Source organism: Atlantibacter sp. MEI4A-1023, from assembly GCF_056155425.1.
Genome location: NZ_CM149568.1, coordinates 4,132,391 through 4,247,733, shown reverse-complemented (window position 1 = coordinate 4,247,733; position 115,343 = coordinate 4,132,391). Strand labels below are relative to the sequence as shown.

Here is a 115,343-nt window from a genome sequence, read left to right as displayed (position 1 = left end):
GATAAACAGACAACCCGGATAGCGGTTCTGGCTGACGCACTCGGTCAGCGCCTGATAGCGGTACAGCAGCTTCTGCTCAATGCTGAGCTCGTCATTATGAAGCAGTTGCCTGCGCCAGGCTTCAACCTGCTCATTCAGGTGACGCAACGCGTCATAAAACAGCGCCTCCCGGTCGGGCCAGAAGCGCACCATCTCCTCAGCGGGATAATTCGCTCTGGCGGCCACCATCTCCAGCGTGGTGTTGGCAAGCCCCTTTTCTTCTAACACATGCAGGGCATGCTCAAGTACTTGTTCGCGTTGCACGGTTCACTCCTCCGTTCGTCCCAACGGTTATTTCCACCCCAAGTGTTGTTTACCGGGCCAGATTGTGCAAATGCGCGGTAAAATCAGCGGCGTTCATAAAGCCGGTGACGCGCTGCTGCGGTTGTTCCTGACCGTTAGTATCAAAGAACAAAATGGTCGGTAAACCCAGCACCTGGAGATGTTTTAACAAGGCCACATCCTGAGGACTGTTGCGGGTAACGTCCGCCTGTAGCAGCACGGTGTTTTCCAGCGCGCGATGCACATCAGGATGGCTGAAGGTGTATTTTTCAAACTCTTTGCACGCTACGCACCAGTCGGCGTACAGATCCAGCATTACCGGTTTCCCTTTCGCCTGCGCCAGTGCGCTGTTCAGGGAATCAATATCGGTAATACGTGTAAAATTGAGATGGGCCTGAGCCGTCTGTACTGGCGTATCGAACGCCCAGTCCTGCAACGGACGGGCGGCAACCAGCGCAGCGCCAAGCAGAACGATTTGCACCACGCGCATCCAGCCTTTTTGGCTGTTAAGCGAGGTGATAAACGCCCAGCCGAAGAACGCGATGCCCAGCAGGCTCCACAGGCGTAATCCCCAGGCCTCGCCAATCACGCGTTCCAGCAGGAACACGGGCAGCGCCAGGATCACAAAACCAAACGCGATTTTAACCTGCTGCATCCACGGGCCGCTTTTCGGCAACAGCCGGTTGCCGAACACGGTCACCAGAATCAGCGGCAGCCCCATGCCCAGCGCGTAGAGATATAACGTCCCGCCCCCCAGCCAGAGATTGCCGCTCTGGGCGATATACAGCAGGATGGCGCTCAGCGGTGCCGTCGTGCACGGCGAGCAAATCAGCCCGGCAATCGCGCCCATACTGAACACGCCCGCCAGCGAGCCGCCCTGTTGACGGTTGCTGATAAGCGTCAGGCGCGTTTGCAGCGAAGAGGGCAGTTGCAGCGTGTACAGGCCAAACATCGACAGCGCCAGGGCGATAAACGCCACCGACAGACCAATCAAAATATAGGGATGCTGAAGCGCGGCCTGGAACTGCAACCCGGCGGCCGCCACTATCAGGCCCAGTGCCGTATAGGTGAGCGCCATCCCCTGAACATAGACAAATGACAGCCACAGCGCGCGCGCCGTCGACAGGCGCTGTTTGCCCCCTAAAACGATGCCGGAGATCAGCGGGTACATCGGCAGAACGCAAGGTGTAAACGCGATGCCGATGCCAATCAACAACGCCCACAGTGCAGAGAAGGGGAGTTGCGACGGTTTCTCTTGTGGCGTGGTAACCGGCGCGGGGGCAAATTCACCTGGCGCGACCGCATTAAGCGGCACCACTTTGGTTTCCGGCGGATAACAGAAGCCCGCTTCGGCGCAGCCCTGGTAAGTCACGCGCAGGGTCGCGCCCTGTGCCGCCTCGGTAATCGGCAGCGTAACGGATAACTGTTGTTTATAAATTTCAGATTTGCCGTAAAACTCATCTTCATGCCACTCGCCGGCGGGAAGATCCAACGCGCCGACCGTGGCCTGGGCAGGCGTCACGCTGATTTGCTGGCGGTAAAGATAGTAGCCGGATTTAATTTGCCAGTTCAGCCCCAGGCTGTTGCCCTGTTGCTGGAAGTCAAAAGCGAAGGCGCTGTCCACCGGGACAAACTGGCTTTTCTGGGAATCGAATAATCCGGCGTAAACCTGGGTGCTGCAAAACAGCAGAATTAGCGTAAGGATGCGTTGAGCCATGACAGGTAATCACTCTCTCCGTGGAGCACTGGCAAAACCAGTAATTCAGGTGTCTGGTAAGGATGATGGGACTTCAGACACGCCAGCAGCGCGTCCTGACGCTGGGTATCGCTTTTCAGCAGCATTTGCACTTCATACTCCTGCTCGAGCTTCCCTTCCCAGTAATAGAGCGACGAGGCGCCAGGCAGTAGCGTGACGCAGGCGGCGAGTTTTTCGCTCAAAACTTTTGTCGCCAGTTCTTGTGCGGTGGCTTCATCCGGGGCGGTGCAGAGTACTACGACAGCGGTGGGCGTGGTCATAATCATCCTCGTCTCAGTGAAAGCAGGCACTATATCACGGGCAAGGGGCAGGGATAATGAAACGGGCCGCGATGCGGCCCGTATTTACTTTTGATGACAAGGGTTATGATTACAGCACCATACCGCCCACGATAAAGCCGAGGATCACGCACAGCGCGATGGCAACAACGCCCGGGATCAGGAAGGCGTGGTTAAACACGTATTTACCGATACGGGTTGAGCCGGTGTCGTCCATTTCGACTGCCGCCAGCAGCGTCGGGTAAGTCGGCAGCACGAACAGCGCGGAAACCGCAGCGAAAGAGGCAACAGCGGTGAGCGGGCTAACGCCCAGCATCAGCGCAGCCGGCATCAGGGCTTTGGTGGTCGCCGCCTGGGAGTAGAGCAGGGTAGCCGCGAAGAATAGCACCACCGCCAGCAGCCACGGGTAGCTGTTCAGCAGGTCGCCCGCCACAGCCTGGATGTCTTCAATGTGATGTTTAACGAAGGTATCGCCCAGCCACGCCACGCCCAGCACGCAAATACAGGCGCTCATACCGGATTTAAACGTCCCTGCGTTGAGGATGTCGCCGGTGTTGATTTTGCAGGTCAGGCAGATCAGGGTCGCCACGGTAAGCATGAATACTACGATCGCTTCGTTACGCGGCAGCACCGGATTCGCGATCAGGCCCACGGTCGGGCTGATGGCGGTGGCATACAGCATAACGGCCACAATACCGATCAGGAACAGCATCACAGCGCGTTTGGCGTGCGGTTTGATAACAAACGCCTGCGTGCCGCGCAGGCTGACTTCGCCACGGGCTAAACGCTCCTGGTAAACCGGATCGTCTTTCAACTCGGCACCCAGGAAGTTACACAGTACGGCAGTCAACATTACGGCTACCAGCGTCACCGGAATACAAATGCCCAGCAGCGTCAGATAGCTCACGCCCAGCGGCTCAAGGATACCGGCGAAGAACACTACCGCTGCAGAAATCGGCGACGCGGTGATCGCAATTTGCGAAGCGACAACGGCGATAGACAGCGGACGGGAAGGGCGGATGCCCTGTTCTTTCGCCACTTCGGTGATGACCGGCATGGTGGAGAACGCGGTATGGCCGGTCCCTGCCAGGATGGTCATAAACCAGGTGACCAGCGGTGCAAGGAAGGTAATGTATTTTGGATGACGGCGAAGCAGTTTTTCCGCAAGACTCACGAGGTAATCCATCCCGCCGGCAACCTGCATTGCAGCGATAGCGGCGATAACCGCCATGATGATCTCGATAACGTCAAACGGGATTGCCCCGGGTTTAATTTGAAACATCAGGGTCAATACCAGAACGCCCAGACCGCCAGCAAAGCCAATGCCTATGCCGCCGAGCCGGGCACCGAGGTAGATCGCCAAAAGGACTATGACGAGTTCAGCACCAAACATAATGCGCTTCCTTGTATTTTAACGAGTTGATAATAAGTTGTTGTATTTTAGTATCCGCCAGAAACGAAAAAGGCACGTCACAAGTGACGTGCCTTTCGCAGTATTACGAAGAACTATTACTGTTCGCTTTCATCGGTGTAACGTTTTGCCTTATAAGCCGGGTGCATCAGATTATTCACGGAAAAAATATCGTCAAGCTCTGCTTCAGTGAGCAGACCACGTTCAAGGACGACTTCGCGCACGCTCTTACCGGTTTCGGCACAGATTTTCCCGACAATATCGCCGTTGTGGTGGCCGATAAACGGGTTCAGGTAGGTGACGATACCGATTGAGTTATAAACGTAGCTTTCACAGACTTCTTTGTTTGCGGTGATACCGTTAACGCATTTTTCCAGCAGGTTGTAGCAGGCGTTAGTCAGAATGTGAATTGACTCAAACATGGCTTCGCCAATTACCGGCTCCATCACGTTTAGCTGCAACTGACCGGCTTCAGACGCCATCGTTACGCAGGTGTCGTTACCAATCACTTTGAAGCACACTTGGTTAACCACTTCCGGCACAACCGGGTTCACTTTCGCCGGCATGATGGAAGAACCGGCTTGCAGTTCCGGCAGGTTGATTTCATTCAGGCCCGCGCGTGGACCGGAAGACAGCAGACGCAGGTCATTACAGATTTTAGAGAGTTTGACCGCCAGACGTTTCAGGGCGCTGTGTACCATTACGTAGGCGCCGCAGTCGGAAGTGGCTTCAATCAGGTCTTCCGCAGGAACCACCGGTAGGTTAGACACTTCAGCCAGTTTCTGTACCGCCAGATGCTGGTAGCCGTCCGGGGTATTCAGGCGAGTACCGATGGCGGTTGCGCCGAGGTTCACTTCCAGCAGCAGTTCTGAGGTACGCAGCAGGTTTTTAGTTTCTTCGTTCAGCAGCACGTTAAACGCATGGAATTCCTGGCCGAGGGTCATCGGCACCGCGTCCTGCAACTGGGTGCGGCCCATTTTCAGGATGGTTTCGAACTCAACGGCTTTGCGCTGGAATCCATCGCCCAACTGGTTGATCGCGTCTACTAATTTAACGATGGAGGCGTAAACCGCGATGCGGAAGCCGGTCGGGTAGGCGTCGTTAGTGGACTGGCATTTGTTAACGTGGTCGTTTGGATTGAGGTACTGGTACTCGCCTTTCTGATGTCCCATCAGTTCCAGGCCAATGTTCGCCAGCACTTCGTTGGTATTCATGTTTACAGAGGTGCCTGCGCCGCCCTGGTAAACGTCTACCGGGAATTGATCCATGCATTTCCCGTTGTTCAGCACTTCATCACAAGCAGCGATGATGGTGTTCGCAATACTTTTAGGAATGGTTTGCAACTCTTTGTTGGCCATTGCGGCCGCCTTCTTCACCATCACCATTCCGCGAACGAATTCCGGTATGTCGCTGATTTTGCTGTTGCTGATGTAAAAGTTTTCAATCGCTCTCAGAGTATGTACGCCGTAATAGGCCTCCGCTGGAACTTCCCTGGTACCCAACAAGTCTTCTTCGATACGAATGTTGTTTAACATGTGAACCTTCTTTCTCAAGCTGACGAATGTTTTACCAAACTCACAGAATATATGTGGTTATGGAGGATTAACGACCGACAAATATCTCCTTATTCGGTCTGATACCCATGATCATATGCTGTTATCCGCGAAAAGCCGTAATCTGGATCACTTATTATGGGCGTTGTTGCATTACATTTATTAATCTGTGAAATAGGTCACCGGTTAACAATTTCTAAAAAAAATGTCTCGGCAATCCGATTGAAAACTGGCGATGGCGTCGCCATTTCCTGATGATGCGTGAGCAAACTTATTCCTACAGGCGCGTCAGCGCCTGTTTTATTCACAGGAGAACACTGTGCGTTGGTTACCTTTTATTGCTTTTTTTCTCTACGTTTACATTGAGATTTCGATTTTCATCCAGGTTGCCCATGTGTTCGGCATCTTTATGACGCTAGTGCTGGTGATATTCACGTCGGTTATCGGGATGTCGCTGGTGCGCAATCAGGGATTCAAAAATTTCATGCTGATGCAGCAGAAAATGGCGGCGGGCGAGAGCCCGGCGGTAGAAATGATCAAAAGCGTCTCGCTGGTCATCGCCGGTTTCCTGCTGTTGCTTCCCGGCTTCTTTACCGACTTTCTCGGCCTGTTGCTGCTGCTCCCGCCGGTACAAAAGCATCTTACCCTCAAGCTGATGCCGCATTTGCGCTTTAGCAAAATGTCTGGCGGCTTTGGCCCTGGCGGCAACAGCGGTCAGACTTTCGACGGCGAGTACCAGCGTAAAGACGATACTTCGAACCGCCTCGAAGACCGCGATCGCGACGATCGCTAAAAAAGTTAAATTTTTTTCTTCTTCCCCCCTTGAAGGGGGGAAAACCTAACCCCATCTCTCAGGGCACCAGCCGGAAACCCAGTGGGTTTCGGCGTTACCCGAAAACTAATACGGACTTTCTCAAAGGAGAGCTCTCAATGAATATTCGTCCATTGCATGATCGTGTGATCGTCAAGCGCAAAGAAGTTGAAACCAAATCTGCTGGCGGCATCGTTCTGACCGGCTCCGCAGCGGGCAAATCTACCCGTGGCGAAGTACTGGCTGTAGGCAATGGTCGCATCCTGGAAAATGGCGAAGTGAAGCCGCTGGATGTGAAAGTTGGCGACATCGTGATTTTCAACGATGGCTACGGCGTGAAAGCAGAGAAGATCGACAATGAAGAAGTGTTGATCATGTCTGAAAGCGACATTCTGGCAATTGTTGAAGCGTAATTACACGCGTTAACTCACTGAACGAACGAATTTAAGGGAAAGAAACAATGGCAGCTAAAGACGTAAAATTCGGTAACGACGCCCGTGTAAAAATGCTGCGTGGCGTAAACGTACTGGCAGATGCAGTGAAAGTGACCCTGGGCCCGAAAGGCCGTAACGTGGTTCTGGATAAATCTTTCGGTGCACCGACCATCACCAAAGACGGCGTGTCCGTTGCGCGTGAAATCGAGCTGGAAGACAAGTTCGAAAACATGGGTGCGCAGATGGTGAAAGAAGTGGCCTCTAAAGCGAACGACGCTGCGGGCGACGGCACCACCACCGCAACCGTACTGGCGCAGTCCATCATTACTGAAGGCCTGAAAGCGGTGGCTGCGGGCATGAACCCGATGGACCTGAAACGTGGTATCGACAAAGCCGTTCTGTCTGCAGTTGAAGAGCTGAAAGCGCTGTCTGTACCGTGCTCTGACTCTAAAGCTATCGCGCAGGTAGGTACTATCTCCGCTAACTCCGACGAAACCGTGGGCACCCTGATTGCCCAGGCGATGGAAAAAGTGGGTAAAGAAGGCGTTATCACCGTTGAAGAAGGCACCGGCCTGCAGGACGAGCTGGACGTGGTAGAAGGTATGCAGTTCGATCGTGGCTACCTGTCTCCGTACTTCATCAACAAGCCGGAAACCGGTTCTATCGAGCTGGAAAGCCCGTTCATCCTGCTGGCTGACAAGAAAATCTCCAACATCCGCGAAATGCTGCCGGTTCTGGAAGCCGTTGCTAAAGCAGGCAAACCGCTGCTGATCATCGCTGAAGATGTGGAAGGCGAAGCGCTGGCGACCCTGGTGGTGAACACCATGCGCGGTATCGTGAAAGTGGCTGCGGTGAAAGCACCGGGCTTCGGCGACCGTCGTAAAGCGATGCTGCAGGATATCGCTATCCTGACTGGCGGTACCGTTATCTCTGAAGAGATCGGTATGGAACTGGAAAAAGCCACCCTGGAAGACCTGGGCCAGGCTAAACGTATCGTGATCAACAAAGACACCACCACCATCATTGATGGCGTGGGTGAAGAATCTGCAATCCAGGGCCGTGTGACCCAGATTCGTCAGCAGATCGAAGAAGCGACGTCTGACTACGACCGTGAAAAACTGCAAGAGCGCGTAGCCAAACTGGCTGGCGGCGTTGCGGTAATCAAAGTAGGCGCAGCGACTGAAGTTGAAATGAAAGAGAAAAAAGCACGCGTTGAAGATGCCCTGCACGCCACCCGTGCTGCGGTTGAAGAAGGCGTGGTTGCTGGCGGCGGCGTTGCGCTGATCCGCGTAGCGTCCAAACTGGGCGAGCTGCGTGGCGCGAACGAAGACCAGAACGTGGGTATCAAAGTTGCGCTGCGCGCAATGGAAGCACCGCTGCGTCAGATCGTGCTGAACTGCGGCGAAGAGCCGTCAGTTGTGGCTAACACCGTGAAAGCGGGCGACGGTAACTACGGTTACAACGCGGCCACCGAAGAGTACGGCAACATGATCGAAATGGGTATCCTGGATCCAACCAAAGTAACCCGTTCCGCTCTGCAGTACGCAGCCTCTGTTGCTGGCCTGATGATCACTACCGAGTGCATGGTTACCGACCTGCCGAAAAGCGACGCGCCTGACTTAGGTGCTGCTGGTGGTATGGGCGGCATGGGCGGTATGGGCGGTATGATGTAATTTAATCTTCATACTTCACGCTGTGGATGCGGCGTGAAGGCGTCGATTAAATAGCAATTACGCTTAAAATGTGAAACCCCCAGTCAGAAATGGCTGGGGGTTTTTCTTTTGTTCATGTTTTTAGTATAAGGTCTTACGGATAAGAGTTGTCCCAGTCTACCAATAACGAGGAATAACATGCGCATTACAGTCTCAGCGGGAATGGTTGCGGCGGCGCTGCTGCTTGCAGGATGCAGCACGGGTAATCAGTTATCGAGCGGTGGTCAAAACGTTCGTTTTGTAGAAGATAAACCCGGTGCGGAGTGCCAGTTGCTGGGTACTGCCACGGGCGAGCAAAGCAACTGGCTGTCTGGCCAGCATGGCGAAGAGGGCGGCTCTATGCGCGGCGCGGCTAACGAATTACGTAATAATGCGGCTGCGATGGGTGGCAACGTGCTGTATGGGGTATCCAGCCCTGGCCAGAACCTGCTTTCAAGCTTTGTTCCTACCGCCAGTAAAATGGTCGGCCAGGTCTATAAGTGCCCGAACTGATCAAATTAGCCCGGACCTGATGCGATACAAAAGGGAATGCGTTCCCTTTTGTATGCCGGAAACGTTAGTGTTTTGCCGGGTCGCGAAGTGCGGCGACACACAGACGATGCAGTGAATCCAGGCACTCCTGTTTTGTCAGCTCACTGCCTGACGATGTTATTTCACTACAAAATATCTTGCAGGGACGATCGGCGATCTTTCTTAACCGGCGGCTAAACTTCATCGCGCGTTGAGCAATGCCCTGTACTTCCTGCGAGCCAGACATCACATTGGTTTTAATTACCGCGCCGCAGTAACCGTCATGTTCGGTATTCTGCTGATATTTATAAATCACCAGTAAATATCGATTGAAGAGTGACAATTTCCAGGACTGTGGATTATAGCTGTCATATTCCATCTCGCCGTCTTTTAATAAATCCATATCATACAACGCAATAAAATCGAGCATTGAAGAGACGGTTAATAAAATATTTTTAAAGCCTGCGTTACTAATTGCGAAGATAATTGCACGGATAATCACATCGACCTGATTATCATTAATAACCAGAGAGACTTTTTCAGCCGTCCGGGAAACGATTTCCAGTTCAACGCCGAATGCGTTAACCTCCGCGCTGATTGCCGCAACGCGCGAGGCCTCGTTCGCCGCTTTCAATTCTTCTTGATGTAGAGCGGGCGCATAGCGCAGCATCTCAGGTTGACTGCTTTCCTGCGGTTGCTTAAAAGACTCGGCCCGGCTCTCAAGTACATGCAGTAAATCTTTTAATTGCGGGAGTGAAAATAAAAAAAGGTTTTCCGTCTCGTCGGTACGGCGTATTTTTAACGCCAGAGAAACAAACTGTTTATTGTGGCAAATAACGCCTGAATTAATTCCTTTAATCATGGCTGGCATAGTGACTCTCAAAATAATTACCCCGGGCTATGGCTACAGCACCGGGAGAAATTTGATTAATAGTTTTGAGAAGCTAGCATATCCCTGTGCGTGGAAATAATCCGTTTCCAGATTTATTTCCGCGCCGGGTATTAACGCTGTCGTAACTGTAAATCCAGCGGTGTTTTGCTGGGCTCACCGCCAATTTCACGCGCCAGTTTCGGCACCATATAACCCGAAACCAGCGTCAGCAGTTCGCGCATGATGTTGCGGGCGTCGTCATCGCTGACCAGAAAATGCGCCGCGCCCTGTACATGATCCAGCACATGAAGGTAATAGGGCATCACGCCTGCATCAAACAGCGCGTTACTGAGCGCCGCCAGCGTATGCGCATCGTCATTCACCCCACGCAACAGCACACTCTGGTTGAGCAACGTCACGCCTGCCCGACGCAGTTGCGCCATCGCCGCGCGAAACGCCTCATCAATCTCATTGGCATGATTGATGTGGTTCACCAGGAGTATTTGCAGGTGAGATTGGTCAAAGCGCGCCGTTAGCGCGTCGGTGATGCGTGCCGGGATCACAATCGGCAGGCGGCTATGAATACGCAGCCGTTTGATATGGGCAATGCTTTCAAGCTGGGTGATAAGCCAGTCAAGTTCATGATCTTTTGCCATCAGCGGATCGCCGCCGGAAAAAATAATTTCATCCAGCTCAGGATGCGCGGCGATGTAATCCAGCGCGGCCTGCCAGTTGCGTTTGTTCCCCTGGTTTTCGGCATAGGGGAAATGGCGGCGGAAACAGTAGCGGCAGTTAACCGCGCAGCCGCCTTTCACCAGCAGCAGCGCGCGATTGTGGTACTTGTGCAGCAGGCCTGGCACCACGCTGTGTTGTTCTTCAAGGGGATCGGTGGAAAACCCTGGCGCCATGATGAACTCTTCGCGCGAGGTTAAAACCTGCCGCAACAAGGGGTCGTTGGGGTTGCCTTTTTCCATGCGCGCCACGAAAGCACGCGGCACGCGCAGAGCAAAAAGCCGTCTTGCTTCACGCCCCGCGAGGAGATCTTTTTCGTCTTCCAGATTTAAAACATGCAGAAGCTCGTCAGGATCGGTTATAACATCGGCGAGTTGCGCTAACCAATCTTCTCTGGAAGGGGGGTTTAGGGTTACAATGTCTGCCATTTTTTTGGCTAAGCTACCAGTTAACATATTCAGAGGGCCTTATGGCGACTTATTCTAGCAACGATTTTCGTGCCGGTCTTAAAATCATGATGGACGGCGAACCCTACGCCGTAGAATCCAGCGAATTCGTTAAACCGGGTAAAGGTCAGGCTTTTGCGCGCGTTAAGCTGCGCCGTCTGCTGACCGGCTCCCGCGTAGAAAAAACCTTTAAATCTACTGACTCTGCTGAAGGCGCAGACGTAGTCGATATGAACCTGACTTACCTGTACAACGACGGTGAGTTCTATCATTTCATGAATAACGAAACCTTCGAGCAGTTAGCGGCGGATGAGAAGGCGATTGGCGACAACGCCAAGTGGCTGCTGGATCAGGCTGAGTGCATTGTCACGCTGTGGAACGGCCGTCCGATTGCTGTGCAGCCGCCGAACTTCGTTGAACTGGAAATCGTTGATACCGATCCAGGCCTGAAAGGCGATACCGCAGGTACCGGCGGCAAGCCTGCAACGCTGAGCACCGGCGCGGTGGTTAAAGTGCCGTTGTTTGTGCAGATTGGTGAAGTGATCAAAGTGGATACCCGCTCAGGCGAATACGTATCCCGCGTGAAGTAAATTTTACGTCTGGTTCGCGGCGTGGTTTTCTCCACGCCGCCGTTTGCAGGAAGCTATCGAACGTGAACCGTATTTTTAAACCTCTGCTTGTGACCTTTCTTCTCTCGCTATTGTTGAGCGGCTGTAATACGGCGCGTGGATTCGGCGAAGACATTCAGCATCTTGGCGGCGCTATTGAGCGCGCGGCGAAGTAATCTCTAATTCTCCTAAAAATCTTTACTTAACCTTTACTTCCCAGGTTTTTGGCTATGCTTAAGTAGCTATACACAAAAACATTGGCTATTAAAGGATAAGGTTATGATCAAGAAAACAATTGCTGCGTTCTTTTCATTAGTGGTCCTTTCATCACTGCTGACTGCCTGTAACACCACCCGCGGCGTTGGTGAAGATATTCAGGATGGCGGTAGCGCCATTTCTGGCGCAGCAACCAAAGCACAGCAGTAAGACGGCAAGACGGCGCGGCGCATCTGCTGCCGTGCCGTTATATTTCTGCCAGTTCTGTCCCACGGCGAAATAGCGTAAAGCGATTATCCGCGCCCAGCTTCATTCGAATATTGCGTTTGTAGGTGTAGACCGTCTTCACGGTGATTTGCATGCATTCGGCAATACTCTCGTTACTGTCCCCTTTTTTCCACAGTTGCAGGATCTGCTCTTCGCGTAGTGTTAGCAGCGAGGCGATGTGCCGGGTATCAACTTTGGCATGCGTGCGGGTCAGGGCATTTTGCAGCGCTTCATCCAGCGCTTCCAGCGAACAGGACTTATCGGCGCTGAACCAGATATCCTGGGTGGCGCAATAGTTCTCTAACTGCGTCGATCGCGCGGAAGGCAGCAAAATAAAACGGGTTTTGGCAGAGCTGGCGGCAAAAATGGATGAGAGCTGATCGATATGGTGCAAGTCGTGTAAGAAACCGTAGAAATCGGCAATAACGATATCGGGTTTCCATTTCATGTACTCCCTGGCCCGCAACAGATCGTCTGTGTGAACAACGTCTGTGGATAACGCAGATTCGCTAATGAGTTGGGCCAAACCTGTACGGCTGTAGTAACAACGGTCTATCACTAAAATTTTAGGCATACATGATTTCTGAATACTCTGCGGCTATGTACTAGCCTCCTGGACGCGTCAGCTAATAATAAAGAATAATCCTAAAAATTAACCCGCGAGTTACGCTGAGATACTCCGCTAATTCTGGCGTTAAATGAGGGAGATAACGTAACGTAAAGTAAAGAAGTTGATTTTGGCGGCGCGGATGAGGATGATATGCCACTCTTATCGATACCTGACGGGACGACCCGTTAGCGTTTGTTCAACAGGGGACGGCCCCGCACTATGGAGACCGTTATGTCCTGGATTATTCTACTGATTGCTGGCCTGCTGGAAGTGGTGTGGGCGGTTGGCCTGAAGTACACCCACGGTTTTAGCCGCTTAACTCCAAGTATCATTACCGTCACTGCGATGATCGTCAGTATTGTGCTGCTGTCATGGGCGATGAAAACCCTGCCGACCGGCACGGCTTATGCGATATGGACCGGCATTGGCGCCGTCGGGGCCGCCATTACCGGAATGGTACTCTTAGGTGAATCCACCAGCCCGGCGCGTATCCTTAGCCTGGCGCTGATTGTGGCGGGGATTATCGGCCTTAAACTCAGTACCCATTAAGGTTTCTGCCTGACCCAAATCAGCTTTTCAACTTTGAAGCCCTGCCGGGTCGCGGCGCTTAACATCTGCTGTTTCACCTCGTCGCTGATGGTTGGCGTACGGGACAGTATCCACAGATAGTCGCGATCCGGCCCGCAAACCAGCGCATGTTGATAATCCTTATCCAGCGCAATCACATTATACCCGCCATAGAACGGCCCAAAGAACGACACTTTCAGCGCCGCGCGATTCGGCGAACCGGTGAAATACGCTTTACCAATACTCTGCTGCCACATGCCGCGATCGGGGTTAAACCCGCGGTTAATAACCTGAATTCCGCCGTCATCCATAGTGCTGTACGTGGCGGTGACCTGATCTAAACCGCGTTCAAAGCTGTGGTCGAAGCGGGCGATTTCATACCATCTGCCCAGATAGCGTTTGGCATCAAAGTTTTCCACTACGGTAACGCCTTTCGGCGGAGTCGGGGAGCTACAGGCAACAACCAGAAACGCGACGGCGACAGTGGTGATAATAGGTAGAATGCGCATAGAGATTTCCTTAGACGTTTTTTTCTAAGTGTAGATTGCGTCCCGGAAAACGCGCCCGTGCGGCGCGTTAAGATTTTTGCTCTGCGGCAATCATCGCCGCGACATTCATAATCGCGGCGGGTGGCTGCTGATGGCGGATCTGGTTGGCCATAAAGCGCATATACGGATCCATGTGGCTGAACATCGCCTTGTAACCCGCGCAAAGATGGTTATGCCAGCGTTCACCCACCTGGCGGATGCGGTGTTTCGGACAGCCGCCGTGGCAGGCGAAGCGCCATTCACATTGCTGGCACAGCGATGACACCTGCGCTTTCATCATCCCGAACTTACGCTGCTGCTTGCCGCCCGCCAGCGCGGCCAGATTATCGGTGCGCAGGTTGCCCAGCCGGTGCTCCGGGTACACATAGTGGTCACAGCTGTAGATATCGCCGTTCTGCTCCACCACCAGCCCGAAGCCGCAGGTGGATTGCATCACGCACAGCGACGGTTTTTCCCCAAGCCAGGCGGCCAGCGCGCTATCAAACAATTGAACGTAAACCCGCCCTACGTCGCGACGCACCCAGTAATCAAAGACAGTATTGATAAACGCGCCCCACTGCTCGCCGCTGACTGACCACTCGGTCACCGCGCCGGTTTGCTGTGGATACAGCAGCTCGCCGTATTTTTCGTGAACCGGGCGCTGTTCCACCGCCGGGATAAACTGCACGTGTCTGGCACCCAACTCCTCGGTAATAAACCGATAAATTTCCAGCGGCGCTTCGGCGGTGGCGTTGTTAACCACCGTCAGCACGTTCACCTCGACGCGGTGCTTTTGCATCACCGCCATGGCCTGCACGACCTTGTCGAACACCGACTTTCCGCCGCGCGTTTTGCGATAGCGATCGTGAAGCCAGGCGGGACCGTCAACCGATAACCCGACCAGAAACTGGTTACGCGCCAAAAATTCTGCCCACTGCTCGTCAATCAGCACGCCGTTGGTCTGCATACTGTTACGGATGATTTTGCCGCCCGCGTACTGTTTCTGGTACGCCAGCGCTTGTTGATAAAACGCCAGCCCGGCCAGCGTTGGTTCTCCGCCTTGCCAGGTAAATTCTATTTCCTGCGCCGGGTTGGCTTCGATGTACTGCTTCACGTAGCGGCGCAGGGTATCGTCATCCATATGGCGGGCGGCCTTCTTCGGCTTCAGCGTGCCCTGTTCTTTCTCCAGGTAGAAACAGTAATCGCAGGCGATATTGCACTGGTAGCTGACGGGTTTCGCCATAAGGTGGAATGCTTTATTCATAATCGTCCCGTCCTGAAGAAGAAATGCCAACGCGCGAAAGTGATCTTAATCACCCTTTAGACATTGGGGATTGACAGTGAGCCATGCCTGTAGAAATAATAATTTCACAAACACAAGTTATCAATGAAATTTAATATTCAAATTAATTACACCAACACCAGGGATACACCATGAGCAAACTTTTTGCTGGTGCACAAAATCTGGGCAAGTCGTTTATGTTGCCCATCGCCGTACTTCCCGCAGCGGGTCTCCTGCTGGGGATCGGCGGCGTTTTTTCTAATCCGATTACCATTGAAACCTACTCTCTACTCGACAATGCTGTGCTGCAAGCCATTTTCACACTGATGAAAATGTGCGGCAGCGTGGTGTTTGATAACCTGGCGTTGCTGTTCGCCGTGGGAATCGCGGTCGGGCTGGCGCGCAGCGATAAAGGCACCGCCGGATTAGCCGCCGTGCTGTGCTTTATCGTGATGAACAAAGCCATCAACGCCATGCTGTTTTTAAACGGCACTCTGGCGACGGAAAACTTCGCCGCCGTGGGCCAGGCGAGCGTGCTGGGCATCGTCACGCTGCAAACCGGCGTAATGGGCGGCATTATCAGCGGCCTGCTGACTGCCTGGCTGCATGGGCGATTCAGTAAAACTGAGCTACCGAACCTGCTGGCGTTTTTTAGTGGCTCGCGTTTTGTCCCCATCGTCACCTCGTTTTTCGCAATCCTGCTTGGCGTGCTGCTGTTCTGGATCTGGCCGCCAGTGCAGGCGGGCATCACCCACTTGGGCGGGCTGGTGGAGAAAACCGGTTATATCGGCACGCTGTTCTACGGCATGATCCTGAAATGCCTGATCCCGCTTGGGCTGCATCACCTGTTTTACCTGCCGTTCTGGATGACCAGCGTAGGCGGCGAAATGATGGTCAACGGCCATTTGGTTCAGGGCACCCAGAAAATTTTCTTTGCCCAGCTGGCCGATCCCAGCGTGACGCAATATTACATCGGCGTGTCGCGTTTTATGGCCGGGCGTTTCGCTGACTTTATGTTTGGCCTGCCGGGCGCGGCGCTGGCGATTTACCACTGCTCAAAGCGCGAAAACCGCACCAAAGTCGCCAGTCTGATGCTGTCAGCGGCGCTGACCTCATTTGTTACCGGCATTACCGAACCGCTGGAATTCGCCTTTATGTTCTGCGCGCCGCTGCTGTATGTGGTGCACATCGTGCTGACCGGCGTGGCGTTTATGCTTACCCACGTGCTGGCAATTACCGTTGGGCAGACCTTCTCCGGCGGCCTGATCGACTTCTTACTGTTCGGCGTTCTCCAGGGCAATGCCAAAACCAACTGGCTGTTAATGCTGCCGCTTGGCGCGCTAATGTTCTGCCTCTACTACTTCTCCTTCCGTTTCCTGATCCAGTGGCGTCAGTTGAAAACCCCAGGCCGCGAAGACGAACCCGTTGCTGACGCCGCGCCAGAGCCTGGCGATAAAGCCGCACGCCCGTCAATGATTGTCTCAGCGCTGGGCGGCCGGGAAAACATTCTTGATGTCGACTGCTGCGCTACCCGGTTGCGGGTCACGGTCAAAGAGCCGGGGCGGGTCAAACTGGATGACTTTAAGGCTTCCGGTAGCCGGGGCGCATTCCTGCGTGGCGAGGGCGTGCAGGTGGTATTTGGACCGCATGTCACCCTGATTAAAAACGAAGTGGAAGAGTATTTAGGCCTGTAACGGCGTCGCTTGCGCGGCGAGAGGATTGTATGAAAGCTGTAATGTTGATGTTTGACACCCTGACCCGTCATCACCTGGCCCCGTATGGCGGCACGGCGATCACCCCAAACTTTACCCGGCTCGCCCGCGAGTCGGTGCAGTTCGACAACTTCTTTGTGGGAAGCATGCCCTGTATGCCGGCACGCCGGGAACTGCACACCGGGCGGTATAACTTCCTGCACCGCAGTTGGGGGCCGCTCGAACCCTTTGATTTTTCGATGCCCCAGGCGCTACACAAACAGGGCATCCATAGCCATATGGTCACTGACCATAAGCATTACTGGCGCGACGGCGGGGCGACGTATCACACCCGGTATTCCACCTTCGAGTTTATTCGCGGCCAGGAGGGCGACTGCTGGATTGGTCAGGTCGAAAAACCCACCATCGCCTGGCAGGGCCAGGAAGATCAAGAAACCTTTAAGCGGCGCAGCGGGCGCATGACCCAGGATCTGATCAACCGCTCTGCGATGCCGGGAATTGAAGAACACTATACCCACCGCACCATCAACGCCGGGTTAGACTTTATCGAGACCAACAAAGGCCAGGATAACTGGTTCCTGCAAATTGAGTGTTTCGATCCTCATGAGCCGTTTTTTGTGCCAGAGAAATATCTGACGCAGTACGGCTGCAAGCCCGGCGAGTTCGATGGCTGGGTGCCGTACTACTGCGGCAGCCCCGGCGGCGAGAACGACGAAAAGGTGCGTAAGTTTTACCAGGCGCTGATCACCATGTGCGATGACTATCTCGGCCAGGTGATGGATAAGCTCAAGGCGAGCGGGCTGTGGGAGGACACGCTGTTTATCGTCTGCACCGACCACGGCTTCCTGCTGGGCGAGCACCAGTGGTGGGGCAAAAATATCATGCCGGTGTACAACGAAATCGCCAATACGCCGTTCTTTATTCGCGACCCGCGCTGTAAAGTGCAGGGCGAGCGGCGCAGCGCGCTGGCGCAAACCATCGACATTCCGGCCACGCTGCTGGATTACTTCGGTGTTGAAAAGCCCGCGTCGATGACCGGCCAGTCGCTGCTGCCGGCGGTGCGTAACGATGAAAAAATTCGTGACTACGCGCTGTTCGGCTATTTCGGCGGGCATATCAATATCACCGACGGCCAGTACGTCTATATGCGTGCGCCGCGCGAAGAGAGTAAGCAGCATCTGTTCGAATACACCCTGATGCCGACGCGCATCGACAGCCCGTTTAAAATCAGCGAACTCACCGAAATCACCCTCCACCCCGGCTTTGACTTCACCCAGGGTGCGCAGGTGATGAAAATCCCGGCAAGCTTTTCGTATCTCAATCCGTGGCGCTTCGGCGATAAGCTGTTCAATCTGCAAACCGATCCGCATCAGCAGCACAATATCAATAACGTGAGCTACGCGCTGCATTTCGCCAGGGCGATGATACCGGTATTGCAACAGCACGATGCGCCGGAGGAGTTGTATACCCGCTTCCAGTTGAACCAGCCGACGCTGGAACAGGAGCAGGCGTTCCAGACGTTGTGGCAAAGCGACGCGTGGCTGGCGCAGCGCGGCTATCGCTGCGAACACCGTGGCGTTGCCGAAGCGCTGCAATTTCTGGCTCGGGCACTGGCGGAACAGGGCAACCCTGACGGCGATCTCTTTACCTGCTTCATACCGGAAACGCTGCTGACCGAATCCTCGGTATTTACGGCTATCGATACGCTCTTTGATGCTGAAAAGCAGGCGGCCCTAAATTACCAGGTCCGTTTACTGCTGCGGATTGACTGAGGACGTATGGCGCAAACCTGGACACTGGAAAACCCGCGCTGGCGGATGGCGGTAAGCTCTCAGGGCGCGGAAATGCGCCTGCTGACCGAGAAAACCGCCGCCAGGGAATGGCTCTGGACGCCGGATGACAAGACGTGGAAAAGTACCGCGCCGCTGTTATTTCCGGTGATTGGGCGGTTGATTCATGAGGGTCTGTGGGATGACATGAAATTTTACCCGCTGCCCGCGCATGGTTTTCTGCGTCATCAGGCGTTTTCCTTGCTACAGCATTCACCGACCACGTTGCGCCTTATCAGCCGGGCGACCGAGCAAACATTGAACGTCTGGCCGTTCTTGTTTTCGGTGCAGGTGGATTATCAACTGCTGGAAACGGGCGTGCGGATGACCTGGCGGGTGACCAATCAGGACGGCAAGCCGCTGTGTTTTGCGCTGGGCTACCATCCTGGCTTCGCCCTGCCAGTAGCGAATGAACCCGGCTGGCGCGTAACCTTTGACGATGCAGACGTCACCGGCCCGTTCTATACCCACAACCGGACATTAAGCCTGGCGCAGAACGCTGGCGTGGTGCGCGAATTTGCGCTCATGCCGGAGACGTTTTGTAACGGGGCCGTTTATTTCGCCGAATGCCAGGGAAGCCGGGTCAGCGTGGTGTCGCCTGAAGGCCGGACGGTGCTGCAATGCCGGTTAACTAACCAACCCTGGATTGCGCTATGGGGCGTACCGGGCGCAGATTTATTGTGTATCGAACCGCTGTCCGGCACCACTGACGCGCCGGACGCCTCCGGGCAACAGCGTGATAAGCGCGGAATGCAGTGGCTGGCGGCAGGGGCGGTTTACCAACAGCAACTGGATATTGTTTTCCCGGCAGACGGGGCGCAGTGAGATGGCTAAAATACCTGGCAGTGAATCTTCCAGAGAGCCGTCTATGAGCATCAATAAAGAGAACGTCAGAGTTTATATCGCCAATATTCTGGCGAATCTGGCGGATAAAGATCGTTTGATCGCGGAATTCATCCTGAACAACGCCGGGCGTTTTGTGCAGTTGCCGGTCAAAAAACTGTCCCAGGAGATTGCGGTCAGCGAGGCCACCATCGTGCGGTTTTGCAAAAAAATCGGCTACGGCGGGCTGCTTAACCTGAAAGCGGAGCTACAGCGCGAGCTGCTCGAGGAGAGCGATCTGACGCTGCCCTCATCGCCGGATATTTTTGTCGGCGATTCGCGTAACGATGTGGCGCAAAAAATCGCCATGACTATCGAAACCACGGTGCAGGACACCATCGATCTGGTGGACATGAAAAAGCTCAAAAGCATTGTTGAGCGTTTTATCGCTGCCCGCCGCGTGATGTTTGTTGGTTTCGGCGCGTCCGGCCTGGCGGCAATGGAGGCGCGGGACAAAATGAACCGCATCGGTATTGATTCCGAAGCCTTTACCGACCGTTTCACCATGACCCTGAAGCTGGCAAACCTGAAACCCGATGACCTGGTGGTGGCGTTTTCTCACTCCGGCGAAACCCCGGAAGTGGTCAACGCATTTAAGCTGGCGCAGAAAGCCGGGGCGTTTCGCTTAGCCATTACCCATCGCACCGTTTCGCCGCTCAATGAACTGGCGGACGCTTTTTTACTGACCTGCGGCGAAAGCGCGCGCTATCAGGGGGACTCCATCGGTACCCGCGTGTCGCAGCTGTTTATGATCGAATTCTTATGTACGGAGGTGACCCGGTACAATTTCAGGGATACCGATTCGCCCGGGTTATCGATTAAAGAAATATTGATAAAAGAACGGATTAAGCGTGAATCAACAGGATAAAACGCCTGCCCAGGCGAATGGAAAAGGGCAGTGGTGGTTGTCGGGGAAAACCCCGGATTACCGGTTTACATTGGCCAACGAACGCACTTTTCTGGCCTGGATCCGTACTGCGCTGGCGCTGCTGGCGGGGGCGGTGGGCATTGACCAGTTTTCCCCGCATCTCGGCTCGCCGGATTTACGCTTTGGCCTGGCGATGCTGCTGGTGGCTGGCGGCATTGCGTTAAGCGCCACAGCGTGGCGCAGATGGCGGCGCAATGAGCACGCCATGCGCCTTGAACGCGAACTGCCCTACACGCGTTTTCTGTTCCTGCTCACCGGATTCATGACCCTGGTGGCAATCCTGCTGGCGATCCTGCTCTGGCAGAACGTGCCATGATCGCCCGCGATCCGGGGTTACAGCCGGAACGCACCCGGCTTGCCTGGTCGCGTACCGCTTTCTCGCTGGCGTTGTTTGCGCTGCTCTGCTTTCGTGGCTGGTGCCGCGACGGCAATCTTTTCTATGGCGTTACCACGCTGATTTGCAGCGTAGCGGCGGCGGCTATCCTGTTTAACTGGCATCAACGCGCCGGAAAACAGTTGATTTCGCTGAGTCTGTGCGCCGCCGGAATAGTGCTGTTCTTAAATGCTTTACGTCACGTGATGGCATAAAAAAGGCCTGCGCATCGGCAGGCCTGTTTCACAATGGGTTGTGCTTACAGCGTAATCACGCCAATCAGCGCCACGACGGTCAGGATCGCCGCCAGGCCGTAGAACACCCACTTGCCGTTCGGCACATGAATTTTCAGATCGTGCATGGCGTGGTGGATACGGTGAAGCCCGCACCACAGCGGCAGAACAATCATCAAAAACAAAAATACCCGGCCAATAAAGCTTTGGGAAAATGCCAGTACGCGCTCATAGCCCAGCGCGTCGCCCGGATAGAGACCCAGCGGCAACATAATTCCCACCAGCAGTACGATCACCGGCGCAATAATCGCGCCCCACATACCGCCAGCGCCAAACAAGCCCCAGAAAACCGGCTCGTCGGAACGTTTTGGATTGGGATTAATCACAGGGCCTCCTTACCAGAACAATGCCACAAACAGAATCACCACGGTCACCACGAGGGTGATGCCCCAGAGCCCTTTGATAATCGGCTCTGCTCCCAGTTTTTCACCTTTAACGATGATGTTGGCCGCTTTCGGTGCCAACTCAAACCAGGTTTTGGTATGCAGTACGGCTGCCGCCAGGGTGATCAGGTTAAGGATCACCACAATCGGGTTTTGCAAAAAGCCAACAAAGCCCATCCAGCTTTCCGGGCCGCCTTTCAGCGCGAACAGGCCGTAAATCAGCACGATGCTGAACCATACGGTCGGCACCGCCGTTCCTTCGCGGATCATGTAGAAGCGATAAAAGCCGAGGTTGCGCCACCAGGTCGGACCCATCGTCCGTACATAAGGCTTACGTTTTGTTGTCATCATGCACTCCTTAGCGAGGTTTCAGGGTGGCGATTAGGAAGTCTTTCGAACTCTCCACCTTGCCCTGCTGAATGGCGGCTGCCGGATCGACATGTTTCGGGCACACTTCAGAACAGAAGCCCACAAACGTACAGGTCCAGACGCCATTCTGGCCGTTCAACTGCGCCATACGCTCTTTCTTGCCGTGGTCGCGGTTATCCAGATTATAGCGGTGCGCCAGCGTAATCGCCGCCGGGCCGATAAACTCCGGGTTCAGGCCAAATTGCGGGCAGGCGGCATAGCACAGCCCGCAGTTGATGCAGCCGGAGAACTGATGGTATTTCGCCATCTGCGCCGGGGTCTGGTTGTTCGGGCCCTGGTCCGGGGTGCGCGGATTGCCGATGATGTAAGGCTTAATTGCTTCCAGGCTTTCGATAAAGTGGGTCATATCGACCACTAAATCACGCTCAATCGGGAAGTTCGCCAGCGCCTCGATTTTCATGCCTTTTTCGTAATCGCGCAGGAAGGTTTTACAGGCCAGCTTCGGCACTTTGTTAACCATCATCCCGCAGGAGCCGCAAATCGCCATACGGCAGGACCAGCGATAGCTCAGGTCCGGCGCCAGGTTGTCTTTGATGTAACCTAACGCATCCAGTAGCGAAGTTTGCTCGTCGTAAGGCACCTCATAGAACGTGCTGTGGGGCGCGTTATCCACTTCCGGGTTGTAACGCACCACCTCAACTTTCAGGTTCTTCATCTCAGCCATTCGCCGTCTCCTTCTTCTCGGCTGCTTCCGCTTCCGCACCGTACACACGTTTTGCTGGCGGCAGCGTAGTGATTTTCACGTCGCTGTATTCAAGACGCGTTGTGCCGCTGGCATCGCGGAAGGCGAGGGTGTGTTTCAGGAAGTTGACGTCATCACGCTCGGTGCACCCTTCATCCAGACGCTGATGCGCGCCGCGCGACTCTTTACGCGCCAGAGCGGAATGCGCCATACATTCGGCCACATTCAGGCCGTGGCCCAGTTCGATGGTGTAGAGTAAATCGGTGTTGAACACGCTGGAGGTGTCGGTGACACGCACGCGTTTAAAGCGTTCCTGAAGCTCGGCGAGTTTATCGACGGTTTTCTGCATCAGTTCCGGCGTACGGTAGATACCGCAGCCTTCCTCCATCGACAGACCCATTTCATCGCGGATCTTCGCCCAGTTTTCAGTGCCTTCCTGATTAACCAGCGCTTTCAGGCGTTGCTCGACGTCTGCCGCCTGCGCGTTCAACGCGGCGTCGTTGGCTTCGCTCGCGCCAGCCGCGCGCGCCATCGCCTGCTCGCCCGCCAGGCGGCCAAACACCACCAGTTCCGCCAGCGAGTTGGAGCCGAGGCGGTTCGCGCCATGCAGACCGACGGAAGAACATTCGCCCACGGCGAACAGCCCCTGGATGCGGGTTTCACACTGCTGGTCGGTTTCGATGCCGCCCATGGTGTAGTGCGCGGTCGGACGCACCGGGATCGGCTCTTTAACCGGATCGACGCCCACATAGGCCTTCGCCAGTTCGCAGATAAACGGTAAGCGCTCGAGCAGTTTCTTCTCGCCCAGGTGACGCAGATCCAGATAGACCACATCGCCGCGCGGGGTTGGGATGGTGCGGCCAGCGCGCCATTCGTGCCAGAACGCCTGCGAGACTTTATCGCGCGGGCCGAGTTCCATGTACTTGTTCTTCGGTTCGCCCAGCGGCGTTTCCGGGCCCATGCCGTAATCCTGCAGATAACGGTAGCCGTCTTTGTTGACCAGGATACCGCCTTCACCACGGCAGCCTTCGGTCATCAGAATGCCGGAGCCCGGCAAGCCGGTCGGGTGATACTGAACGAATTCCATATCGCGTAGCGGTACACCGTGGCTCAGCGCCATGCCCATACCGTCACCGGTGACGATCCCGCCGTTGGTGTTGTAGCGGTAAACGCGGCCTGCGCCGCCCGTCGCCATCACCACCGCGTTGGCGCGGATTTGCACCAGGGTGCCTTCCATCATGTTCATTGCTACCAGGCCGCGCGCGTGACCGTCGTCGACCAGAATGTCGAGTACGAAATGCTCGTCGAAGCGTTGGATTTGTGGGAACTGAAGGGAGGTCTGGAACAGGGTATGCAGCATGTGGAAGCCGGTTTTATCAGCGGCGAACCAGGTGCGTTCGATTTTCATCCCGCCAAAACGACGCACGTTCACGGTGCCGTCAGGACGGCGGCTCCACGGGCATCCCCATTGCTCAAGCTGTGTCATCTCTGTGGGACAGTGATGCACAAAATAGTCCACCACATCCTGCTCACACAGCCAGTCGCCACCCGCCACGGTATCGTGGAAGTGGTAATCAAAGCTGTCGTGATCCTGCGCGACCGCTGCGGAACCGCCTTCGGCGGCAACGGTGTGGCTACGCATGGGGTAGACTTTAGAAATCAGTGCGATTTTGGCGTGTGGATTAGCTTGTGCTGCGGCAATGGCCGCTCGCAATCCAGCTCCGCCAGCGCCAATGACGGCGAGATCGGCATAAAAGGTTTGCACGACATTCCTCCAGATTATTGTAATTTCGCAAGCGCTATGACCAAACCAGAACAGATGCAAGGCACGTTTGCGAAAGCGAATTCCCCTGCTCCTTATTGGGTAGAACAGTATAACGGGGTCAATCTTAAGGAAATTTGACGTGTTCGATTTTTTTGGCGGGTGCTCGTGGGCCTTTGTCACAATCATTGATGTCTGGCTCACGAAACCGAAGATTCATGATTCATTAACCGTAAAAATCAAAATTTGCTGCGCAAAAATTGTCTCCTCTGCACGATGCGGGTAGACTTCGTGCCCTTATCTGAAGTCGGAGAATAAATTATGAGCGATACGGCCTCCTGGCAGCCGAGCGCATCCATCCCCAATCTGTTAAAACGCGCAGCGCTGATGGCGGAGATTCGTCGCTTTTTTGCCGATCGCGGCGTGTTGGAGGTGGAAACCCCCTGCATGAGCCAGGCGACGGTTACGGATATTCATCTGGTCCCGTTTGAAACCCGTTTTGTTGGCCCCGGCCATTCGGAAGGCATCAACCTCTATTTGATGACCAGCCCGGAATACCATATGAAGCGCCTGCTGGCGGCGGGTTGCGGCCCGGTCTACCAGCTGTGCCGCAGTTTCCGCAATGAAGAGATGGGGCGTCATCACAACCCGGAATTTACCATGCTGGAGTGGTACCGTCCGCACTACGACATGTACCGTCTGATGAATGAAGTCGACGATTTGCTGCAACAGGTGCTGGAAACCAGCCCGGCGGAAACGATCTCTTATCAGCAGGCATTCCAGCGCTATCTGGAAATCGACCCGCTGTCCGCAGACAAAACCCAACTGCGTGACGTGGCGGCCAGACTGGATCTGAGCAATATCGCCGATACCGAAGAAGACAGGGATACGCTACTGCAATTGCTGTTTGCTATGGGCGTAGAACCGTACATCGGCAAAGACCGTCCGACTTTCGTTTACCACTTCCCGGCCAGCCAGGCATCATTAGCGCAGATCAGCACGGAAGACCACCGTGTAGCAGAGCGTTTCGAGGTGTATTTCAAAGGCATCGAACTGGCGAACGGCTTCCACGAACTGACCGACGCGCGCGAGCAGCAGCAGCGCTTCGAGCAGGACAACCGTAAACGCGCCGCGCGCGGGTTGCCGCAGCAGCCGGTAGACACGAATTTGCTGGATGCGTTAAAAGCGGGCCTCCCGGACTGTTCCGGCGTGGCGTTAGGCGTGGATCGCCTGATTATGCTGGCGCTGGGCGCGGAGCGGCTTTCTGACGTTCTGGCGTTTAGCGTGGATCGTGCGTGATAAACCCCTCACCCGAACAGCGGTGAGGGGCCCTTCGATATTACAAACTTCCTGCCGGGCGCGAACTTTTCCCCGTCGACGTTAACGTCCGTGCGGTACGCCTGCCATCCAGGCTTTCCAGACGCATCTGGAACGGCGGGAACGGCAGGTCGATACCGTGTTCACGGAAGCCGTGCAGGATCAGCTGATGGATCTCATGGCGCAACGGCATCCGGTGGCCCATTTCAGCGGCGTAAATACGCAGCTCAAACAGTTGCAGGCCCTGCTGTAAATCTACCAAAAACACTTCCGGGGCCGGGTTATCGATCACCAGCGAACAGCGTTTCGCGGCGGTATACAGGATTTGCGTCACTTCTTCGCTATCGGCATCCCCCGGCGCAGGCACGGTGAGCACCACGCGCGTTACCGAGTCGGACAGCGACCAGTTGATAAACTGCTCGGTAATAAACGCCTTATTCGGCACGATAATCTCTTTGCGGTCCCAGTCGCTGATGGTCGTGGCGCGGGTGTTAATACGCGTCACGCTGCCGGTCAAATCGCGAATAGTCACGGTATCGCCGATGCGGATCGGTTTCTCGAACAGGATAATCAGGCCGGAAATAAAGTTGGCGAAGATTTCCTGTAAACCAAAACCGAGCCCAACACCGAGCGCCGCGACCAGCCATTGCAGTTTCGACCATTCAATTCCGATCATCGAGAACCCGGTCAGGCCGCCAATTAGCATCAACAGATATTTGGTGATGGTGGTGATGGCGTAACCGGTGCCCGGCGTCAAATCCAGATGCTGCAACAGCGCCAGTTCCAGCAGAGCCGGTAAGTTACGCACCAGCTGGGTGGTAATGATGAACACCAGAATGGCGATCAGCACCGCACCGAGCGTAATCGGTTCAATACTTTCCACGCCCTGCACCGTTGAGGTGACATCCCACAGGGAAATGTTCTCCAGGAAGCCGAACGCAGAATGGATTTCGGACCACAGCACAATCACCGACAGCAGGGCGATCAGCATCAGTATCGAGCGCACCAGCCGTAGCGACTGGGCACTGATGGTATCGAGATCCACTTCCGGTTCTTCGACAATTTCGCTGCTGCCTTCCGTGCTATGGTTATGGGCAGGTTCCTCTTCGCCGCGCGCACGCTGGGCAAGAATTTCCGCACGGCGGTGTTTGGCGCGGTCGAACGCCAGGCGGCGGCGCTGAATAAACATCCAGCGGCGGATCACGTGATATACCACCAGCAGCAGGAACCAGATAGCGACCGAGGTTTCGAGGCGCGCCAGCAGCGCCTGGGCAGTTGCCAGATACCCTACGGCGGAGGCCAGAATGGCCATCAGCGGCGCGCTGAGCATCAGGTTCCACAGCATCTTATTCACCATGTTTTCGCCACTGCCTTCTTTATCCAGCCACAGCGGAATTCCGGCGCGTTTCAGGCTTAGCGTGACGATCGCCAGCGCGCCGCAAATCAGGATAAAGCACAGGCGGCCCAGCGAGCCGGAGAACTCCCGGTCGTTGAGATTATCGAACATGATCAGCGCCATAATCAGCGGCACCACAAAACCGATGGTCATCAGGTAATAGCGCATCGCCCGCGCTACCTGGCGGCGCGGCCAGCCGAAGTGGGCGATAAACAGCCCGTTCGGGCGGGCGAAGGTGGCGCAAATCATCACGACCCACAACAGCGGCACAGTGGCCGTGACGCCATCGCCAATCGCCACGGCGATGGGGTAAGGCCAGGCCTCGCGCAGCCCGTAGCCGAGCGTGGCCCACAGCACAGGCAACGGCGAGGCCACCAGTATCGACCAGAACAGCGTGCGCAGCGTCAGCCTGAAGTGATCCTGGGTGACTTTACCGATACGGGCGCTGGAGCGCTCAAGGAACGCCGTGAAATGCCGCCGTGAACTGAGGCTGAAACCCACCAGGATCAACGCGCCGAACAGCGGTAGCAGCGTCTCTTTGCTGGTGAGCATCATCAGCGTGGCGTTCCCCATCTGGCTGGCGGTGTCGAGCGACACCAGGCGGCGTAAATCCTGCACAATTTCAAGCGGCCAGGCGATGGTCATCGGGCTGACGTCCGCCGTCCAGAACAGGTAGCGGTGAGTCGCTTCGTTAACCTCTTTTAACGCATCTTCCAGTTGGCTGTTGGCGACTTTCAGCTTGGTCAATTCCAGGATCAGCGTATCGCCGCCCTGCAACAGCGAATTAAGCAGCTCGCGCTGGGTACGCAACTGCGCTTCCAGAATGCGGTTTTGCTCTGCCGTGAGCGGCGCGCCGTCGGCCTGGCGAAGCTGACGCAGTTGCGGCTGCTTGTTAAGCAAATCCTCATAGCGCATACGGTGGACGCGTAGCTGCGCCATTTCGGTGTCCAGTTGCTGCGGCTTGGGCATTTCCGGCAGGCGGGCAACCTGCGCGCGCAACGCTTCGCCGAGCATATTCGACACGCCCAGCCACTGAGACTGCTCGCGCAGGGTATTCAGCGCCTGGCGTACCTGGAGCGTCTGGCCCGATGCCTGGCGCTGCTGCGAGGCCACCAGATCCATGCGCTGCGCCTGCTGGTTCAGCGCCTGAGACAGTTCGCGGTTGATTTTGAACTGCTCTTCGATAGACGGTGGCAGGCCCGCGCTGTTTTCTGCGAGCAGCTCGGTGCTTTCCAGGGCGCGTTCCGCCTCTTTCTGGCGCTGGCTGTTTAGCTGATTGCGCAGGGCCTGCAAATAACCATCGAGCTGCTGGCTCTGCTTTTGCGCCAGCTCGCTACGCATCCGCGAAAGTTCCTGGCGGTTGCTGGCGGAAAGCTGCGCCAGTTCCAGTTCATCCACCACCGCCTTAAGACGAGCGGATTCCGCCTGGGCATTAAGCTGCTGGGCCTGAGTTAACGCGTTGCTTGCGCCGTTTTGCGCGCCCGCCCGCCGTTCCACTTCATTCAACTGACGGCGCGCATCGGTTTGCTGTTGTGGGAGCTGGCTGAGCGAGTCGGCGATATCCCGGGTGCGCTCCTGCTCCTGCTGGGCCAGACGGCTTTTTTCCAGCAGTTGGCTACTGACTTGCAGAATTTCCTGGCTCAGGGCGTCGGAGGTGAGGCCTTCCGGGACTTTTTGCGGCTCTTCGCGCAGGTTATTCAACTGCTGGCGCAGGGTCTCGGAAAGCTTAGGATAGTTATCAATGACTTGTTGATACTGCGTTGCACGCTCCAGCGAGGCTTTGCGCTCTTCGAGGGCGTTCAACGCGGCCTGGAGGGCCTCCACGGTTTCCGCCTGGTTAGGCAGGTTTTTCGCCGCTTTGGCTTGCTCCAGCTCCTGGGAGATTTGTTTTGCGTCGGGGGCCGCCGCAGCGTACGCCCCCATGCTGAGGCACCAGGCCATCAGGATCGTGATAATCAGGCGCACGTCAGTCTACCTTTACGTAAAAATTAGCCCTGGTCTTTCGGGGAGCCGTCAACCAGCGGGCTGGCTGCCAGTTCAGCGTTGATTTCTTCATCCGACAGCGGTGCAGGCGTGGTGTCCGGCGTCCCGAAGGTTTCAGTGGAAACCGCCAGCGCTTCGCCAAGGCGGGTGACCGACAGGCTTTGCAGCCCCTCAACCAGATTCACTTTACCCGGCGCGAACAGGTTGATCACCGTCGAGCCCAGCTTGAAGCGGCCCATTTCCTGGCCTTTCAACAGCGCGACGGCGTCTTCACTCTCGCCAGCCGGCCACGTCCAGCGCTTGATCACGCCTTCACGCGGCGGGGTAACCGTGCCGGACCACACTGTTTCGATGCTGCCGACAATGGTTGCGCCCACCAGAATCTGGGCCATCGGGCCAAATTCGGTATCGAACAGGCAAATAACGCGCTCGTTACGGGCAAACAGGTTCGGTACGTTCTGGGCAGTTAAGTGGTTAACCGAGAACAAATCGCCTGGCACATAGATCATCTCACGCAGGATACCGTTGCACGGCATATGCACGCGGTGATAATCGCGCGGCGACAGATAGGTAGTGGCAAACGTCCCGTTGCGGAATTTGTCCGCCATCAGATAGTTGCCCGCCAGCAGTGCTTCCAGGCTGTAGTTGTGGCCTTTGGCCTGCAGGATTTTGTCTTCCTCGATACGGCCCAACTGGCTGATTACGCCATCCGCAGGCATCACCAGCACATTCGGGTCGGTATTCACCGGGCGAATGTCATCGCGCAGTGCGCGAACAAAGAAATCGTTAAAGGTGCGATAGCTGGCGGTATCCGGCTTCTGCGCCTCGTTCATGTTGACCTTGTAGGCTTTAACGAACAGGTCAATCACCAGTTTGGTCAGCCAGCCAGCACGTTTACTTGCGCCCCAGCCCGCCAGGCGAGTGAGCCACAGTTTCGGGAGAATGTATTGAAGCGAAAGCTTAAAGTTGTTTAACAAGATAGCCTCCAGGCTAATGTTATTTTGTCGTTCCTGGCCTGGTCTTCAAAAACCAGGCAACACCCAAAGGGGGGCGATTCTAGCGATGCCAAGATTAAATGTCAGTCATCAGATTCAGAAAAGCTTTTACGCGTTTTTACCTGGCTCATGCTTTCCAGGATGCGGTGATAATTATCGAAACGGCTTTCCGCGATTTTACCCTGCTCGACCGCTTCACGAATGGCGCAGCCAGGGTCAGCGTCATGTTTGCAGTCGCGGTATTTGCAGTGGCCCAGATAGTCGTGAAATTCGACAAAGCCCTGGGTGATTTGTTCCGGTTCGAGATGCCACAAACCAAATTCACGTACCCCAGGAGAGTCAATCACATCGCCGCCGTGCGGGAAGTGATACAGCCGTGCGGCGGTGGTGGTATGTTGCCCCAGGCCTGACACGTCCGAGACGTCGTTGGTGAGAATACTGTCATCGGTCAGCCCCAGCAGGGCGTTCAGCAGGCTCGATTTCCCAACGCCTGATTGCCCGGCAAAGATACTGATCCGGTCGGTGAGGGCGGTTTGCAGTTCGTGTAAGCCGTTTTGCTGATGGCTGGAGACCATCAGGACGCGATAACCGATCCCGCGATAGATATCCATTTGCTCATTAACAAACGCCATCCCTTCATCATCCAGCAGATCGATCTTGTTCAGTACGATCAGCGGCTCGACGTTCAGGGTTTCGCAGGCCACCAGATAGCGGTCGATGATATTGAGCGACAGCTCTGGGAGGATCGCAGAAACAATCACGATCTGATCGATATTGGCGGCGATGGGTTTCACGCCATCGTAAAAATCAGGGCGGGTCAGCACCGAGGTGCGCTCATGTACCGCTTCGACAATGCCTTTCACCGCCATGCCTTCCGCGGCGGTTTTGCCAGGGCGCCAGACAACGCGGTCGCCGGTGACCAGCGAACGGATCGTGCGGCGAATGTTACAGCGGTGCACCGAACCGTCTGCTGCCTCGACATCGGCATGCATACCAAAACGGCTGATCACCATGCCTTCGCCCGGCTCGCCAAACAGGTTGTCGTCGTAATCCACCTTCTCCGTCGTCGTTAACCGACGCTGGTGGTTCGCTTTCACACGGCGCTGTTGCCCTTTGGAGAGTTTATTTTTGCTCAATCGTGCTGGCTCCTGGTCGCCCGGAATGGGCAAAACCTCTATGATACACCCAATTTTATACCCAAAATAATTCGAATTGCAGGAAGGCGGCGACGCAGTGAATCCCCCTGGAGCTTATTTTAGTCAGTGACTGGGGTGAGCGAGGAAGCCAACGCACCTGCAATTTGAAGTATGACGGGTATATATGAATTAACCGATCGTCACCGTGGGTGACGCCAGAAGGGTGGAAAATAGCATGAGTGGAAATGAAAATAATCTGATTTGGATCGATCTGGAGATGACGGGCCTTGATCCAGAGCGCGACCGCATTATCGAAATCGCCACTCTGGTTACCGATGCGAATCTGAATATCATGGCGGAAGGCCCGGTGATCGCGGTACATCAGTCGGATGAACAGCTGGCGCTGATGGATGACTGGAACGTGCGTACCCATACCGGCAGCGGTCTGGTGGATCGCGTGAAGGCCAGTACCCTTGATGATCGCGCAGCGGAACTGGCGACGATCGAATTCCTGAAACAGTGGGTGCCCGCCAATACGTCGCCCATCTGCGGTAACAGCATTGGCCAGGATCGCCGTTTCCTGTTTAAGTACATGCCGGAACTGGAAGCGTATTTCCACTATCGTTATCTGGATGTCAGCACGCTGAAAGAGCTGGCGCGCCGCTGGAAGCCGGAAATTTTAGTTGGCCTGAAAAAAGAAGGGTCGCACCAGGCGCTGGATGATATCCGCGAGTCGGTGGCGGAACTGGCGTACTACCGCGAGCATTTTATTAAGCTGTAATAAAAGGGGATGTTGACGTATGAGATTTTCACGCTGGCATCCCCTTTTTTGACCGGTAAAATGACTTTTTCAACGCTCACAGCGTGCTTTTCAGGCTAAAAGAGGGCGCAAGCGGTAAAAGTCGTCAATTTATGATTTCCGGTTTTCAGGCGACACTTTGTACAGGTTACGAGGAGGCCGCCATGAAAAACTTTTATCTCAAATACTTTATCGCTACATCCGCCGTGTGCCACCGCGGGTTCCGTTTTATGACCCCGCAGCAAAAAAGCGACATGCTGGAATGGCTGGTACAAAGCAAACTTGCACGTTGACCTTCAGGCCGCTTTCGCGGCCTGAATATTTTTTACTTCAGCGCCAGCGTGCCGAATGCGTTTTGCCAGTCCTGCTCGAACTTCGCTACCGCCGCCGTGACCGCAGGCGCAATGATAAACTGCTCCGCCACATCCAGCGGCAGGGTGATGGCTTCACAGCCCGCCAGCAGGCAGTCCAGCGCCTGGCGCGGCGTTTTAAAGCTCGCCGCCAGCACTTTTGAGCCTGGCGCATGCAGCGTCAGCAACTTCTGGAGTTCGCTGACGGTTTTAATACCGTCACCGCCCTGCGCGTCAACACGATTCACATACGGCGCAACATATTCCGCACCCGCCAGCGCACTCAACAAGCCTTGTGCGGCACCGTACACCGCTGTGCCCAGCGTCGGAACGCCTTTGGTTTTCAGGATCTTGATTGCCGCCAGGCCTTCCGGCGTCACCGGCACTTTCACCACCAGATCGGGAATGATCTCGCGCAACGCCAGCGCTTCGTCGACCATTTTTTCCGCCTGGGCGGCCATCACCTGTGCGAACAGACGGCCTTTACCGCCCAGCGCATCCTGCAATTCCGGTAACACCACGCTAACGGGCTTTTTACCGCTGGCGACAATGCTGGGGTTAGTGGTAACGCCCGCTAAAGGGAAAATGCGCGCCAGCCGGGCAACTGCCGCAACGTCGGCGGTATCAAGATAAAGTTCCATCGTGTCGTCCTCAAAATGTGAAATGCAGCAACTTAGCGCAGTATATCTCCACGCCCTGCAAATCAGTTGATCGAAATCAATGTTACTTTCTTTCGAAAGTCATTTAATTTTCATACGCAACATGAATGGTGAATTTTATGATTTTCAATATCCAGCGCTACTCTACCCATGACGGCCCCGGTATTCGTACCGTGGTATTTCTTAAAGGGTGTTCCCTCGGGTGCCGCTGGTGCCAGAACCCGGAAAGCCGCTCGCGCGAACGCGACGTGTTATTTGATCCGCGCCTGTGCCTCGAAGGCTGCGATCTTTGTCAGCAGGCGCTGCCGGGCATCATTCAACGTAGCCTGACCGGGCTGATTATTCACCGTGAAAAGCTTGAATCTGCGCATCTCGACTGTTTGCAGGAGTGCTGTCCTACTCAGGCGCTGACGGTCTGCGGTGAACAGAAAAGCGTTGAGCAGATTATGGCGACGGTGCTGCGCGATAAACCGTTTTACGACCGCAGCGGCGGCGGGCTGACCCTGTCGGGCGGCGAGCCCTTTATGAACCCTGAAATGGCGCTGGCGCTGTTGAAAGCCAGCCACGAGCAGGGCATTCATACTGCGGTAGAAACCTGTTTGCACGTGCCCTGGCATTATGTTGAGCCCTCGCTCCCGTATACCGACCTGTTTCTCGCCGATCTTAAGCACGTCGACGACATTGCGTTTAAAAAATGGACCGACGGCTCCGCCCGGCGGGTGATGAAGAATCTGGAAAACGTGGCGGCGGCCGGGAAACCGATGATTATCCGCGTTCCGCTGATCCCTGGCTTCAACGCCGACGAAGCGTCAATCCAGGCGATCACCGACTTCGCCGCTGAAAAACTCAACGTCAAAGAGATTCATTTTTTGCCCTATCACACCCTGGGCATCAACAAATATCACCTTTTAGACCAACCCTACCTGGCGCCGGATAAACCGCTTGATGCGCCAGAATTGCTTGATTTTGCCCAGTCCTGCGCCCGTGAGAAGGGCCTGACGGCTACCTTGAGAGGATAATGTCATGACCACCCTGAAACTGGATGTGCTGAGCGACCGTATTAAGGCGCACAAAAACGCCCTGGTGCATATTGTTAAGCCACCGGTCTGTACCGAGCGCGCCCGGCATTACACTGCGATTTACCAACAGAATATGGATAAGCCGATTCCGGTTCGCCGCGCGCTCGCGCTGGCCCATCATCTGGCGGAGCGCACCATCTGGATCAAACACGACGAGCTGATTGTCGGCAACCAGGCGAGCGAAGTGCGCGCCGCGCCGATTTTCCCGGAATATACCGTATCGTGGATCGAAAAAGAGATCGACGATCTGGCCGATCGTCCCGGTGCCGGGTTTGCGGTGAGCGAAGAAAACAAACGGGTTCTGCATGAAATTTGCCCGTGGTGGCGCGGTCAAACGGTGCAGGACCGCTGCTACGGTATGTTTACCAGCGAGCAAAAAGCGCTGCTGGATACCGGCATCATCAAAGCTGAAGGCAATATGACCTCCGGCGATGCGCATCTGGCGGTGAATTTCCCGTTATTGCTGGAGTTGGGCATGGACGGGATGCGCGCAAAAGTGGCCGAGCGCCGCTCGCGCATCAACCTGACCGTGCTGGAAGATTTGCATGGCGAACAGTTCCTGAAAGCCATTGATATTACGCTTGAAGCGGTAAGCCACCATATTCTGCGTTTTGCCGCGCTGGCACAGCAAATGGCGCAGCAGGAAACCCGCGAAACCCGTAAAAACGAGCTGCTCGCCATTGCTGAAAACTGCGAAGTCATCGCCCATGAACCACCGAAAACCTTCTGGCAGGCGCTGCAGCTGTGTTACTTCATCCAACTGATTTTGCAGATCGAGTCCAACGGCCATTCAGTGTCGTTTGGTCGGATGGACCAGTATCTCTACCCGTGGTATCGCCGCGACGTGGAGCTGGAACAGTCGTTAACCCGCGAGCAGGCCATCGAAATGCTGCACAGCTGCTGGCTGAAGCTGCTGGAAGTGAACAAAATCCGCTCCGGCTCGCACTCCAAAGCCTCTGCGGGCAGCCCGCTGTACCAGAACGTCACCATCGGCGGCCAGAATCTGGTTAACGGCGTGGCGACAGATGCGGTGAACCCGCTCTCTTACGCCATCCTGGAATCCTGTGGGCGTCTGCGTTCTACCCAACCGAACCTGAGCGTGCGCTATCACGCCGGCATCAGTGACGATTTCCTGGATGCCTGCGTGCAGGTGATTCGCTGCGGCTTCGGTATGCCGGCGTTTAACAACGATGAAATCGTGATCCCGGAATTCATCAAGCTCGGCGTGGAGCCTGAAGACGCTTACCAGTATGCCGCGATTGGCTGTATCGAAACCGCCGTGGGCGGTAAATGGGGCTACCGCTGCACCGGCATGAGCTTTATTAACTTTGCGCGCGTGATGCTGGCGGCGCTGGAAGGGGGCAAAGACGCCACCAGCGGCAAAGTCTTCCTGCCGCAGGAGTTGGCGCTGTCGAAAGGCAATTTCAGCAAATTCGACGAAGTGATGGCGGCATGGGATAGCCAGATCCGCTACTACACCCGTAAATCCATCGAAATTGAGTACGTGGTGGATACCATGCTGGAGGAGAATGTCCACGATATTCTGTGCTCGGCGTTGGTGGATGACTGTATTGAGCGGGCAAAAAGCATCAAGCAGGGCGGTGCAAAATACGACTGGGTATCCGGTTTGCAGGTCGGGATCGCGAACCTGGGCAACAGCCTGGCGGCGGTGAAAAAACTGGTGTTCGAACAGGGCGCTATTGGTCAGCAGCAACTGGCTCAGGCTCTGGCGGAAGACTTCGACGGGCTGACCCACGAGCAATTGCGCCAGCGTCTGATCAACAATGCGCCGAAATACGGCAACGATGACGACAGCGTGGACGAACTGCTGGCGCGGGCTTACCAAACCTATATCGACGAAATTAAGCAGTACCACAACCCGCGCTACGGCAGGGGACCGATTGGCGGTAACTACTACGCGGGCACCTCGTCCATTTCCGCTAACGTACCTTTCGGCGCGGCGACAATGGCAACGCCGGACGGCCGTAAAGCCAAAACGCCGCTGGCGGAAGGGGCCAGCCCGGCTTCCGGGACCGATCACCTGGGGCCAACGGCGGTGATCAGTTCTGTGGGCAAATTGCCTACCGGATCGATTCTCGGCGGGGTATTGCTCAATCAGAAACTGAATCCGGCCACGCTGGAAAACACCAGTGACCGCATCAAGCTGATGATGATGCTGAGAACCTTCTTTGAAGTGCATAAGGGCTGGCATATTCAGTACAACATCGTGTCGCGGGAAACGCTGCTGGAAGCGAAGAAACATCCTGACCAGTATCGTGACCTGGTGGTGCGCGTTGCGGGTTATTCCGCGTTCTTTACCGCGCTGTCGCCGGATGCCCAGGACGATATCATCGCCCGTACCGAACACACCCTCTAACCCACCTCGCGCAGCGGCGTTGCCGCTGCGCTTCCTGACTTTCTGAGCCTATGAACGATCGACAACAGCGTATCCTGCAATATGTGACAGACAATAAACGCGTACCGGTCGTTGAGCTGGCGGATGTGACAGGCGTTTCGGTCGTTACCGTGCGCCACGATCTTAATTATCTGGAGCAGGGCGCGTATTTAAAGCGTCAACATGGTTTTGCAGTGGTAGCGGATAACGACAGCGTGGATTCGCGGATGCTGAGTAATTTCCCGGCCAAAAAAGCGCTGGCGGAGTACGCCGCCTCGCTGATAGCCGATGGGGAAACGGTATTTATCGAAAACGGCAGCACTAACGCTATTCTGGCGCGTGTACTGGCGAAAGAGCGCCAGGTCACGGTCATTACCGCCAGCGTGCATATCGCCAATTTGCTGCGCGAAAGCCGTTGCGAGGTGATTCTGCTGGGCGGCGTGCTGCAAAAGCGCAGCGAAAGCATGGTAGGGCCGTTAGCGCGTCTGACGTTAGCGCATTTGCACTTCGCGAAGGCGTTTATCGGTATTGACGGTTTTCATCCTGATACCGGTTTTACCGGGCGCGATATGCTGCGGGCGGACATCGTGGTCACGGCGCTGCGTAAGTGCGCCAATAACTATGTGCTGACCGACAGCTCCAAGTTCGGTGAGATCCATCCCCATTCGCTGGGCCCGGTATCGCTGGTACATGAGGTGATTACGGATAACCATTTACCGGCGATTTATCGCCAGCAGCTTGATACTGCCGGACTACACTGTACGCTGATTACAGAAGACTAAAAAATTTTTAATAACTGTTTCGTAACAATGCTGTTTTTAATTTCGCCATCTTGTTGATAAAATCAGCATTCGGATAAAAATCACAAAAAAACGCTTTTAAAGTATTGCGACTGTGATGATTTCTCGTATAATGCGCCTCCCGTGACAGAGCAGAAATGCAGTTCACGTCGGGCGGGAATAGCTCAGTTGGTAGAGCACGACCTTGCCAAGGTCGGGGTCGCGAGTTCGAGTCTCGTTTCCCGCTCCAAAATTTGATTCAGCACCACCCAATCGCAGAATTTCGAGTTGCGCCTAAGCAGTTTGAAAGACGAAGATTAAGCGGGAATAGCTCAGTTGGTAGAGCACGACCTTGCCAAGGTCGGGGTCGCGAGTTCGAGTCTCGTTTCCCGCTCCAAAATTTGATTCAGCACCATCCAGTCGCAGGATTTCGAGTTGCAGTTAAGCAGCGCGAAAGACGAAGATTAAGCGGGAATAGCTCAGTTGGTAGAGCACGACCTTGCCAAGGTCGGGGTCGCGAGTTCGAGTCTCGTTTCCCGCTCCAAATTTCTCACCGATTAAAAATTATCCACAGCAAGTCACCTTGTCTGTAAGCCTTTTTCGCGAGTTTGAAACACGGCTTTCAACAGACTTATCCACAGGTTGTTTCTTACCGCTCCGCCGTAGACTACAAGTCACATTTTGACATCTTTTCAGTAAGCCTCTGTTTATTAAATATAATTCTTGGCGGCTGAAATTGTTAATTCGATCACTGACGGATTTTTTACGATTGAATGACAAGGCCTTTTAAATTTTATTCACAGAGAATTTTCTTACGCATCTCGCGTTAAACCTTTCTCTATTACCCGTACTAAGCGCTGTTTTTTCGGCAGCTGAACCTCAATAGCATTGGCGTTTCGCTTGGTTAATTGTTGCGCAATCGCCCAGTCTATGTGCTCATCAAGAAGTGGGTGCTCACCTTTTCTTTTTGTCAGCGCGTCAATATTGGCTTCATCCCACGCAGCATTCCCTAACGCGACGGCAATATTACGTAGAAAACGCACGTGGCCGATGCGGCGGATCGCTGAGCCTTCGGTCATTTTTAAGAAGTGCGCTTCGCTCCAGCCAAACAGCTCAATCAGTTTCGGGCTGTGCAACGCCTGGCGCGGCGAAAAATCCGCTTCAACGGTCAACTGCGAAAAACGGTTCCACGGGCAAATGAGCTGGCAATCATCACAGCCGTAGATGCGGTTTCCAATCAGCGGACGGAAGGCTTCCGGAATCGCCCCTTCAAGCTCAATAGTCAGATAAGAAATACAGCGACGCGCATCGACGGTGTAAGGTTCGACAATCGCGCCGGTTGGGCAGATAGTCATACATGCCACGCAGCGGCCACAACCTTCTTCCACCGGTTGATCCACCGGCAGCGGGATATCAACCAGCAGCTCGCCGAGGAAAAAGAACGAACCGGCGTCGCGATCGAGGATAAGTGAGTGCTTACCTGTCCAGCCCAGGCCCGCCTTTGCGGCCAACGGGCGTTCAAGCACGGGCGCGGAATCGACAAAGGGTCTAAAATTCAGCGACGCGTACTGCTCCTGGATAGTTTCCCCCAGTTTTTTCAGCCGGTTTCGCATCAGCTTGTGATAATCGCGGCCCAGCGCATAGCGGCTGATATAACCCAGCGAGGGATCTTTTAAGGTGCGCGCAAACGCGGCGTTGGTGGGCAGATAGTTCATCCTGACGCTGATCACGCGCAGGGTGCCGGGCAACAGTTCATGCGGGCGGGCGCGCATCATACCGTGACGCGCCATCCACTCCATCTCGCCGTGATACTGTTTGTCCAGCCACGCCTGGAGCGCAGGCTCATGGGGGGTTAAATCGGTGTCGGTAATGCCGACATGCTGAAAGCCGAGATCGGCGCCCCATTGTTTTATATTTTGCGCGAGAAGATTGAGATCAAGGGGTTCAGACATGACGGACCATCGGCTTACCAGTAACCGTAGCAGTATACCACACTCGGTATGGCCCGCTGAGTGGGTGAGAAAAGCGGAGAAAGAGGCGGCGGATAGCCTCGGCATCACCCTCTATGAATTGATGCTGCGCGCCGGAGATGCCGCATTTCGGCTGGCGCGCGCGACGTGGCCTGAGGCGCAGCACTGGCTGGTGTTATGCGGACACGGCAACAACGGCGGCGACGGCTACGTGGTGGCGCGGCTGGCGAAGGCCGAAGGTATCGACGTTACGCTGCTGGCGCTGGAGAGCGACAAGCCGCTCCCTGAAGAAGCAGCCAACGCCCGCGACGCCTGGCTTAACGCCGGTGGGGAAATTCACGCGTCGACGACGCCCTGGCCGCAGGGCGTGTCGCTGATTATTGATGGCCTGCTGGGAACTGGCCTTGCCAGCGCGCCGCGCCCGTCGGTCAGCGTGTTGATCGATCAAGCCAATGCCGATCCCGCGCCAGTTCTGGCGTTAGATATCCCCTCCGGGCTACTGGCTGAAACCGGCGCAACGCCGGGCAGCGTGATTGTGGCGCAACAAACACTCACCTTTATCGCCCTGAAGCCCGGCCTGTTGACCGGAAAAGCCCGGGATGTGGTGGGAGAGCTCCACGTTAATGCGCTCGGGTTGGAAAGCTGGCTGGCGGGCAAGCCTGCGGCAATCCAGCGTTACGATGCGGCAACGCTGGCTCGCTGGCTTAAACCGCGCCGCGCTACCTCCCATAAAGGTGATAACGGGCGCTTACTGGTGATTGGCGGCGACCATGGCACCGCCGGGGCGATTCGTCTGGCGGGCGAAGCGGCGCTGCGTTCCGGGGCCGGGCTGGTGCGCGTGTTGACGCGTCAGGAAAATATCGCCGCACTGCTTACTGCCCGGCCTGAACTGATGGTACAGGCGTTAACCGATGAATCGCTCACTAAAGGCCTTGAATGGGCGGATGTGGTGATTATCGGTCCTGGCCTGGGCCAGGAAAAATGGGGTAAGAGAGCGCTGCAAAAAGTCGAAAATTCACAAAAACCGATGCTGTGGGATGCGGATGCGCTCAACCTTCTGGCATTCAATCCCGATAAACGTCAGAATCGGGTTATCACGCCGCACCCCGGCGAAGCGGCGCGGCTGCTCAATTGTGACGTCGCGCAAATTGAAAGCGATCGCTTACTCACAGCCCACCGCCTGGCGAAACGTTATGGCGGTGTTGTGGTCTTAAAGGGGGCGGGTACGCTGGTCGCCAGCGAAAACGGTGAACTCGCGATTGTCGATGCCGGAAATCCCGGCATGGCGACGGGCGGAATGGGCGATGTGTTGTCCGGTATCATCGGCGCGTTATTAGGTCAAAAACTCGATCTTTATGATGCCGCCTGCGCGGGTTGTGTGGCGCATGCCGCCGCTGCCGATGCCGCCGCCCGCCGTTCCGGGACGCGTGGAATGCTCGCAAGCGATCTGTTTACGACGCTGCACCTGGTTGTTAACCCTGAAATGAATACTGTAAACCATGATTGAACGTGTTATCCCTCTCGCCGATGAACAGGCAACGTTAGATTTCGGCAAGGCTGTCGCGCAGGCCTGTAATGGCGCAACGGTGATTTGGCTGGTGGGTGATTTAGGGGCGGGTAAAACCACCTTTAGTCGTGGTTTTTTGCAGGCGTTGGGCCATAAGGGCAATGTGAAAAGCCCGACCTATACCCTGGTCGAGCCCTACGAGCTTGAAAACCTGACCGTGTACCACTTCGACTTATATCGCCTGGCGGACCCTGAAGAACTGGAGTTTATGGGGATCCGCGATTATTTTGCCGATAACGCTATTTGCCTGGTGGAGTGGCCGCAACAGGGGGCGGGTGTGCTGCCCGATCCGGATGTTGAAATTCATCTTTCTTATCTCGATCGCGGGCGTTCGGCGTTGATTAAGGCGGTTTCCACGGCGGGCAACACGCTGGTGGCAAGTTTGGATCCCAACAGTGACACGGTTTCAGCGTGACGCGTCCAGCCATTTAACAAGGATAACGGGATGACATCTGGCATGAAAAAGTGGTTAACCCTCGCCTGGCTGGTGCTGTGCGCGCCTGCGTGGGCGGCAAGCTTATCCGATATCCAGGTCTCCAACGGCGATGACCAGGCGCGTATTACGTTCAGCTTTTTTGGCGAACCTGATTATGCGTTTTCTCACGATGGTCAGCGTAGCGTGGCGTTGGATATTAAACAGACCGGCGTGATTCAGGGGCTGCCGCTTATTTTCAGCGGCAACAACCTGGTGAAAAGCATTCGTTCAGGTACACCGAAAGACAGCGGCTCGCTGCGTCTGGTGGTCGATCTCACAAAGAACGGCAAAACCCGCGCGGTGAAGCAGCAAAACGGCGCTAACTATACCGTGGTGTTCACCATCAACGCCGATGCGCCGCCGCCTCCACCGCCAGTAGTGGCGAAGCGGGAGAGTGCTCCGCCGCCGCGCACCGGAGAGCCTGCGCGTAATCCGTTTAAATCGGAATCCGATCGCGTGACCTCTGTAGTGAGCAGCAATACCGTGACGCGGCCTGCCAGTACGCGCGCGGTATCGGCCAGCGGCGATCGTGTGGTCGTGGCGATTGATGCCGGGCACGGCGGCCAGGATCCTGGCGCTATCGGCCCTGGCGGCGTGAAAGAGAAAAACGTCACTATCGCTATCGCCCGCAAGCTGCGCACCCTGTTAAATGACGACCCGTTGTTTAAAGGCGTGCTGACGCGCGACGGCGATTACTTTATTTCGGTAATGGGCCGTTCCGACGTAGCGCGCAAACAGAACGCCAACGTGCTGGTGTCTATCCACGCGGACGCCGCCCCAAACCGCGACGCCACAGGCGCATCGGTATGGGTGCTGTCGAATCGCCGCGCGAACAGCGAAATGGCGGGCTGGCTTGAACAGCATGAGAAGCAATCGGAACTGCTGGGCGGGGCGGGCGACGTGCTGGCGAACAGCCAGGCAGACCCGTACTTAAGCCAGGCGGTGCTGGATTTACAGTTTGGCCATTCCCAGCGCGTCGGTTACGACGTGGCGACCAACGTGCTGTCGCAGCTGGCGCGGGTGGGCGATTTACATAAGCGCCGACCGGAACACGCCAGCCTCGGCGTACTGCGCTCGCCGGATATTCCGTCCCTGTTAGTGGAGACGGGTTTTATCAGCAACAGCGGTGAAGAACGCCTGTTGGCGAGTGATGATTACCAACAGCAACTTGCCGATGCGCTTTATAAGGGATTGCGTAACTATTTCCTGTCGCATCCGTTACAATCGGCGCCAGGAGAAGGCGGTACCGGCAAAACGGTTAACGTCGGTTCAACGACCACGGGCCAGTTTGCCGTGACGCAATAAGGAGCATTCATGCCGATTCAGGTTCTGCCGCCACAGCTTGCAAATCAGATAGCCGCAGGTGAAGTGGTGGAACGCCCCGCATCCGTCGTTAAGGAACTGGTAGAAAACAGCCTGGACGCCGGTGCGACGCGTATTGATATTGATATTGAGCGCGGCGGGGCGAAGCTTATTCGCATCCGGGATAACGGCAGCGGCATTAACAAAGACGAACTGGCGCTGGCGCTGGCGCGTCATGCCACCAGTAAAATCGCCTCGCTTGATGACCTGGAAGCGATTATTAGCCTCGGGTTTCGCGGCGAGGCGCTGGCCAGTATCAGTTCGGTATCACGCCTGACCCTGACATCGCGCACCGCAGAACAGAGTGAGGCGTGGCAAGCCTATGCCGAAGGGCGCGATATGGATGTGACGGTGAAACCTGCTGCGCATCCTGTCGGCACGACGCTGGAAGTGCTGGATCTGTTTTACAACACGCCGGCGCGGCGCAAATTCATGCGCACCGAAAAAACTGAATTCAACCATATTGATGAAATTATCCGCCGCATCGCGCTGGCGCGCTTCGATGTGACCATCAACCTCAGCCATAACGGCAAGTTAATCCGCCAGTATCGCGGCGTTCAACCCAATGCGCCGAAAGAGCGGCGTCTGGGGGCTATTTGCGGCACCGCGTTTCTTGAGCAGGCGTTGACCATTGAGTGGCAGCACGGCGATTTAGCGTTGCGCGGCTGGGTGGCAGAACCGAAAGCCAGCGCCGGGCTGAGCGAAATCCAGTATTGCTACGTGAATGGCCGCATGATGCGCGACCGCCTGATTAACCATGCTATTCGCCAGGCCTGTGAAGACAAGCTGGGTGTCGATCAGCAGCCCGCCTATGTACTTTATCTGGAGATCGACCCGCATCAGGTGGATGTGAATGTGCATCCGGCCAAGCATGAAGTGCGGTTCCATCAGTCGCGGCTGGTGCATGATTTTATCTACCAGGGCGTGCTGAGCGTGCTGCAACAGCAGCAGGCGGAACCGACGTTGCCGCTGGGGCAGGCCGAAGAAGCGCCGCCGCGCTGGCAGCCGGAAAACCGCGTGGCGGCGGGGAAGAACCACTTCTCCCAGCCGGCGGTGGAAAAACCTGCGCCCGCACCGCGTCAGGCCAGCGCCTCTTCCGGCGGCGGTCGCGCTTCATCAGGCGGTGCATGGCCCCATGCCCAGGCAGATTACCAAAAACAGCAGGGTGCGCTCTATCGTAAGCTGCTGGAGACGCCGGAAACGCCGCGTGAAAACAGACCTGCGCTGCCCGCGCTGAAAGGGCATAGCCACAGCTTTGGCCGCGTGTTGACGGTCATCAGCAATGCTTACGCGCTGCTGGAACGCGACGAGCGCGTAATGCTGCTGGATTTAACCGTGGCGGAGCGCTGGCTCCGGCAGGGGCAACTGACGCCCGGCGCAGAAACTCTCTGTGCCCAGCCGTTGCTGATTCCGGTGCGTATTAAGGTGGATGCGCAAGAGCAAACGGTGATGCGCAACGCCACAGCATTATTAGAGGGAATGGGCATCCAAACCATGCTGGATCATCAACATGTTACGATCCGCACCGTGCCTTTACCCTTACGCCAACAAAATTTACAAATCTTGATTCCTGAACTGATAGGCTACCTGGCGGCAAACGAGAAAGCCGATTCCGCACAACTTGCTGGCTGGCTTGCCCGCCAACTGGCGACCGAACATGAACAGTGGAGCGTGGCCCAGGCCATCACGCTGTTAACGGATGTGGAACGGCTTTGTCCAAACCTGGTGAAGTCACCGCCTGGTGGTTTATTACAACCTGTCGATCTCCAACCGGCGATGAATGCCCTGAAACATGACTGAAGTAAGTAAGGCGAGCCTGCCTAAGGCGATTTTTTTAATGGGGCCGACGGCCTCGGGCAAAACGGCGCTGGCAATTAATCTGCGTAAAACGCTCCCGGTTGAGTTGATAAGCGTCGATTCCGCCCTCATCTATCGAGGAATGGATGTCGGAACGGCGAAGCCGACCGCAGCGGAGCTGGCGCAGGCGCCGCACCGTTTGCTGGATGTGCTGGACCCGGCGGAGGCGTACTCCGCGGCAGATTTTCGTCGCGATGCACTGAAAGAGATGGCGGAGATTACCGCCAGCGGTCGTATCCCACTGTTAGTGGGCGGAACCATGCTTTACTTCAAGGCGTTACTGGAGGGGTTATCCCCGTTGCCCTCGGCAAATCCAGAAATCAGGGCACGTATTGAACAACAGGCGGCAGAGCAGGGGTGGGACGCCTTGCATCGCGAACTACAGGAAATTGACCCTGTCGCGGCAAGACGGATTCATCCAAATGATCCGCAAAGACTTTCCCGGGCACTGGAAGTTTTTTTCATTTCGGGTAAAACTTTAACGGAACTGACGCAAACGTCAGGAGACGCTCTGCCGTACCAGGTGCACCAGTTCGCCATCGCCCCGGCGAGCCGTGAACTGCTCCATCAGCGAATTGAGCAGCGTTTTCATCAGATGTTGGCTTCAGGTTTTGAAGCAGAAGTGCGGGCGCTTTTCGCCCGTGGAGATTTGCATACGGATATGCCTTCCATTCGTTGTGTAGGATACCGCCAGATGTGGTCTTATCTGGCCGGTGAAGTCCCTTATGACGACATGGTTTATCGCGGTATTTGCGCCACGAGGCAGTTGGCGAAACGCCAGATGACCTGGCTGCGGGGTTGGGAAGGTGTTCACTGGTTAGACAGTGATAATCCTGAAAAAGCCCGTCAGGACGTGTTACAGGTTGTTGGTGCGAACCATCAATGAATGTGTACAATTGAACCGTATCGTGCGCGAATTTTTTTAGGTAGTTTTTCAGAGCCCAAGGGTTCTTAAGTACAAAACAAGCATATAAGGAAAAGATAGAATGGCTAAGGGGCAATCTTTACAAGATCCGTTCTTGAACGCACTGCGTCGTGAACGTGTTCCAGTTTCTATTTATTTGGTGAATGGTATTAAGCTGCAAGGGCAGATTGAGTCTTTCGATCAGTTCGTTATTTTGTTGAAAAACACGGTTAGCCAGATGGTGTATAAGCACGCGATTTCTACGGTGGTGCCGTCTCGCCCGGTTTCTCATCACAGCAATAACGCCGGTGGCAGCACAGGTAGCAATTACCACCACAGTAATGCGCAGGGTGCATCTGCACCACAGCAAGACAGCGACGACGCCGAATAAGCGGGTGGCTGTTTCCATGACGGGGAACCAGTCTGGCTGTGTTCCCCGCTGGTCTTTTTGAGAGGTTATACGCTTGTTTGACCGTTATGACGCCGGTGAGCAGGCGGTGCTGGTACACATCTATTTTTCGCAAGACAAAGATATGGAAGATCTCCAGGAGTTTGATTCTCTGGTCTCTTCCGCCGGTGTCGAAGCATTACAGGTGATTACCGGTAGCCGTAAAGCCCCGCACCCAAAGTATTTTGTAGGTGAAGGTAAGGCCGTCGAAATAGCTGATGCCGTTAAAGCGACGGGCGCATCGGTTGTTTTATTTGATCATGCATTAACGCCTGCCCAGGAACGTAACCTGGAGCGCCTGTGTGAGTGTCGCGTAATCGACCGCACCGGCTTGATATTAGACATTTTTGCCCAACGTGCACGCACCCATGAAGGGAAGTTGCAGGTTGAGCTCGCCCAATTGCGGCATCTGGCGACGCGCCTGGTGCGCGGCTGGACCCACCTTGAACGTCAGAAAGGCGGGATAGGCTTGCGCGGGCCGGGTGAAACGCAGTTGGAAACTGACCGCCGTTTGCTGCGTAACCGTATTACGTTAATTCTTTCACGCCTTGAGAAAGTCGAAAAACAACGCGAACAAGGGCGTCGATCGAGAAGCAAAGCGGATATTCCTACCGTCTCACTGGTGGGCTATACCAACGCCGGTAAATCCACCTTGTTCAACCAGATTACCGAAGCGCAGGTTTACGCGGCGGATCAGCTGTTTGCCACGCTGGACCCGACGCTGCGCCGGATAGATGTTGCCGATGTCGGTGAAACCGTGCTGGCGGATACCGTCGGCTTTATCCGCCATCTGCCCCATGATCTGGTTGCCGCGTTTAAAGCGACATTACAGGAAACCCGTCAGGCCACGTTGCTGCTGCATGTGGTTGACGCAGCGGATGTCCGTATGCAGGAGAACATCGACGCCGTTAACACGGTGCTTGAAGAGATCGAGGCTGACGAGATCCCGACCCTGCTGGTGATGAACAAAATCGATACGCTGGACGGGTTTCAGCCGCGTATCGACAGAAACGATGAAAATATGCCGATTCGGGTTTGGCTTTCTGCCCAGACCGGTGACGGCGTACCACTGCTTTTCCAGGCTCTGACGGAGCGTTTGTCGGGAGAGATAGCGCAGCACACGTTGCGTTTGCCTCCAGAGGCAGGGCGACTGCGGAGCCGGTTTTACCAGCTTCAGGCGATAGAAAAAGAGTGGATGGAGGAGGACGGTAGCGTGGGGCTGGAAGTACGTATGCCCATCGTTGACTGGCGCCGCCTCTGTAAACAAGAACCGACTCTGGTTGACTATGTTGTTTAACCGGTCTGAGGTTGCCTGAAGAACTTTCCCCTTTGGGGGGTACCTGAAATAGTCTGGGTTGTCTCGTAGCGCGAACGGAACAACTTCCCGGCGGCATTAAGCGCGATGCCGTGGGAAACGTGAAGACAGCAATAAAGAGACAGTGCGGAGCAGGACAGGTATATCACCGCATAACAAATATGGAGCACAAACATGGCGTGGAATCAGCCCGGTAATAACGGACAGGACCGCGACCCGTGGGGAAGCAGCAAGCCTGGCGGCGACTCTGGGGGAAATGGAAATAAAGGCGGTCGCGATCAGGGGCCGCCCGATCTGGATGATATCTTCCGTAAACTGAGTAAAAAACTCGGTGGATTTGGTGGTAGAAGCGGTGGAAGTTCAACCCAGGGCCCCCGTAACCCTATCGGTGGCCGTGTGGTGGTGATTGTCGCTGCGGCGGCGGTGATCATTTGGGCTGCGAGCGGATTCTATACCATCAAAGAAGCGGAACGCGGCGTGGTAACGCGTTTTGGCAAATTCAGTCACCTGGTTGAACCGGGTCTGAACTGGAAGCCAACGTTTATCGATAGCGTCCAGCCTGTTAACGTTGAATCGGTGCGTGAACTCGCGGCGTCCGGCGTTATGCTGACCTCTGATGAAAACGTGGTGCGCGTTGAGATGAACGTGCAGTACCGCGTGACCGATCCCGAGCGTTATCTGTTTAGCGTGACCAGCGCCGACGACAGTCTGCGTCAGGCCACCGACAGCGCCCTGCGCGGCGTCATCGGCAAATACACCATGGACCGTATCCTCACTGAAGGCCGTACGGTGATCCGTAGCGATACCCAGCGCGAACTGGAAGAGACCATTCGCCCTTACAACATGGGCATCACGCTGCTGGACGTCAACTTCCAGGCCGCACGTCCGCCGGAAGAGGTGAAAGCCGCGTTTGATGATGCGATTGCCGCGCGTGAAAACGAACAGCAATACATCCGTGAGGCGGAAGCCTACACCAACGAAGTGCAGCCGCGTGCTAACGGTTCTGCCCAGCGCATCATCGAAGATGCCCGTGCGTATAAGACCCAGACCATTCTGGAAGCGCAGGGTGAAGTGGCGCGCTTTGCCAAAATCCTCCCGGAGTATAAAGCCGCGCCGGAAATCACCCGCGAACGTCTGTATATCGAGACCATGGAAAAAGTCCTTAGCCATACCCGTAAAGTACTGGTTAACGATAAGGGCGGAAACCTGATGGTTCTGCCGCTGGATCAGATGCTGAAAGGCAACAATGCCCCGGCATCAAAGAGCGATAGCAGTGGCGCGGATTCCTTACTGCGCCTGCCGCCTGCTTCCTCATCCAGCAACAGCGGCGCTAACCGGCCTGCCTCATCCAGCGCTGGCGACATCATGGATCAGCGCCGTGCGAATGCGCAGCGTAACGATTACCAGCGCGAAGGGAGTGAATAACAATGCGTAAGTCAGTGATTGCAGTCATCATCATCGTGCTGGTGGTGCTCTACACCTCGGTATTCGTGGTGAAAGAAGGTGAGCGTGGAATTACGCTGCGTTTCGGTAAGGTCCTGCGTGATGATGAAAACAAGCCGGTGGTGTTTGAGCCAGGCCTGCATTTCAAAATCCCGTTTATCGAATCGGTGAAGACTCTTGATGCGCGTATCCAGACTATGGATAACCAAGCGGATCGTTTCGTGACCAAAGAGAAGAAAGACCTGATCGTCGACTCCTATATCAAATGGCGTATCAGCGACTTCAGCCGTTACTACCTGGCGACAGGCGGCGGCGACGTTTCTCAGGCGGAAGTGCTGCTGAAACGTAAATTCTCGGACCGTTTGCGTTCGGAAATTGGTCGTCTGGATGTGAAAGACATCGTGACCGACTCCCGTGGTCGTTTGACCCTGGAAGTGCGCGATGCGCTGAACTCCGGTTCTGCGGGTACTGAAGATGAAGTGACGACGCCGGCGGCGGATGATGCGATTGCCAAAGCGGCAGAGCGCGTTGCGGCGGAAACCAACGGTAAAGTGCCGGTGGTGAACCCAAACAGTATGGCCGCGCTGGGTATCGAAGTGGTGGATGTGCGTATCAAGCAGATCAACCTGCCGACCGAAGTATCTGAAGCGATCTTCAACCGTATGCGTGCAGAACGTGAAGCGGTAGCGCGTCGCCACCGTTCGCAAGGCCAGGAAGAAGCGGAAAAACTGCGTGCTGCGGCGGATTACGAAGTGACCCGTACTCTGGCGGAATCTGAACGTCAGGCGCGTATCCTGCGCGGTGAAGGCGATGCGGAAGCGGCGAAACTGTTTGCCGACGCGTTCAGCCAGGACCCGGATTTCTATGCGTTTATCCGTAGCCTGCGTGCTTATGAGAGCAGCTTTAACTCCAATCAGGACGTCATGGTGCTGAGCCCGGACAGCGACTTCTTCCGTTATATGAAGACGCCATCCAACAGCGCGCGCTAAACTACGCGAATCCCTGATGAAGAGCCGGTGAATACCGGCTCTTTTTTTATTGGACAGAGAAAAATGAATTCTACGATTTGGTTAGCGCTGGCACTGGTATTGGTGCTGGAAGGTCTCGGGCCGATGTTATTTCCACGTCTCTGGCGGCGGATGGTGTTAAGTATGACACAATTACCTGAAACGATTTTACGCCGCTTTGGCGGCGGTCTAGTGGTCGCTGGCTGCGTTATCTACTACATGTTGAGGAAAACGATTGGCTGACCGTTATTTGGTCAAGTTCGATGAATTTTGAATATAAAAAGGGCTGATCATCCACAAAACCGATGGTAGAATCCATTTTTAAGCAAACGGTGATTTTGAAAAATGGGTAACAACGTCGTCGTACTGGGCACCCAATGGGGTGACGAAGGCAAAGGGAAGATTGTCGATCTTCTTACTGAACGGGCTAAATATGTTGTGCGCTACCAGGGTGGTCACAACGCTGGCCATACTCTCGTAATCAACGGTGAAAAAACCGTCCTCCATCTTATTCCCTCAGGTATTCTTCGTGAGAATGTCACTAGCATCATCGGTAACGGAGTGGTGCTCTCTCCGGCTGCGCTGATGAAAGAGATGAAAGAGCTGGAAGACCGCGGTATTCCGGTTCGCGAGCGTCTGCTGCTCTCTGAGGCTTGCCCGCTGATTCTGGATTATCACGTCGCACTGGACGTGGCGCGCGAAAAAGCGCGTGGCGCAAAAGCAATCGGCACCACCGGTCGTGGTATCGGCCCGGCTTATGAAGATAAAGTGGCGCGTCGCGGCCTGCGCGTTGGCGACCTGTTCGACAAAGCGACCTTTGCTGAGAAACTGAAAGAAGTGCTGGAATACCATAACTTCCAGCTGGTTAACTTCTACAAAGTTGAAGCGGTTGACTACCAGAAAGTGCTGGATGATGTGATGGCGATCGCCGACGTCCTGACCAGCATGGTGGTGGACGTTTCCGATCTGCTGGATCAGGCGCGTAAACGCGGCGATTTCATCATGTTCGAAGGCGCACAGGGTACGCTGTTGGATATCGACCACGGCACCTATCCGTACGTGACCTCTTCCAACACCACCGCTGGCGGCGTAGCGACGGGTTCCGGTATTGGTCCGCGTTATGTTGACTACGTGCTGGGCATCATCAAAGCCTACTCCACTCGCGTGGGCGCGGGTCCGTTCCCGACCGAACTGTTTGACGACATCGGTGAGTTCCTGTGCAAACAGGGCAACGAATATGGCGCGACCACGGGCCGCCGTCGTCGTACCGGCTGGCTGGACTCCGTTGCGGTGCGCCGCGCAGTGCAGATCAACTCCCTGTCGGGCTTCTGCCTGACCAAGCTGGACGTACTGGACGGCCTGAAAGAAGTGAAAATCTGCGTTGCCTATCGTCTGCCGGATGGTCGTGAAGTGACCACCACGCCGATGGCCGCTGACGACTGGGAAGGTATCGAGCCGATTTACGAAACTATGCCGGGCTGGTCTGAGTCCACCTTTGGCGTGAAAGAGCGCAGCGGTCTGCCGCAGGCGGCGCTGAACTACATTCAGCGTATCGAAGAACTGACCGGCGTGCCGATTGACATTATTTCTACCGGCCCTGACCGTACAGAAACCATGATTCTGCGCGACCCGTTCGACGCATAATGATGAAAAGGGGCGTTTTGAACGCCCCTTTATTGTTTTTCCGCTTTTTCCCAGCCCGCTTTCAAATAAATTAGCCGCCTGAGCGCTGGCTGGTTTATCATCACTTAATGCCCGTCATAATTCGGGCATATGCCCCAGGCAAATCGCTTTCCCCCTTATTCAGAGGTTGATGTGCAGTTAACGAGTTTTACCGATTACGGATTACGTGCTTTGATTTATATGGCGTCATTGCCGGAAGGTCGTATGACGAGTATTTCCGAAGTGACCGAGGTTTATGGCGTGTCCCGTAATCATATGGTTAAAATTATCAACCAACTGAGTCGCGCTGGTTATGTTATGGCTGTGCGTGGAAAAAACGGCGGCATCCGTTTAGGCAAACCTGCACCCTTAATTCGCATCGGTGATGTCGTTCGCGAGCTGGAACCCCTCTCGCTGGTGAACTGCAGCAGCGAGTTTTGCCATATCACCCCCGCCTGCCGTTTAAAACAGGCGCTTTCAAAAGCGGTGAATAGTTTTCTGACTGAGCTTGATAACTACACGCTTGCCGACTTAGTTGAAGAGAATACGCCGCTGTATAAATTACTGCTGGTGGAATAGTTATTATCTGACGGGTTTCAACGCGCTTTACGCATCAACGAACGCTGCGTGACGCGCTCTACACTGAACCGTTGGGGCGTTCCGCCAGAGATGACAACGGAGGAATCGAAATGTCACAAGATCCTTTTCAGGAACGAGAAGCAGAGAAGTACAACAATCCAATCCCGAGCCGGGAATTCATCCTCGAGCACTTAACCAAACGCGAAAAGCCCGCCAGTCGGGAAGAACTGGCGATCGAGCTGAATATTGAAGGCGAAGAACAGCAGGAAGCCCTGCGCCGCCGCCTGCGCGCCATGGAGCGCGATGGGCAACTGGTCTTCACCCGCCGCCAGTGCTACGCCTTGCCGGAGCGTCTGGACTTGGTAAAAGGCACCGTAATCGGCCATCGCGATGGCTACGGTTTCCTGAGAGTAGAAGGCCGAAAAGACGATTTGTATCTGTCATCTGAACAGATGAAAACCTGCATTCACGGCGATCAGGTGCTGGCGCAGCCGCTGGGTTCGGACCGTAAAGGACGCCGCGAAGCGCGTATCGTCCGCGTGCTGGTACCGAAAACCGGCCAGATCGTCGGGCGCTATTTTACCGACGCAGGCGTCGGCTTCGTGGTGCCGGATGACAGCCGCTTAAGCTTTGATATCCTCATCCCGCCCGAAGAGATCATGGGCGCGCGGATGGGCTTCGTGGTGGTGGTGGAACTGACCCAGCGCCCGACCCGCCGCACCAAAGCGATTGGTAAAATTGTTGAAGTGCTGGGCGATAACATGGGCACCGGCATGGCCGTCGATATGGCGCTGCGCACCCATGAAATCCCTTACGTCTGGCCGAAAGCGGTCGAGAAAGAAGTCGCTGGGTTAACCGAAGACGTGCCGGAAGAGGCTATTGCCGGACGCGTGGATTTACGCGATCTGCCGCTGGTCACTATCGACGGCGAAGACGCCCGCGACTTTGACGATGCGGTATTCTGCGAGAAAAAACGCGGCGGCGGCTGGCGCCTGTGGGTGGCGATTGCCGATGTAAGCTATTATGTGCGTCCGCAAACCGCGCTGGATACCGAAGCGCACAATCGCGGCACCTCAGTCTACTTCCCGTCGCAGGTGGTTCCCATGCTGCCGGAAGTCCTGTCCAACGGTCTCTGCTCGCTGAACCCGCAGGTTAACCGCCTGTGTATGGTGTGCGAGATGACCGTCTCCGCCAGCGGCAAGCTGACCGGTTACAAATTCTATGAAGCGGTAATGCGCTCCCATGCGCGCCTGACTTACACCAAGGTATGGCATATTTTGCAGGGCGATCAGGATCTGCGCGAGCAGTATCAGCCGCTGGTTAAGCACATCGAAGAGTTGCATCACCTGTATAAAGCGCTGGACGTTGCCCGCAGCGAGCGTGGCGGTATCTCGTTTGAAAGCGAAGAGGCGAAGTTTATCTTTAATGCTGAGCGCCGCATCGAACGCATCGAGCAAACCCAGCGTAACGACGCGCATAAACTGATTGAAGAGTGCATGATTCTGGCGAACATCTCGGCGGCGCGTTTCGTTGAGAAACACCAGGAGCCGGCGCTGTTCCGTATTCATGACCGTCCGAGCACCGAGGCGATCACCTCGTTCCGCTCGGTACTGGCTGAACTTGGGCTGGAACTGCCCGGCCGGGATAAACCCGAGCCGCGCGACTACGCCGAACTGCTGGAATCCATCGCCGATCGCCCGGATCATGAGATGCTGCAAACCATGCTGCTGCGCTCCATGAAACAGGCCATCTATGATCCGGAAAACCGCGGTCACTTTGGTCTGGCGCTTCAGTCTTATGCGCACTTCACGTCGCCGATCCGTCGTTACCCGGACCTGTCGCTGCACCGCGCCATTAAATATCTGTTGGCGAAGCAGGAAGGGCACGTCGGCAACAGTACGCCGACCGGCGGTTGGCACTATTCCGTGGAAGCGATGCTGCAACTGGGCCAACACTGCTCCATGACCGAACGCCGCGCCGATGAAGCCACCCGAGAAGTCTCGGACTGGCTGAAGTGCGACTTTATGCAGGATCAGGTAGGACAGACATTCTCTGGCGTTATCGCCAGCGTCACCGGCTTCGGCTTCTTTGTCCGTCTCAACGATCTGTTTATCGACGGGCTGGTGCACGTTTCTTCACTGGACAACGACTATTACCGTTTCGACCAGGTAGGCCAGCGCTTGATCGGCGAATCCGGTGGGCAAACCTATCGCCTGGGCGACCGCGTGGAAGTGAAAGTTGAAGCGGTCAACATGGATGAGCGTAAGATCGACTTCTCGCTGATCTCCAGCGAACGCGGTCCGCGCAACCTCGGTAAAACGGCGCGTGAGAAAGCGCGTAAGGGTGGCGCAGCGAAGCCCTCCGGGAAGCGTCGCCAGGCGGGTAAAAGAACCAACTTCGAGCCGGACAGCGAATTCCGTGGTGAAAAGCGCAAGCCGAAAGCCAAAAAAGAGCAAGCCGATAAGAAAGTGAAAAAACCGTCGACGAAAACCCAAAAAATCGCGGCGGCGACCAAAGCGAAGCGGGCAGCGAAAAAGAAAACGCACGACGCGTAACGTCCGGCTGGCCTTATCGTGTCGATAAGGCCAGCGGCAACGTATTAAACCAGGCGCGATATCGCCTCAAATGAGTACTTTTCATGAGTGAAATGATTTACGGCATCCATGCGGTTCAGGCTTTGCTGGAACGTGCACCTGAACGTTTTCAGGAAGTCTTTGTGCTGAAAGGCCGCGAAGATAAACGGTTGCTGCCTTTACTGCACGCGCTGGAAGCCCAGGGCGTGGTGATTCAGGTGGCGAACCGCCAGTTCCTGGATGAAAAAAGCGATGGCGCGGTCCATCAGGGGATTATCGCGCGGGTGAAGCCGGGGCGTCAGTATCAGGAAAACGATCTGCCGGATCTGCTGGCCCAGTTTGAATCGCCGTTCCTGTTGATCCTCGACGGCGTGACCGATCCCCATAATCTGGGCGCATGTCTACGTAGCGCCGATGCGGCAGGCGTACACGCGGTTATCGTACCGAAAGACCGTTCCGCGCAGCTCAACGCCACCGCCAAAAAAGTGGCCTGCGGCGCGGCGGAAAACGTGCCGTTGATTCGCGTCACCAACCTGGCGCGCACTATGCGTCTGCTTCAGGAAGAGAATGTCTGGATTGTCGGCACCGCTGGCGAAGCGGACCACACTGTCTACCAGAGCAAAATGACCGGCCGTCTGGCGCTGGTGATGGGCGCGGAAGGCGAGGGCATGCGCCGTTTGACCCGCGAGCACTGCGACGAGTTAATCAGCATTCCGATGGCGGGCAGCGTCTCGTCATTAAACGTTTCTGTTGCGACGGGCATCTGCCTGTTCGAAGCGGTGCGTCAACGCAGCCTGTAATTTGTCTCCCGGGGCGCGTGCGCCCCGCTTTGTGATCCCTTTCCCTGCATAACTTTTCCCGGCGTCCATACTAAAGGCGTTGCCGATTTATGGAGGGAAACAGGATGCAATGGCAAACTCATACCGTTTTCAACCAACCCATCCCGTTAAACAACAGTAATCTCTTTTTATCCGACACCGCGCTACGCGAAGCCGTCCAGCGTGAAGACGCCGCCTGGGATGCGGAATTTTTGGCCAGCATCGGCCAGCAACTGGGCACCGCCGAATCCCTTGAGCTGGGCCGTCTGGCCAACGCTAACCCGCCTGAATTATTACGCTATGACGCCAGCGGCGAGCGGCTCGACGACGTGCGTTTTCATCCGGCGTGGCATCTGCTGATGCAGGGGCTGTTCGCCAACCGGGTGCACAATCTGCCGTGGCAGGAAGACCGGCGGCGCGGTTCATTTGTGGCGCGGGCGGCGCGTTTTATTCTTCATGCCCAGGTGGAGGCGGGTACGCTCTGCCCGGTGACCATGACCTTTGCCGCCACGCCTTTGTTGCTTCAGTCACTGCCTTCGGCGTTCAGCGACTGGACCAAACCGCTGCTTAGCGACCGCTACGATGCTCATCTCCAGCCTGCCGGACAAAAGCGCGGATTGCTGATTGGCATGGGGATGACTGAGAAGCAGGGCGGTTCAGACGTGCTTACTAATACCACCCGCGCAGAGCCTTTCGGTAGCCCCGGACCCGGCGAAGCGTATCGGCTGGTGGGGCATAAATGGTTTTACTCGGTGCCGCAAAGCGACGGGCATCTGGTGTTGGCCCAGGCAAAAGGCGGGCTGTCCTGCTTCCTGGTGCCGCGCTTTTTACCCGACGGACAGCGTAATGCGGTACGTCTCGAGCGGCTGAAAGACAAACTGGGCAACCGATCTAACGCCAGCAGCGAAGCGGAATTCTGCGATGCGCTGGGCTGGCTGATGGGCGATGAGGGCGAAGGCGTGCGCCAGATTTTGAAAATGGGCGCGATGACCCGCTTCGACTGCGCGCTGGGCAGCCACGGCCTGATGCGCCGCGCACTGTCGGTCGCGTTATATCACGCCCATCAACGCCAGGCGTTCGGCAAGAACCTGATCGACCAGCCGCTGATGCGCCAGGTTTTAGGACGGATGGCGCTACAGTTGGAAGGGCAAACCGCGCTGTTGTTCCGACTGGCCCGCGCCTGGGAAGCGCAGGAGGATGAGCGGGAACAGGCGTTTTGCCGCCTGATGACCCCTGCGGCAAAATTCAACGTCTGCAAAGCGGGGATTCCGTTTGTGGCGGAGGCGATGGAGGTGCTGGGCGGCATCGGCTACTGCGAAGAGAGCGAGCTGCCGCGTTTGTATCGTGAAATGCCGGTTAACAGCATTTGGGAAGGCTCCGGCAATATCATGTGCCTGGATGTGCTACGGGTGCTGGTGAAACAGCCCCGCGTAATGGAGATGCTGAGCGGTGAGTTCGACGACGTTAAAGGCCAGAACCGACATTTTGACCGCGCCTGGCGACAATTGGCCCAGCGGTTACGCAAACCGAATGAGGCCGACGGGCGCGCCATTACCCGTCAGCTTTATCGGCTGGCAACCGGGGCGCAGCTGTTACGCACCGCCTCGGTGCCCACGGCGGAGTCCTGGTGCCAGATGATGCTCGACCCGCGTGGCGACGCCCAGGTGGCGGAAAAATGCCTTTCCGACGTCCTGCTGCGCGCCACGGGCGGCATCGGTTAACTGCTGCGTAAGCGGAACACGCTCACCAGCGTATTAAGATGGTGGCCCTTATCGCGCAGCGTTTGTGCCGTTTGCTCGCTGCGCGATACCCGTTCGGCGTTGATATGGGTCGCTTCGCCGATATGGTTCATCGCCAGATTAACCTGCTGGATCCCCGCCGACTGTTCGTGGGATGCCTGGCTGCTGTGCGTTACCAGTAAGTTCACCTGATCGATATGGTGAATAATCTGCTCCATCGCCTGCCGGGTACGCTCAGAAAGCTGGTGCCCTTCGGTAACTTTATGCAGCGTGTCCTCAATTAACGCATCGATTTCCTTCACCGCGTTGGCGCTACGCGCCGCCAGCGCCCGCACTTCCTGCGCCACAACCGCGAACCCTTTGCCATGCTCGCCTGCGCGGGCGGCTTCCACCGCGGCGTTCAGCGCCAGAATATTGGTCTGGAAGGCAATCGACTCAATCACATGGGTGATATCGGCGATTCGCTGCGAGGCGTCGCGGATGGCGTTCATGGTCGACACCGCATTCGTAACGGTATCGCCGCCGACATGCACCGCGTGGGAGGCCTGCTGCATATAATTCTGGGTCTGCACCATGTTTTCGGCATTCTGCTCTACCGTGGCCGTCAGTTGCTCCATGCTGGCGGACGTCTCTTCCACGCTGCTGGCCTGCTTGTTGATTTGCTCGCTGATATCGTGGCTGTCTGCCGCCAGTTCATCGGTGCCGTAGCTAATGTCGGCGGCGGCATCGCGCACCTGTGTCACGATCTGCTGCAAGCCGTTGCCCATACTGTTGATGGCGGCGATCAGTTCACCCACTTCATCCTGACGGCGCGTGGTGATGCTGGAACGCAAGTCGCCTGCGCCATACTGCTGCGCCAGGCCAATCACGTTACGCAGCGGTGCGGTAAGCAGACGGCGGGTGGTGAAATCAAACAGAATGGCGAACAGCAAGCTGATGACCAGACCGGCCAGCAAAAATTGGTTACGGAGTTGGTCAATGTGAGCGAGAAGGGTGCCCCGGTCTACTTCACCTACTACTACCCAATCCCATCCCGGAACATGGGTGAAGGTCATTAACGCGGTGCCCCCTGTGTCGCGCTGCCAGGTCAGTTCACCTTCGCTATCGGCCAGCAGATGCTGACGGATATCTTCAGGCAACCGCGGCTTTTGCCCTTCGGCATCGCGATGGAACAGATATTGGCCAAACAGCTCGCCCGGCTGGCGGTTAATCACGTAAAAATGGCCGCTGTCACCCAGCTTGCGGCTGAGGATTTTTTCGCGCATCAGTTGCCAGGAGGATGAAATATCCACACCCACAAACAGCACGGCGATAACGTTGCCCTGCTCATCTTTTACCGGCTGATATTGGGTGATGTAGCGCTTGCCGAAAAGCTGTGTTAGCCCGCGATAGATTTCACCTTTACTCATCGGCAGCCAGGCCGGGCTAGCGCGGTCAAGTTGGGTGCCGACCGCCCGGGTGCCGTCTTCTTTACGCAATGATGTTGCCACGCGCACGTAATCATCGCCGCTACGCACAAATAGCGTCGCGATAGCGCCGGTTCGCGTCTGGAAATCATCCGTTAACGCATTGTTCTCGTGCAGCGACAGTTCGCCGCCCTTAAGCAGCGGAATGCTCTGGCTATTTAGCGCCTGCATTTGCGCGGCATCGCGGGTAATAGGCTGAGGAATAAAACTATTTAGCAGAGTGGTATAGTTGCTGACCTCTTCGGTCAGCGTGGCGTCGAACATTTGCACCATGTCTACGACACCGCTGTTCTGGCTTTTTAAATCTTCCCGCGCCAGCGACTCCAGCTGTTGGCTGGCCTGATGGCTTAATATCAGAGTAAATGTCAAAAACAGACAGGCGAACGAAATGCCCGCAAACAGGGAGAGTTTGGTACCCAGCCCGATGCGCTGGAAAATGGTTTTCATAATTATCCCTTATACCAACCGAGTTGAGTTGCCCGGTTAAACGGCATCGGCGGGATAATATTTACTCAATATATGTAAAAATTTATGTCTGGATTTTACAAACGTTATTCAACAAGCAAAGCAGGCCCGGCGGCCTGCTTCTGTTCAGGCATAGATAATGGCTTTAACCTGCCAGTTATCGGCTCGCGGATTTTCCTGCATCTGCACGATGCGATAATACGAAGCGCCCTGTTCATCGGCTTTCATCGCAATGACGCGTTCAACATCCTGGGGACTTCCCGAAACGCTGTTGACTGCAATCACGCCAATCTCATTCAGACCGGTTACCCGGTCAGCACTGACATCTTCCGCCGACTGCGCGGAGGTGGTGATCAGACCGGCAGACAACAGTAAAGACGTTAAGGCAATTGATCGTTTCATAGTCAGCTCCATTTCACATTACCCCGATGAGTAACAGGGCATTCCTTCGCGATGTGTTATCCCATCCATTCATAACGGCCCGGGATTAAGTGTGCACAGAAAACAATCAGCCGACGCAAAGCAATGTAAATTTTGCTAAATAAAACGATAAGTTAACGCGGTTTCTTATACAAAATCGCCTGGGAGTACCACTGGCCCGGCACCACCGTCTCATCGTTCAGCAAAATCTGGTAATAATCCGCTCCAGCGGCGACCGCTTTGGCCTTGATGGCGTTCTCACTGTCGCTGGGCGCGCCGCGCTCCATGACGCTCACCGTCCCCATGCGAATCAGGCCCTGGGTCTGTGAGCGCTGGATCTCCTGCGGCTGGTCCGTGACCGGAGGAGCCGGTTGCGGTGTTCCTTGTAGAGAACCGCACGCGGTAAGCAGCATCGCCAGTAATACCGGAAGTAATCTTTGCATTCGCATCTCTCGTTTCCTGACCCATTGAGTGTAGTGCCGTCTGTTTTTGAACCTACAGGGAAGGTTCCCATTTTGTTAGCTCACCCGCTTTTTTTCGGGCATCAAGATGTAAAAACGTAACCGGGTTCTCATCATGCTTTTTTATTAGGCCGGCCATACAAACTTGCGCCCCAAGCCGCGCCATGTCATATCTTGCCAATAACGAGAAAGGGGGACGAGATGATTGAGCTGGAAATGCGTCAATTCGCGGGTATCGAAACCGTGCATGCCACGCCGACGGGGAAAACGGCACAGCCGCTACCCACGGTGATTTTTTATCATGGTTTTACCTCGTCAAAATTAGTGTACAGCTATTTTGCGGTGGCCCTGGCGCAGGCGGGTTTTCGGGTAGTTATGCCCGATGCCGCCGAGCACGGCGCTCGTTTTAACGGTGATGCCCAGGGGCGAATGCTGCGCTTCTGGCAAATCCTGCATCAGAATATGACCGAATTCGCCGGGTTGCGTGATGCGCTGGTGGCAGAAAACTTAATTGCCGACCAGCGGCTCGGCGTGGGTGGGGCCTCGATGGGCGGCATGACCGCGCTGGGCATTATGACGCATCATCCAGACGTGAAATGCGTGGCGAGCCTGATGGGATCGGGTTTTTACACAACTCTCGCGCCTGTGCTCTTCCCGCCGTCATTTGAACTCACGCCGGAACGCCAGCGCCAGCTTGATGTGGTTATCGCGCCGCTGGCGGAATGGGACGTCACCAACCAGTTGGTGAAACTGGCGGACCGGCCCCTGCTGCTCTGGCACGGCGAAGAGGACGACGTGGTGCCCGCAGAAGAATCTTTCCGCCTGCAACGTGCGTTACAGGCGAAGCAGCTTGACGCATTGCTTACCTGTCAGTGGGAGCCTGGCGTCAAACACCGCATTACGCCCACTGCGCTGGACGCGACCGTGGCGTTTTTCACCCGGCACCTGGCATAAAAAAGCCCCCGGGACGGGGGCAAAATAACGTCAGTAACGTTGTCGTGGCATTATCGTTGTTCCCTGATGTTGGATATACGATAAATCGGTGTTGGTGCGTGAATCGACTCTACTGGCGGGCGAGCTGGATTGAGTCTTCCGTTGCGGATATCACGCTAAAATCTTGGTTAACTGACTGATCTGCTTTGCTATCATCGGCTGAATTATGATTAATGTAGACGACGCCTAAGCTATGCACATCATCCATACTTTGCGCCAGGTCGCGATCGACTTTAATGGCGGCAGCGGCATTCGCGGTCAGTATGAGTCCCGCGAAGACGGCGATAAGACTGTTTTTCATGATCTGCGCTCCACTACAGCACGCGATGAAACCGAAACCGTCACTCCTTAGTCGTAAGCAGCCTGTGTAGAATAAGTGTAATGGCTTATTGCTGATTAAAACGTGACCATTTCTGATGGAGTTACTCAAATTTTTTAAGCAACCCATAGCAATCTATTTTAATTCATTCGGTTAACCGCTTTTGGCCCCTTGTGCTACCGCGCTGCGTAATTATTTATCAATCAGCCTTGAGTTTAACGGGGCCCGCAAGTAGAATGACGCGTCAATTTTTCAGCCGCCCTTTAATCACGTTCCTTGCCTCCATGGGCCGCGGCTGACCCAGACAGGAGGCTGAATAATCCGTAAGGAGCAATTCGATGCGTCATTACGAAATCGTTTTTATGGTCCATCCTGACCAGAGCGAACAGGTTCCGGGTATGATCGAGCGTTACTCTGCTGCCATCACTGGTGCAGAAGGCAAGATCCACCGTCTGGAAGACTGGGGCCGCCGTCAGCTGGCTTACCCGATCAACAAACTGCACAAAGCTCACTACGTTCTGCTGAACGTTGAAGCCCCGCAGGAAGTGATCGATGAGCTGGAAACTACTTTCCGCTTCAACGATGCCGTTATTCGCAGCATGGTTATGCGTACTAAACACGCCGTGACTGAAGCATCTCCGATGGTTAAAGCGAAAGACGAGCGCCGCGAGCGTCGCGATGATTTCGCTAACGAAACCGCAGATGATGCTGATGCTGGGGATTCTGAAGAGTAATTCTGATGGCCAACCGTTTGGTGTTGTCCGGCACCGTGTGCAGGGCGCCCCTTCGAAAGGTCAGCCCATCAGGAATTCCTCACTGCCAGCTGGTGCTTGAGCATCGTTCTGTGCAAGAGGAAGCCGGTTTTAACCGGCAGGCGTGGTGCCAGATGCCCGTAATTATTAGCGGACACCAGAACCAGGCCATTACTCACAGTATAACGGTCGGCACGGTGATCACCGTTTCAGGTTTCATTAGCAGCCACAAGGCGCGCAATGGGCTGACAAAACTGGTGCTCCATGCCGAGCAGATTGAATTGATAGATTCTGGAGACTAGCCAAATGGCACGTTATTTCCGTCGTCGCAAGTTCTGCCGTTTCACCGCGGAAGGCGTTCAAGAGATCGACTATAAAGATATCGCTACGCTGAAAAACTACATCACCGAAAGCGGTAAGATTGTCCCGAGCCGTATCACCGGTACCCGTGCAAAATATCAGCGTCAGCTGGCACGCGCTATCAAACGCGCTCGCTACCTGTCCCTGCTGCCGTACACTGATCGTCATCAGTAATCGGTCACGGTCCATTAATACGACTTTGAGAGGATAAGGTAATGCAAGTTATTCTGCTTGATAAAGTAGCAAACCTGGGCAGCCTGGGTGATCAGGTTAACGTTAAAGCGGGCTACGCTCGTAACTTCCTGGTGCCACAGGGTAAAGCTGTTCCGGCTAACAAGAAAAACGTTGAGTTTTTCGAAGCACGTCGTGCTGAACTGGAAGCTAAACTGGCTGACGTTCTGTCCGCTGCTGAAGCGCGCGCTGAGAAAATCAACGCACTGGAATCCGTTACTATCGCGTCTAAAGCAGGCGACGAAGGTAAACTGTTCGGTTCCATCGGTACTCGCGACATCGCTGACGCTGTAACTGCAGCTGGCGTTGAAGTGGCTAAGAGCGAAGTTCGTCTGCCGAACGGCGTTCTGCGTACCACTGGCGAACACGAAGTGGACTTCCAGGTTCACAGCGAAGTGTTTGCTAAGCTGATCGTAAACGTGGTTGCTGAATAATTCGTTATTCGCATAAACGTGTAAAAACGCCGACGTAAGTCGGCGTTTTGCATTTCTGGCGGGTAAATCCCAATTCCGCCGTGCAGCCATTTTTGAGGGTGGCTATTCTCTGAACAATCATTGATAATAAACTGAAACGTTATTTTATCTTTGGTGAGTGGAATGGACGCTGTTTGCCCAACCCCTGTTTTTGCTCGTAAAAATGTCGCTTTCGCCTGTGCAACGCTGTGCTGTCTGCTGTGGGGAAGTTCCTACCCGGCGATTAAAAGCGGCTACGAAATTTTCCAGATCGCTACCGATGATATCCCGTCGAAAATAGTCTTTGCTGGCTACCGCTTCCTGTTCGCAGGGTTACTGCTGCTGCTCTTTGCAATGATGCAGCGCAAACCTATCGCCCGCCTGAATCCCCGTCAGTGCGGTCAACTGGCGATGCTGGGTTTAACCCAAACTACGCTCCAGTACACCTTCTTCTATATTGGGCTGGCCTTCACCACTGGCGTCAAGGGTTCAATCATGAACGCTACCGGCACGTTCTTTAGCGTACTGCTGGCGCACTTTATCTATCACAACGACAAGCTGAGCTATAACAAGGCCATCGGCTGCGTGCTGGGTTTTGCGGGTGTGATGATCGTAAACTTTAACGGCGGGATGAGTGATTTTAGCTTTAGCCTGATGGGCGACGGGTTTGTGGTGCTGGCGGCCTTTATCCTCTCCGCGTCGACCATGTACGGAAAGCGCATTTCGCAAACCGTCGATCCCACCGTGATGACCGGCTACCAGTTAGGTTTTGGCGGGCTGGTGCTGATTGTGATTGGCTATTTGACGGGCGGGACGCTGGAGGTTCACGGATTCGCCTCGGTGGCGATTTTAGGCTATCTGACGCTGCTGTCATCGGTCGCGTTTGCCCTGTGGAGCATTTTGCTGAAGTACAACCGCGTCAGCATGATCGCCCCGTTTAACTTTGTGGTGCCGGTAGCGGGCACCGCGTTATCTGCCGTTTTCCTGGCCGAAAACATTCTTGAGTGGAAATACGTGCTGGCGCTGATTCTGGTGTGCTCGGGCATCTGGTGGGTTAACAAGATGCCAAAAGGGAGTGACTAAGCACTCCCATCCCGTCAGCGGACGCGAATAAAACTGCCGTCCGGCTGGCGGGTAAACAGCACTTGTTTATCGTCGCCGATATCAATCGTTAAGCCTGTGACCACACCGCTCGCGTTCTGGCGAATCTGCACCATCTGGCCGGTTTGCAAGGTGCTGAGCGGTTTTCCATCCCCTTCAACCTGTGCCATGGCGTAAACGTCCGCTGGCGGCAAATTGTGGTCGCGGAACAGTTGCGCCATCGTTTTCCCTGACTCAACGCGGTAGCTGCGCCACTGCTGGTCGATATCGTTATTCTGGAACGGCTGCGGGGCGGATTCCACAGGCGCAGGCTCTGGCGTCTGCGTCGCCTGGGTCTGGGGCGGCGGGGTGGTCAGCTCGGCCTGCATCGGCGGCTGCGATGAGGGCTGAATATCGAGCCGGGCATCGCGCCTTACCTGGGTTTGCTCAGGCTGCGAAGCGGGCCAGAGAAAACAGATCACAATCACCAGCGCCGCAATAATAATGCCGCGACGATGAAAGGGGGGGAGCGGGTCCATCAGCCGAAAATGGTCCGGCGCGTGCCAAATCCGCGAAAGGGTGGGTTTGATTGCGAATCGTCCGGGCATGCTCTTCTCCTGCGCATTGTAAGGCGTGCGGCATTCTCCGCTTATAACCAGTATATATTGCTAACTGATTGATGGCGGTAACAATGTGGTCTTTCGTGACATCATACCTGCAATCCTGCGGACTTAAGGCATCAGTTTTAGTACCAAACCGATCTATCCCGCTAATGCAGGATCATTTTACCCTAAACACCAGGGCTGTTATGCTGCCCGCTACTTTTTATCAGCATGAAAGGAAAATCCATGACGACCCCTTCTTTTGACAGCATCGAATCCCAGGCAAGCTACGGCATTGGTTTGCAGGTTGGACAGCAACTGCGTGAATCCGGGCTGCAGGGTTTGCTGCCGGAAGCGCTGGTCGCGGGTCTGCGTGACGCACTGGATGGCAATCAACCTGCTGTGCCGGTCGATGTTGTGCACCGCGCACTGCGTGAGATCCACGAGCGCGCCGATGCGGTGCGTCGCGAGCGCCAGCAGGAGATGGCGGCGGACGGCCAGAAATACCTGGACGAAAACCGTGAACGTGAAGGTGTGAACAGCACTGAATCCGGCCTGCAATTCCGCGTCATCACCCAGGGTGAAGGCGCAATCCCGGCGCGTAAAGACCGCGTACGTGTGCATTACACCGGTAAACTGATTGACGGGACCGTGTTCGACAGCTCCGTGATGCGCGGCGAACCGGCTGAATTCCCGGTAAGCGGTGTGATCCCTGGCTGGATCGAAGCCCTGACCCTGATGCCGGTGGGCTCCAAATGGGAACTGACCATTCCGCAAAACCTGGCCTATGGCGAGCGTGGCGCGGGTGCATCAATCCCGCCGTTTAGCACTCTGATTTTCGAAGTAGAGTTACTGGAAATCCTGTAACCCCGCATATCACCCCCGTTTCGGCGGGGGTAAATAATGGAAATAATGATAATTGTGGTGCTTTCTCCTGACTGCGCTCCCGTTCCGGGTGTTTTCATGAGATGCTTTGCAAAGTAATAGTGATTTAACACTCATTTTCAACATTTAATTAACATAACGTTAAAATCGCAGTACTCAACCCTCCGATTGTTACCTAATATCGATGATGTTTTTGAGGGGCATCGTCACTTCATTATGCATTTACAGGCCATCAGAGCCTGAACAACACAGACAGGTACAGGAATTCAACATGGTAGATCAAGTCAAAGACGCAGACGTTGCTGAGGCACCGGCTGAGCAGTCGCTACGGCGTAATCTTACAAACCGCCATATCCAACTTATTGCCATCGGTGGCGCTATCGGCACCGGCTTATTCATGGGATCGGGCAAAACCATCAGCCTCGCAGGGCCGTCGATTATTTTCGTTTATATGATCATCGGTTTTATGTTGTTCTTTGTGATGCGCGCGATGGGGGAATTATTACTCTCTAATCTGGAATATAAATCGTTTAGCGATTTCGCCTCGGACCTGCTCGGGCCGTGGGCGGGCTATTTTACCGGCTGGACCTACTGGTTCTGCTGGGTGGTGACCGGGATGGCAGATGTCGTCGCGATTACCGCCTACGCCCAGTTCTGGTTCCCTGAGCTTTCCGACTGGGTATCGTCGCTGGCAGTGGTTCTGCTGCTGCTGGGCCTAAACCTCGCCACCGTGAAGATGTTCGGTGAGATGGAATTCTGGTTCGCGATGATCAAAATCGTCGCCATTGTGGCGCTGATTATTGTCGGTGTGGTGATGATTGCCACCCATTTCCAGTCGCCCACCGGCGTCGAAGCCTCGTTAGAACATCTGTGGAATGACGGCGGCTGGTTCCCGAAAGGCATTAGCGGTTTCTTTGCCGGGTTCCAGATAGCGGTATTCGCGTTTGTCGGTATTGAACTGGTAGGCACAACGGCGGCGGAAACCAAAGATCCTGAGAAATCGCTGCCGCGCGCCATCAACTCGATTCCGATTCGTATCATCATGTTCTACGTGTTTGCGCTGATCGTAATTATGTCAGTGACGCCGTGGAGCTCTGTGGTACCGGACAAGAGCCCGTTCGTTGAGCTGTTTGTGCTGGTGGGCCTGCCTGCCGCCGCGAGCGTGATTAACTTCGTGGTGCTGACGTCTGCGGCCTCGTCGGCCAACAGCGGCGTGTTCTCCACCAGCCGTATGCTGTTCGGCCTGGCGCAGGAAGGCGTGGCGCCGAAAGCGTTCGCCAAACTCTCTAAGCGCGCAGTACCGGCGAAAGGGCTGACCTTCTCCTGCATCTGTCTGCTGGGCGGCGTGGTCATGCTGTACGTGAACCCGAGCGTAATCGGCGCGTTCACCATGATCACCACGGTCTCGGCGATCCTGTTTATGTTCGTCTGGACTATCATCCTGTGTTCATACCTGGTGTACCGCAAACAGCGTCCGCACCTGCATGAGAAATCGATCTACAAAATGCCGCTTGGCAAGCTGATGTGCTGGGTGTGCATGGCGTTTTTCGTGTTCGTATTGGTGCTGCTGACGCTGGAAGATGATACCCGTCAGGCGCTGATCGTCACGCCGCTGTGGTTCATCGTGCTGGGGCTGGGCTGGTTGTTTATCGGCAAGAAACGTCTGGCGAATTTCCAGAAGTAAGACGAAAAAAAGGGCCATCAATGATGGCCCAATAAGGACTTCCGATGGCGCTCAGTGGGCGCCTTATTTTTCTCCAGCGAGGGCACGCGGAAAAAGAACATTGTTTTCCAGGCTGATGTGATTCATCAGATCGTCAATCAGCTCATTAATACCGTTGTACATTGCTTTCCATGTGGTGCAGGCTTCCGGCGGCGGCGTCACGTTGTTGGTGGTGTGCTTAATCACTTCCAGCAGTTCACCCGCTTCATCATGCTCGCTTTCCATTACCGTAATCGGCCCGGTGGCGTGGCTGCCCATCCCCTGTTTGATCATCGGGAACAGGATCTGCTCTTCTTTCATCATGTGGCTGGAAAGCTCTTCATGCAGCATGGTCAGGTATTTGGTCAGGCCTTTCGGCACGTTCGGCTTATCGGCATGAACGCGTTCCACTTTGGTGGCCTGGAAAATCAGTTCCGGCAGCTGCTCGCGATGGCGATCGTGATAACGCACAATGATGTGCTCGATGATGTCGGCCAGCGGCGCGGTACGCCACTCTTTTTCCAGCGGCTCGTCCGCCAGCGCGGTCAGTTCCGCTTCGAGGGTGTCGAGATCCAGCTCCTGGCGAGTCGCCGCGCGTAGCAGGGTCTGTTTGCCGCCACAGCAGAAGTCGAGATTGTATTTACGGAACAGAGCAGAAGCGCGGGGAATGGTTAAAGCCAGTTCACCTAAAGGTTGGTCACGGAAGGCCATAGCGGTTACCTCAATCATCAGAATATAAGATGCATATTAAATGCATCTTTTAGGGAAAGCTATAACCCTTTTGAGTCAGCCAAAAAAAACGGCGCAGTTTGCGCCGGTTTGCGATCACGATCCCGGTGTGACAGGAATGACGGTGGGCGACGATTTTTGCGGCTTTGCGCGTACTGCCAGCACCACGCCAATCACCAGCAGCAGAATGCCCAGCGCAGTAATGAGCGGCGGCAGGCTCTGGCGCATCAGGAAGGTGTAAAGCAGGCCGGCGAGCGTCTCAAATACGATCAGCGGTCCGAGGATCACCGTCGGCAACCGCTGGCTGGCTTCGTTCCAGCACAGCGCGCCCACCCAGGAGCACAGCACCGCAATGACGATCATCAGCGTGACAAACACCGCCGGGCGCGGGCCGAAGGGCAGGGCAAAAGAGGACGGCTGGTGGGAAAGCCACAGGCAAACCGCCACATAGCCAATCAGCGACATCGGCAGCGTGACCAGCCCCTGGGCGGTGGCCCACATCATCGGCGGTTTATCCGGGTTTTCGCGCAGCCAGCGGGCGTTACGCAGCGCGTACCACGCCCAGCACACCACCGACACCAGCGCCAGCGCAATCCCGCTGCCATAGCGCCAGAGATCGAAATCCACCACGCCGCCGCGCAGTTCGGCGTAATTCACCAGTATCAGGCCAATGGCGATAAGTAATAACGAAGGTGCGAGCTGCCGCCACGGAATTTTCCCGTCGCGCTGGCTATAAAGCAGATTGGCGAAGACCGGGATCACCACCGGCAGCGTGCCGATAATCATGGTGGAAACCGGCGCGCCGGTGCGCTGGATGGCGCTGGCGAGGCAGACGTAATAAATCAGGTTGCCGACGGCGGAGAGAAACAGCGCCGTCCACCAGTCGCGGGAGGAGAGCTGTCTCAGGCGACGGCGGCCCAGCCAGGCGATAGGGATGGCGATCAAACCGAGCGCCAGATAGCGGCCCGTCGATTGCAACGCCGCCGGGTATTCCGGCACGATCAGCGGCCCCACGAAAATCAGCCCCCACATTAACCCTGCGGCGAGGGCGAACAACACTCCAGCAAACATGACGCATTCCCGTTAAAACAGTGTAACGCCCAGTGTGAACAGCAACGCCTGAGAATTATTGTATGAGATTGCGCTTTTAGCCTCGGATGACCTGTTTCTGATAGCGCACCGGGGTGATGCCGTAGCGGCGGGTAAAGGCGCGCGTCAGATGAGACTGATCGCTGAGCCCGGTCGCAATCGCCACTTCTGCGGCAGGCATACCGGACGTCAAAAACTGCTTGGCGCGCCACAGCCGCACGGCCATCAGCATTTGATGGGGAGTGACGTGAAAATGCGCCTTGAACTGACGCAGGAAATGATACGGACTGAGCGCGGCCTCTTTTGCCAGCTCCTCCAGCCCCACGGCATGCATGTAATTATCGTAGACATAATCGCGCACCCGGTCGAAGCGGGTTTGCCGCGTGAGGATCTGCTTGCCGCCGTGACGGGCGTAAGGGCGGAAGGTATCAATAAGATCTAACACCAGGCCCTGCTGGGCCAGTGGATCGGGTTGGTGCCACAGATCGTAAATAATCCGCCCGGTCGCCTGGGCGCGCAGCGGGTCGTGGCGCTCTACTTCATTAAACCACCACTGTTTGACGCCGGTCATTTGCTCCAGCAGCGCCGGCTCGATATAGATCATCCGGTAGCGCCAGCCGCCGTGGGTCTCGGCCTCGCCGGTATGGAGTTCGTCCGGGTTCATCGTGACCAGCGAGTTTACCGCCGCGACATGATCGGCACCGCGATAGCGAAAACGCTCGGCTCCCCACTCAATAGTGCCGATACCAAAGGCTTCGTGGGTATGGGGTTCGAAAGCAAACTGGGCGATGTGGGCATGATAAAGCTCAACGCCCGGAATGGCGGCTAAATGCCGAAACCGGGCGCGATCTTGTTCATCGGTAAACTGTTCTGGTACACCTTGCACAACTCACCCCCTTTGACGGCATAGTGTTCATTATAGGGATGAGCCGTGGCATGGCTACGAAAATTAACCGCTAATTAACAATTACAGGATGGCTTTCAGGCTGTCATCAATAGAGGTGGTCGGGCGGCCAATCAGGCGGCTCAACTGGCGGCTGTCGTCAAACAGCCCGCCTTGAGATGCGCCAATGTCGGAATCCGCCAGCAGTCTGGCAAAGCCTTCCGGCAGGCCCGCGCCCTGCAATGCGGCAGCGAAATCCGCTTCGCTGAGGTTGTGATACACCACGGTTTTACCGGTCAGCGCGGAGATTTTTTCCGTCAGCTCCGCCAGCGTCCAGGCGCTGTCGCCCGCCAGCTCGTACACTTTTCCGGCCTGATTATCGAGGTTCAGCACTTTCGCGGCGGCCTCGGCATAATCTTCCCGGGAGGCGGAGGCGATTTTGCCCTCGCCAGCGCTGCCGATAAACGCGCCGTGCTCCAGCGCCGCCGGTACGCTCGCCATATAGTTTTCGCTATACCAGCCGTTACGCAGCAGTACGTAAGGTACGCCAGATTGCGCCAGATAGTTTTCAGTATCCACGTGCTCCACGTGCAGCCCCAGCGGCGAAGTATCCGCACGCAGCAGGCTGGTGTAGGCAATCAGTTTTACACAAGCGGATTTCGCCGCATCGATAATATTGCGATGCTGGACGGCACGTTGGCCCACTTCGCTGGATGAGATCAGCAGCAGTTTTTCCACGCCCTGTAGCGCCGATGCCAGCGCCGTTGGGTTGCCGTAATCCGCTTCACGAACCTGAACGCCTTTATCCGCCAGCGTCTGCGCTTTAGCCGGATTACGCACGATCGCCACAAGATCCTGTGCGTTATGGGTTTCCAGTAGGTGGTTAACGACCCGTTGGCCTAAATGACCGGTTGCGCCCGTGATGGCAATCATGAGGGACTCCTTCGTATTTGGTGAGTGTTGTGGCACACTATCACCCTAACTAACTTTTAGTAAGTACGCACAAAAAGGTAAGTATCAAAATGACGGCTGCGAATACCCTGACTCAACAGTTGCGCGACGGTAATCTGTTTGCGGAGCAATGCCCGTCCAGGGACGTGTTAAAGCACGTCACCAGCCGCTGGGGCGTACTAATCCTGGTGGCGCTGCGCGACGGCACCCATCGTTTTAGCGATTTGCGGCGCAAAATGGGTGGCGTCAGCGAAAAAATGCTGGCGCAGACCCTGCAATGGCTGGAACAGGACGGCTTTGTTAACCGGGTTGCTTACCCGGTCGTGCCGCCCCATGTGGAATACAGCCTGACGCCGCTGGGCGAAGACGTGAGCGAGAAAGTCGCGGCGTTGGCCGACTGGATTGAAATGAATTTACCGCAGGTGATGGCGTCCCGTCAGGAACGGGACGCCAGCGCGGCTTAACGGGCGTTCAGATCGAGCTGATACAGCGCAAAGCCAATCTCATCATTACCGACGTTTTTCATCGGATATTGCGTTTTTTGCTGAATAAACGCGGCGGCTTTTTCGCCCGGCGAGGTTTCGAAGCGGATATCCAGCGGCTCATCGCTGTGGATCGGCGCCAGACGCCAGTTGTTATCCGCCGCCGGATGAATTTCTCCGGCCTGTTTAGTCTGCGCGCCAATCCAGGCGGCCAGCACCGAACGGTTCTCATCCGGTGAGGCGAAGGCGATATGAGCGTCGCCAGTCCCGGCAAACTTGCCGCCGTAAGCGCGGTAATTATTGGTCGCGACCAGGAAAATCGCGTTCGGGTCGACAGACTTGCCGTTAAAGGTCAGCCCCTTAATCCGTTCAGCGTGAGGATTTACCACCTGGCATTCGCCGTCGTATTTCGCGGGCTGGGTGACATCAATCTGGTAATTCACCCCGTCGATCACATCGAAGTTATAGGTGCGGAAGCCATCCCAGTTAATCAGGCTCTGGGGCTGGCTGTTATTCACATCGATCTGGTTAAACTGCCCGGCGGAGCATTCCAGCCACTCTTTGACCTCTTTACCGCTGGCTTTGACCACCACCAGCGTATTCGGGTAAAGATAGAGGTCGGCGGCGTTACGGAAGGTGAGCTGGCCTTTTTCCACTTCCACATAGCTCGCCGGATCGTTTTTACGCCCGCCCACTTTGAACGGCGCGGCGGCAGAAAGCACCGGCAGCGACGCCAGATCCGGATCGCCCTGAATAAAGTGCTCAACATAGGCGCGCTGGGCGTTATTTACCACCTGAACGGTCGGATCGTCCTGCACCAGCGCCAGGTAGCTGTAGAGATTATCGGCGGATTTGCCGATTGGCTGGCTGACGAAATCGCGCGTAGCGTCGTGGGAAGGCTTCAGGACCTTCACCAGATCGGCGTCTTCCGTCGCCAGGGATTTTTTCGCTGCGGCGTCGTAAATGGGCCGCGCCTGGGCTTTCGCCTCATTGACCTGCCATTTGCCGGCATCATTATTCAGCACCATGTCCACTACGCCCAGGTGATCGCCCCACATGCCGGGCATCACCGCAGGAATACCGTTCAGGGTGCCTTTCTCAATATCTGCCCCTTTGATGGCGGCAAAATCTTTACCGGGGAATACCGCGTGAGCGTGACCAAACAGGATGGCATCTACGCCGGGCACGTCGCTTAAGTAGTACACCGAGTTTTCTGCCAGCGCTTTGTACGGCTCGGCAGACAGCCCCGAGTGCGCTACCACCACCACCAGATCGGCCCCTTTGGCGCGCATTTCCGGGATATGACGGCGAGCGGTCTCGGTGATATCGGTAACGGTGACCTTGCCGCTCAGGTTGGCTTTATCCCAGGTCATAATCTGCGGTGGCACAAAACCGATATAACCAATTTTCAGGGTATGAGTTTTGCCCTCGCGATCTTTCACCTCGGTGGGTTGAATCAAATACGGCGTAAACAGCGGCTTATTGGTTTTGGCGTCGATAACGTTGGCGTTAACGTAGGGGTAGTTCGCCCCCGCCAGCGCGTTGTGCAGGTAATCGAGGCCGTAGTTGAATTCGTGGTTGCCGAGGTTGCCGACAGCGTAATCCAGGGTATTCATCGCCGCGAAGACCGGGTGCACATCGCCCTGTTTTAACCCCTTCGCCGCCATGTAATCGCCCAGCGGGCTGCCCTGAATCAGATCGCCGTTATCCACCAGCACGCTGTTGGTCGCTTCGCCACGGGCGGCGTTAATCAACGAGGCGGTACGCACCAGGCCGAATTTTTCCGTCGGGGCATCTTTGTAATAATCGAAATCCATCATGTTGCTATGTAAATCAGTGGTTTCGAGAATTCTTAAATTGACCGTTGCCGCATAGACGTTGGCCGTCACAAGCGTCGCCAGGAGCGTTGCGCTAAACTTAATCATCATCAAGGTCCCTTTTTAAGATCTCTGTTGCAAAAAGATATGTATGTATAGGCTGTTGCTTACAGAAATGTGAATCCTGCCATAAATCGGTGTAAGGAAAACCAGGCTCTATCACAGATGGCGGAATCAGACGCAATGCTATATAAAAAGTCATCAGGTAAAACAAAGGGTTAATCAGCGGCAGAAAATGCCTGTCGCTCACAACGAGGTGGAAGATGTTAGAACAGGTATGCCAGTTGGCGCGCGAGGCGGGAAACGCCATTATGCAGGTCTATCAGGGCGAAAAGCCGATTGACGCAACCCATAAAATTGACGATTCCCCGGTCACGGCGGCAGACATTGCCGCCCATAAAATTATCGTTGCAGGATTGAATACGTTGACGCCGGATATTCCGGTGTTGTCTGAAGAAGATCCGCCCGCATGGGAAATTCGTCAGCACTGGCAGCGTTACTGGCTGGTGGACCCACTGGACGGCACCAAAGAGTTCCTGAAGCGCAACGGCGAGTTTACCGTCAATATCGCGTTGATCGAAAGCGGGAAGCCGGTACTGGGCGTGGTGTACGCGCCGGTGATGAAGGTGATGTACAGCGCCGCCGAAGGTAAAGCGTGGAAAGAGGAGTGCGATATTCGCAATCAAATCCACGTGCGCGACGCCAGGCCGCCGCTGGTGGTGATCAGCCGTTCGCATACCGATGATGAGCTGAAAGAGTATTTGCAGCAGTTAGGCGAGCACCAAACCACGTCCATCGGTTCATCGCTTAAATTCTGCCTGGTGGCGGAAGGGCAGGCGCAGCTTTATCCGCGTTTCGGGCCGACCTGCATCTGGGATACCGCTGCGGGGCATGCGGTGGCAGTAGCGGCCGGGGCGCACGTTCACGACTGGAAGGGCGTCACGCTGGATTACACCCCGCGCGAGTCGTTCCTGAACCCCGGCTTCAGAGTTTCTATTTACTAAGCAACTGTTGCAGCAGGCTCATCACCTGCTGCACTTCCTGCTGGGTCAGCCCGCCGTCTTTCGCGAACTGCACCCGTCCCTGTTTATCCAGCACCACTACCGCTGAACTTTCCGGCTCCAGCGCCCAAGATTTGGCGACCACGCCATCGCTATCAACAATGAACTGCGACCACGGATACAGCTTTTTGTTGTCCTCCAGGCTGCTGCGCACAAACATCGCGCTACCGGGGATCGCATCGTCGGTATTTACAATGGTGGTGGTTTGATAGGTGTCATGAGGCAGTTTGGCGTTTTTGATGGCTTCAATCAGTCCGGCGTTCTTTTCTTTGGCGGAGGTGCGTCCGGCAATATGCTGCACCACTCGCACTTTTCCACTTAACTGCGCGCTGTTCCAGGTTTTGTAGCTAAACTTATCGTTAGTAAGAATCAATTCGCCACGGTCAGATACGCCGACCGGCGGGACGCGTTGATTATCCTGAAAATTGTGTGCCGATGCCATTAATGGCAGCAGTAGTGTCGCGAGCGTCACGGCTTTGCGAAGGGTCATTGTTCGACTCCATATTGTTGTTGTAAGCAGGTGATCGGACCACCTGGTCCCGACGTTTAAAGCATATGTGCTAAATCCCGCATTCACCCGCAACCTTGATGCCAGTTTGCGGGCGGACGCACATATCCTGAAGAAAATCGCGCTTTATACTGCCTTTTATGAGCAACTGAAAAGAAAACTCTTAAAAAGTGTAATAAAACGGTAAATAAACTTAACCACACTGTGTCACCTGACCAATCTGGTCTATAGTCATCTGGCAACAAAATTTGCGCCTTATCCATGACGGTCCGATTGTGGAACCGCCGGGGCGTAACACTAAGCAGGAGTAGAAAAAAGTGAAAATATTCCAACGTTATAACCCCCTTCAGGTGGCTAAATACGTGAAGATCCTGTTCCGTGGACGGTTATATATCAAGGACGTAGGCGCTTTCGAGTTTGACAAGGGCAAGATCCTTGTCCCGAAAGTGAAGGACAAACAGCATTTCTCTGTGATGTCCGAAGTGAACCGTCAGGTTATGCGTCTCCAGACTGAGATGGCTTAACCCTTTAAGTCGTACGTGAGTATTACCTGTGCAGTAATCAAAACGGCCCCGATGGGGCCGTTAGTGTTTCTGGAGGTCAGGAAGCGGGAGTTTCTTCCGGCTTGCGGGGAACCAGCACGGTAGGCTTGTTATCAATGCGCGTCACCAGCAACTGGTCGATGCGGTAGTTATCAATATCGACCACCTCGAACTTATAGCCGGAGAACTTCACTGAGTCGGTGCGTTTCGGGATTTTACGCAGCATAAACATCATAAAGCCGCCGATGGTCTCGTAGTTGCCGGACTGCGGGAACTCATCAATATCCAGCACACGCATCACGTCATCAATCGGCGTTCCGCCGTCAATCAGCCACGAGTTCTCGTCACGCGCGACGATTTGCTCTTCCAGCCCCTGGCCGACTAAATCGCCCATCAGTGTGGTCATCACGTCGTTCAGCGTGATAAGGCCTACTACCAACGCGTATTCGTTCATGATCACCGCGAAGTCTTCCCCGGCGGTTTTAAAGCTTTCCAGCGCTTCAGAAAGGGTCAGCGTGTCAGGAACAATCAGCGTATTGCGGATTTGCACGCCGCTGTTCAGCGCCAGGCTCTGGTTGCCCAGCACCCGGTTCAGCAGTTCTTTGGAGTCAACATAGCCGACGATATGGTCGATATCGTCATTACACACCAGGAATTTGGAATGGGGATGTTCGGCGATTTTGCTCTTCAGGCTCTGCTCATCTTCATGCAGATCGAACCAGACGATGTTTTCGCGCGAGGTCATTGACGACGGCACGGTGCGCGATTCCAGCTCAAACACGTTTTCGATCAGTTCATGTTCCTGTTTACGCAGCACCCCGGCCAGCGCCCCGGCTTCTACCACGGCGTAAATATCATCAGAGGTGATATCGTCTTTGCGCACCATCGGCAGTTTGAAGATGCGGAAAATCACGTTGGCAAGACCGTTAAAGAACCACACCAGCGGGCGGAACACAAACAGACAGAAGCGCATCGGGTTGATGATACGCAAAGCAATCACTTCAGGCGCAATCATACCGATGCGTTTCGGCGTCAGGTCGGCGATTAAAATAAACGCGCCGGTGACCAGCGAGAACGACATAATAAAGCTCAGTTGTTCCGCCAGTTCAGGGGACACTAAGCCGTCAAATATTTTGTGAAAGGCCGGTGAAAATGCCGCATCACCGACAATACCGCCAAGGATCGCCACCGCATTAAGGCCAATCTGCACCACGGTGAAGAACATGCCTGGGTTTTCCTGCATCTTCAACACGCGCATGGCGTTGATGTTGCCTTCATCGGCCATCAGTTTAAGTTTTATCTTGCGGGAGGCGGCAAGCGAGATCTCAGAAAGCGAGAAAAACGCACTGACGCCGATGAGACAAAGTATTAATAAAATACTGTTTAACATAGTTTATCCAGCCTGAGCCGGATCCTCGAAAGGGAAGTGAAAAATCCATTGAAAATAACATGATAAATTCCGGTCTCACCCTGGAGCGAGGCCGGAATTTCACCGCCTAGTATAGCAGCAGCCGCAACCGGGCTGCCAGTGGAAGCGGTTTTGCCTTAATAATCGAAGGGTTAAGCCGCTTTATTGGGCATGGCGGTTTTATCCTGCAAGGCATAATCGGGGTGGGTTTTGACGGATATCGGGCGCGCCTGAATGTAACGCATCACCGCCATGATTATAAAAAGCAACAACAGCAGAATGGCCCAAAACAGCAACTGGGCTCCGGGTGCGGCGCGCAAAAATTCATTCTTTACCGCGTCATGAAAATCGGGGTTGATCAGTGCCGTGACGGAAAAATAGAGCTTACGAATAACGTCATTATCTCCGCCTGCCATAAAGAGGATGCCGTAGGCCCATTGCACGACAGCGCCCACGCCTGTCCAGAGTACCGATAAGTAAATAACGCGTCCTGTCCGGGTACGGTAGTGGCGTTTTACGTACAAAAAGGCGGACAGAAAACCCGTCAGCACCATAACGGCAATGAATACCAGCGTTAGGCTGAAATACATCATGGCCTCCGATACTGCCTGCATCAGCGCAGCTGAGTCATGAATATAAGTTTTGTTATACAGGGTTCTTAAAAATTGTGAGTCTGTAAAAAAGGCCAGCAACAATCCAAAGGTAATGGACAGCAGCGCGATAAGTGTTTGCTTCAAAAAGAGGGTTCTTGAGGCGTTATTGTAGATAAGCGTAGATGCGACACGATTGATATGATTAAGAAACACAAACGACATCAGGGCGGTAACCATAAAAGCGACCAGAATAAATGTAGTACCAAAAAGTAAATCATACATTTGATCGACACTGATACTGTTAATGTCCTGCTCAACGTGCGGCATCACATTATCGATAAGTGAGGTAATGTCATCCGTCATCCATGAAAATATTCTGGCGATGACCCAGGAAATGGCCACCATAAAACCACTATCAATATGTTGCCATATATCAGCCGTCGTCAGATTATTTACGCGCTTTTCCACAGGGGGATGAAAGGAAAAAAGCGTTTGGCGTCTTGCTTTCTTTAGTGAAAGTTGAGAGATCAGCGCGCTTCGATATCCTTCCTGAGCTGCGACTTCATCAGTCAGCAATTCGCGAGTGCGAATAAAGTGCCGAATAATAAGTAAATTCACAATCAGAATAAAAATATCATCGTCAACGTTGATCAATGCGCGCGGGATCATTAAAACAAAATTATATAAAATGCTCTGGCCCTGCGCTGTCATTGTCGGCATGGCAGTGAAAAATTGTGACCAGAAGTAGAGTTGAATGGCAATAATATTGAATATTGTGAGTGCGGCAAAAGCGTAAAACAGGTAAAGGGGAAAGGTGATAAACAAAATATCTTTCTGTTTTATATGGGCGCATTCATGCGCGATAATACCATCGATGTTTTCCTGTTTGTTGAAAGCAATGCATAACCCTTTTTCCGCGACCACGCGCGGGTGAAAATTGTGATACGTGTAGTACGCATTTTTGCCAATGGTTGAGGCCATCAGCAGGGGAACTGTCTTGCCCATAATGCCACGAATGATCAGCGCGCAGTGGCTGAAGAAGTTAGCGTCTTGCTCATCGTTGGCGTTAACACGGTACCGTTGGTCACGCCGATAAGCGCTCACCATATATAAAACCAGGGCAAGCAGTAATAACAAACCACAATCAAACCAGGGAAGTAAGGGATCGTCAATGCCGGGATAGAAAACCAGGCTAAGGTTGTTAACGGGCCCATTGCCATAATAAAAATAAGCCAGCATAGAAAGGATAATTAACCCCTGGCCGAGGCGGGTTTCGTCGTAAAAAGACAACTGATTTATTTTGCGCATACTTTACCTCTCAGGAGGCGTAAGTAACCTCAGGGCAATCGCATCCGCGATGCTGTCCGCTAATTCCCCGGAGAGTTTTTTCTTGCGGCAAACCGCCAGGACAATTTTTCTGACCTCAGCGGGGGAATATTTGACCTGGGCAGTCACGCCTTTTTCTGATGAAAACAGGACCTTTTTAAGCTGCTCCAGCGTCATGGCGCTTAATCCATGCAAAATGTCGGGCGCGATAATGGCGATAACATATTTTATTATCGGGAAAAGTTGGTTTGCCAGATACTGAACGGCATCGCCAACGTCGAATGCGCCAGCCATATCCTGATGGAGTTTAGCATTCAGTGAATTATCAATAATATCGCCTAAATAGCGGTATTCAGCAGGCTCATTTTCTTTAATAATCTGGGCAACAACTTCCCACGCTAACGAATCCTGGGCGCTGATTTTCATAAGATACCCCATGAGCGCAATGGCTCATTATTCTATATAACACGCCAGCCAGTTACGGTATCAACCTAAGGTTGTATCTTAAAGTGAAGCGGGTTATTTCCGGGTAATCAAATGTTAACGCCGCTTTATTTGTAGAAAGAGGGAGAAGCGGCGGATAAAAAAGTGTATGGGCCTGAAATAACAGGCCCATAGATGATTCAGGAAGTGCGCGGTGGCAAACACACCCCAATTCCACCAATCCCACAGTAACCATAAGGGTTTTTGTGAAGATATTGTTGATGCTCGTCTTCGGCGTAGTAGAACGGTTTGGCGCTGGCGATTTCGGTGGTAATGGGGCGCTCGTCGCCTTTTTCCGCCATCGCTTTCTGGAAGCGCGCCAGGCTGGCCCGGGCGGCGCTGTCCTGTTCCGGCGTCAGCGGGTAAATCGCCGAGCGGTACTGCGTCCCCATATCGTTACCCTGGCGCATGCCCTGCGCGGGGTCGTGGTTCTCCCAGAACACCTGGAGCAATTGTTCATAGCTAATGATCTGCGGATCGTACACCACGCGCACCGCTTCAGTATGGCCAGTTTTACCGGTACAGACTTCCCGGTAGGTCGGGTTCAGCGTATAGCCGCCAGAATAACCCGCCGCCGTGCTGTAAACCCCTGGCAAACGCCAGAACACGCGCTCAACACCCCAAAAGCAGCCCATGGCAAAAATGGCGATCTCCATGCCATCCGGCACATTGGTCATCGAATGTTCGTTAACGGCATGCAGCGCAGCAACCGGCATTGGCGTGCTGCGGCCTGGCAGAGCCAGATCCGGGTCAATCAGGTGCTTTTTATCAAAAAAATTCATCGTAGCGTCTCCCTTAGGTGGGGGAAAAAGCAACAGCCTCGCTAAGGTTGTCACACGGCGTGTCTTTGCACACAATACAGTTGATAAATACGTCTAGATTTAAACATAAGAAATATTTGGGTTGTCGTCTCTTTTTCAATTCCCGATATGCGGGAATTTTCATCAAGCCGCGGAGCGGCACTACGTTTCCTTCCAGGGGTGGGAAAAAGGAAATTCAGGAGAAAACGTGCCACGATTCCGTCTCTATTTCTGCGCCAGTTTTATGCTGGCCTCCGCCGCCGCGAGCGCGGCGAACGTGCGTCTACAAGTGGAAGGCCTGTCTGGCGAACTGGAAAAAAACGTTCGCGCTCAACTATCTACAATACAAAGTGATGAAGTTACGCCTGACCGGCAATTCCGTGCGCGCGTCGATGACGCCATTCGAAATGGGCTTAAAGCGCTCGGGTATTACGAGCCGACAATCGATTTTGATCTGCGTCCACCGCCGCCAAAAGGGCGCCAGGTTTTGATCGCCAAAGTGTCGCCTGGGGTGCCGGTTCGTATAGGCGGGACCGATGTGATCCTGCGTGGCGGCGCGCGTACCGATCGCGACTATCTCGACCTGCTCAACACCCGTCCAGCCATCGGAACGGTGCTCGATCATGGTGACTACGACAATTTTAAGAAAAGTCTCACCCGCGTTTCGTTGAGAAAAGGCTACTTCGACAGCGAATTTACGAAGAGCCAGTTAGGGGTTTCTCTCGAACGTCATCAGGCATTTTGGAACATCGATTACAACAGCGGCGAACGCTATCGTTTTGGACCGGTGACCTTCGAAGGGTCGCAAATCCGCGAAGAGTATTTGCAAAGCCTGGTGCCGTTCGAGCAGGGCGATTATTACCAGTCTAAAGACCTGGCGGAACTGAACCGCCGGCTTTCCGCCACCGGATGGTTTAACTCTGTGGTGGTCGCGCCGGAATTCGATAAGGCCCGTCAGACCAAAGTGCTGCCGCTGCACGGCGTACTCTCGCCGCGTATCCAGAACCGGATTGAAACCGGGGTCGGTTATTCCACCGATGTGGGCCCACGCGTTAAAGCCACCTGGCACAAGCCCTGGATTAACTCTTACGGCCACAGCTTCACCACCAGCACCAGTATCTCTGCACCGGAACAGCAGCTCGACTTCAGCTACAAAGTCCCGTTGCTGAAAAACCCAATCGAACAGTATTACCTGGTGCAGGGCGGCTTTAAGCGTACCGATCTCAACGATACCGAGGCCGATTCCACCACCCTGGCGGTGTCGCGCTACTGGGATTTGTCGAGCGGCTGGCAGCGCGCCATCAACCTGCGCTGGAGTCTCGACCACTTTACCCAGGCGGATGTCACTAACACCACCATGCTGCTTTATCCTGGCGTAATGATCAGCCGCACCCGCTCGCGCGGTGGGCTGATGCCGACCTGGGGCGATTCCCAGCGCTATTCGGTGGACTATTCCAACACGGCCTGGGGTTCAGACGTCGACTTTGTGGTGGTACAGGCGCAAAACGTCTGGATCCGCACCCTTTACGATCGTCACCGCTTTGTGGCGCGCGGCAATCTGGGCTGGATTGAAACCGGCGATTTCGACAAAGTCCCGCCGGACCTGCGTTTCTTCGCGGGCGGCGACCGCAGTATTCGCGGTTATAAGTACAAATCTATTTCGCCGGAGAATGACGACGGCAAACTCACCGGGGCCTCCAAACTGGCTACCGGCTCGCTGGAATACCAGTACAACGTTACCGGAAAATGGTGGGGGGCGATGTTCGTGGATTCCGGCGAGGCGGTGAATGATATTCGCCGCAGCGATTTCAAAACCGGCGCGGGTGTCGGGGTGCGCTGGCAGTCGCCCGTCGGCCCGGTCAAACTCGATTTCGCGGTGCCGATTGGCGATAAAGAAGAACACGGGTTGCAGTTCTACATCGGTTTGGGGCCAGAATTATGAGTTTATGGAAGAAGATCACCCTTGCCGTGGTGCTGTTTCTGGTGGTGCTGCTCGGGATTGTTGGTTTTTTAGTCGGGACGACCACCGGCCTGCATATCGTCTTCAAAGCGGCTGACCGCTGGGTGCCAGGGCTGGAGATTGGCAGCGTGACCGGCGGCTGGCGCGATCTGTCGATCAAAAATCTGCGTTATGAGCAGCCTGGCGTCAACGTGATGGCAGGCGAAGTTCACCTCGCTGTGAAGCTGGCCTGCCTGCGCGACAGCAGCCTGTGCGTGAACGCCCTGGCGTTACGCGATATCAACGTGGTTATCGATACCGAGAAAATGCCACCCGCGGCTCAGGTAGAAGAAGAGGATAACGGTCCGCTCGATCTCTCAACGCCTTATCCCATCACGCTCAGCAGCGTGACGCTGAATAACGTCAATATCCGTATTGATGACACCACGGTATCAGTAATGGATTTTGCGTCTGGCCTTAACTGGCAGGAACGTAACTTGACGCTGACGCCGACGACCTTACAAGGGCTGCTTATCGCGCTGCCAAAGGTCGCCAAAGTAGCGCAGGAAGAGGTAGTTGAGCCGAAGATAGAGAACCCGCAGCCGGATGAGCTGCCGCTGGGTGAGACGCTCAAACAGCTTTTCTCTAAACCGGTGCTGCCGGAAATGACCGACGTCCATTTGCCGCTGAACCTGACTATCCAGTCATTCCGCGGCGAGCAACTGCGTTTGACGGGCGATACTGACGTCACTATCAACGCGATGCTGTTGAAAGTCAGCAGCGTAGATGGCCTCGCCACCCTCGATGCGCTGGATATCGATTCCACCCAGGGAACGGTGAACGCCACCGGACGCGCCGAGCTGCGTAATAACTGGCCGGTGGATATCACGCTCAACAGCACCCTGAACGTCGATCCGATTAAAGGCGAAAAGGTCAAAATTAAAGTCGGCGGCGCGCTACGCGAGCAGTTGGAGTTTGGCGTTAACCTGTCCGGCCCGGTTGACCTGGTACTGCGCGGCCAGACGCGGCTGGCGGAAGCGGGCCTGCCGTTGAATCTGGATATCACCAGCGAACAGCTGTATTGGCCGTTTACCGGTGAAAAGCAATATCAGGCGGACGATCTCAAGCTCAAGCTGACCGGGAAGATGACTGACTATACCCTCAGCTTCCGCACGGCGGTGAAGGGCGCGGATATTCCCCCGGCGACCATTACCCTTGATGCCAAAGGCAACGAGCAGAACATCAATCTGGATAAGCTGAAAGTCGCGGCGCTGGAAGGCACTACTGAAGTAAAGGCACTGCTCGACTGGCAGCAGGCCATCAGCTGGCGCGGCGAGCTGACCCTCAATAAAATCAACACCGCCAAAACCTGGCCGGACTGGCCGGCGAAGCTGGATGGCTTAGTGAAACTGCGCGGTAGCCTGTACGGCGGTAGCTGGCAGGTGAACGTGCCGGAAATCAAGCTGGCGGGCAACGTCAAACAGAACGCCGTGAAGGTTGATGGTCAGATCCAGGGCAACAGTTATATGCAGTGGGTGATCCCCGGCCTGCATGTGGCCCTGGGGCGCAATACCGCTGACATTAAAGGCGAACTGGGCGTAAAAGATCTGGAACTGGACGCCAACATCGATGCGCCGAATCTGGATAACGCCCTGCCGGGTTTAGGCGGTACAGCCAAAGGCCTGGTGAAGATCCGTGGCACGGTGGAAGCGCCGCAGGTGCTGGCGGATATTACCGCACGCAATCTGCGCTGGCAGGAACTGTCGATTGCCCAGGTGCGGGTAGATGGCGACATCAAATCCACCGACCAGATTGGTGGCACCCTGGATGTCCGGGTTGAACGCATTTACCAGCCGGGGCTGACTATCGCGCTGGCAACGATTAACGCCAAAGGCAGCGAAAAGGATCATCAACTGGCGCTGCGGGTACAGGGCGATCCGGTTTCCGGGCAGCTTAATCTGAAGGGCAGTTTCGATCGCGCGGAGCAACGCTGGCGCGGCACGCTGGAAAACACCCGCTTTGAAACGCCGGTCGGCCCCTGGTCGCAAACCCGTGCCATTGCGCTGGATTACCGGGGCCAGGAGCAGAAAATCAATATCGGCCCACACTGCTGGACTAACCCGAATGCGCAACTGTGTCTGCCACAGGCTGTGGATGCCGGGGCGGCAGGCCATGCGGTGGTGGACCTCAACCGCTTTGACCTGGCGATGGTGAAGCAATTTTTACCGCCGGAAACCCAGGCGAGCGGCGTATTCACCGGCAAAGCTGATGTCACATGGGACACCACCAAAGCAGGGTTGCCGCAGGGCAGCGTGACGCTGGATGGACGCGGTGTCCGGGTTACGCAAATTGTTAACGGCAATGCGCTGCCGGTGGCCTTTGATACCCTGAGCCTGAACGCCGCCCTGCGTAATAATGAGGCGGAGCTGGGCTGGCTGCTGCGCCTGGCGGGTAACGGCCAGTTTGACGGTAAAGTGCAAATCGCAGATCCGCAAAACCGCCGCGACTTGTCCGGCAACGTCAACATCCGCAACTTCTCGCTGGCGATGGTTAACGCTATCTTCTCGCGCGGTGAAAAAGCGGCAGGGCTGTTAAATGCCAATCTGCGGCTGGGTGGCAACGCGGCGCAGCCGCAACTCTTCGGGCAGTTACAGCTGACCGGCGTGGATATCGACGGCAACTTTATGCCGTTCGATATGCAGCCAAGCCAGCTTTCTATGGCGTTTAACGGCATGAGCTCCACGCTACAGGGCGTGGTGAATACGCGGCGCGGGCAAATCAATCTCAACGGCGACGCCGACTGGAGCCAGATTGATAACTGGCGCGCGCGGGTGGCGGCAAAGGGTGATAAAGTCCGCATTAGCGTGCCGCCGATGGTGCGGCTGGACGTCTCGCCGGATGTGGTGCTGGAGGCGACGCCAAGCCTGATTACCCTGGATGGCCGGGTCGATGTGCCCTGGGCGCGCATCGTGGTGCATGAGCTGCCGGAAAGCGCAGTCGACGTTTCCAGTGATGAAGTGATGCTGGATGCGCAGCTTAAACCGGAAAGCGCGCCGACGGCAGCTATCCCCATCAACAGCAATCTGATCGTGCATGTCGGCAACAACGTGCGGATGGACGCCTTCGGGTTACGGGCGCGTCTGACCGGCGATCTGAAAGTGGCGCAGGATAAACAGGGGCTGGGCTTAAACGGCCAGGTCAATATTCCGGAAGGGCGGTTCCGCGCTTACGGCCAGGACCTGATCGTGCGTAAAGGCGAACTGCTGTTCTCCGGCCCGCCAGATCAGCCGCTCCTGAATATAGAGGCAATCCGAAATCCTGAGGCCACGGAGAATGATGTCACAGCCGGCGTACGCGTTACCGGCACCCCGGATGAGCCTAAAGTTGAGGTGTTCTCTGACCCGGCAATGTCGCAACAAGAGGCTTTGTCGTATCTATTGCGCGGTCAGGGGCTTGAGAGCGGGCAGAGCGATAGCGAAGCCATGACGTCAATGCTGGTTGGCCTGGGGGTTGCACAAAGTGGGCAGGTTGTGGGTAAAATCGGCGAGACGTTTGGCGTCAGCAATTTGGCGCTGGATACCCAGGGGGTTGGCGACTCCTCGCAAGTAGTGGTCAGCGGCTATGTACTGCCGGGTCTGCAGGTGAAATATGGCGTAGGTATCTTTGATTCGCTGGCGACGCTTACGCTGCGTTATCGTCTGATGCCTAAGCTATATCTGGAAGCGGTGTCTGGCGTAGATCAGGCACTCGATTTGCTCTATCAGTTCGAGTTTTAGCAATGCGAATATTTGTCTACGGTAGTTTAAGACGCAAACAAGGCAACAGCCACTGGATGACTAACGCTCAGTGGCTGGGCGATCATACTGTTGAAAACTTTCAGTTGTTCAGCATCGGGCACTATCCTGGCGCGGTGCCGGGTGAAGGGGAGGTGTTGGGCGAGGTATATCGCATTGATGCCAGTACGCTGGCTGAACTGGATGCCCTGCGAACAAAGGGCAATGAGTATCGGCGTCACTTGATTCAAACGCCTTACGGCAGTGCGTGGATGTATGTATATCAGCGCGATGTTGAAGGATTAACGCGTATTGAAAGTGGTGACTGGCTCGACAGAGAGCCTTCTGAGTAATAAAAAACCCCCTTCAATACGAAGGGGGTTTTTTAAATGTGTAGTTAATCCTTCTTGCTGATTTTAGTTGTGCTTGCCTGACGATATGACTGAAAAACAGACCTTTACATCCTTTTTTACATCTTATGCTATAGCTAATATCCCCTATGTCTTGAATAGATGCATTGGTGTGCATAATGAAAGGTTATTAATTATATTTAATTTTTATATTTTAAATTCGATTAAATATGCCTTTCAACAGAATGCGATACTAATAGCATATTGATTAATAATAACATTGTCATTCTCAGGAGGGATAAGATGAGATAGAGTGGATTAGGAATATATCTAGGAAGGCTTAAAGCTTTTAAAATATTCACAGTATAAATGATTTTTTTAAATTTTTTTCTTAAAGGTACATTTTATAAGTTTAATTAATAAATAAATTTTATTCTGAAATAATGTTTTTTAAATAATTTTAAAATCATGGATTTAGTTGAATAGTGGCGTGATGAGTTTAAGTTAATATGTTTCCTTTGTTTATTAATATTTATATCTTCACATCTTTTATAACATTTTCCTTTTCTGATTTTTCTGCGCACAGACGGCATAATCTCTTGGACTAATTCATAATTGTGATGAATCAGAAGTAGGTATGCCTGGCCATGAGTATTGCGTTAAATTTTTAAAATATTATTCTTAGACTGAACTGCACGATTAATGCCATCAATGATAATGATGATGTTTTTTCAGTTAATGTTATTTCTAAATAACATTTGCGCGAGAATATCAGTGCTGATCAGTGCAGTAAGAAGGATTTTTCAATCGTATGAGTTCTCAAGGATATATTATGAATTTGAATAAAATTGCTCTCGCAACCGTAATGGCTATGACTCTTGCTTCTGGTGCGGTTCATGCAGCTAAAGATCAGGGTCAGGGCAAAGTCACATTCACCGGTTCTATCATTGATGCGCCATGTTCAATCAGCTCTAAAAGCGAAGATCAAACCGTGAATTTAGGCCAGATATCTAATAAAGCGCTGGAAAACGGCGGTGTATCAACAACTCAGCCTTTCGAGATCAAACTGATTAAGTGTGATGTTGGCACGATTAAAACCGTGACGACAACGTTTACGGGTGGTGCAGGCGCATTACCTGGCTCACTGGGTATTACGGGCTCCGCAAGCGGCGCAAGCATCATGCTTATGAGCCAACAAACTGATAGCGAAGGTAGCTCAGCAATTGAGTTGGGTAAACCAACCGCTCCGCAAGCGCTCAGCGATGGTAACACGACTCTGAACTTCGCCGCTTACCTTCAAGGTAATGGTGCTTCTGCAACCATCGTTCCCGGTGAGTTCTCTGCTGTAGCTAACTTCGCGCTGGCTTATCAGTAATCGCTTAGGATAAGTGTACGCCTGGTCAACAGGCGTACATATCCTTATTATATTGAGAACACGAATGCTCAAATGTTTGCAAAGGTTAAACTTTACTTTCATTCTTATTTTTATTTCGATATCACCCGTATTAGGTGAGCAATTTGATAAAGGTATGAATGGTAAGGTGAGCATGGCGGGTGAAATACTCAACTCTGCTTGCGATATTGAGCTGCAAAATCATTTTCAAACGATAGAAATGGCACATGATAATGTTGGCGAAATATTGCGTACGGGATACGGTCAAACAACCGTTTTTTCTATTTTTTTAACAGGATGCCCAGTTTCTGCTGGAAGTGATGGAGATAAAACGCAACATTATCTTCGCTTAACGTTTGATGGCCCCATAGATAATGGATTAATTAAGGTTCTTGGAGACGTTCATGGTGTTGGTATAGAAATTCTTGATAGCAGCGGTATTCCAATCGCATTAGGAAAGGCAACCCCGCCCTATCTTGTTGATACAAACAATATGCGTCTGGATTATGGGTTAAGATTGAAATCGAATCGGACCGGCTTTAAATTAGGCGATTACTCTTCAGTGATCCGCTACAGGATAGATTATTTCTAATATTCTGAAGATTCGCATGATATAATTTTCAAGGATTTTTCTCGTTATTATGGCTAATAAATCCAGTTGTGTGCTTATAAAAAGATCGAAAAAGTGGAGGATACGCGTTCTCACTTTTTTTGTTCTCATGGGCTTGCTGGACTCAGCAATAGCCAGTGACGACATAGAATTCAATACTGATGTTCTGGATGTTAAAGATAAAACAAACTTAGACCTTAGCCATTTTGCTAAGCGCGGCTACATTATGCCGGGCGAATATACATTTAAAATTAAAGTTAATCAGAATGAGCTGGAAGATCAAACTATCCATATCTACGCGGCTGATAATGACAAAAATGAAACAAGACCGTGTTTTTCATTGGAAATGGTTCAGCAATTTGGTTTGAAAGAGGAATACCTTAACAAACTCACGACCTGGCACGATGGTCAATGTATAGACATTATTGGCCTTCCGGGCGTTGTAGAAAATCCCGATATCGGGCGTAGTGTTATCACACTCAATCTGCCACAAGCCTATATGGAATTCATTTCCGATGATTGGGTGCCTAGTGCGATGTGGGACAATGGTATTCCTGGTATCTTGGCAGATTATAACCTTTCTGCGCAAACGCGAAAGCTTCAGCAAGGTGGTTCGGATAATAATGCTTCGGGCAATGGCATCGTGGGGTTAAATGTGGGGCCATGGCGCTTGCGTGCAGACTGGCAGGGAAGCTATGAGGATTCCGCGAGTAGTAGTGGCGGTGGTTCACAGTCTCAATCCAGGTTCTCGTGGAGCCGCTACTACCTTTATCGTGCAATCCCGTCGCTGGGAGCAAAACTGATACTGGGTGAAGATTACGTCAACTCGAATCTCTTCGACAGTTTCCGTTTCGCGGGCGGCAGCCTCGTCACAGATGACAGTATGCTTCCACCTAACTTACGTGGATATGCGCCAGAAGTGACCGGGGTGGCGCATACAAACGCAAAAGTGACTATTTCCCAACAAGGGCGTGTTTTGTACGAAACGCAGGTAGCGGCGGGCCCTTTTGCTATTCAGAGCCTTAATAATGCCGTAACGGGCGCGTTAGATGTTCAGGTTCAGGAGCAGGATGGAAGTGTTCAAAACTACAAGGTCAACACGGCGAATGTGCCTTATCTGACGCGTCCCGGTTCCGTGCGTTATAAAATATTTGCCGGCCGGCCAATGGATTACAGTCATGATGTCGAGGGCGGGGAATTTGGCTCAGGTGAGTTCTCATGGGGGGTGAGTAACGGTTGGTCACTGTATGGCGGGATAGTAAGTAACAAGAACTATCATTCCGCCGCTGTGGGTGTCGGCCGTGACCTCTTGATTCTGGGGGCAGTGGCTTTTGACGTAACGCGTTCAGAAACCAAACTGGATAGCCATCGCTATAAAGGGCAATCCTATCGCGTCAGTTATTCCAAGCAATTTGAAGAAACTGACAGCCAGGTAACATTTGCAGGTTATCGCTTCTCTGAAAAGGAGTTCATGAGCTTTAATGACTATTTGAACTATACCTCGCAGGACGATAATTTTCAGAAAGGCAAAGAGATGTATACCATCACTTTTAGCCAGCAAATACCGTCATTTGGGATTAGTGCTTACCTTAACTATTCGCATCAAACTTACTGGAACAGCCCAACGGAAGACCGATACAACCTGTCAGTTTCGCGATATTTCAATATTGGTAAATTAAAAAATATCAGTGCTTCACTGACTGTTTATCGGAATAAATTTAACAACCAGCAGGATGATGGCTTATATGCTTCTGTTTCTATACCGTGGGGTGATACGGGCTCAATCAGTTACAACACAACGCTGGGCTCTTACTCCAGTTCCCATAATCTGAGTTATTTTGACCATTTAACGAATGGCGATAGTTATCAGGTTTCTGCGGGAACGAGTGAAAGTAATACGAGCATGAGCGGTTATTACACGCATGAAGGTAACAGCCTTGAAACATCAACGAATATTGATTACCAGGAAGGGCAATATAGCGCACTTGGCCTGACTATGCATGGTGGCCTTACGGCTACCACAAAAGGCGTTGCATTGCATCGTACGAATATGCCAGGTGGTACACGTATTATGATTGATTCAGGTGATGCGACAAATATCCCTGTTAGGGGATACACTGGCACAGATACGCGAACCAATATCTTTGGTAAAGCCGTCGTGACTGACATAAGCAGCTACAGCAAAAATAGTTTGAGTATCGATCTTAACGAGTTGCCGGATGATGCCGAGGTGCTGAATTCAGTCGTACAAGCCACGCTGACTGAAGGAGCTATTGGTTATCGTAAATTTGACGTGATGTCAGGAAAGAAAGCGATGGCGGTTATTCGTCTCGCTGATGGAACTTTTCCGCCCTTTGGCGCGACAGTCAATAGTGAAAATGAGCAAGAGCTTGGAATTATTAACGATGAAGGGGATGTTTATCTGGTCGGCCTTAAACCAAATGCGCAATTAAATGTGAACTGGAATGGTGAGAGGCAGTGCTATGTGAATGTACCCGAAGTATTAGCTGAACAGGACCTCAAAGGTATTCTGTTACTGCCCTGTCATCAATAAATGCACTTCCGCATTATTGATATCATTAACGAAACGTATCGAAATAGCAGAAATGAAATTATTTAATAAAGTGTTACTGGCCGTATCTACCTTGTCCCTATTGAGTGTGGGATCTCTAGCTAATGCTGCAATTGCGCTGGATCGTACTCGTGTGATTGTTAATGGTGGAGACACATCAGTTAGTTTAAGCATTAGCAATGAGAATAAAAAGCTACCATATTTGGCGCAAGGTTGGATTGAAGATGCCAACGGAAATAAAATTTCCAATCCAATGGCCGTAATCCCTCCGGTACAACGGGTTGAGCCAAGCGCCAAAAGCCAGGTAAAAATCCAGGTTTCTCCTGCAATTAATTCCCTACCACAGGATAGGGAGTCTGTATTCTATTTTAACTTGCGAGAAATTCCGCCGCGCAGTTCTACGCCGAATACATTACAAATTGCATTGCAAACACGCATTAAGTTGTTCTATCGACCAAAGCCTATCGCCCTGGAGAAAAGCCAGGCAGCAAATGGTGATTGGGTTAATCAAGTTACGCTCCAGCGTCAGGGCGATAAATTTATCGTGAACAACCCAACGCCGTATTTCCTCACCCTTGTTGAAGCATTTTCCTCTGCGAAGGGGGGAGCTATCAATTTTACTCCGGTCATGGCGAGCCCAAAAGGGCAAACACCCATGGAAACCTTAGCAGCGTCGTTGGGTAATAACCCTGTCCTGACCTATGTCAATGATTACGGCGGGCGTCCGAAAATCCAATTTACCTGCAACGGTACAACGTGCAACGCAAAGTTATTAAAAGATAACTAATGAATTCCGTTCAGGAGTACTGAATATTATGAAAATCCTCTTCCTGCTGGGAATGATCCTGGCAATGCCGTCAATCGCGTCGTTGACCGAGGAACAGCTAAAAGCCATCGAACAACGATTGAATGAACAGACCAACGGTCATACTGGTTTATTATATGTACAAGGAACATTGACTGAAGGAACCTGCCGGATGTCAATGGAATCTGACTGGCAGGAAGTTGATTTGGGTAATACTGTGTTAGCCGATATAAAAACCTATGGGCAGACAGGTCACAGTACGTCAATAAAAATATTTCTTGAAGATTGCCCGGAACAGATCACGAATGTGACTAATTCAGCAACATTAACGCAAACACGCGTTGCGGGGGGGACTATTTACCAGGCACGCTTTATTGCCGTAGCGGATGAAACAAACCCGAATCTCATCAAAGTCAAAGGGGCTTCAGGAATAGGCCTCCAGTTACGCGATGATCAGGGACGAGAAGTTAAACTCTCCCAACGCGGTTACCCCATATTACTGGCTCCTGGACAAAATGAAGTCACTTTTTCATTACAGCCTGTACGCACGCGCTCAGAGTTTGTGGCTGGCGCCTATCATGCGATCATTAACTTCAGTATGATATATCAATAAGGTATTTCCTATGAGAAGTGTTATGGGTGGGCTTATTTTATTATTGGTATGTATATCGTCTAATGTGAATGCGGTTGATAATGTTCATTTCTCAGGGGTGCTGGTTTCACAAGCCTGTACGTTACCCGACGAAGATGCCAATATTACTTTAGATTTCGATACCGTCGTGACGAAGTATCTTTATCAATATCAAAGAACGAGAAGCAAACCCTTTGTAATTCATTTAGTGGATTGCAATCCTGCCATGATGGGGGCGGTTAATGTCACTTTCGAGGGGCAACCCGATAGCGAACTCTCCAATTTACTGGCAATCAATGCGGGAAGTACAGCACAAGGTGTCGCAGTTGGCATTGAATTGGCCGACGGCACACTTATGCCCATTAATACAACAAGTCCCGCGCAACCATTAGTGAGTGGAAACAATTCACTTTCATTTTCTGCTTTTGTGCAAATACAGCCGTCGGTTTTAACCAACAAATCTTTAAAAAACGGGGATTTTACAGCTATAGTCACATTTATGTTGGGTTATCAATAGAATGCGTACCTTATAAGCAACAACTCAACAGTGAGCAGAGTTTCTCAGATTAGATGCGAATAAACGATGCCTATATTATTTATTGGCTGGATAGTTGTTGGCGACAATTGATTATAACGAAAGGATTACGGTTTATGAAAGCCGCGTTGCGTGTCCCCTTAATGCTATTAATAACAATGCTCATCATCGTGGCTTTTATTACGGGTCATTCTGCATTCGGGAATACTGCGTCTGTCAACGTTAATATTTCAGGGCAGCTGGTAGCTAATGGTTCATGCACCTTTAACGAGGGAGGGGCGATCCAGGTTAATTTCGGTACAGTCAAACTTCAGGGAACAGGAGCAACCACTGTTGAGCTGGAGGGAAATTATATCCAGCCGTTAACCGATACTTTTACCTGTACCGGTGATAGTGGCGGATTACTGCAAATGAAATTTACCTCGGCAACCGGCAGTTATGAGACGTATAGTGGGATAAAAGTATTGGGTACAGATAAAGGGATTGTCGCTATTCAGCTTTTAGTCGATGGGACGGCTCAGGAAATGGGAAAATGGTTTGATATAGACCAGGCGCACCCGCCAGTTTTACAAGCTCAACTAGTACAGATCAGTACGGATAACAAAAGTAATATTGTGAGCGGTGATGTATTTACAGCGTCCGGCACCTTAACTATGGCGTTTAATTGAGTTAATTATGATGAAAAGTATCCTCAATACCGTTTGTCTGTTAAGTATGACTCTCATTCTTAATGATCCTGTCTATGCCGCACTGACGGGGGATGAGATGAGCGTGAAATTTACCGGGACATTCCTCCTTTCTACGCCGTGCACCATAAATAATGACCAGGTTATTGATGTTCCCTTTGGTAACGTGGGGATAGATAAAGTTGATGGGGTGGCCTATGCCCAAAAGATCCCTTTTATCGTAGATTGTAAGGGGGTTGCAGATACCACTTCGCTCAATTTAACGATGTCAGGTATAGCGGTAAGCTTTGATGGGGCGGCATTAAAAACGAATGCTGACGGCCTTGGCATTAAAATTAAAGCTGACGGTATCGCGATGAAGCTCAATAAACCGTACATCACGACGTTGAAAGATCTTGAAACGCTGACATTAACGGCCGTTCCCGTAAAAGATCCTGATAAGCCCTTGACCGAGCAAAATTTCTCAGCCGTAGCGACATTAACTGCTGATTATTATTAAGTGGCTTAATAGATATACAGCCTTTTACTAAAAGATCAAGCCCAGAATAAATGGTATGATTATGTATAATAAACGAATTTCATTACTGACTCTTGTGGTGATCATTTGTACGTTTTTTTTAATCAATGCGATCGAGCACAAGGCGTATGCGACAATAAATAATGCATATGGAATTAAATATGCTTCTAACGGAACTGTTTTTTGTCCTGTCAGTAGTACTTCTGGAGGTGTTCCCAGAATAGATAGTGGATCTTATTTTAAAATCGGGTCGTGTACTCTTACCGCACAAGGGTATGTTCCTGTTTCGGGGCAGTATCGCCTCGGGGTTAGCATATCGATAGCCCCTGAGACGTATGCCATAAGTAATCCTACATATATTGATGCCAAGAAAGATATTAGCTACCAAACTCTTAATTTCTCAGGAAGTAATGTCAATATTTCTGGCACTTCGAGTTATAGTGTGCATTATTGTTACACGTTGTTGGATCAGAATAATAACATGTGGTCAATTATTAATGGCGGGGGGTGTTCAGGTGGGCTTCAACCACTACCCCCTACGCCAAAGCCACCTACAATTAATTGTACAATAAATAATTCTAATGCGATTAATGTGAATCTGGGCAACCTTGACAGGGCATTATTACCTACGGTTCCAGGAACAGGGCAACCTCAAACTGTGAAAATACCGGTGTCTTGTGTCACCGATACTGCATCGGTGACAACGCTTAAGGTCAATATGAAACTCACCTATACTCCGATAACGGTGAGCGGCTTACAGGTGATTAAATCATCGACTAATGGCATGGGTGTTTCGGTTATTTATAATAATAATGTGCTGGCACCATCAGTAGACAAACCGATAGATTTTTATATAGGTTCTAATAATATTTCGCTAGGTTTTGAAGCCGTGCGCGATCCTAACATTGAGGTTGCGAAAGTTCCCACGGGTGCATTTACAGCCAGCGCTGTTTTGGTGATGACGGTACAGTAAATATTTCGAAGCGGTAAACCCGGTAATAAGTTTCCGGGTTTACTTATTGTAGTATTTCATATTTTTTCATTCTAACTCTTATGATTATTGCGGCTGCATTCCTTTTTATTGCTCTAGATTTTTATATCCCCGGAACGGGTGGTACAGGCGTTGCATTACCTTATAACGTGCTATTTATCGGATGGGTGGGGTTAATCTTACTTTTATTTTCTTTACGATGTAAAAAGCGCGAAATGCGTGGGGAACCCCAACCTTTGATAATCGTTGGCGCATTACTGCTAGTGATTCCATGGTTTTTTCAGGCAGAAGGCAATCCAGGGGTATGGGTAATGCTCATAGCGCTGGTTTTGTGGTCTGGCGGTTTACAACTTTCGTTAAGTGAACGTCATAAGCGTTTTGTGCTTAACGCTGTGTTCATCCTGGCGCAGGGTCAGTCGGCCTTATGTATTGTTCAGGCTTTGCATCCACATCTTGCGGCGCAGTTGATGGAATACGACTGGTTACGCAATCATGGGCGTCCTTACGGCATTTTCCAGCAAACGAATTTGCTGGCCAGCTTTTTAGCAACCGGGCTGGGCTGTGGTTTCTTGCTGTTGCATACTGAACATCGGCGCTATGTAATCGGTCTTAATACTGTGGGGCTGGGGTTACTGGCATTCTGTCTTGCGTTAAGTCAGTCCCGGGCGGGTGCATTAGGTGCGGTGTTTGTTCTGACAGCGCTGACATGGAGTATGGGGCGCAGCCAGTTATCCCGAACTTTCATTGCATTATCCGTCATGGTGGTATGTGCCGCGCTGGGCTGGTATATCACGCAACACCTTCAAATTGTTATCAATGGTGAACCTTATTTTTTCGCACGAAGTTATGAATATTCTACCCGCGAGCGCTGGAATATTTTGCTCATCACATGGCAGATGATTATGCAGCACCCTTGGGCGGGCTGGGGTTACGGGAGATTCGAATTTGAATTTAGCCGCTACGTGCTGGCGCATCCTGAGTTGCCCTATACCTATTCGAGCATTGTGACACATCCGCATAACGAACTGCTTTACGCGTGGTTCCAGGGGGGCGTTGTGGCTCTCCTTGGCATCCTTACGTTCTTTGCCGGTTGGGGGATGATGGTGATCCGCGGGTGGCGGCATAGTCACCAGTTGGCCGCTTATGGCATGTTGATCGTGCCACTGCTGGTCCATCTCAATCTTGAATATCCGTTTTATCAATCTTTCGTCCATTTTGGATTGTTCCTGATCCTGCTGCGGCTTGGTGTGGTTGAAACGCCCGCCAGCGAAATATCAGTGCGCCGTTTTACCGGATGGCCGCGCGGCGGCGTCGTGCTTTTGGGTTTGGTATTGCTGGTGTTTAGTGCGACGGGGCTTTACGCCAATCACCAACTAACCGCGCTGGAGCGCAGCCAGTTTGCGCATTTTCCGCAGCCCGCGCCGTGGTATTTTGCTACCCAGTTCGAGCGTGCGCAGTTTGACGGTATGGTCGCCCGGCTGATCAATTACAATATGACGCGCAATGAGGCGGATCTCGATGTGTTTATGTCGCAGGCGGAGCAGTGGTCACAACGCCATAACGATCGCAACGTCTGGGGCAGTATGATGATGATTACGCGGTTTCGCGGTGAGCAAGAGAAGCTCGCCCGGATGCAACTTCTCTACGACAAACTCTTCCCACTTCAGCCGCAATAGTCGGTTTCAGAGGCACTAACAAAAACACCGCCAGCAGGCGGTGTTTTTAATGCAAGTTGCGGTTACTTTTTGGCCGCGCGTTCGAAAGAAGCAACGATTTCTGCTTTAGCGGCTTCAGCGTTGTCCCAACCGTCAACTTTCACCCATTTGCCTTTCTCGAGATCTTTATAGTGCTCGAAGAAGTGGGCAATCTGCGCTTTCAGCAGTTCCGGCAGGTCGTTCACGTCTTTGATGTGATCGTACTCTTTGCTCAATTTGGTGTGCGGGACCGCAACCAGCTTGGCGTCTTCGCCCGCTTCGTCAGTCATTTTCAGCACGCCAACCGGACGGCAGCGGATCACAGAACCCGGTTGCAGCGGGTACGGCGTCGGGACCAGTACGTCAACCGGGTCACCGTCCAGGGACAGGGTGTGGTTGATATAACCGTAGTTGCACGGGTAGAACATCGCAGTAGACATGAAACGGTCAACGAACAGCGCGCCGCTGTCTTTGTCGATTTCATATTTGATCGGGTCCGCGTTAGCCGGGATTTCGATAACTACATAGATGTCTTCTGGCAGATCTTTACCAGCAGGCACGTTGAGTAAGCTCATGTCTGTTTCCTTTAACTGTATGGCAAACAATGCCGGGTATTATAGCCAAATGCGCCTGAAAGTCCTGGACTGTTTTTCCCGCCGCCCGAAAACCCCAACCCTTTTTGCGTCTTTTTTTCGACTGAATAATCCATAAAGTCAGCCGCTTTCTGAATAAATTTTTGTAACCGGTTACAAAGTGAGATTTTTGCCCGGTCAGAAGAAAAAAAATCTCTCGAATCCGCGACCTGGCGCAGGGGCGAAAAGTCGCTACCCCGCTCACACTCTTGCGTTCTCAGGCTCATAACCTTTATGTAACTTTTTTGAATTGTGATGTAACGCATTTTGTTACATCCCTTATTGTCTATAGTTTTCCCGCAGGTGGAGATTTAACCAACAATAACCCTACGAGGATTCACTTATGTGGAAGCGCTTACTTCTGGTCACAGCAGTTTCGGCAGCCATGTCGTCTATGGCAATGGCAGCCCCCTTAACCGTGGGTTTTTCTCAGGTAGGTTCTGAATCAGGCTGGCGCGCAGCGGAAACCAGCGTTGCGAAAAGCGAAGCCGAGAAACGCGGCGTTACGCTGAAGATCGCCGATGGTCAGCAAAAGCAGGAAAACCAAATCAAAGCCGTGCGTTCGTTTATCGCTCAGGGCGTTGATGCCATCTTTATCGCCCCGGTTGTGGCAACAGGTTGGGAGCCGGTGCTGAAAGAAGCCAAAGAGGCAGAAATCCCGGTGATCCTGCTGGACCGTAATATCGATGTAAAAGACAAATCGCTGTATATGACCACCGTCACCGCTGACAACGTGCTGGAAGGCCGTCTGATTGGCGACTGGCTGGTGAAAACCCTCGACGGTAAACCGTGTAACGTCGTTGAACTGCAGGGCACCGTCGGGGCGAGCGTGGCCATCGACCGTAAGAAAGGTTTTGCTGAAGCCATCGCTAAAGCGCCGAACGTGAAAATCATCCGTTCGCAATCCGGCGACTTCACCCGCAGTAAAGGGAAAGAAGTCATGGAGAGCTTCATCAAGGCTGAAAACAACGGCAAAAACATTTGCATGGTTTACGCCCATAACGACGACATGGCTATCGGCGCCATCCAGGCCATTAAAGAAGCGGGTCTGAAACCGGGCTCCGATATTCTGACCGGCTCTATCGACGGCGTACCGGATATCTTCAAAGCGATGATCGACGGCGAAGCCAATGCCAGCGTTGAATTAACGCCGAACATGGCTGGCCCGGCATTCGATGCGCTGGAAAAATTCAAAAAAGACGGCACCCAGCCTGAGAAAACCACCATCACCAAATCAACGCTGTTCCTGCCGGATACCGCGAAAGAAGAGCTTGAGAAGAAAAAAGGCATGGGCTACTAAGCCGACCGCAGACAAGGCTCTCTTCGGAGAGCCTTTTGCTCTACTGACACGCTTTTCGGAGTCCGGTGATGCAACCACAACAACATCAGGAAATCTTGCGCACCGAAGGGCTGAGTAAAGTCTTTCCGGGGGTAAAAGCGCTGGATCACGTCGATTTTAGCTTACGGCGTGGCGAAATTATGGCCTTGCTGGGGGAGAACGGCGCAGGCAAGTCCACATTAATTAAAGCTCTCACCGGCGTGTACCAGCCCGATGGCGGTACAGTCTGGTTAGAGGGCCAAACCATCCGCCCAAAAAATACCGCCCATGCCCAGCAGCTTGGCATCGGGACGGTGTATCAGGAAGTAAACCTCCTGCCGAATATGTCGGTGGCGGATAACCTGTTTATCGGTCGCGAACCGAAACGCTTCGGTTTACTGCGCCGCAAAGAGATGGAAAAACGCGCCACGGCGCTGATGGAGTCCTACGGATTCAGCCTGGATGTGCGCGAGCCGCTCAACCGTTTTTCCGTCGCCATGCAGCAAATTGTGGCGATCTGCCGCGCGATCGACTTGTCTGCCAAAGTGCTGATCCTTGATGAGCCCACCGCCAGCCTTGATACCAAAGAAGTGGAGATGCTGTTTACCCTGATGCGCCAGCTACGCGACCAGGGCGTCAGCCTGATTTTCGTGACCCACTTTCTGGACCAGGTATACGAAGTCACCGATCGCATCACCGTGCTGCGCAACGGCAAGTTTATCGGCACCCGCGATACCCGCGAGCTGCCGCAGATCGAGCTGGTAAAAATGATGCTGGGCCGCGAACTGGACCAGAATGCCCTGCAACGCGCCGGGCGCACGCTGCTAAGCGAAAAACCGGTAGCGGCATTTAAAGATTACGGCAAAAAAGGCGTGATTGCGCCGTTCTCGCTGGAGGTGCGCCCCGGTGAAATTGTCGGCCTGGCGGGGTTGTTAGGCTCGGGGCGCACCGAAACCGCCGAAGTGATCTTCGGTATTAAGCCCGCCGACAGCGGCAACGCGCTGATCAAGGGCAAGCCGCAGGCGCTGCGCTCCCCGCATCAGGCCTCCTGCCTGGGGATTGGCTTCTGCCCGGAAGATCGCAAAACCGACGGGATTATTGCCGCTGCTTCGGTGCGCGAAAATATCATTCTGGCGCTCCAGGCCCAGCGCGGCTGGCTGCGACCGATCCCACGGCGCGAGCAAAACGATATTGCCGAACGCTTTATCCGCCAGTTAGGTATCCGCACGCCGAGCGCCGAGCAGCCGGTGGAATTTTTGTCCGGCGGCAATCAGCAAAAAGTATTGCTGTCGCGCTGGCTGCTGACCCGGCCGCAGTTCCTGATCCTCGATGAACCGACGCGCGGTATCGACGTCGGCGCGCACGCCGAAATCATTCGTCTGATCGAAACGCTGTGTGCCGACGGGCTGGCCCTGCTGGTTATCTCGTCGGAACTGGAAGAGCTGGTGGGGTATGCCGACCGGGTGATCATCATGCGCGACCGGGAACAGGTGGCGGAAATCCCGCTTGAAGAGCTGTCCGTCAGCGCAATTATGAATGCCATCGCGGCATAAGGAGGGCTCTTGATGACTCGTTCAGTGCCGGACGTGGGTGCGCCAAAGCGCCGTTTCCGCTGGCCGCAGGGAATGCCGCAACTGATAGCGTTGCTGCTGGTATTGCTGGTCGATAGCATGGTGGCTAACCATTTCTTCCAGATTGTGGTTCAGGATGGGCGTTTATTCGGCAGCCCAATAGACATCTTAAACCGCGCCGCACCGGTGGCGCTGCTGGCGATTGGCATGACGTTGGTGATTGCCACCGGCGGGATCGACCTGTCGGTCGGTGCCATCATGGCGATTGCCGGGGCGACAGCGGCGTCATTAACCGTTGCGGGCCATAGCCTGCCGGTGGTGTTGCTGGGCGCGCTTGGCGTTGGGGTGCTTGCCGGATTGTGGAACGGCATCCTGGTCGCTGTGCTAAAAATTCAGCCCTTTGTGGCGACGCTTATTCTGATGGTAGCCGGGCGCGGCGTGGCGCAGCTCATTACCTCCGGGCAAATCGTCACCTTTAACTCGCCCGCGCTCTCTTTCCTGGGCAGCGGCTCGCTGTTGTTTTTCCCGACGCCGGTGATTATCGCGCTGGTAACGCTGATCGTGTTCTGGCTGTTCACCCGCAAAACCGCGCTCGGCATGTTTATCGAAGCGGTGGGAATTAACATCCGCGCGGCGAAAAACGCCGGGGTAAATACCCGCCTGATGGTGATGCTGACCTATGTGCTCAGCGGCCTGTGCGCCGCCATCGCCGGGATCATCGTTACCGCAGATATCCGCGGGGCAGACGCCAACAACGCCGGTCTGTGGCTGGAGCTGGATGCCATCCTCGCGGTAGTGATTGGCGGCGGTTCGCTAATGGGCGGGCGCTTCAACATCGCGCTGTCAGTGGTGGGTGCGTTGATTATCCAGGGGATGAACACCGGGATTTTGCTGTCCGGTTTCCCGCCAGAGCTGAACCAGGTGGTGAAAGCGGTGGTAGTGATGTGCGTGTTGATTGTTCAGTCACCGCGCTTTATTAGTCTGTTACGTCGGAGACGCCGCGATGATTAAACGTAATTTACCGCTGATGATCACCCTGGCGGTGTTTGTGCTGGGTTATCTCTACTGCCTGACGCAGTTCCCCGGTTTCGCCTCCACGCGGGTGATTTGCAACATCCTGACCGATAATGCCTTTCTGGGAATTATCGCCGTCGGGATGACCTTCGTGATCCTCTCCGGCGGAATTGACCTGTCGGTAGGCTCGGTGATCGCCTTCACCGGCGTGTTCCTCGCTAAAGCCATCGGCTTCTGGGGTATATCGCCGCTGCTGGCATTTCCGCTGGTGCTGGCGATGGGCTGCGCCTTCGGCGCGTTTATGGGCTTACTGATCGACGCGCTGAAAATCCCGGCGTTTATTATCACCCTCGCCGGGATGTTCTTTCTGCGCGGCGTCAGCTATCTGGTTTCCGAAGAGTCAATTCCGATTAACCATCCGATCTACGACACGCTGTCCAGCCTCGCCTGGAAAATCCCCGGCGGTGGGCGCTTAAGCGCCATGGGGCTGTTGATGCTCGGTGTGGTGGTGATTGGCATTTTCCTGGCGCATCGCACCCGCTTCGGCAACCAGGTCTACGCCATTGGCGGCAACGCCACCTCCGCCAACCTGATGGGGATCTCTACCCGCAGCACCACCATTCGCATCTACATGCTGTCTACCGGGCTGGCCACGCTGGCGGGCATCGTGTTTTCTGTTTATACCCAGGCGGGCTATGCGCTGGCGGGGGTAGGGGTAGAGCTGGACGCCATCGCCTCGGTGGTGATCGGCGGCACGCTGCTTTCCGGCGGCGTAGGTACGGTGCTGGGCACGCTGTTTGGCGTAGCGATCCAGGGGCTGATTCAGACCTATATCAACTTTGACGGTACGCTAAGCTCCTGGTGGACCAAAATCGCCATCGGCATTTTGCTGTTTATCTTCATCGCCCTGCAACGCGGCCTGACCGTGCTGTGGGAACGCCGCCAGAACGCCGCTGTCACCCGTGTTAACCCGGCGATAGCAAAGCAGTAACATATTGAAAGTATTCGTACCTGACTAAACTTTTTCCGGTAAATGCCGATAACTCACTACTGGCTTCACGTGGAGTTATCGGCAACCACCGGGAAATGACTATGTTGAAAAACCTCTCTATTCGCATGGGCCTGCTGTCCGTACTGGCAGCCATGACGCTGTTGTTATTACTGGTCAGCGGGATCGGTATTTACGCGCTAACCCAAAGCTCCACCTCGCTGCAACGCATTAATCATCTCCAGGGCGAACAGATCATGCGCCTCAACGACGGCTACACCCAGATCCTGCGGGCGCGCAATGAATCGGGGCAGGCGGTGCGCCTGATGGAAGTCGGCCTGTTGCAGGATGCGGAAAAGTCGGTCAACCGCATCGAAAGTGAAATCAGCCAGGGACGGAAGACGTTAAAAAGCCTGCTGGAAAGCAACGTCAACGATGAGCAGGGCCAGCAGTTGCTGGGGCAACTGTCGCGCAGTTTTGACGCCTTTAACGTCAACGGCATCACGCCAATGCTGGCCTCGCTGAAAAGCCAGAGCCCGGACGATTACTATGCCCTGATGGAAAACGGCCTGATCCCGCTGTCGCAAAAATTTGATAACGACATGCGTACCTTCCTCGCCTGGAGTGAAAACCGCGGGAAAGATGAAGTGGCGGCGGTGCTGCAACATAAACAAGCCGTGCTGGGGCTGATGGTGCTGGCGGCGCTGATCGCTGCGGGCCTGATAGTCGCCGTCTGGTTCGGGATGCGCCACCTGCTGCTGAGCCCCCTCAACCGTGCGATCCTGCAAGTGGAGCGAGTGGCGGCGGGCGACCTGACCCACACCGTCATCCCAGGCACGAACAATGAGCTGGGCCGCCTGGCGAATGCTATTGACGCCATGCGCCAGTCGCTGGTGGTGTCGGTCACTAAAGTGCGTGACGCCAGCACGCAAATCGATACTGGCAGCCGGGAGCTCACCGCCGGGAATATCGATTTATCCCGCCGTACCGAGTCTACTGCCACCTCGCTGGAGCAAACCGCCGCCAGCATGGAGCAGATCACCGCCACCGTGAAGCAGAACGCCGAGAACGCTGAACAGGCCCATCGCCTGACGCAAAACGTGTCGGAAACCGCCGATCGCGGCAGCGAAATGGTGTGCTATGTGATTGAAAAAATGCGTGATATCTCCGGCAGCGCCAACCGCATCGCCGATATCCTGAGCGTGATCGACGGTATCGCTTTCCAGACCAATATCCTGGCGCTGAATGCGGCAGTAGAAGCAGCGCGCGCGGGCGAGCAGGGGCGTGGATTTGCAGTCGTGGCAGGCGAGGTGCGCACCCTGGCGAGCCGCAGCGCCGAAGCCGCCAAAGAGATCCGCACGCTGATTGCCGATTCGCAAACTCACGTAGGTGAAGGCAGCGATCTGGCGATGCAGGCCGGGGAAACCATGGATGAGATCGCCAGCGAAGTGATGCGTATGACCAAACTGATGCGCGAAATCGCCAGCGCCTCCCAGGAGCAGAGCCGGGGTATTGAGCAGGTGAATATCGCGGTGAGCCAGATGGACGAAGCGGCGCAGCAAAACGCCGCGCTGGTAGAGCAGTCGTCTGCCGCCACCCATTCTCTGGAAGCGCAGTCGCAACTGTTGGTGGAAACCATGTCAGGCTTTAAAGTGCAGCTACAGGCATAAAAATACCCCGGCGTGCCGGGGTATCAAATAATGCAGATCCCCTGTCAGCGACGGGGGATTTTTGTTTTACGCGTCAGGATATTCGCGAATAAAGCGCTCGACATCGTTCACCATGCTGTCGGTGCCCACGAAGAACGGACGACGCTGGTGCAGGCTCTCAGGGATAATATCCAGGATACGGGCTTTTCCGTCGCTCGCCTTGCCGCCCGCCTGTTCCGCCAGGAATGCCATCGGGTTGCATTCATACAGTAAACGCAGTTTCCCTTCCGGGTGGCTTGCGGTGCTCGGGTACAGGTAAATCCCGCCTTTCAGCAGGTTGCGGTGGAAATCCGCCACCAGCGAACCGATATAACGCGACGTATACGGGCGTTGAGTATTGGCATCTTCTTCCTGGCAGAACTTGATGTATTTCTTCACGCCCTGCGGGAATTTGATGTAGTTGCCTTCGTTAATCGAGTAGGTGTTGCCTTTTTTGGGGAAGCGCATGCGCTCCTGGCTCAGGCAGAACACGCCCAGGGAAGGGTCGTAAGTAAATGCGTGTACGCCACAACCGGTGGTGTAAACCAGCATGGTTGAGGAGCCGTAAACCACGTAACCCGCCGCAACCTGTTTGTTGCCAGGCTGGAGGAAATCTTCTTCAGTAACTGGCGTACCAACTGGAGTCACGCGGCGGTAGATAGAGAAAATCGTCCCAACAGAGACGTTAACATCAATGTTGGACGAGCCGTCCAGCGGGTCCATCAGCACCACGTACTTAGCGTGTTCACAACCCTCGAACACCACTATTTCATCTTCTTCTTCCGACGCGATCCCGGCAACGATATCGCGGGCTTTCAGCGCGGCCTTCAGTTTTTCGTTCGCGAACAGGTCGAGTTTTTGCTGCACTTCGCCCTGGACGTTTTCAGCGCCGCTGGCACCTAAGATATCAACCAGTCCGGCTTTATTGATATCGCGATGGATAATCTTGGCGCCCAGCTTTATTGCCGACAGCAGCGCAGTCAGTTCGCCGGTAGCATGAGAAAATTCATGCTGCTTTTCGACAATAAATTCACCTAACGTTTTCATAACACTTTCCCTGCATCCTGGTTTGAGTAAAGCGATCATTTAATCGTAACAAAGATAGAAAGGTTAGCGCACAGGTGAATCGAGACAGCAAATAACAGAATCGCCTTAAATGCGTTTCTTCGCACTCCAACATGCGGGTAGAATATGCGCCGGATGAAAAAAGGACAGTAACGTATGCGTATTCATATTCTGGGTGTATGTGGCACCTTTATGGGCGGGCTGGCGATGCTTGCGCGGGCCCTGGGCCACGAGGTAACCGGCTCGGATGCAAATGTTTACCCGCCGATGAGTACCCTTCTTGAAAAGCAAGGTATTGATTTAATTCAGGGCTATGATGTCGAACAACTCGATCCGCGCCCGGATCTGGTGATTATCGGCAACGCCATGACGCGCGGCAATCCGTGTGTTGAAGCGGTGCTTGAGCACAATATCCCTTATATGTCTGGCCCGCAGTGGCTGCATGACTTCGTGCTGCGTGACCGCTGGGTAATCGCCATTGCGGGAACGCATGGCAAAACCACCACGGCAGGCATGGCGACCTGGATACTGGAAGCCTGCGGCTATAAGCCAGGTTTTGTGATTGGCGGCGTGCCGGGCAATTTCGACGTTTCCGCGCGGCTGGGCGACAGCCCGTTCTTTGTGATTGAGGCGGATGAGTATGACTGCGCCTTCTTCGATAAACGTTCCAAATTCGTGCATTACTGCCCACGCACCCTGGTGCTCAACAACCTGGAGTTTGACCACGCGGATATCTTTGACGATCTGCGGGCGATCCAGAAGCAGTTCCACCACCTTGTGCGCATTGTGCCGGGGCAGGGCAAGATCATCTGGCCGGAAGGCGATGCCAATCTGAAGCAAACTCTGGCAATGGGTTGCTGGAGCGAGCAGGAGCTGGTGGGCGAGCAGGGCCACTGGCAGGCGAAAAAACTCAATGCCGATGCCTCAAACTGGGAAGTGCTGCTGGATGGTCAGCGTGTGGCTGAAGTGAACTGGCAACTGGTGGGCGAGCACAACATGAATAACGGGCTGATGGCGATTGCCGCCGCGCGTCATGTGGGCGTGACGCCTGCCGATGCGGCGCAGGCGTTAAACAGCTTTGTGAACGCCCGCCGTCGTCTGGAACTGCGCGGCGAAGCCAATGGCGTGACGGTGTATGACGATTTCGCGCATCACCCGACGGCGATCCTGGCGACGCTTGCCGCGCTGCGCGGCAAAGTTGGCGGTACGGCGCGTATTCTCGCCGTGCTGGAGCCGCGCTCCAACACCATGAAAATGGGCCACTGTAAGGACGACCTGGCTCCCTCGCTGGGACGCGCCGATGAAGTGTTCCTGTTCCAGCCGTCGCACATTCCGTGGCAGGTGTTTGAAGTGGCGGATGCCTGTATTCAGCCTGCGCACTGGAGCGGCGACGTCGACACGCTGGTGGAAATGATCGTGAAAACCGCCCAGCCCGGCGACCATATTCTGGTGATGAGCAACGGTGGTTTTGGCGGCATCCATCAGAAACTGCTGGATGCGCTGGCGAAGAAAGCGGAGCTGGTTCAACAGGATTAACGCGGATTCGACAAACTGAAGTCATAAAAAAAGCCCGTCAGCGATAACCTGACGGGCTTTTTACTGGCCGAATTACACGTCCAGGTAATTCATAATGCCGTCGGCGGCTTTACGCCCTTCGGCAATCGCCGTCACCACCAAATCGGAACCGCGCACGATATCGCCGCCGGCAAAGATTTTCGGGTTGCTGGTCTGGAACGGGTTGTCGCTGCGCTCCGGGGCGATGATGCGGCCCTGGGAATCCAGCTCCACGCTGTGCTGCGCCAGCCACTCCATGCTGTGCGGACGGAAACCAAACGCCATTACCACGGCGTCAGCAGGCAGAACATGTTCGGAGCCCGCGACAATCTCCGCGCGACGACGGCCATTGGCGTCCGGCGCGCCCATTTCGGTGCGAACCATCTTCACGCCGGAAACTTTACCGTTGGCGTTGATTTCCACGCCCAGCGGCTGCACGTTGAATTTGAACTCCACCCCTTCTTCACGGGCGTTTTTCACTTCACGGCGCGAACCCGGCATGTTCTCTTCATCACGACGGTAGGCGCAGGTGACATGGGTTGCACCCTGGCGCACGGAGGTACGCACGCAGTCCATCGCGGTATCGCCGCCGCCCAGCACCACCACGCGTTTGCCTTCCATGCTGATATACGGCGACGCCGCATCTTCGCCGAAGCCCATAGTGTTGCGAGTGTTGGCGATCAGGAACGGCAGCGCGTCGAATACGCCCGGCGCATCTTCGTTTTCAATGCCGCCGCGCATCGACTGATAGGTGCCGACGCCCAGGAATACCGCATCGTACCCGGCAAGCAGCGCTTCCAGCTGCACATCGCGGCCCACTTCGGTGTTGAGCTGGAACTCAATGCCCATGCCGGTGAAGATTTCACGGCGGCGGGTCATCACTTCTTTTTCCAGTTTGAACGCCGGGATACCGAAGGTCAGCAGACCGCCGATTTCCGGGTGGCGGTCATACACCACCGCTTTGACGCCGTTACGGGTTAGCACGTCGGCACAGGCGAGGCCCGCCGGGCCCGCGCCGATAATCGCCACGCGCTTGCCGGTCTGCTTCACGCCGGTCATATCCGGACGCCAGCCCATTTCAAACGCTTTATCATTGATATAGCGCTCGATGTTGCCGATGGTGACTGCGCCGAATTCGTCGTTCAGGGTACATGACCCTTCACACAGGCGATCCTGCGGGCAGACGCGACCACAGACTTCCGGCAGGGTGTTGGTCTGGTGCGACAGTTCCGCCGCTTCGAAAATGCGGCCTTCGTTGGCTAACTTCAGCCAGTTCGGAATGTAGTTATGAACCGGGCATTTCCACTCGCAGTACGGGTTACCGCAGGAAAGGCAGCGGTCCGCCTGGGCTTTCGCCTGGCTTTCTGAAAACGGCTCGTAGATCTCAACAAACTCAATTTTACGGATTTTGAGTGGCTTCTTCGGCGGATCAACGCGTTGTAAGTCGATAAATTGATATACGTTTTGGCTCATCATGACCTCTTAAATCCGGCCAGCGCAACGCGGTGCGCTGGCCGAGATTCTTACTGCGCCTGCACCCGCAATTCAGCGGCGCTGCGACTACGGTGACCCAACAATGCTTTGACATCACTGGACTTCGGTTTAACCAGCGCGAATTTGGCTGAGAACGACGGCCAGTTAGCCAGGATCTCTTCGCCGCGCTGGGAGCCGGTCAACTGCACGTGCTCCGTGATCAGACCGCGTAAGTGCTCTTCATGGATGGCAAGCTCATCCACGCTCAGTACTTCCACCAGTTCCGGGTTCACGCGTTTACGGAATTCACCATCTTCATCCAGCACGTAGGCGAAGCCGCCGGTCATGCCTGCGCCGAAGTTAACGCCGGTTTTACCCAGGATACAGACGATACCGCCGGTCATGTATTCACAACCGTTATCGCCAATGCCTTCCACGACCGTGATGGCCCCGGAGTTACGCACCCCGAAACGTTCGCCCGCGCGGCCCGCTGCATACAGTCGACCGCCGGTCGCGCCGTACAGGCAGGTGTTGCCGATGATGCTGGCTTCATGGCTGCGGAACGCGGAGCCCACCGGCGGACGAATCGCCAGTAAACCGCCTGCCATGCCTTTGCCCACATAGTCGTTGGCGTCGCCGGTCAGGTACAGCTCCACGCCGCCCGCGTTCCAGACGCCGAAGCTCTGACCCGCGGTGCCGTTGAAATGCGCCTTGATCGGGTCGGAAGCCAGGCCCTGGTCGCCGTGCGTCTGGGCGATATAGCCCGACAGCAGCGCGCCCACGGAACGGTCAGTGTTGCGGATATCAAACCAGAAGGTCTTGCTCTGTTTCTGGTCCACGTACTCTTTCGCCTGGTTCAGTAACTGCGCATTCAGCACGCCGTTATCAAACGGCGGGTTGGTTTCGGTGCAGTACAGCGCTTTGCCAGGATGCGGCTCGGCGGTTTCCAGCAGACGGGACAGATCCAGCTTCTGCTGCTTCGCCGTGTAACCGTCCAGCTCTTTCAGCAGGTCGGTGCGGCCAATCAGGTCCACCAGGCGCGTCACGCCCAGTTGCGCCATCAGCTCGCGGGTTTCACGGGCGATAAACTCAAAGTAGTTAGTCACTTTGAACGGCAGGCCGTGATAGTGGTTCTTACGCAGTTTGTCATCCTGAGTCGCGACGCCGGTCGCGCAGTTGTTCAGGTGGCAAATACGCAGGTATTTACAGCCCAGCGCCACCATCGGGCCGGTGCCGAAACCGAAGCTTTCTGCGCCCAGAATCGCCGCTTTGATAATATCAAGGCCGGTTTTCAGGCCGCCATCCACCTGCAGGCGGATTTTATGACGCAGGCCGTTGGCAACCAGCGCCTGCTGGGTTTCCACCAGGCCGAGTTCCCACGGGCATCCCGCATACTTCACTGACGATAGCGGGCTCGCGCCGGTGCCGCCGTCGTAACCGGCGATGGTGATCAGGTCGGCATAGGCTTTTGCCACGCCGGTAGCGATGGTGCCCACGCCCGGCTCGGAAACCAGTTTCACCGAGATCAGCGCTTTCGGATTTACCTGCTTCAGGTCGAAAATCAACTGCGCCAAATCTTCAATCGAGTAGATATCGTGATGCGGCGGCGGGGAGATCAGCGTCACGCCCGGCACCGAATAACGCAGTTTAGCGATATACGGGGTGACTTTGTCGCCCGGTAGCTGGCCGCCTTCGCCCGGCTTCGCGCCCTGCGCCACTTTAATCTGGATAACGTCAGCGTTGACCAGGTAGGACGGGGTCACGCCAAAGCGGCCCGAGGCAACCTGTTTGATGCGCGACACTTTATTGGTGCCATAGCGCGCCGGATCTTCGCCGCCTTCGCCGGAGTTAGAGTTGCCGCCGATGCTGTTCATGGCTTCCGCCAGCGCCTCGTGGGCTTCCGGGCTCAGCGCACCGATAGACATCGCTGCGGTGTCGAAGCGTTTGAACAGTTCGCTCGCCGGTTCAACATCATTGATGCTGACCGCATCGCCCTGTGGGTTAAGCGCCAGCAAATCACGCAGGGTTGCCGCCGGACGTTCGTTAACCAGCCTGGCGTATTCCTGATAATCGCTGTATTCGCCGCTCTGCACCGCCTGTTGCAGGGTGCGCACCACGTCCGGGTTGTAGGCGTGGTATTCGCCGCCGTGCACGTATTTGAGCAGGCCGCCCTGTTCCAGCGGTTTGCGGGCAAGCCAGCTGCGCTTCGACAGGTTCAGCAGATCCTGTTGGAAGTCGGCAAACCCTGCGCCGCCGATACGGCTGACCACGCCCTGGAAGCACAGGCTGGAAACTTCATCATGCAGGCCAACGGCTTCAAATAGCTTCGAACAGCGGTAAGAGGCGATAGTCGAGATGCCCATTTTGGACATGATCTTGTACAGCCCTTTGTTGATGCCGTTACGGTAGTTCTGCATCACCGTGCGGTAGCTTTTCTCAATGGCGTGGGTATCCACCAGCTTCGCCAGGGACTCATAGGCGAGGTACGGGTAAATCGCGGTCGCGCCAAAGCCGAGCAGTACGGCAAAGTGGTGCGGGTCGCGGGCGCTGGCGGTTTCAACAATGATGTTGGCGTCGCAGCGCAGGCTCTTATCCACCAGGCGGGTCTGGATTGCGCCCACCGCCATCGGTGCCGGAACCGGCAGACGGTTTTTCGCGATGTTGCGGTCAGACAGCACCAGCAGAACCGTGCCGTTGCGCACCATTTGTTCCGCTTTATCGCACAGCGCTTTCACCGTCTCTTCAAGCGAGGTTTCGGTGACGTCAAAAGTAATGTCCAGCACATCGGCGCGATAGTGCTCTTCGGTCATGGTGGTGAGCTGATTAAAATCAGACCACAGCAGGATCGGCGATTTAAAGCTTAAACGGTGCGCCTGGCCTTCGGCCTCGCAGAACACGTTCATCTCGCGGCCAATGCTGGTCGCCAGCGACATCACGTGCGCTTCACGCAGCGGATCGATTGGCGGGTTGGTCACCTGCGCGAACTGCTGGCGGAAATAGTCATAGATAATGCGCGGCTGGCTGGAGAGCACGGCGAACGGGGTATCGTCACCCATTGAGCCGACCGCTTCCTGGCCGTTTTCACCCAGTACGCGGATAATGGAGTCCAGCTCTTCAAAGCTGTAGTTAAATTGCTTCTGGTAGCTGGTGAGCGTGTCATCGTCCATTTCGCGCTGGCCGACCTGGTCGTCAGGCAGATCTTCAAACGGCACCAGACGGCGCACGTTTTTCTCCATCCACTCTTTATACGGGTGGCGGATTTTCAGATCGTGGTCGGTTTCCGCCGAATGCAGAATGCGGCCAATGCGGGTGTCGATCACCATCAGCTCGCCCGGCCCAACGCGGCCTTTTTCCACCACTTCATCCGGCTGGTAATCCCAGATGCCCACTTCAGAAGCACAAGTAATCAGCTTGTCTTTAGTGATGACGTAGCGTGCCGGACGCAGACCGTTACGGTCCAGGTTACAGGCGGCGAAACGACCGTCGGACATCACGATGCCCGCCGGGCCGTCCCACGGCTCCATGTGCATGGAGTTAAAGTCAAAGAACGCGCGCAGATCCGGGTCCATGTTCGGGTTGTTCTGCCAGGCTGGCGGCACCAGCAGACGCATGGCGCGCACGATGTCCATCCCGCCTGCCAGCAGCAGTTCGAGCATGTTATCCATCGAGCTGGAGTCGGAGCCGGTTTCGTTAACGAACGGCGCGGCGTCGTGCAGATCCGGGATCAGCGGGGTCTGGAATTTATAGGTACGGGCGCGCGCCCACTGGCGGTTGCCGGTGATGGTGTTGATTTCGCCGTTGTGCGCCAGGTAGCGGAACGGCTGGGCCAGCGGCCAGCGCGGCACGGTGTTGGTGGAGAAGCGCTGGTGGAACAGGCAGATAGCCGATTCCAGACGCAGGTCCGCCAGGTCCAGGTAAAAGCGCGGCAGATCCGCCGGCATACACAGACCTTTATAGATATTCACCAGGTTAGACAGGCTACAGACGTAGAAGTCTTTATCTTGCTGATTGCGTTTTTCGATACGGCGGCGTGCGATAAACAGACGGCGCTCCATATCACGCGGACGCCAGCCCGCAGGGGCGTTAACAAATATTTGCTCAATTCGCGGCAGGGAGGAGAGGGCGATTTCACCGAGTACGCCGTCGTTGGTCGGCACTTCGCGCCAGCCTACGATCGACAGGGTTTCACGTTGCAACTCTTCTTCAACGATGCGGCGGCTTTGCGCCGCAAGTTCCGGGTCCTGATTTAAAAACAGCATCCCGACGGCATAGTTTTTTGCTAAGCGCCAGCCGCGCTCTTCCGCCACCAGGCGAAAGAAACGATCGGGTTTTTGTAACAGCAGGCCGCATCCGTCGCCGGTTTTGCCGTCTGCGAGGATTGCGCCACGGTGCTGCATACGGGCCAGTGCGTGAATAGCGGTACGCACTACCTTGTGGCTAGGTTCGCCTTCTATGTGGGCGATCAGGCCGAAACCACAGTTATCCTTCTCAAGGGATTTATCGTACAACATATCAGTGAACCTCCCCAGGCTCTGCGGACTCGCTCTGACACCGATAGCGCGCGGACACAGCAAGAGCAGGCGACGGGGTTTTGCGTATCATACGCGCACCTCGCATTCGCCCTCTCAATATCCTTTTCGCATCGGTACACAAGTGTTGAGGACTTGCTTCAGAGGGAATCTCAATTACTGCATAAATATGATGAGCAGAGTGCTCATCCAGAAAGCTTCCAGCGGATTTCCAAGTTATCGGGATTTGCGACACAGGTCAAATGGCATTCTTATTTATTCAAATTTGTGCTAACCGTGTGTTAACTTAATGAAATTAAAAGTTATTTAAGGATTTTTTGATTTCAGGGAGTGGCCTGGACACCGTGGGCAAGTGTGATCTGTCTCACTATCAAAAAGCGGCTAAAACTATACAGCGCGCTATTGTTAAATAAATTGGTAGATAATTGTGCTGAATATGGCTCTTAAGCCGCATAATGCCTCTGTTTTCGCGGCGATGTCATATTCTTTAAATAATGGGCGAGTTTATAAGTAAAAATAATTGCTACTGGAGTGACTGAAATTTCGATAATTATGAATGATTATTCAAATGATAAAGGCAAGGGCAGGCGCTTGATCCACATCATCGCCGTAAAGAGGTAAAAATGGCAGTCTGAGGCCCTTTTTTAGGCCGGCCTTCCAGATTATGCAGTTACAAAAATTAGTCAATATGTTTGGTGGCGATCTTTCACGTCGCTACGGACAAAAAGTTCACAAACTCACGCTGCATGGCGGCTTTAGTTGCCCCAACCGCGATGGCACCTTAGGGCGCGGCGGTTGTACCTTCTGCAACGTGGCCTCGTTCGCTGATGAAGCGCAGCAGCACCGCAGTATTGCCGAACAGCTCGCCGACCAGGCGCGGCTGGTGAATCGCGCTCGCCGCTATCTGGCCTATTTTCAGGCTTACACTAGCACCTTTGCCGAGGTGCAACTGCTGCGCAATATGTATCAGCAGGCCATCGATCAGGCTAATGTAGTGGGGCTTTGCGTGGGGACGCGCCCGGACTGCGTGCCGGATAGCGTGCTGGATCTGCTGTGCGGCTATCGGGAGCAGGGCTACGAAGTCTGGCTGGAGCTTGGCCTGCAAACCGCCAACGATAAAACCCTGCACCGCATCAATCGCGGCCATGATTTCGCCTGCTACCAAAAAACAACCCGTCTTGCCCGCCAGCGCGGCCTGAAAGTTTGCACGCATCTAATTGTCGGTTTGCCCGGCGAAGGCCAGCAGGATGCGCTGAACACGCTGGAGAGCGTGGTCCACACCGGCACTGACGGCATCAAGCTGCACCCGCTGCATATCGTTACCGGCAGCATTATGGCAAAGGCCTGGGCGGCAGGGCGGCTCAACGCTATCGAACTGGAGGATTACGCCACTATCGCAGGTGAAATGATCCGCCATACTCCGCCGGAGATTATCTATCATCGTATTTCCGCCAGCGCGCGGCGGCCGACGCTGCTGGCACCACTGTGGTGCGAAAACCGCTGGACCGGGATGGTAGAAATTGACCGCTACCTGAGCCGAGAAGGCGTTCAGGGCTCGGCATTAGGCACGCCCTGGCAGGCAAATCCTTCCTCTATCGCCGTTTAACGCCGCGTTCAAACGGCGATAAATGGATTCCACCGCGCACTTTTTTTCACAACCTTCAGCGTAACGGCCGGAATTGAGTATTATTGAGCGGTACGCAGCAAAGGAACATCCTATGAAGCAAATCCGTTTATTGGCACAGTATTACGTCGACCTGTTGGTCAAACTTGGGCTGGTTCGTTTTTCGTTATTGCTGGCGTTAGTGCTGGTGATACTGGCGATGGTTGTGCAAATGGCGGTGACCATGGTGCTGCATGGTCGGGTCGAAAGTATCGATGTGATCCGTTCTATCTTCTTCGGGTTGTTAATCACGCCCTGGGCGGTCTATTTCCTGTCAGTGGTGGTCGAACAACTGGAAGAGTCGCGCCAGCGCCTGTCAAAGCTGGTGGATAAGCTGGAAGAGATGCGCGAGCGCGATCTGAAGCTCAACATCCAGCTAAAAGACAATATTACCCAGCTTAACCAGCAGAATGCCGAGCGTGAAAAGGCAGAGGCCGAGCGCCAGAAAGTGCTGGAACAGCTCACCGTCGAGATGAAAGAGCGCGAAGTCACGCAAATTCAGCTTGAGCAGCAATCTTCGTTTTTACGCTCCTTCCTGGATGCCTCCCCGGACCTGGTGTTCTATCGCAACGAAGACAAAGCGTTTTCCGGCTGCAACCGCGCGATGGAACTGCTGACCGGCAAAAGCGAGAAACAGCTTATCGGCCTGCAACCGCACGATGTGTATGCCCCGGAAGCAGCGGAAAAGGTCATTGAAACCGATGAAAAGGTGTTCCGCCACAACGTCTCGCTTACCTATGAACAGTGGCTCGATTACCCCGATGGCCGCAAAGCCTGTTTTGAAATCCGTAAAGTGCCGTACTACGACCGCGTCGGCAAACGCCACGGGCTGATGGGCTTTGGCCGCGATATCACTGAACGTAAGCGCTATCAGGATGCGCTGGAGCGGGCGAGCCGCGATAAGACCACCTTTATCTCTACCATCAGCCATGAGCTGCGTACGCCGCTTAACGGCATCGTTGGCCTGAGCCGTATCCTGCTGGATACCGACCTCACGGCGGAACAGCAAAAGTACCTGAAAACGATCCACGTCTCCGCCGTGACTCTTGGCAATATCTTCAACGATATTATCGACATGGATAAAATCGAGCGCCGCAAAGTACAACTGGATAACCAGCCTGTCGACTTTACCGGCTTCCTGGCCGATCTCGAAAACCTGTCTGGTTTACAGGCTCAGCAAAAAGGGCTGCGCTTCGTGCTGGAGCCTGCTCTGCCGCTGCCGCATAAGGTCATTACCGACGGTACGCGCCTGCGCCAGATTATCTGGAATCTGATCAGTAACGCAGTGAAGTTCACGCAAAAAGGGCAGGTGACGGTACGGGTCAGTTACGAAAACAGCATGCTGCGGTTCGAAGTGGAGGATTCCGGCATCGGCATCCCGCAGAACGAGCAGGATAAAATCTTTGCCATGTACTACCAGGTGAAAGACAGCCACGGCGGGAAGCCCGCTACCGGCACCGGGATTGGCCTGGCGGTATCACGCCGGCTGGCGAAAAACATGGGCGGCGACATCACCGTCAGCAGCCATCCGGGCAAAGGCTCAGTATTTACTCTGACGGTGCAGGCGCCGCGCGTGGCGGAAGAGATCGACAGTACCTCTGACGATGACGATATGCCGCTGCCGGCGCTGCACGTGCTGC

Annotated in this window: 106 protein-coding genes and 3 tRNA genes (2 of these 109 running past the window's edge); 70 read left to right on the top strand and 39 right to left on the bottom strand. The window is 54.4% G+C overall.

The genetic code is table 11. From position 1 onward, the window contains the following. From ACVV26_RS20175 to aspA, 5 genes are all read right to left on the bottom strand, one after another. A protein-coding gene (locus tag ACVV26_RS20175) for a transcriptional regulator (protein ID WP_474799030.1) crosses the window boundary here: on the bottom strand, positions 1–303 show its 5' portion. Its footprint begins 273 nt before the window's first position; only the first 303 of its 576 coding nucleotides appear in the window; its start codon is at positions 301–303; its stop codon lies beyond the left edge, outside the window. A gap of 49 nt (positions 304–352) precedes the next feature. Next, positions 353–2,038 carry a protein-disulfide reductase DsbD gene (locus tag ACVV26_RS20170; RefSeq protein WP_474799029.1) on the bottom strand — a complete coding sequence of 562 codons (1,686 nt, stop codon included), beginning with the start codon at positions 2,036–2,038 and terminating at the stop codon, positions 353–355. Continuing rightward, a complete protein-coding gene (cutA, locus tag ACVV26_RS20165; protein ID WP_474799027.1) occupies positions 2,014–2,337 on the bottom strand; it encodes a divalent cation tolerance protein CutA in 324 nt (107 codons plus the stop codon). Before cutA ends, ACVV26_RS20170 begins: the two co-directional genes overlap by 25 nt. 109 nt (positions 2,338–2,446) lie before the next feature. Then, the gene (locus ACVV26_RS20160; RefSeq protein WP_312982251.1) at positions 2,447–3,748 is read right to left on the bottom strand and encodes an anaerobic C4-dicarboxylate transporter; all 1,302 of its coding nucleotides are present in this window, start codon (positions 3,746–3,748) and stop codon (positions 2,447–2,449) included. Between the two features lie 116 nt (positions 3,749–3,864). Continuing rightward, a complete protein-coding gene (gene aspA, locus ACVV26_RS20155; protein WP_312982252.1) occupies positions 3,865–5,301 on the bottom strand; it encodes an aspartate ammonia-lyase in 1,437 nt (478 codons plus the stop codon). A gap of 337 nt (positions 5,302–5,638) precedes the next feature. On the opposite strand from aspA, the gene ACVV26_RS20150 reads away from it, so the two are divergent. The 4 genes from ACVV26_RS20150 to ACVV26_RS20135 all read left to right on the top strand — a co-directional run bounded on the left by ACVV26_RS20150 (position 5,639) and on the right by ACVV26_RS20135 (position 8,768). Beyond that, on the top strand, positions 5,639–6,112 hold the full coding sequence (locus ACVV26_RS20150; protein ID WP_474799025.1) for an FxsA family protein: 474 nt from the start codon (positions 5,639–5,641) through the stop codon (positions 6,110–6,112). 137 nt (positions 6,113–6,249) lie between these two features. Next, positions 6,250–6,543: a co-chaperone GroES gene (locus ACVV26_RS20145; protein ID WP_125294674.1), complete on the top strand. Its 294-nt coding sequence runs from the start codon at positions 6,250–6,252 to the stop codon at positions 6,541–6,543. 47 nt (positions 6,544–6,590) lie between these two features. Beyond that, on the top strand, positions 6,591–8,237 hold the full coding sequence (groL, locus tag ACVV26_RS20140) for a chaperonin GroEL (protein ID WP_474799024.1): 1,647 nt from the start codon (positions 6,591–6,593) through the stop codon (positions 8,235–8,237). A gap of 177 nt (positions 8,238–8,414) precedes the next feature. Further along, positions 8,415–8,768: a DUF4156 domain-containing protein gene (locus tag ACVV26_RS20135; protein WP_183169834.1), complete on the top strand. Its 354-nt coding sequence runs from the start codon at positions 8,415–8,417 to the stop codon at positions 8,766–8,768. A gap of 64 nt (positions 8,769–8,832) precedes the next feature. Here the strand turns inward: ACVV26_RS20135 and yjeJ are convergent, their stop codons facing one another. Together yjeJ and epmB are read right to left on the bottom strand one after the other, a co-directional pair. Beyond that, positions 8,833–9,657 carry a YjeJ family protein gene (gene yjeJ / locus ACVV26_RS20130; RefSeq protein WP_474799023.1) on the bottom strand — a complete coding sequence of 275 codons (825 nt, stop codon included), beginning with the start codon at positions 9,655–9,657 and terminating at the stop codon, positions 8,833–8,835. 131 nt (positions 9,658–9,788) lie between these two features. Further along, positions 9,789–10,817 carry an EF-P beta-lysylation protein EpmB gene (gene epmB / locus ACVV26_RS20125; RefSeq protein WP_474799022.1) on the bottom strand — a complete coding sequence of 343 codons (1,029 nt, stop codon included), beginning with the start codon at positions 10,815–10,817 and terminating at the stop codon, positions 9,789–9,791. A gap of 41 nt (positions 10,818–10,858) precedes the next feature. Between epmB and efp the strand changes: the two genes are divergently transcribed. The 3 genes from efp (at position 10,859) to ecnB (ending at position 11,869) form a co-directional block, all read left to right on the top strand. After that, entirely contained in the window at positions 10,859–11,425 is a 567-nt protein-coding gene (gene efp / locus ACVV26_RS20120; RefSeq protein ID WP_312982260.1) for an elongation factor P, read from the top strand. Positions 11,426–11,496: 71 nt separating this feature from the next. Then, positions 11,497–11,619 carry an entericidin A/B family lipoprotein gene (locus tag ACVV26_RS20115; protein WP_409515038.1) on the top strand — a complete coding sequence of 41 codons (123 nt, stop codon included), beginning with the start codon at positions 11,497–11,499 and terminating at the stop codon, positions 11,617–11,619. Between the two features lie 103 nt (positions 11,620–11,722). Next, positions 11,723–11,869: a lipoprotein toxin entericidin B gene (ecnB, locus tag ACVV26_RS20110; protein WP_002434063.1), complete on the top strand. Its 147-nt coding sequence runs from the start codon at positions 11,723–11,725 to the stop codon at positions 11,867–11,869. A gap of 37 nt (positions 11,870–11,906) precedes the next feature. On the opposite strand, the gene ACVV26_RS20105 is transcribed toward ecnB, so the two are convergent. Continuing rightward, on the bottom strand, positions 11,907–12,500 hold the full coding sequence (locus ACVV26_RS20105; RefSeq protein WP_493341415.1) for a LuxR C-terminal-related transcriptional regulator: 594 nt from the start codon (positions 12,498–12,500) through the stop codon (positions 11,907–11,909). 267 nt (positions 12,501–12,767) lie between these two features. Here ACVV26_RS20105 and sugE point away from each other — a divergent pair, with 267 nt between their 5' ends. Further along, complete coding sequence (gene sugE, locus ACVV26_RS20100; protein WP_183169828.1) at positions 12,768–13,085, top strand: quaternary ammonium compound efflux SMR transporter SugE; 318 nt, start codon at positions 12,768–12,770, stop codon at positions 13,083–13,085. On the opposite strand, the gene ACVV26_RS20095 is transcribed toward sugE, so the two are convergent. Further along, positions 13,082–13,612, bottom strand: coding sequence for a lipocalin family protein (locus ACVV26_RS20095; protein ID WP_474799020.1), 531 nt, complete (start codon positions 13,610–13,612; stop codon positions 13,082–13,084). The two genes, sugE and ACVV26_RS20095, sit on opposite strands and share 4 nt — an antisense overlap. A gap of 67 nt (positions 13,613–13,679) precedes the next feature. Continuing rightward, positions 13,680–14,894, bottom strand: a complete 1,215-nt coding sequence (locus ACVV26_RS20090; protein ID WP_474799019.1) for an anaerobic sulfatase maturase — start codon at positions 14,892–14,894, stop codon at positions 13,680–13,682. 170 nt (positions 14,895–15,064) lie between these two features. On the opposite strand from ACVV26_RS20090, the gene ACVV26_RS20085 reads away from it, so the two are divergent. Genes ACVV26_RS20085 through ACVV26_RS20060 form a run of 6 tightly spaced genes read left to right on the top strand, consistent with a single transcriptional unit; the run spans position 15,065 to position 20,851 of the window. Then, on the top strand, positions 15,065–16,606 hold the full coding sequence (locus ACVV26_RS20085; protein WP_474799018.1) for a PTS transporter subunit EIIC: 1,542 nt from the start codon (positions 15,065–15,067) through the stop codon (positions 16,604–16,606). 29 nt (positions 16,607–16,635) lie between these two features. Continuing rightward, entirely contained in the window at positions 16,636–18,396 is a 1,761-nt protein-coding gene (locus ACVV26_RS20080; protein ID WP_474799017.1) for a sulfatase, read from the top strand. Positions 18,397–18,402: 6 nt separating this feature from the next. Then, the gene (locus tag ACVV26_RS20075; RefSeq protein WP_474799016.1) at positions 18,403–19,278 is read left to right on the top strand and encodes an aldose epimerase family protein; all 876 of its coding nucleotides are present in this window, start codon (positions 18,403–18,405) and stop codon (positions 19,276–19,278) included. 1 nt (position 19,279) lies between these two features. Beyond that, positions 19,280–20,203, top strand: a complete 924-nt coding sequence (locus ACVV26_RS20070; protein ID WP_474799015.1) for a MurR/RpiR family transcriptional regulator — start codon at positions 19,280–19,282, stop codon at positions 20,201–20,203. Further along, positions 20,187–20,579 (top strand): YidH family protein, encoded by a 393-nt coding sequence (locus ACVV26_RS20065; protein ID WP_474799014.1) that lies wholly within the window; start codon positions 20,187–20,189, stop codon positions 20,577–20,579. The genes ACVV26_RS20070 and ACVV26_RS20065 overlap by 17 nt, the downstream gene beginning before the upstream one ends. Further along, positions 20,576–20,851 carry a DUF202 domain-containing protein gene (locus ACVV26_RS20060; RefSeq protein ID WP_474799012.1) on the top strand — a complete coding sequence of 92 codons (276 nt, stop codon included), beginning with the start codon at positions 20,576–20,578 and terminating at the stop codon, positions 20,849–20,851. Before ACVV26_RS20065 ends, ACVV26_RS20060 begins: the two co-directional genes overlap by 4 nt. Before the next feature lie 44 nt (positions 20,852–20,895). Here ACVV26_RS20060 and frdD read toward each other — a convergent pair whose 3' ends face one another. The 4 genes from frdD to frdA are packed head-to-tail and all read right to left on the bottom strand — an operon-like array spanning position 20,896 to position 24,188. Further along, the gene (gene frdD, locus ACVV26_RS20055; RefSeq protein ID WP_312982277.1) at positions 20,896–21,255 is read right to left on the bottom strand and encodes a fumarate reductase subunit FrdD; all 360 of its coding nucleotides are present in this window, start codon (positions 21,253–21,255) and stop codon (positions 20,896–20,898) included. A gap of 9 nt (positions 21,256–21,264) precedes the next feature. Beyond that, a complete protein-coding gene (frdC, locus tag ACVV26_RS20050) occupies positions 21,265–21,660 on the bottom strand; it encodes a fumarate reductase subunit FrdC (RefSeq protein WP_474801936.1) in 396 nt (131 codons plus the stop codon). A 10-nt stretch (positions 21,661–21,670) separates the two neighbouring features. Continuing rightward, positions 21,671–22,405, bottom strand: a complete 735-nt coding sequence (locus ACVV26_RS20045; RefSeq protein ID WP_312982278.1) for a succinate dehydrogenase/fumarate reductase iron-sulfur subunit — start codon at positions 22,403–22,405, stop codon at positions 21,671–21,673. After that, positions 22,398–24,188 carry a fumarate reductase (quinol) flavoprotein subunit gene (gene frdA, locus ACVV26_RS20040; RefSeq protein WP_474799011.1) on the bottom strand — a complete coding sequence of 597 codons (1,791 nt, stop codon included), beginning with the start codon at positions 24,186–24,188 and terminating at the stop codon, positions 22,398–22,400. Before frdA ends, ACVV26_RS20045 begins: the two co-directional genes overlap by 8 nt. Positions 24,189–24,506: 318 nt before the next feature. On the opposite strand from frdA, the gene epmA reads away from it, so the two are divergent. Continuing rightward, positions 24,507–25,484 carry an elongation factor P--(R)-beta-lysine ligase gene (gene epmA / locus ACVV26_RS20035; RefSeq protein WP_474799010.1) on the top strand — a complete coding sequence of 326 codons (978 nt, stop codon included), beginning with the start codon at positions 24,507–24,509 and terminating at the stop codon, positions 25,482–25,484. Positions 25,485–25,524: 40 nt separating this feature from the next. Here the strand turns inward: epmA and mscM are convergent, their stop codons facing one another. From mscM to rsgA, 3 genes are all read right to left on the bottom strand, one after another. After that, the gene (mscM, locus tag ACVV26_RS20030; protein WP_474799009.1) at positions 25,525–28,863 is read right to left on the bottom strand and encodes a miniconductance mechanosensitive channel MscM; all 3,339 of its coding nucleotides are present in this window, start codon (positions 28,861–28,863) and stop codon (positions 25,525–25,527) included. 23 nt (positions 28,864–28,886) lie between these two features. After that, positions 28,887–29,858, bottom strand: a complete 972-nt coding sequence (gene asd, locus ACVV26_RS20025) for an archaetidylserine decarboxylase (RefSeq protein ID WP_474799008.1) — start codon at positions 29,856–29,858, stop codon at positions 28,887–28,889. A 101-nt stretch (positions 29,859–29,959) separates the two neighbouring features. After that, entirely contained in the window at positions 29,960–31,012 is a 1,053-nt protein-coding gene (gene rsgA / locus ACVV26_RS20020) for a small ribosomal subunit biogenesis GTPase RsgA (RefSeq protein WP_312982289.1), read from the bottom strand. 235 nt (positions 31,013–31,247) lie between these two features. On the opposite strand from rsgA, the gene orn reads away from it, so the two are divergent. Together orn and ACVV26_RS20010 are read left to right on the top strand one after the other, a co-directional pair. Then, entirely contained in the window at positions 31,248–31,793 is a 546-nt protein-coding gene (orn, locus tag ACVV26_RS20015) for an oligoribonuclease (RefSeq protein WP_474799006.1), read from the top strand. A 182-nt stretch (positions 31,794–31,975) separates the two neighbouring features. Next, positions 31,976–32,104 (top strand): hypothetical protein, encoded by a 129-nt coding sequence (locus ACVV26_RS20010; protein ID WP_474799005.1) that lies wholly within the window; start codon positions 31,976–31,978, stop codon positions 32,102–32,104. Between the two features lie 32 nt (positions 32,105–32,136). Here ACVV26_RS20010 and fsa read toward each other — a convergent pair whose 3' ends face one another. After that, positions 32,137–32,802: a fructose-6-phosphate aldolase gene (gene fsa, locus ACVV26_RS20005; RefSeq protein WP_474799003.1), complete on the bottom strand. Its 666-nt coding sequence runs from the start codon at positions 32,800–32,802 to the stop codon at positions 32,137–32,139. Positions 32,803–32,939: 137 nt separating this feature from the next. On the opposite strand from fsa, the gene ACVV26_RS20000 reads away from it, so the two are divergent. The 6 genes from ACVV26_RS20000 (at position 32,940) to ACVV26_RS19975 (ending at position 37,617) form a co-directional block, all read left to right on the top strand. Further along, positions 32,940–33,839 carry a glycyl-radical enzyme activating protein gene (locus ACVV26_RS20000; RefSeq protein ID WP_474799002.1) on the top strand — a complete coding sequence of 300 codons (900 nt, stop codon included), beginning with the start codon at positions 32,940–32,942 and terminating at the stop codon, positions 33,837–33,839. Between the two features lie 4 nt (positions 33,840–33,843). Beyond that, the gene (locus ACVV26_RS19995) at positions 33,844–36,276 is read left to right on the top strand and encodes a formate C-acetyltransferase/glycerol dehydratase family glycyl radical enzyme (protein WP_474799001.1); all 2,433 of its coding nucleotides are present in this window, start codon (positions 33,844–33,846) and stop codon (positions 36,274–36,276) included. 50 nt (positions 36,277–36,326) lie between these two features. Next, positions 36,327–37,076, top strand: a complete 750-nt coding sequence (locus ACVV26_RS19990; RefSeq protein WP_474799000.1) for a DeoR family transcriptional regulator — start codon at positions 36,327–36,329, stop codon at positions 37,074–37,076. 171 nt (positions 37,077–37,247) lie between these two features. Then, a tRNA-Gly gene (locus ACVV26_RS19985) sits at positions 37,248–37,323 on the top strand. A 71-nt stretch (positions 37,324–37,394) separates the two neighbouring features. Then, a tRNA-Gly gene (locus tag ACVV26_RS19980) sits at positions 37,395–37,470 on the top strand. 71 nt (positions 37,471–37,541) lie between these two features. Next, positions 37,542–37,617 (top strand) — tRNA-Gly (locus ACVV26_RS19975). 268 nt (positions 37,618–37,885) lie between these two features. On the opposite strand, the gene queG is transcribed toward ACVV26_RS19975, so the two are convergent. Next, positions 37,886–39,025: a tRNA epoxyqueuosine(34) reductase QueG gene (gene queG, locus ACVV26_RS19970; RefSeq protein WP_474798999.1), complete on the bottom strand. Its 1,140-nt coding sequence runs from the start codon at positions 39,023–39,025 to the stop codon at positions 37,886–37,888. Here queG and nnr point away from each other — a divergent pair. From nnr to ACVV26_RS19895, 15 genes are all read left to right on the top strand, one after another. Continuing rightward, a complete protein-coding gene (gene nnr / locus ACVV26_RS19965; protein ID WP_474798998.1) occupies positions 39,024–40,550 on the top strand; it encodes a bifunctional ADP-dependent NAD(P)H-hydrate dehydratase/NAD(P)H-hydrate epimerase in 1,527 nt (508 codons plus the stop codon). The two genes, queG and nnr, sit on opposite strands and share 2 nt — an antisense overlap. After that, the gene (tsaE, locus tag ACVV26_RS19960) at positions 40,543–41,025 is read left to right on the top strand and encodes a tRNA (adenosine(37)-N6)-threonylcarbamoyltransferase complex ATPase subunit type 1 TsaE (RefSeq protein ID WP_312983892.1); all 483 of its coding nucleotides are present in this window, start codon (positions 40,543–40,545) and stop codon (positions 41,023–41,025) included. Before nnr ends, tsaE begins: the two co-directional genes overlap by 8 nt. Before the next feature lie 30 nt (positions 41,026–41,055). Further along, on the top strand, positions 41,056–42,390 hold the full coding sequence (gene amiB / locus ACVV26_RS19955; protein ID WP_474798996.1) for an N-acetylmuramoyl-L-alanine amidase AmiB: 1,335 nt from the start codon (positions 41,056–41,058) through the stop codon (positions 42,388–42,390). Between the two features lie 9 nt (positions 42,391–42,399). Next, a complete protein-coding gene (gene mutL, locus ACVV26_RS19950) occupies positions 42,400–44,247 on the top strand; it encodes a DNA mismatch repair endonuclease MutL (protein ID WP_474798995.1) in 1,848 nt (615 codons plus the stop codon). Further along, positions 44,240–45,190: a tRNA (adenosine(37)-N6)-dimethylallyltransferase MiaA gene (gene miaA / locus ACVV26_RS19945; protein WP_312983886.1), complete on the top strand. Its 951-nt coding sequence runs from the start codon at positions 44,240–44,242 to the stop codon at positions 45,188–45,190. The genes mutL and miaA overlap by 8 nt, the downstream gene beginning before the upstream one ends. Positions 45,191–45,290: 100 nt before the next feature. Next, positions 45,291–45,599 carry an RNA chaperone Hfq gene (gene hfq / locus ACVV26_RS19940; protein ID WP_125294168.1) on the top strand — a complete coding sequence of 103 codons (309 nt, stop codon included), beginning with the start codon at positions 45,291–45,293 and terminating at the stop codon, positions 45,597–45,599. Positions 45,600–45,672: 73 nt separating this feature from the next. After that, complete coding sequence (hflX, locus tag ACVV26_RS19935) at positions 45,673–46,953, top strand: ribosome rescue GTPase HflX (RefSeq protein WP_312983882.1); 1,281 nt, start codon at positions 45,673–45,675, stop codon at positions 46,951–46,953. Positions 46,954–47,145: 192 nt separating this feature from the next. Continuing rightward, a complete protein-coding gene (gene hflK / locus ACVV26_RS19930; protein WP_312983880.1) occupies positions 47,146–48,396 on the top strand; it encodes an FtsH protease activity modulator HflK in 1,251 nt (416 codons plus the stop codon). Between the two features lie 2 nt (positions 48,397–48,398). Then, positions 48,399–49,403: a protease modulator HflC gene (hflC, locus tag ACVV26_RS19925; RefSeq protein ID WP_474798994.1), complete on the top strand. Its 1,005-nt coding sequence runs from the start codon at positions 48,399–48,401 to the stop codon at positions 49,401–49,403. A 63-nt stretch (positions 49,404–49,466) separates the two neighbouring features. Beyond that, positions 49,467–49,664, top strand: a complete 198-nt coding sequence (locus ACVV26_RS19920; protein ID WP_125294172.1) for a DUF2065 domain-containing protein — start codon at positions 49,467–49,469, stop codon at positions 49,662–49,664. A 102-nt stretch (positions 49,665–49,766) separates the two neighbouring features. After that, positions 49,767–51,065 carry an adenylosuccinate synthase gene (locus ACVV26_RS19915; protein ID WP_474798993.1) on the top strand — a complete coding sequence of 433 codons (1,299 nt, stop codon included), beginning with the start codon at positions 49,767–49,769 and terminating at the stop codon, positions 51,063–51,065. A 171-nt stretch (positions 51,066–51,236) separates the two neighbouring features. After that, a complete protein-coding gene (nsrR, locus tag ACVV26_RS19910; protein WP_312983876.1) occupies positions 51,237–51,662 on the top strand; it encodes a nitric oxide-sensing transcriptional repressor NsrR in 426 nt (141 codons plus the stop codon). A 110-nt stretch (positions 51,663–51,772) separates the two neighbouring features. Next, entirely contained in the window at positions 51,773–54,217 is a 2,445-nt protein-coding gene (gene rnr, locus ACVV26_RS19905; protein ID WP_474798992.1) for a ribonuclease R, read from the top strand. A gap of 83 nt (positions 54,218–54,300) precedes the next feature. Then, complete coding sequence (rlmB, locus tag ACVV26_RS19900; protein ID WP_125294174.1) at positions 54,301–55,035, top strand: 23S rRNA (guanosine(2251)-2'-O)-methyltransferase RlmB; 735 nt, start codon at positions 54,301–54,303, stop codon at positions 55,033–55,035. Positions 55,036–55,139: 104 nt separating this feature from the next. Next, complete coding sequence (locus ACVV26_RS19895; RefSeq protein WP_474798991.1) at positions 55,140–56,774, top strand: isovaleryl-CoA dehydrogenase; 1,635 nt, start codon at positions 55,140–55,142, stop codon at positions 56,772–56,774. Here the strand turns inward: ACVV26_RS19895 and ACVV26_RS19890 are convergent. From ACVV26_RS19890 to bsmA, 3 genes are all read right to left on the bottom strand, one after another. Beyond that, positions 56,771–58,705: a methyl-accepting chemotaxis protein gene (locus tag ACVV26_RS19890; RefSeq protein ID WP_474798989.1), complete on the bottom strand. Its 1,935-nt coding sequence runs from the start codon at positions 58,703–58,705 to the stop codon at positions 56,771–56,773. The two genes, ACVV26_RS19895 and ACVV26_RS19890, sit on opposite strands and share 4 nt — an antisense overlap. Before the next feature lie 144 nt (positions 58,706–58,849). Beyond that, complete coding sequence (locus tag ACVV26_RS19885; RefSeq protein WP_312983857.1) at positions 58,850–59,125, bottom strand: YdgH/BhsA/McbA family protein; 276 nt, start codon at positions 59,123–59,125, stop codon at positions 58,850–58,852. Positions 59,126–59,277: 152 nt separating this feature from the next. Next, positions 59,278–59,592: a biofilm peroxide resistance protein BsmA gene (gene bsmA / locus ACVV26_RS19880; protein ID WP_312983855.1), complete on the bottom strand. Its 315-nt coding sequence runs from the start codon at positions 59,590–59,592 to the stop codon at positions 59,278–59,280. A gap of 213 nt (positions 59,593–59,805) precedes the next feature. Between bsmA and yjfP the strand changes: the two genes are divergently transcribed. After that, a complete protein-coding gene (gene yjfP, locus ACVV26_RS19875) occupies positions 59,806–60,558 on the top strand; it encodes an esterase (protein WP_474798988.1) in 753 nt (250 codons plus the stop codon). A gap of 109 nt (positions 60,559–60,667) precedes the next feature. On the opposite strand, the gene ACVV26_RS19870 is transcribed toward yjfP, so the two are convergent. Continuing rightward, on the bottom strand, positions 60,668–60,898 hold the full coding sequence (locus ACVV26_RS19870) for a hypothetical protein (RefSeq protein ID WP_312983851.1): 231 nt from the start codon (positions 60,896–60,898) through the stop codon (positions 60,668–60,670). A gap of 356 nt (positions 60,899–61,254) precedes the next feature. On the opposite strand from ACVV26_RS19870, the gene rpsF reads away from it, so the two are divergent. From rpsF to ACVV26_RS19845, 5 genes are all read left to right on the top strand, one after another. After that, positions 61,255–61,650, top strand: coding sequence for a 30S ribosomal protein S6 (gene rpsF / locus ACVV26_RS19865; RefSeq protein ID WP_044181355.1), 396 nt, complete (start codon positions 61,255–61,257; stop codon positions 61,648–61,650). Between the two features lie 5 nt (positions 61,651–61,655). Beyond that, the gene (priB, locus tag ACVV26_RS19860) at positions 61,656–61,970 is read left to right on the top strand and encodes a primosomal replication protein N (protein ID WP_125294181.1); all 315 of its coding nucleotides are present in this window, start codon (positions 61,656–61,658) and stop codon (positions 61,968–61,970) included. A 4-nt stretch (positions 61,971–61,974) separates the two neighbouring features. Beyond that, entirely contained in the window at positions 61,975–62,202 is a 228-nt protein-coding gene (gene rpsR / locus ACVV26_RS19855) for a 30S ribosomal protein S18 (RefSeq protein WP_000135199.1), read from the top strand. 41 nt (positions 62,203–62,243) lie between these two features. Next, a complete protein-coding gene (rplI, locus tag ACVV26_RS19850; RefSeq protein WP_312983848.1) occupies positions 62,244–62,693 on the top strand; it encodes a 50S ribosomal protein L9 in 450 nt (149 codons plus the stop codon). 162 nt (positions 62,694–62,855) lie between these two features. Further along, positions 62,856–63,794, top strand: coding sequence for a DMT family transporter (locus ACVV26_RS19845; RefSeq protein WP_474798987.1), 939 nt, complete (start codon positions 62,856–62,858; stop codon positions 63,792–63,794). 14 nt (positions 63,795–63,808) lie between these two features. On the opposite strand, the gene ACVV26_RS19840 is transcribed toward ACVV26_RS19845, so the two are convergent. Further along, positions 63,809–64,399, bottom strand: a complete 591-nt coding sequence (locus ACVV26_RS19840; protein WP_474798986.1) for a LysM-like peptidoglycan-binding domain-containing protein — start codon at positions 64,397–64,399, stop codon at positions 63,809–63,811. Between the two features lie 240 nt (positions 64,400–64,639). Between ACVV26_RS19840 and bamJ the strand changes: the two genes are divergently transcribed. Both bamJ and cycA read left to right on the top strand, forming a co-directional pair. Further along, positions 64,640–65,260 carry a BamJ family beta-barrel-assembly machinery protein gene (gene bamJ / locus ACVV26_RS19835; RefSeq protein WP_474798985.1) on the top strand — a complete coding sequence of 207 codons (621 nt, stop codon included), beginning with the start codon at positions 64,640–64,642 and terminating at the stop codon, positions 65,258–65,260. Positions 65,261–65,549: 289 nt separating this feature from the next. Beyond that, complete coding sequence (gene cycA, locus ACVV26_RS19830; protein WP_312983840.1) at positions 65,550–66,962, top strand: D-serine/D-alanine/glycine transporter; 1,413 nt, start codon at positions 65,550–65,552, stop codon at positions 66,960–66,962. A gap of 63 nt (positions 66,963–67,025) precedes the next feature. Here the strand turns inward: cycA and ytfE are convergent, their stop codons facing one another. The 4 genes from ytfE to ACVV26_RS19810 all read right to left on the bottom strand — a co-directional run bounded on the left by ytfE (position 67,026) and on the right by ACVV26_RS19810 (position 70,614). After that, positions 67,026–67,691, bottom strand: a complete 666-nt coding sequence (ytfE, locus tag ACVV26_RS19825; RefSeq protein ID WP_474798983.1) for an iron-sulfur cluster repair protein YtfE — start codon at positions 67,689–67,691, stop codon at positions 67,026–67,028. A 114-nt stretch (positions 67,692–67,805) separates the two neighbouring features. After that, positions 67,806–68,780: a DMT family transporter gene (locus tag ACVV26_RS19820; RefSeq protein ID WP_474798982.1), complete on the bottom strand. Its 975-nt coding sequence runs from the start codon at positions 68,778–68,780 to the stop codon at positions 67,806–67,808. 76 nt (positions 68,781–68,856) lie between these two features. Then, the gene (locus tag ACVV26_RS19815; RefSeq protein ID WP_474798981.1) at positions 68,857–69,684 is read right to left on the bottom strand and encodes a helix-turn-helix domain-containing protein; all 828 of its coding nucleotides are present in this window, start codon (positions 69,682–69,684) and stop codon (positions 68,857–68,859) included. An 81-nt stretch (positions 69,685–69,765) separates the two neighbouring features. Next, a complete protein-coding gene (locus ACVV26_RS19810) occupies positions 69,766–70,614 on the bottom strand; it encodes an SDR family oxidoreductase (RefSeq protein WP_474798980.1) in 849 nt (282 codons plus the stop codon). A gap of 89 nt (positions 70,615–70,703) precedes the next feature. On the opposite strand from ACVV26_RS19810, the gene ACVV26_RS19805 reads away from it, so the two are divergent. Beyond that, the gene (locus tag ACVV26_RS19805) at positions 70,704–71,096 is read left to right on the top strand and encodes a winged helix-turn-helix transcriptional regulator (RefSeq protein ID WP_312983830.1); all 393 of its coding nucleotides are present in this window, start codon (positions 70,704–70,706) and stop codon (positions 71,094–71,096) included. On the opposite strand, the gene ACVV26_RS19800 is transcribed toward ACVV26_RS19805, so the two are convergent. Further along, positions 71,093–73,039: a bifunctional 2',3'-cyclic-nucleotide 2'-phosphodiesterase/3'-nucleotidase gene (locus ACVV26_RS19800; protein ID WP_474801933.1), complete on the bottom strand. Its 1,947-nt coding sequence runs from the start codon at positions 73,037–73,039 to the stop codon at positions 71,093–71,095. The two genes, ACVV26_RS19805 and ACVV26_RS19800, sit on opposite strands and share 4 nt — an antisense overlap. A gap of 215 nt (positions 73,040–73,254) precedes the next feature. On the opposite strand from ACVV26_RS19800, the gene cysQ reads away from it, so the two are divergent. Continuing rightward, positions 73,255–73,995 (top strand): 3'(2'),5'-bisphosphate nucleotidase CysQ, encoded by a 741-nt coding sequence (cysQ, locus tag ACVV26_RS19795; protein ID WP_474798979.1) that lies wholly within the window; start codon positions 73,255–73,257, stop codon positions 73,993–73,995. On the opposite strand, the gene ACVV26_RS19790 is transcribed toward cysQ, so the two are convergent. After that, the gene (locus tag ACVV26_RS19790) at positions 73,985–74,542 is read right to left on the bottom strand and encodes a YtfJ family protein (protein ID WP_474798978.1); all 558 of its coding nucleotides are present in this window, start codon (positions 74,540–74,542) and stop codon (positions 73,985–73,987) included. The genes cysQ and ACVV26_RS19790 overlap by 11 nt on opposite strands. A gap of 335 nt (positions 74,543–74,877) precedes the next feature. On the opposite strand from ACVV26_RS19790, the gene ACVV26_RS19785 reads away from it, so the two are divergent. Continuing rightward, positions 74,878–75,084, top strand: coding sequence for a DUF1107 domain-containing protein (locus tag ACVV26_RS19785; protein WP_032616223.1), 207 nt, complete (start codon positions 74,878–74,880; stop codon positions 75,082–75,084). A gap of 76 nt (positions 75,085–75,160) precedes the next feature. Here the strand turns inward: ACVV26_RS19785 and paeA are convergent, their stop codons facing one another. From paeA to msrA, 4 genes are all read right to left on the bottom strand, one after another. After that, positions 75,161–76,492, bottom strand: coding sequence for a polyamine export protein PaeA (gene paeA, locus ACVV26_RS19780; RefSeq protein ID WP_474798976.1), 1,332 nt, complete (start codon positions 76,490–76,492; stop codon positions 75,161–75,163). Positions 76,493–76,662: 170 nt separating this feature from the next. Then, positions 76,663–78,411: a M48 family metalloprotease gene (locus tag ACVV26_RS19775; protein ID WP_474798975.1), complete on the bottom strand. Its 1,749-nt coding sequence runs from the start codon at positions 78,409–78,411 to the stop codon at positions 76,663–76,665. A 3-nt stretch (positions 78,412–78,414) separates the two neighbouring features. Beyond that, positions 78,415–78,855, bottom strand: coding sequence for a hypothetical protein (locus ACVV26_RS19770; RefSeq protein WP_474798973.1), 441 nt, complete (start codon positions 78,853–78,855; stop codon positions 78,415–78,417). 197 nt (positions 78,856–79,052) lie between these two features. Then, positions 79,053–79,694 carry a peptide-methionine (S)-S-oxide reductase MsrA gene (gene msrA, locus ACVV26_RS19765; protein ID WP_474798972.1) on the bottom strand — a complete coding sequence of 214 codons (642 nt, stop codon included), beginning with the start codon at positions 79,692–79,694 and terminating at the stop codon, positions 79,053–79,055. A gap of 262 nt (positions 79,695–79,956) precedes the next feature. Here msrA and tamA point away from each other — a divergent pair, with 262 nt between their 5' ends. From tamA to ACVV26_RS19700, 13 genes are all read left to right on the top strand, one after another. Continuing rightward, a complete protein-coding gene (tamA, locus tag ACVV26_RS19760) occupies positions 79,957–81,654 on the top strand; it encodes an autotransporter assembly complex protein TamA (RefSeq protein ID WP_474801930.1) in 1,698 nt (565 codons plus the stop codon). Continuing rightward, positions 81,651–85,427 (top strand): autotransporter assembly complex protein TamB, encoded by a 3,777-nt coding sequence (tamB, locus tag ACVV26_RS19755; RefSeq protein ID WP_474798971.1) that lies wholly within the window; start codon positions 81,651–81,653, stop codon positions 85,425–85,427. Before tamA ends, tamB begins: the two co-directional genes overlap by 4 nt. Positions 85,428–85,429: 2 nt before the next feature. Then, positions 85,430–85,777 carry a gamma-glutamylcyclotransferase family protein gene (locus tag ACVV26_RS19750; RefSeq protein ID WP_474798969.1) on the top strand — a complete coding sequence of 116 codons (348 nt, stop codon included), beginning with the start codon at positions 85,430–85,432 and terminating at the stop codon, positions 85,775–85,777. Between the two features lie 829 nt (positions 85,778–86,606). After that, positions 86,607–87,149 carry a fimbrial protein gene (locus ACVV26_RS19745; RefSeq protein WP_474798968.1) on the top strand — a complete coding sequence of 181 codons (543 nt, stop codon included), beginning with the start codon at positions 86,607–86,609 and terminating at the stop codon, positions 87,147–87,149. Between the two features lie 64 nt (positions 87,150–87,213). After that, complete coding sequence (locus tag ACVV26_RS19740; protein WP_474798967.1) at positions 87,214–87,759, top strand: fimbrial protein; 546 nt, start codon at positions 87,214–87,216, stop codon at positions 87,757–87,759. 49 nt (positions 87,760–87,808) lie between these two features. Next, positions 87,809–90,331 (top strand): outer membrane usher protein, encoded by a 2,523-nt coding sequence (locus tag ACVV26_RS19735; protein WP_474798966.1) that lies wholly within the window; start codon positions 87,809–87,811, stop codon positions 90,329–90,331. Positions 90,332–90,383: 52 nt separating this feature from the next. Continuing rightward, positions 90,384–91,136, top strand: a complete 753-nt coding sequence (locus tag ACVV26_RS19730; RefSeq protein WP_474798965.1) for a fimbria/pilus periplasmic chaperone — start codon at positions 90,384–90,386, stop codon at positions 91,134–91,136. Between the two features lie 28 nt (positions 91,137–91,164). Beyond that, entirely contained in the window at positions 91,165–91,767 is a 603-nt protein-coding gene (locus tag ACVV26_RS19725; protein WP_474798964.1) for a fimbrial protein, read from the top strand. A gap of 10 nt (positions 91,768–91,777) precedes the next feature. After that, entirely contained in the window at positions 91,778–92,302 is a 525-nt protein-coding gene (locus ACVV26_RS19720; protein ID WP_474798963.1) for a fimbrial protein, read from the top strand. Positions 92,303–92,436: 134 nt separating this feature from the next. Next, positions 92,437–92,988 carry a fimbrial protein gene (locus tag ACVV26_RS19715; RefSeq protein ID WP_474798962.1) on the top strand — a complete coding sequence of 184 codons (552 nt, stop codon included), beginning with the start codon at positions 92,437–92,439 and terminating at the stop codon, positions 92,986–92,988. 7 nt (positions 92,989–92,995) lie between these two features. Then, positions 92,996–93,505, top strand: a complete 510-nt coding sequence (locus ACVV26_RS19710; protein ID WP_474798961.1) for a fimbrial protein — start codon at positions 92,996–92,998, stop codon at positions 93,503–93,505. A gap of 55 nt (positions 93,506–93,560) precedes the next feature. Beyond that, positions 93,561–94,496, top strand: a complete 936-nt coding sequence (locus ACVV26_RS19705; RefSeq protein WP_474798960.1) for a fimbrial protein — start codon at positions 93,561–93,563, stop codon at positions 94,494–94,496. A gap of 80 nt (positions 94,497–94,576) precedes the next feature. Beyond that, on the top strand, positions 94,577–96,190 hold the full coding sequence (locus ACVV26_RS19700) for a PglL family O-oligosaccharyltransferase (protein WP_474798958.1): 1,614 nt from the start codon (positions 94,577–94,579) through the stop codon (positions 96,188–96,190). Between the two features lie 62 nt (positions 96,191–96,252). Here ACVV26_RS19700 and ppa read toward each other — a convergent pair whose 3' ends face one another. Together ppa and ACVV26_RS19690 are read right to left on the bottom strand one after the other, a co-directional pair. Next, positions 96,253–96,783 carry an inorganic diphosphatase gene (gene ppa / locus ACVV26_RS19695; RefSeq protein WP_125294207.1) on the bottom strand — a complete coding sequence of 177 codons (531 nt, stop codon included), beginning with the start codon at positions 96,781–96,783 and terminating at the stop codon, positions 96,253–96,255. 11 nt (positions 96,784–96,794) lie between these two features. Beyond that, the gene (locus ACVV26_RS19690) at positions 96,795–97,106 is read right to left on the bottom strand and encodes a hypothetical protein (protein WP_474798957.1); all 312 of its coding nucleotides are present in this window, start codon (positions 97,104–97,106) and stop codon (positions 96,795–96,797) included. 77 nt (positions 97,107–97,183) lie between these two features. Here ACVV26_RS19690 and ytfQ point away from each other — a divergent pair, with 77 nt between their 5' ends. From ytfQ to ACVV26_RS19665, 5 genes are all read left to right on the top strand, one after another. Then, positions 97,184–98,140, top strand: a complete 957-nt coding sequence (gene ytfQ / locus ACVV26_RS19685) for a galactofuranose ABC transporter, galactofuranose-binding protein YtfQ (RefSeq protein WP_312983792.1) — start codon at positions 97,184–97,186, stop codon at positions 98,138–98,140. Between the two features lie 68 nt (positions 98,141–98,208). Beyond that, positions 98,209–99,711, top strand: coding sequence for a galactofuranose ABC transporter, ATP-binding protein YtfR (ytfR, locus tag ACVV26_RS19680; RefSeq protein WP_474798956.1), 1,503 nt, complete (start codon positions 98,209–98,211; stop codon positions 99,709–99,711). A gap of 9 nt (positions 99,712–99,720) precedes the next feature. After that, entirely contained in the window at positions 99,721–100,740 is a 1,020-nt protein-coding gene (ytfT, locus tag ACVV26_RS19675; RefSeq protein ID WP_474798955.1) for a galactofuranose ABC transporter, ATP-binding protein YtfT, read from the top strand. Beyond that, on the top strand, positions 100,733–101,734 hold the full coding sequence (gene yjfF, locus ACVV26_RS19670) for a galactofuranose ABC transporter, permease protein YjfF (RefSeq protein WP_312983786.1): 1,002 nt from the start codon (positions 100,733–100,735) through the stop codon (positions 101,732–101,734). Before ytfT ends, yjfF begins: the two co-directional genes overlap by 8 nt. Positions 101,735–101,835: 101 nt before the next feature. After that, entirely contained in the window at positions 101,836–103,401 is a 1,566-nt protein-coding gene (locus ACVV26_RS19665) for a methyl-accepting chemotaxis protein (RefSeq protein WP_474798953.1), read from the top strand. A 66-nt stretch (positions 103,402–103,467) separates the two neighbouring features. Here the strand turns inward: ACVV26_RS19665 and fbp are convergent, their stop codons facing one another. Further along, positions 103,468–104,466 carry a class 1 fructose-bisphosphatase gene (fbp, locus tag ACVV26_RS19660; RefSeq protein ID WP_474798951.1) on the bottom strand — a complete coding sequence of 333 codons (999 nt, stop codon included), beginning with the start codon at positions 104,464–104,466 and terminating at the stop codon, positions 103,468–103,470. Positions 104,467–104,640: 174 nt separating this feature from the next. On the opposite strand from fbp, the gene mpl reads away from it, so the two are divergent. Next, positions 104,641–106,020, top strand: a complete 1,380-nt coding sequence (gene mpl, locus ACVV26_RS19655) for a UDP-N-acetylmuramate:L-alanyl-gamma-D-glutamyl-meso-diaminopimelate ligase (RefSeq protein ID WP_474798950.1) — start codon at positions 104,641–104,643, stop codon at positions 106,018–106,020. Between the two features lie 72 nt (positions 106,021–106,092). Here the strand turns inward: mpl and ACVV26_RS19650 are convergent, their stop codons facing one another. Together ACVV26_RS19650 and gltB are read right to left on the bottom strand one after the other, a co-directional pair. Then, positions 106,093–107,511 carry a glutamate synthase small subunit gene (locus ACVV26_RS19650; protein ID WP_474801927.1) on the bottom strand — a complete coding sequence of 473 codons (1,419 nt, stop codon included), beginning with the start codon at positions 107,509–107,511 and terminating at the stop codon, positions 106,093–106,095. 50 nt (positions 107,512–107,561) lie between these two features. Beyond that, positions 107,562–112,022, bottom strand: a complete 4,461-nt coding sequence (gene gltB, locus ACVV26_RS19645) for a glutamate synthase large subunit (RefSeq protein WP_474798948.1) — start codon at positions 112,020–112,022, stop codon at positions 107,562–107,564. Between the two features lie 682 nt (positions 112,023–112,704). On the opposite strand from gltB, the gene mnmL reads away from it, so the two are divergent. Further along, a complete protein-coding gene (gene mnmL, locus ACVV26_RS19640) occupies positions 112,705–113,646 on the top strand; it encodes a tRNA modification radical SAM protein MnmL/YtqA (protein WP_474798947.1) in 942 nt (313 codons plus the stop codon). Between the two features lie 112 nt (positions 113,647–113,758). Then, positions 113,759–115,343, top strand: partial view of an aerobic respiration two-component sensor histidine kinase ArcB gene (gene arcB / locus ACVV26_RS19635; RefSeq protein WP_474798946.1) — the 5' portion only. It continues 752 nt past the right edge of the window; only the first 1,585 of its 2,337 coding nucleotides appear in the window; the start codon lies at positions 113,759–113,761; the stop codon falls past the right edge of the window.

What these genes read in the sequence shown, in the direction of transcription:
- ACVV26_RS20170 (WP_474799029.1), bottom strand. Translation starts at nt 2,038, where the DNA reads ATGGCTCAACGCATCCTTACGCTAATTCTGCTGTTTTGCAGCACCCAG.
- cutA (WP_474799027.1), bottom strand. Translation starts at nt 2,337, where the DNA reads ATGACCACGCCCACCGCTGTCGTAGTACTCTGCACCGCCCCGGATGAA.
- ACVV26_RS20160 (WP_312982251.1), bottom strand. Translation starts at nt 3,748, where the DNA reads ATGTTTGGTGCTGAACTCGTCATAGTCCTTTTGGCGATCTACCTCGGT.
- aspA (WP_312982252.1), bottom strand. Translation starts at nt 5,301, where the DNA reads ATGTTAAACAACATTCGTATCGAAGAAGACTTGTTGGGTACCAGGGAA.
- ACVV26_RS20145 (WP_125294674.1), top strand. Translation starts at nt 6,250, where the DNA reads ATGAATATTCGTCCATTGCATGATCGTGTGATCGTCAAGCGCAAAGAA.
- groL (WP_474799024.1), top strand. Translation starts at nt 6,591, where the DNA reads ATGGCAGCTAAAGACGTAAAATTCGGTAACGACGCCCGTGTAAAAATG.
- ACVV26_RS20135 (WP_183169834.1), top strand. Translation starts at nt 8,415, where the DNA reads ATGCGCATTACAGTCTCAGCGGGAATGGTTGCGGCGGCGCTGCTGCTT.
- yjeJ (WP_474799023.1), bottom strand. Translation starts at nt 9,657, where the DNA reads ATGCCAGCCATGATTAAAGGAATTAATTCAGGCGTTATTTGCCACAAT.
- epmB (WP_474799022.1), bottom strand. Translation starts at nt 10,817, where the DNA reads ATGGCAGACATTGTAACCCTAAACCCCCCTTCCAGAGAAGATTGGTTA.
- efp (WP_312982260.1), top strand. Translation starts at nt 10,859, where the DNA reads ATGGCGACTTATTCTAGCAACGATTTTCGTGCCGGTCTTAAAATCATG.
- ecnB (WP_002434063.1), top strand. Translation starts at nt 11,723, where the DNA reads ATGATCAAGAAAACAATTGCTGCGTTCTTTTCATTAGTGGTCCTTTCA.
- ACVV26_RS20105 (WP_493341415.1), bottom strand. Translation starts at nt 12,500, where the DNA reads ATGCCTAAAATTTTAGTGATAGACCGTTGTTACTACAGCCGTACAGGT.
- sugE (WP_183169828.1), top strand. Translation starts at nt 12,768, where the DNA reads ATGTCCTGGATTATTCTACTGATTGCTGGCCTGCTGGAAGTGGTGTGG.
- ACVV26_RS20095 (WP_474799020.1), bottom strand. Translation starts at nt 13,612, where the DNA reads ATGCGCATTCTACCTATTATCACCACTGTCGCCGTCGCGTTTCTGGTT.
- ACVV26_RS20090 (WP_474799019.1), bottom strand. Translation starts at nt 14,894, where the DNA reads ATGAATAAAGCATTCCACCTTATGGCGAAACCCGTCAGCTACCAGTGC.
- ACVV26_RS20085 (WP_474799018.1), top strand. Translation starts at nt 15,065, where the DNA reads ATGAGCAAACTTTTTGCTGGTGCACAAAATCTGGGCAAGTCGTTTATG.
- ACVV26_RS20080 (WP_474799017.1), top strand. Translation starts at nt 16,636, where the DNA reads ATGAAAGCTGTAATGTTGATGTTTGACACCCTGACCCGTCATCACCTG.
- ACVV26_RS20075 (WP_474799016.1), top strand. Translation starts at nt 18,403, where the DNA reads ATGGCGCAAACCTGGACACTGGAAAACCCGCGCTGGCGGATGGCGGTA.
- ACVV26_RS20070 (WP_474799015.1), top strand. Translation starts at nt 19,280, where the DNA reads ATGGCTAAAATACCTGGCAGTGAATCTTCCAGAGAGCCGTCTATGAGC.
- ACVV26_RS20060 (WP_474799012.1), top strand. Translation starts at nt 20,576, where the DNA reads ATGATCGCCCGCGATCCGGGGTTACAGCCGGAACGCACCCGGCTTGCC.
- frdC (WP_474801936.1), bottom strand. Translation starts at nt 21,660, where the DNA reads ATGACAACAAAACGTAAGCCTTATGTACGGACGATGGGTCCGACCTGG.
- ACVV26_RS20045 (WP_312982278.1), bottom strand. Translation starts at nt 22,405, where the DNA reads ATGGCTGAGATGAAGAACCTGAAAGTTGAGGTGGTGCGTTACAACCCG.
- epmA (WP_474799010.1), top strand. Translation starts at nt 24,507, where the DNA reads ATGAGCGATACGGCCTCCTGGCAGCCGAGCGCATCCATCCCCAATCTG.
- orn (WP_474799006.1), top strand. Translation starts at nt 31,248, where the DNA reads ATGAGTGGAAATGAAAATAATCTGATTTGGATCGATCTGGAGATGACG.
- ACVV26_RS20010 (WP_474799005.1), top strand. Translation starts at nt 31,976, where the DNA reads ATGAAAAACTTTTATCTCAAATACTTTATCGCTACATCCGCCGTGTGC.
- fsa (WP_474799003.1), bottom strand. Translation starts at nt 32,802, where the DNA reads ATGGAACTTTATCTTGATACCGCCGACGTTGCGGCAGTTGCCCGGCTG.
- ACVV26_RS20000 (WP_474799002.1), top strand. Translation starts at nt 32,940, where the DNA reads ATGATTTTCAATATCCAGCGCTACTCTACCCATGACGGCCCCGGTATT.
- ACVV26_RS19995 (WP_474799001.1), top strand. Translation starts at nt 33,844, where the DNA reads ATGACCACCCTGAAACTGGATGTGCTGAGCGACCGTATTAAGGCGCAC.
- ACVV26_RS19990 (WP_474799000.1), top strand. Translation starts at nt 36,327, where the DNA reads ATGAACGATCGACAACAGCGTATCCTGCAATATGTGACAGACAATAAA.
- nnr (WP_474798998.1), top strand. Translation starts at nt 39,024, where the DNA reads ATGACGGACCATCGGCTTACCAGTAACCGTAGCAGTATACCACACTCG.
- queG (WP_474798999.1), bottom strand. Translation starts at nt 39,025, where the DNA reads ATGTCTGAACCCCTTGATCTCAATCTTCTCGCGCAAAATATAAAACAA.
- tsaE (WP_312983892.1), top strand. Translation starts at nt 40,543, where the DNA reads ATGATTGAACGTGTTATCCCTCTCGCCGATGAACAGGCAACGTTAGAT.
- amiB (WP_474798996.1), top strand. Translation starts at nt 41,056, where the DNA reads ATGACATCTGGCATGAAAAAGTGGTTAACCCTCGCCTGGCTGGTGCTG.
- mutL (WP_474798995.1), top strand. Translation starts at nt 42,400, where the DNA reads ATGCCGATTCAGGTTCTGCCGCCACAGCTTGCAAATCAGATAGCCGCA.
- miaA (WP_312983886.1), top strand. Translation starts at nt 44,240, where the DNA reads ATGACTGAAGTAAGTAAGGCGAGCCTGCCTAAGGCGATTTTTTTAATG.
- hfq (WP_125294168.1), top strand. Translation starts at nt 45,291, where the DNA reads ATGGCTAAGGGGCAATCTTTACAAGATCCGTTCTTGAACGCACTGCGT.
- hflK (WP_312983880.1), top strand. Translation starts at nt 47,146, where the DNA reads ATGGCGTGGAATCAGCCCGGTAATAACGGACAGGACCGCGACCCGTGG.
- hflC (WP_474798994.1), top strand. Translation starts at nt 48,399, where the DNA reads ATGCGTAAGTCAGTGATTGCAGTCATCATCATCGTGCTGGTGGTGCTC.
- ACVV26_RS19920 (WP_125294172.1), top strand. Translation starts at nt 49,467, where the DNA reads ATGAATTCTACGATTTGGTTAGCGCTGGCACTGGTATTGGTGCTGGAA.
- ACVV26_RS19915 (WP_474798993.1), top strand. Translation starts at nt 49,767, where the DNA reads ATGGGTAACAACGTCGTCGTACTGGGCACCCAATGGGGTGACGAAGGC.
- rnr (WP_474798992.1), top strand. Translation starts at nt 51,773, where the DNA reads ATGTCACAAGATCCTTTTCAGGAACGAGAAGCAGAGAAGTACAACAAT.
- rlmB (WP_125294174.1), top strand. Translation starts at nt 54,301, where the DNA reads ATGAGTGAAATGATTTACGGCATCCATGCGGTTCAGGCTTTGCTGGAA.
- ACVV26_RS19895 (WP_474798991.1), top strand. Translation starts at nt 55,140, where the DNA reads ATGCAATGGCAAACTCATACCGTTTTCAACCAACCCATCCCGTTAAAC.
- ACVV26_RS19890 (WP_474798989.1), bottom strand. Translation starts at nt 58,705, where the DNA reads ATGAAAACCATTTTCCAGCGCATCGGGCTGGGTACCAAACTCTCCCTG.
- ACVV26_RS19885 (WP_312983857.1), bottom strand. Translation starts at nt 59,125, where the DNA reads ATGAAACGATCAATTGCCTTAACGTCTTTACTGTTGTCTGCCGGTCTG.
- bsmA (WP_312983855.1), bottom strand. Translation starts at nt 59,592, where the DNA reads ATGCGAATGCAAAGATTACTTCCGGTATTACTGGCGATGCTGCTTACC.
- yjfP (WP_474798988.1), top strand. Translation starts at nt 59,806, where the DNA reads ATGATTGAGCTGGAAATGCGTCAATTCGCGGGTATCGAAACCGTGCAT.
- ACVV26_RS19870 (WP_312983851.1), bottom strand. Translation starts at nt 60,898, where the DNA reads ATGAAAAACAGTCTTATCGCCGTCTTCGCGGGACTCATACTGACCGCG.
- rpsF (WP_044181355.1), top strand. Translation starts at nt 61,255, where the DNA reads ATGCGTCATTACGAAATCGTTTTTATGGTCCATCCTGACCAGAGCGAA.
- priB (WP_125294181.1), top strand. Translation starts at nt 61,656, where the DNA reads ATGGCCAACCGTTTGGTGTTGTCCGGCACCGTGTGCAGGGCGCCCCTT.
- rpsR (WP_000135199.1), top strand. Translation starts at nt 61,975, where the DNA reads ATGGCACGTTATTTCCGTCGTCGCAAGTTCTGCCGTTTCACCGCGGAA.
- rplI (WP_312983848.1), top strand. Translation starts at nt 62,244, where the DNA reads ATGCAAGTTATTCTGCTTGATAAAGTAGCAAACCTGGGCAGCCTGGGT.
- ACVV26_RS19845 (WP_474798987.1), top strand. Translation starts at nt 62,856, where the DNA reads ATGGACGCTGTTTGCCCAACCCCTGTTTTTGCTCGTAAAAATGTCGCT.
- ACVV26_RS19840 (WP_474798986.1), bottom strand. Translation starts at nt 64,399, where the DNA reads ATGCCCGGACGATTCGCAATCAAACCCACCCTTTCGCGGATTTGGCAC.
- bamJ (WP_474798985.1), top strand. Translation starts at nt 64,640, where the DNA reads ATGACGACCCCTTCTTTTGACAGCATCGAATCCCAGGCAAGCTACGGC.
- cycA (WP_312983840.1), top strand. Translation starts at nt 65,550, where the DNA reads ATGGTAGATCAAGTCAAAGACGCAGACGTTGCTGAGGCACCGGCTGAG.
- ytfE (WP_474798983.1), bottom strand. Translation starts at nt 67,691, where the DNA reads ATGGCCTTCCGTGACCAACCTTTAGGTGAACTGGCTTTAACCATTCCC.
- ACVV26_RS19820 (WP_474798982.1), bottom strand. Translation starts at nt 68,780, where the DNA reads ATGTTTGCTGGAGTGTTGTTCGCCCTCGCCGCAGGGTTAATGTGGGGG.
- ACVV26_RS19810 (WP_474798980.1), bottom strand. Translation starts at nt 70,614, where the DNA reads ATGATTGCCATCACGGGCGCAACCGGTCATTTAGGCCAACGGGTCGTT.
- ACVV26_RS19805 (WP_312983830.1), top strand. Translation starts at nt 70,704, where the DNA reads ATGACGGCTGCGAATACCCTGACTCAACAGTTGCGCGACGGTAATCTG.
- ACVV26_RS19800 (WP_474801933.1), bottom strand. Translation starts at nt 73,039, where the DNA reads ATGATTAAGTTTAGCGCAACGCTCCTGGCGACGCTTGTGACGGCCAAC.
- cysQ (WP_474798979.1), top strand. Translation starts at nt 73,255, where the DNA reads ATGTTAGAACAGGTATGCCAGTTGGCGCGCGAGGCGGGAAACGCCATT.
- ACVV26_RS19790 (WP_474798978.1), bottom strand. Translation starts at nt 74,542, where the DNA reads ATGACCCTTCGCAAAGCCGTGACGCTCGCGACACTACTGCTGCCATTA.
- paeA (WP_474798976.1), bottom strand. Translation starts at nt 76,492, where the DNA reads ATGTTAAACAGTATTTTATTAATACTTTGTCTCATCGGCGTCAGTGCG.
- ACVV26_RS19775 (WP_474798975.1), bottom strand. Translation starts at nt 78,411, where the DNA reads ATGCGCAAAATAAATCAGTTGTCTTTTTACGACGAAACCCGCCTCGGC.
- ACVV26_RS19770 (WP_474798973.1), bottom strand. Translation starts at nt 78,855, where the DNA reads ATGAAAATCAGCGCCCAGGATTCGTTAGCGTGGGAAGTTGTTGCCCAG.
- msrA (WP_474798972.1), bottom strand. Translation starts at nt 79,694, where the DNA reads ATGAATTTTTTTGATAAAAAGCACCTGATTGACCCGGATCTGGCTCTG.
- tamA (WP_474801930.1), top strand. Translation starts at nt 79,957, where the DNA reads ATGCTGGCCTCCGCCGCCGCGAGCGCGGCGAACGTGCGTCTACAAGTG.
- tamB (WP_474798971.1), top strand. Translation starts at nt 81,651, where the DNA reads ATGAGTTTATGGAAGAAGATCACCCTTGCCGTGGTGCTGTTTCTGGTG.
- ACVV26_RS19750 (WP_474798969.1), top strand. Translation starts at nt 85,430, where the DNA reads ATGCGAATATTTGTCTACGGTAGTTTAAGACGCAAACAAGGCAACAGC.
- ACVV26_RS19745 (WP_474798968.1), top strand. Translation starts at nt 86,607, where the DNA reads ATGAATTTGAATAAAATTGCTCTCGCAACCGTAATGGCTATGACTCTT.
- ACVV26_RS19740 (WP_474798967.1), top strand. Translation starts at nt 87,214, where the DNA reads ATGCTCAAATGTTTGCAAAGGTTAAACTTTACTTTCATTCTTATTTTT.
- ACVV26_RS19735 (WP_474798966.1), top strand. Translation starts at nt 87,809, where the DNA reads ATGGCTAATAAATCCAGTTGTGTGCTTATAAAAAGATCGAAAAAGTGG.
- ACVV26_RS19730 (WP_474798965.1), top strand. Translation starts at nt 90,384, where the DNA reads ATGAAATTATTTAATAAAGTGTTACTGGCCGTATCTACCTTGTCCCTA.
- ACVV26_RS19725 (WP_474798964.1), top strand. Translation starts at nt 91,165, where the DNA reads ATGAAAATCCTCTTCCTGCTGGGAATGATCCTGGCAATGCCGTCAATC.
- ACVV26_RS19720 (WP_474798963.1), top strand. Translation starts at nt 91,778, where the DNA reads ATGAGAAGTGTTATGGGTGGGCTTATTTTATTATTGGTATGTATATCG.
- ACVV26_RS19715 (WP_474798962.1), top strand. Translation starts at nt 92,437, where the DNA reads ATGAAAGCCGCGTTGCGTGTCCCCTTAATGCTATTAATAACAATGCTC.
- ACVV26_RS19710 (WP_474798961.1), top strand. Translation starts at nt 92,996, where the DNA reads ATGATGAAAAGTATCCTCAATACCGTTTGTCTGTTAAGTATGACTCTC.
- ACVV26_RS19705 (WP_474798960.1), top strand. Translation starts at nt 93,561, where the DNA reads ATGATTATGTATAATAAACGAATTTCATTACTGACTCTTGTGGTGATC.
- ACVV26_RS19700 (WP_474798958.1), top strand. Translation starts at nt 94,577, where the DNA reads ATGATTATTGCGGCTGCATTCCTTTTTATTGCTCTAGATTTTTATATC.
- ppa (WP_125294207.1), bottom strand. Translation starts at nt 96,783, where the DNA reads ATGAGCTTACTCAACGTGCCTGCTGGTAAAGATCTGCCAGAAGACATC.
- ACVV26_RS19690 (WP_474798957.1), bottom strand. Translation starts at nt 97,106, where the DNA reads ATGCGTTACATCACAATTCAAAAAAGTTACATAAAGGTTATGAGCCTG.
- ytfQ (WP_312983792.1), top strand. Translation starts at nt 97,184, where the DNA reads ATGTGGAAGCGCTTACTTCTGGTCACAGCAGTTTCGGCAGCCATGTCG.
- ytfR (WP_474798956.1), top strand. Translation starts at nt 98,209, where the DNA reads ATGCAACCACAACAACATCAGGAAATCTTGCGCACCGAAGGGCTGAGT.
- yjfF (WP_312983786.1), top strand. Translation starts at nt 100,733, where the DNA reads ATGATTAAACGTAATTTACCGCTGATGATCACCCTGGCGGTGTTTGTG.
- ACVV26_RS19665 (WP_474798953.1), top strand. Translation starts at nt 101,836, where the DNA reads ATGTTGAAAAACCTCTCTATTCGCATGGGCCTGCTGTCCGTACTGGCA.
- fbp (WP_474798951.1), bottom strand. Translation starts at nt 104,466, where the DNA reads ATGAAAACGTTAGGTGAATTTATTGTCGAAAAGCAGCATGAATTTTCT.
- mpl (WP_474798950.1), top strand. Translation starts at nt 104,641, where the DNA reads ATGCGTATTCATATTCTGGGTGTATGTGGCACCTTTATGGGCGGGCTG.
- ACVV26_RS19650 (WP_474801927.1), bottom strand. Translation starts at nt 107,511, where the DNA reads ATGAGCCAAAACGTATATCAATTTATCGACTTACAACGCGTTGATCCG.
- gltB (WP_474798948.1), bottom strand. Translation starts at nt 112,022, where the DNA reads ATGTTGTACGATAAATCCCTTGAGAAGGATAACTGTGGTTTCGGCCTG.
- mnmL (WP_474798947.1), top strand. Translation starts at nt 112,705, where the DNA reads ATGCAGTTACAAAAATTAGTCAATATGTTTGGTGGCGATCTTTCACGT.